The organism is Pseudomonas sp. NBRC 111143 (assembly GCF_001320965.1).
GTDB classification, from domain to species: domain Bacteria; phylum Pseudomonadota; class Gammaproteobacteria; order Pseudomonadales; family Pseudomonadaceae; genus Aquipseudomonas; species Aquipseudomonas machongensis.
Genome location: NZ_BCBT01000007.1, coordinates 1 through 114,806 on the forward strand (window position 1 = coordinate 1; position 114,806 = coordinate 114,806).

Here is a 114,806-nt window from a genome sequence, read left to right on the forward strand (position 1 = left end):
GTCCACTTGTGATGCTGATAATCTTGGCGACTATCAGTCCGTACTCACAAGCACCCACACGAATTGCTTGATTCGATTTGTTAAAGAGCGGTTGGTTAAGAGCTTTTCGTCTCAACCGAGGCGCGCATTCTACGCTTTCCTCATTTGCTGTCAAGCGTTTATTTTGAAGTTTTTTCAAACCGCTTTCTTTCAAAAGCCTTCAACGTCAACGACTTACCGACTGCCTCGCTGCGTTCATCGCTGCGAGGAGGCGAATAATACGTGGTTTGAAATCAGAGTCAACACTTTGATCCAAAAAAACTTTTATCCGCCTCCATGAGCTCACCGGCAACTAATCCGAGCGCAATCGATCTGTAGAGAAACATCCCAGGAGCGCGACACGATGAGCAAAGCGCAGAACGAGAAAACCCCGGGCCTGTCGGCAGATGAAGAGCAGGAAGTCAGCCATAACCAGCCACCCCGCGCAGCAGTACTGCACGAGATCATCCGCGCCCAGGGCGATCAGGAACTGGAACGCACGCTGGCAGCCCTGTGGTGGTCGGCACTGGCCGCCGGCCTGACCATGGGCCTGTCGCTGATGGCAATGGGACTGTTCTATGCACGCCTGCCAGACAACGACAGCAGCCAGGTGATTGCCAGCCTCGGCTACGCTGCCGGTTTTCTTGCCGTGATCCTCGCTCGCCAACAGTTGTTCACCGAAAACACCCTGACTGCCGTGCTGCCGGTAATGACCGCCCCTACCCTCGCCAACCTCGGCCGCCTGATACGCCTGTGGACAGTGGTGCTGATGGGCAATCTCGCCGGCACCTTGCTGGTGGCCTGGGTGATGCTCGAGCTGCCGATCTTCGACAGCAAGACCGATGTGGCCTTTCTCGAAATCGGGCGAAAGGTGATGCACAACGATCCGAGCCAGATGTTCGCCAAGGGCATCGTCTCGGGCTGGATGATCGCGACCATGGTCTGGATGATCCCATCCATGGAGAACGCCAAGATCTGGATCATCCTGATGATCACCTACTTGATGGCCCTGGGCGACTTCACCCATATCGTCGTCGGCTCGGTAGAAGTGTCTTATCTGGTCTGGGCCGGAGAGCAGACCTGGCGCAGCTTCTGGCTGGAGTTCGCCTTGCCGACCCTGGCCGGCAACATCATCGGTGGCAGCTTCATCTTCGCCCTCATCAGCCACGCCCAGGTACGCAGCGACAGCGGCAAGCCGCCGTCGAAGCTGCTGGATGATGAACAAGAGTCGCCAATAAAGAAGGGCCGTGAAAGCTGATACTCAGCGCACCGCCACTGCACGCTCGGTGCTGTCGCCTCGCTGACGCAAAGGCCTGGGCTGCCACCAGTTCTGCCCTGCATGGGGCGAATCCAGACTGACGCGCTCGCCCATCTGTGGCGTGCTCAACGGTACCTGGGCCTGCGCCGCGAGCGCGACGATGCGCTCGAAAGGCTCCTGCCAGCTGTGCAGGGAGAGATCGAACGTTCCGTTGTGGATCGGCAGCATCCAGCGTCCGCGCAGATCGAGGTGCGCTTGCAGGCTCTGCTCAGGCTGCATATGCACATTGGGCCAGGCCAGGTTGTAGGCACCGGTCTCCATCAATGTCAGATCGAAGGGTCCGAAGCGCTCGCCGATTTCGCGAAAGCCTTCGAAATATCCGGTATCACCACTGAAGAACAGGCGCAGCCCTTCATCGATCACCACCCACGACGCCCACAAGGTGCTGTTACTGTCGAACAGGCCGCGCCCAGAAAAGTGCTGCGCCGGTGTGGCGACGAAACGCACGCCTGCGAATTCGGTTTCCTGCCACCAGTCCAGTTGACGCACCTTGTCGCTCGGCACGCCCCACTCGACCAAACGATCGCCCACGCCCAGCGGTGCAAGAAACTGGCCGGTGCTTGGCGCCAGCTGGCGTATGGCCGACTCATCGAGATGATCGAAATGGTCGTGGGACAGAATCACTGCCGCCAGCGGCGGAAGCTGGTCGATTGCCAGCGGCGAAGCGTGGAAGCGCAGCGGGCCGGCCCATTGCACGGGCGAGGCGCGTTCGGCAAATACCGGGTCTGTAATGAAGAAGTGCCCACGCAGTTTCAGCAGTACCGTGGAATGGCCCAGACGCCAGAGGCTGTGGTCCGGGGCATCGAGTACCTGCTGGCGGGTCATCGGCTGCAGGCTCGGGGGAGTGGCAGGACGTGTTTCGGGAGGTTTGCGCAGCAGCAGATACTTGAGGCCGATGCGCAATTTCTTGAGCACGCCATCCTTGGGCAGCTCGGCCTGGTTGTAAAAACGCCCATCCCTGTAAGGTGCCGGCTCGCCGGCGGGGGAAGCCATGGGGGCCATGAGCAGGAGCACTCCGAGGAGGAACAAAGGCTTCATGCTACCTCACAATGATCGGATCAACCGTGAATTGGCTTGTAAGGTCATTTTTCCGCCGTGAATCATTGTTCAACAATATTCATGCAACTTATGCGATAAACGGCTTCTGCAGAAAAAGAACGATAGACATGATCGACAACAGAAGCGGCAAGGGGCTCTCCTTCGTCAGGCGCATCTATCTGCCGCGGACCATCGGCATGGGCATCGGCCTGTTCAGCGTCATGGCGGCGCTTGCCCCGCTGCAACCACCCACCTGGGTGTGGCTGCTGATGCTATTCAACGGCCTGGCCTGGCCGCACCTGGCTTATCAATGGGCGATCCGCTCCCCTGCCCCCTACCGCGCCGAACAGCGCAACCTGTTGCTCGATTCGCTGAGCGGCGGTTTCTGGGCTGCAGCCATTCATTTCAATCCGCTGCCGACCGTGACCATCCTGTCGATGATGACCATGAACAACGTCGCTGCAGGCGGCAAGCGCATGGTACTGCGCGGGTTGGTCGCGCAACTGACAGGCATGCTGCTGGCCATGGCGCTGTTCGGCCCCGGGATGCAACTGCAAGCCACGGCATTGCAGGTCTATGCCTGCCTGCCAATGTTGACGCTCTACCCGCTGGCGCTCGGTTGGGTCTGCTATCAATTGGCGATCAAACTGGCCGACCACAAGCGTCGACTGAGCGCCCTGAGCCGCACCGACAGCCTCACCGGGCTGCTCAACCATGGCTCATGGAAAGACTTGCTGCTGCTGAGGTTCCAGATCTGCCACCAGCAGCAGGCCCCGGCAGTCATCGCCCTGATCGACATCGATCATTTCAAGACCATCAACGACACCTTCGGCCACGTGGTCGGCGATTGCGTGCTGCGCCAGCTGAGCCACGAGCTCAAACGCGTCCTGCGCGACGATGACCTGGCCGGGCGCTACGGCGGTGACGAGTTCTGTCTGATCCTGCCTGCCACCGATCAAGACCAGGCCGGCGTTGCGATGGAGCGCCTGCGTGAGCAGGTCAGCGCCTATCGCAACCCGCAACTGCCGGAATTGCGCATCAGCCTGAGCATAGGCCTCTCGGCCTATCACCCCGGACTGAAAACGCCCGAGCAGTGGCTTGAAGACGCCGACAAGGCCCTCTACACCGCCAAGCATCAAGGCCGCAACCAGGTCAACGTCGCCCGCAGCGAGGCTGGTCCTCTCAAGCTGGCCTACCCCGACTGAACCTGCTGGCTCAGCGCAGGCTACGCTCGGCGACGATCTCCGGCAGGTCGGTGCGGCGCAGATAGATCCGCAGCGGCTCGCCAATGTTCAGGCGATCGTCCACATGCTGTCGCAGCAACAGTGCCAGACGCTCACGGCAGAGCGCCATGCGCCGCCCCGACTCGGGACGCCAGACGAACTCGCTGCAGGGCGTGATGCTCGCGTCCGCGACATCCATACCGAATGCGTCCTCGGAAAAGCGCACGATATGCGTGCCACGCTTGCCATGAAAACCGACGAAGCCGTTGAGCTGCTCGGCAGCTGTGCAGATATCCTGGGATGTGATGGCCATGACGTTACCTCGCAAAGAAATCGGAAGGAACGCACGCCAGGCGGGAACGGTTGCCTCTGTCGGGCAACGCGCAGATCGTTTGTTGCGCAGCCTAACGCAACCTGCGCCGCCTTCGCCAAGGTTTTTCAGCGAGCGCCGGATACCGCCGGATCGAGCTGATCGACCAACAGCGCCTCCATCCATCCCATGAACGCCTGTACCCGGCGCGGAACATGCCGCTGGCGCAGGTACAGCATCGTCACCGGCATGGCCCGGGCCTGCCAAGGTTCGAGCACCCGTACCAGATCACCGCGCCGCACGTCCTCGGCAACACCCGCCGCTGGAACCTGGATCAGCCCCAGGCCGGCCAGGCCCGCGGCCGAATACGCCACGGCATTGTTCACCGTGAGCACACCCCCCATGGGCAGAAAACGCGATTGCCCGTCGACTTCGTACTCGAACCCCGGACTCTGCGCACCGAGCCTGGAGACGTAGTGCACGAGCTGATGCGTCGCCAGATCGTCCAGCGTGTGCGGCACGCCATGCCGGGCAAGGTATTCGGGGCTGGCGCAGTTGCACATGGTCATGCGCCCCAGCGGTCGGGCGGCCACATCCGGGTCACCCAGTTCGCCCACCCGCAGTACGCAGTCAAAGCCACCTTGCAGCAGGTCGACACGCTGGTCAGTGCAACTGAGCTCCACTTCCAGGCGCGGATAACGCAACAGAAAGCCTGAAAGGGCCGGCATCACCACCTTGCGCGCCATCATGGTCGGCATGTCGATACGCAGACGCCCGGCCAGCTCGGCCTCGTCGCTGCGAAACAGGCTCTCGATCTCGTCCATGCCTGACAGCAAATCCTTGCTGCGCTCGTAGAGCAGCAGGCCGTCCTGCGTCGCCTGCACGCGGCGCGTGGTGCGGTTGAGCAGGCGCGTGCCAAGCAAGCGCTCCAGTGCCCGGATCTGCTCCGAGACAGTCGAACGTGGCAAGCCAAGACTCTCACCCGCCAGGGTGAAACTGGACAGTTCACTGACCCTGACAAAGGTACGCAACAATTCCAGCTTGTTCATCGAGCCGCCTTGATAGTTCGAATATGGCGAACAGTATTTCCAAAACAGCCGGATTTAACAGCCTTTTGTCGACCAATAACCTGTGAGCACAGACCCCATCGACGAGGTAATCCACATGAACCGTAAAATCGCTCTGCTCACTGGCGCCAGCCGCGGCCTTGGCCGCAACACCGCCGAACATCTCGCGGCCCGCGGCATCGATGTCATCGGCACCTATCACAGCCGGGCCGACGAAGCCCAGGCCCTGGTCGAGCGCCTGGAACAGGCTGGGGTGCGTGCCGCCATGCTGCAACTGGATGTCGGCGACAGCCAAAGCTTCGCCGACTTCGCCGAACGCCTGGCGCACACCCTTGATCAACGCTTTGCCCGCCGACAGTTCGACTTTTTGGTGAACAACGCCGGTGTCGGCATACATGCACTGTTCAGCGAAACCACCGAGGCGCAGTTCGAGCAATTGCTGAACATCCACCTCAAGGGCCCGTTCTTCCTCACCCAACGCCTGCTTCCGCTACTGGCCGACGGGGGGCGCATCGTCAACATTTCAAGTGGCCTGGCACGCTTCTCGCTGCCCGGTTACTCCGCCTACGCGGCAATGAAGGGCGCCATGGAGGTGCTTACCCGCTACCAGGCCAAGGAGTTGGGTGAGCGCGGCATCCGGGTGAACATCCTGGCGCCGGGCGCCATCGAGACCGATTTCGGGGGTGGCACCGTGCGTGACAATCAGCAGGTCAACGCCTTCGTGGCCAGCAATACTGCCCTGGGCCGCGCCGGCCTGCCCGACGATATCGGCGCAGCCATCGCTCTGCTGCTTGAGGACGGTAATGGCTGGATTACCGGACAGCGTCTGGAAGTCTCCGGCGGCATGTTCCTCTAACCCAGGCTGCTGCCGCTCAGTGCCTGCTGCAAGCTCGCCAAGGCAGGAATGTCCAGCGCCTGGGCGGCGTAGCACAACCCGACCCGACGCCTCAGCGCCGGGCCGGGCCCTGGTTGCCAGTAGACCCCTGGGTGGCGCTCGGCCAGCGACTGCGGCAACCAGGCCGCGCCCAGTCCGGCGGCGACCAGCGCCAACGCCAGTTGCAATGATCCGGCCTGCGCCACCTGCTCACCCTCGCCATACAGCCCCATCAGGCGCTGGTGCGAAGGATGCTGCGGGCAGGTGATCCAGCGACCGTCGGCCTGGCTGCCGGTGGCCATGACCAGGACAAACGACTCTTCCCACAGCGCCAGGAAGAGCTCATCCTCACAGCGCTCGGTTTCATCGGCCAACCGCGCATCGCCCTCGCAACCGTCCAGCAACGTCAATTGCAGCCCAGGCACAGCCTGAGCCGCAAGACGCACGCATGCTTCGACCTGGGCTGGGGCGATATCGGCCTCGATACCCAACGCGAGCGGGACACGCTCCTGCTCCTGGCGAAAGCGCAGGCGCAGCGCCTCGGCTTCGGCAACCATGCGGCACGCCTGCGGATACAGCGCCCGCGCCTGCTCGCTGACGTCCACACCGCGGGCCTGGCGCAGGAACAGGCTGACGCCGAGGTCCTCCTCGAGTTGCCGGATGGTCACTGACAATGTCGGCTGAGCCACGCACAGGCGCTGCGCGGCCAAAGTGATGTTGCGCTCTTCGAACACGGCGATGAACGCCTTGAGATGACGAATATCCATAGATAAAACCGATGTCAGCCAGAGGAATAAGCCGTTTTTCATGGTCTGGATCGATGCTTACAATCCTGGCCATCGAAAACGATTATGCCTTGGAGGCGCTCATGAACAAACCTCTGATCATCATCACCGGCGCCAGCTCCGGTATCGGGGCCGCCACGGCCCAGCAATTCTCGGCCGCAGGTCACCCGCTGCTGCTGATCGCTCGTCGCCTGGAACGTCTCGAAGCATTGGCCCTGCCCAACTGCCTGTGTCGCGCCGTGGACATTCGCGACCGTGCCGCGCTGGTGGCGGCGGTGAACGAAGCCGAAGCCGTGTACGGCCCGGCCGATGCACTGGTGAACAATGCCGGCGTGATGCTGCTGGGCCAAGTGCACGAGCAGGATCCTGAGCAGTGGGACCGGATGATCGACATCAACGTCAAAGGCCTGCTCAACGGTGTGCATGCCCTGGCGAGCGGCATGGTCGCACGCCGCGCCGGCACCCTGATCAACGTCAGCTCCGTCGCCGGGCGCAAGACCTTCCCCAACCATGTCGCCTACGTCGGCACCAAGTTCGCCGTGCATGGCCTGTCGGAAAACCTGCGCGAAGAGCTGGCGCCACACAACGTGCGTGTCGTCACCATCGCACCGGGCGCGGTCGAGACCGAGCTGCTCGGCCACACCACCGACGAGGGCATCAAGCGCGACTACGAGTCGTGGAAAGCCAATGACATGGGCGGCGTAGTACTCAAGGCCGAGGATGTGGCCGGGGCGATCGTCTGGGCGTACCAGCAGCCGCAACATGTGTGCATCCGCGAGATCGTCCTGGCAGCCACTGCCCAGCAACCCTGATCGGCAAGCGCCCCCACAGGCACGCTAGGTGCCTGTGGGGGCGCTTGCTCAGCGCTGTACTTCATCCTCCCGAACCTGCACGCTGGCGGTCATCCCTGCGCTGAGATTCACCCCTGCGGGGATCTCGTCCAGCCTGATCCTCACCGGTATCCGCTGCGCCAACCTGACCCAGTTGAAGGTCGGCTCCACCTCCGGTAACAACTGTCCGTCCGGGGTCGAGTTGCGGTCAGTGATGCCCCGGCTGATGCTCTCCACATGCCCATGCATGGCCTCCCCCGCCCCCATCAGCCAGACCTTCACCGGATCCCCGACACGAATGCGCGGCAGCTTGGTTTCCTCGAAATAGGCCTGAATATAGAAGGTCGAGTCGTCCACCAGCGCCATCATCGATTGCCCGGTATTGACGTAGTTGCCTTGGGCCAGTCGCAGGTTGGTGATGTGACCGTCGCGCGGTGCGCGCACTTCGCTACGGGCCAGGTTGATCTTGGCCACCTGCAGTTGCGCTTGCGCCTCGTGCAGTTCACCACGGGCGATGGCAGCGTTGATCTGGGCGTTCTCGCGCAGCTCGGCGCTGATCGCCTCCGGCCCAAGGGCCGTGCGCCGAGCCGCTTCGCGCTCACGCAGGCGCAACTGCTGGGTGCGGGTTTCAGCCACGGCACTGGCCTGGTCGAAAGCCGCCTGGAAGCGCTCGTGATCGATGATCATCAAGACATCGCCGGCCTTCACCGGCTGGTTGTCGTGTACCCGCAGTTCGCGCACCCAGCCGGACACGTCCGGGGCGATCACCACCACATCGGCCCGCACCCGCGCATCGCGCGTCCAGGGAGTAAGCATGTAGTACTGCCAGAGGTGATATCCGGCAAACACGGCAATGGCCACCACACACAGGGTGACCAGGGTACGTACAGCTGTACGCATGGACTGACTCCTTACAAAGGTCCCAACAGATGTACCACCAACGACAGCACACAGACGAACAACGCCGCATCGAACAGCGCTTCATGCCAGATCCAGCGACCTAGTGGCGTCGCCTGCACCACCCAGCGCAACAGCCCAGTAAGCACCAACGCCATCAACACGTAGATCAGAAACGGGCTGAGCAATACGCCGCCCAGCGCCCACTCACGCAACCCCATGGACTTCCTCCTGCCAACGGCACCACTTGCGCCAGCTCTTCTGCAATTGCAGGACCGCGCCGATAGCCAGGCGCAGCGGGTCGCTCGACGGCTGGCGGCGCAGGGCCTCGATGAACTGCTCGCTGGCGGCATCCAGGCGCTGGCCGCGCCCAGGCGCAGGGCCACTGGCCAGAACCGCCTCCAGTTGCTGCAGGTACTGGCGCTCGGCACCGGCCAACGGTACCTGGGCCACCGCCAGGCACATGCGCAGGTGCACCAGTTCGTCACCGATGTCCAAGCCATGCAGGCCATCGTCCCAACGCTTGCGCTCGGCCTCGGGCAATTCGCTGGCATGACGGGCCAACTGCATCAGGCGATCGGCCATGCGTCCACCGAACCAACTGTCGGCGCCCCGCAGGTCGCGATGGGTCAGGCGAACCAGGTCGCTCTGGGTGGCAGCCCTCAGACGCCGACCCAGCCACTTCGGATGACGCAGCACGACCAACCGAAACGCCAGTACCGCCGCCCCCACACCGATGAGCATGGCCTGGGCGCTGTTGAGCATGCTGGCCACGTCGAAGTGCATGGCGTTCAGAGGCGCCACCAGCACGATGAAATGCAGGCAGTACGAGGTCGCCGTCGGCCCCGTGCGCGGATGGGCCATGCCCAGCGCACCGAAGAACAGCGGTACGCCCATGCCAAGACACAGCAAGGCGAAACTGCTCCATTGTGGCAACAGGATCTGCCCGACGAAAAACGCCACCGGAATCGCCAGCAAGATGCCACGCAGAAAGCTCAAGCCGATCTGCGCGCCGTTCTCGCGGCTGGCGAACAGGCTGCAGACCACGCAGGTCAGTACCAGGCCTCCGGGGGCCGAGGGCCAGGCCGTGGCCAGCCAGAAACTGCTCATGACCAGAAACGCCAACGCACTGCGCGAACCGAACAGCAGCGCCAGCGGCAGGTCGCGATGCGCCGCCAGGCCCAGCGATACGTCCTTGGGCGTTCGCCCCTCCTCTACATCCAGCAGCGCCTGGGTGGCGGCCATGGCGAAGTCCAGCAGCAGGGCCAGGCGCGCCAGGCAGAAATGCTCGGCGGGGCTGATCTGTTCGTCGTGGGCGGCGTCCCAGATACGTTGGCGCAATAACAGAAGGCTGGGCTGATCGGGGTTGGCCAACTGGGTCCGAACCTCCTCCAGCCAGGGCGCCAGGTGCGCCGCTTGCTGTTCGTCGAGCTGACGCCACTGACGACGCACCGAACGCGAAATGCGCAGCAGCACCATCAGCTTCTGGCTCAGGCCACGGATTGCGCGGGCCCGCTGGCGGCCACGACTGCCTTCGAACCAGGCATGTTCACGCTGAACGTCGATGGCGACGATGCGCCCAAGGATGTCAAGCAGCCCCTGGCGCGCCTCGTCTTCTCCGCCGAGCATGGCACTGGCGGTCTGCATGCCGTTCTGCCAGGCCTGCCGCGCCTGGCCGCCGAGTTGCTGCTCGACGCGCATCGGCCAGATCAGCGCGCTGGTGGCTGTGGCGCAGACGATGCCCAGGCAGATTTCGGTGCAGCGCGCCACCGCCTGGTCGAACACCTGCAAAGGGTGGTCGATCGCCGGCAACGCGATGATCGCTGCGGTATAGCCCGCCAGCACGAAGGCGTACGCCCAGGCACTGCGTAGCTGGGTTGATGCGGCGGTACAGAGCGCCAGCCACAAGGCAAGGGTCAGCAGGAACAACCACGGGGTCTGGGCGAACAGGCCGATGAACACCACCGACATGAACGTACCGACCAGGGTGCCGGCCAGTCGCGCCAGCCCCTTCTGCACCACCATGCCCGACAGCGGCTGGGCCACGATGAACGCCGTCATCAAGGCCCAGGCGGGTTGTTCCAACCCCCAGCGCAGCGCCAGCCACAGCGCCAGTCCACCGCCCAGCAGGGTCTTGATGGCGAACTTCAGAGCAGGGCTGGTGGGTGCGAACAGGGCCTGGAGGGTGATGGGCACGAAGCGGACCTTGCGGGGGGATATTGAATAGAACGATAGACAACGAACGGAAGAATAAAATGCAATCAACTAATTAGCTAGCTAATCATCTTTTAAAACGGCAAAAAAATAGGCGACCGAAGTCGCCCTAAATGCCTTGCGTGCTCGTATACCCGGAAGGATCAGCGCGATTTGCGCTTGTTCGCATCCTTCCAGATGAAAAGTCCCAGACCGGCAAAGAACGTCAACATCAACCCGACTGTCACCACACCGGCGATCACCACGTTGTCGAAGAACATGTCGGCCTCCCGATTCGTTGCCGTTGTCCGATGTGTGCAAGGTAACGAATGTGCGGGGAGGAGAAATTGACCAGGGTCAATAGGGCCCGGGACCGGGCACAAGAGGGGGCGCAGGTTTGACCTGCATCAGTTTTCAGCGCTTCTTGGGCTTGCCTTTGCCGTTCTTCTTCTTGCTTTTGCTCAACGGCATGGCCTGTTCGAAGGCCTGGCGCATTTCATCCAGGCGCTTGTCCTTGATGTCGTGGATGCGTTTGGCGCGCTCGGCGCCGAAGTCGATCAGGTTGTCTTGGCTCATGGGCGGGCTCGACTGACAGCGGATGCGCCCATGATGAAGCCTGATGGCGACGCTGAACAGCCCCGTCTCAGACTTCGATATCCACCAGCAACCCCTGACGCGGGCGCTCACCGAGCGGCGCCACCGGCACGGTATTGTCGGCATTGAGTTCATCGCCGGGCATGGCGCTGTAGAGCTCTTCCTGCTCGTCCTGGCGGCGTTGCTGACGGCGCTGCTGCTGGCGGCGTTGTTCCTCGCGCAGCCGATAGGCTTCATCCTGCGGGTCGCGCTGCTGCTTGAGGTCGATGGTGCCATCGCTGGAGGCAGGCTGGGCCGGAACCACCGGAGGAATATTGGGGCTCTGCTTGACGGGGTCTTGTTGCGAGGTCACGGGGACGGCACTGAGCGGAATAATCGGCGGCAGCATGAGTCGGTTCTCCTGTAGCCACTGTGTCGGCCAGCCAAGGTGCGCCTTGAGCACATGGACAAGGGTTTGTGCGGCCGGTCACAATACCGTCTGCAAAGTATAGACCGCGATCATTCGCCTTCGTCGTCGGGATCGTCGTCAGCGGGCTGGCTGGTTTCGCTCCAGGGCCGCTTGTAGACCTGTTGCCAGACCGCGTCCATGTGTTCGCGCAACACCTGCGGCGCGCTCTTCAACGACGCACTGTCCTCGCGCTCGCCGCCGATGGGCTCCTCGCCCGCCGGGCTGATCTGCGACTGACCACTGATGCTGTAGATCGCCTCGCCTTCGCGCATTTCGATGCTGATGTCATGCGGGTCGATGCCGCCGCCACAGAAGGCGTGGCTGGCCACGGTGACTTCGGCGACACCATCCTTGTTCAGGTCGGTGACGTCGCTGACATCGGTATAGAAGTCGACATCCAGGTCCAGCCCCGGGCACGTTGTCTCCTGATCGATCTGCCAGCGTGGCTTGAACGCCTCGCTTTCGCTCGCACGCCCATAGAGCGTGGCCTTGAGCACGACCTTGTCGACTTCCTGTTCGCTGTCGGCATCGGTCGCCTGGCCGTCGACACGGCTGAGCACCAGCAGACCTTCGCCTTCGCGGTCGTGGAAATGCACGCTCTTGAGCGGCGTCTGAACGCCCAGGACTTCCAGTTGCTCGACCGGAATCGGCGCGAGGATCTCGAACTTCTTCTGGTCACAGGCTGCGAGCAGCGCCAGGCTGCCCACGGCCAGGGAGAGGTTCAACCAGCGGTGCGTGACAGGCATGTTGGCGCAAGGCCCTCGTTGACTAAAGGGTATTCGTCGATGAAGTGGCTGAACGCTTTGGTCCGCCGGGCCTATCCGTTAAGATAGTGCGCTTTTTCATCGCGGGAGTTCAGGCAGTATGGCGCAGCAGTATCAACCGGGGCAACGCTGGATCAGCGACAGCGAAGCCGAGCTCGGCCTGGGAACCATCCTGGCGCAGGATGGCCGCCTGCTGACCGTGCTCTATCCGGCCACTGGCGATACCCGCCAGTACTCGCTACGCAACGCGCCGCTGACCCGCGTGCGCTTCTCGCCGGGTGACCTGATCACTCACTTCGATGGCTGGAAGCTGACCGTGCGCGAGGTCGAGGATGTCGATGGCCTGCTGGTCTACCATGGCCTGGACGGGCAGAACCAGGCGCGTACCCTGCCTGAGACGCAACTGTCGAACTTCATCCAGTTCCGCCTGGCGAGCGACCGTCTGTTCGCCGGACAGATCGACCCGCTGTCGTGGTTCTCGCTGCGCTACAACACCCTGCAGCACAGCAGCAAGCAGATGCTCTCCTCGCTCTGGGGCCTGGGCGGCTGCCGCGCCCAGCCGATCGCCCACCAGTTGCACATTGCCCGTGAAGTCGCGGACCGTATCGCCCCGCGGGTATTGCTGGCCGACGAAGTAGGCTTGGGCAAGACCATCGAGGCGGGCCTGGTCATCCACCGCCAATTGCTGACGGGCCGTGCCAGTCGCGTGCTGATCCTGGTTCCGGAAAACCTTCAGCACCAGTGGCTGGTGGAAATGCGCCGGCGCTTCAACCTGCAGGTGGCATTGTTCGACGCCGAGCGTTTCATCGAGAGCGATGCCAGCAACCCGTTCGAAGATGCCCAACTGGCGCTGGTGGCGCTGGAGTGGCTGGTCGACGATGAAAAGGCCCAGGACGCCCTGTTCGCCGCCGGCTGGGACCTGATGGTGGTCGACGAAGCCCACCACCTGGTATGGCACGAGGAGCAGGCCAGTGCCGAATACGCGCTGGTCGAGCAGTTGGCCCAGGTCATTGCTGGCGTGCTGCTGCTCACTGCAACCCCCGAACAGCTTGGCCAGGACAGTCATTTCGCCCGCCTGCGCCTGCTGGACCCCAACCGTTTCCACGACCTGGCCGCCTTCCGCGCCGAGAGCGAGCACTATCGCCCAGTAGCCGAAGCCGTCCAGGAGTTGCTCGACGAAGGCCGCCTGTCGCCCAAGGCCCACGCCACCATTCACAGTTTTCTTGGCGCCGAAGGCGAGGCCCTGCTGGCCGCAGTCAGCGATGGCGACAGCCAGGCCAGCGCACGCCTGATTCGCGAATTGCTCGACCGCCATGGCACCGGCCGCGTGCTGTTCCGCAACACCCGCGCCGCGATCCAGGGCTTCCCCGAGCGTCAACTGCACCCCTACCCGCTCGCCAACCCCGAACCTTACAGCGCGCTGCCCGCCGGTGAGCGTGCCGAGCTGTACCCGGAAGTGGCCTTCCAGGCCCAGGGCGAAGGCAGCGACGACGAACGCTGGTGGCGCTTCGACCCACGGGTCGATTGGCTGATCGACACCCTGAAGATGCTCAAGCGCACCAAGGTTCTGGTGATCTGCGCCCATGCCGAGACCGCCATGGACCTGGAAGACGCCCTGCGTGTGCGCTCCGGCATCCCCGCGACGGTATTCCATGAAGGCATGAGCATCCTCGAGCGTGACCGCGCCGCCGCGTACTTTGCCGACGAAGAATTTGGCGCGCAGGTGCTGATCTGCTCGGAAATCGGCAGTGAAGGCCGCAACTTCCAGTTCGCCCACCACCTGGTGATGTTCGACCTGCCGGCGCACCCGGACCTGCTCGAGCAACGCATCGGTCGCCTCGATCGGATCGGTCAGAAACACACCATCCAGCTGCACATCCCGTACCTGCAGGACAGCCCGCAAGAGCGCCTGTTCCAGTGGTACCACGAAGGCCTGAATGCCTTCCTCAACACCTGCCCGACCGGCAGCGCCCTGCAGCACCAGTTCGGCACGCGCCTGCTGGCGCAACTGGTCGGCGGCGACAATGCCGCCTGGAGCGCCTTGGTCGCTGAAGCCCGCGGCGAGCGCGAGCGCCTGGAGGCCGAGCTGCACAGCGGCCGCGACCGCCTGCTGGAGCTCAACTCCGGCGGCGCTGGCGAAGGCGAGGCACTGGTCGAGGCGATTCTCGAGCAAGATGATCAGTTCGCCCTGCCTATCTATATGGAAACCCTGTTCGACGCTTTTGGCATCGACAGCGAAGACCATTCGGAAAACGCGCTGGTGCTCAAACCCAGCGAGAAGATGCTCGACGCGAGCTTTCCGCTGGGCGACGACGAAGGCGTGACCATCACCTACGACCGTGGCCAGGCCCTGTCGCGCGAGGACATGCAGTTCCTGACCTGGGAACACCCGATGGTGCAGGGCGGCATGGACCTGGTGCTGTCCGGCTCGATGGGCAACACCGCCGTGGCGCTGATCAAGAACAAGGCGCTCAAGCCTGGCACCGTGCTGCTCGAACTGCTCTATGTCAGCGAGGTGGTGGCACCGCGTAGCCTGCAACTGGGTCGCTACCTGCCCTCGGCCGCCTTGCGCTGCCTGCTCGATACCAATGGCAACGACCTGGCGCCGCGGGTTGCCTTCGAAACCCTCAACGACCAGCTCGAAAGCGTACCCAAGGCCAGCGCCAACAAGTTCATCCAGGCCCAGCGCGATGTCTTGGCCAAGCGCATCGCCGCTGGCGAGGCGAAGGTACTGCCGGTGCATGACGAGCGTGTCGCCGAGGCGCAGCGTCGCCTGGCCGCTGAAGCCGACGAGGAGCTGGCTCGCCTGACGGCGCTCAAGGCAGTCAACCCGAGCGTGCGTGACAGCGAGATCGATGCCCTGCGCAAGCAGCGCGAACAGGGCCTGGCGATGCTCGAAAAGGCCGCGCTGCGCCTGGAAGCGATTCGCGTGCTGGTGGCCGGCTGACAAAACGGCGAGCCCGCTCCCGCAGCGTTGTACATGCAGGAGCGGGCTTGCCCGCGAAGCACGCGCCCCCTCATCTTTTTTTATAACCTTCCGCTATTGACGTCATGTCCAAATGGTAGAGATCAAACTGCCATTAATCAGGAAGGCCTAGCGCCCCTTTCCTATACTCCGGTTTCAACGGTCTCCACCACGCTGTTTGGGGACGAGTGCAAACTCGACGAAGAGACAGGCAATGGAGTGGCTGGGACTTCAATTGTTCGCCGAGCTTCCGGCGAGCGGACAAATCATCCTCGACTGCCGTCATAACCCTTTCCTGGTCATGCTCGCCTACCTGGTGGCCTGCGCTGCATGCTTCGCCACCCTGGACATGGCCGAGCGGCAAAGTCACAGCGAGGCGCTCAACGCCCGCCGCCAATGGCGGATTCTGGGTGCCTGCTGCCTGGCCAGCGGTATCTGGGCCATGCACTTCATCAGCCTGCTGGCGTTCCAGGCGCCACTTGACGTGCATTACGACATGCCGCTGACCGCCCTCTCGCTGATCATCGCCCTGCTCGCCGCGTGGCTGGCGATGAACAGCCTCGATCGCACTGTGATGCAGTGGCGTCATTACCTGCAGGCTGCGCTGGCGATCGGCCTCGGCATCATCGTGATGCATTACGTCGGCATGGCCGCGCTGCAGACCAGCGCCCTGCAGTACTACCAGACCCCACTGCTGGTCGCCTCGCTGGGCATCGCCGTAGTCACCAGCCTGGTGGCGCTGCTGATGGCCCGGCACTTTCGCAGTGGCAGCGGCACCCTGCATCTGGTGATGAAGTACGGCGCCAGCCTGATGATGGCGGCGGGCATCGTCCTCACCCACTTCACGGGCATGGCGGCACTGTCGCTGGTCATTCCAGACAACCTGCCACTGCAACTGCCCTCGGCCAACAACAGCCTGCAGTTGGGGCTGACCATCGCGTTCATCACCCTGCTGATCAGTGGCAGCAGCATCAGCGCTGCACTGGCCGACAAGAAACTGCAAAGCAAGGAACATGACCTGCGGCGGGTCAATGTGCTGCTCAGCCAGCTCGACCAGGCCCGTGCCTCGCTGCAACAGGCCGCCCACTACGATGCCTTGACCAACCTGATCAATCGCCGCGGCTTCAACCAGGTCTTTGCCGAACGCCTGGCCGAGCAGACCGCAAGCGAAGGCATGCTGGCCGTGATGTTCCTCGACATCGACCATTTCAAGCGCATCAACGACAGCCTCGGGCATGCTGCTGGCGACGAACTGCTCAAGGTGATCGCCGGACACATCAAGGCGGCGACCCGCTCCCAGGACGTGGTGGCACGCTTTGGCGGCGATGAGTTCTGCATCGTCACCAGCCTGCACAACCGCGACGAAGCCCGTCACCTGGCGCAACGCATCATGCAGCGCATGAAGGAGCCCATCAATCTCGGTGGGCGACGCATGGTCATGACCACCAGTATCGGTATCAGCATCTTTCCCGACGATGGACGCAGCGCCGAGGAACTGCTGAAGAATGCCGACCTGGCGCTGTACCAGTCCAAGGGTGGCGGGCGCAACAACCTGAATTTCTTCAACAGCAGCCTGAAGACCCGCGCCACGCTCGAGTTGCAACTGGAAGAGGAACTGCGCGTGGCATTGCTCGAAGAGCGCGGATTGTGCGTGCATTACCAGCCGATCTTCGACCTGCACAGCGCACGGGTCGCCAAGCTGGAAGCCCTGGTACGCTGGCAACACCCGCAGCATGGCCTGCTCGGCCCCGACCGCTTCATCGGTATTGCCGAAGCTAATGGCCTGATCGCCGAACTCGATCTCTGGGTACTGCGCCGCGCCTGCGAAGACGTGGCTGAGCTCAACCGCCTGGGCTACGGACACCTCAAGGTCACGGTCAATTGCTCCGCCGTGACACTGGGGCGCGAGGAACTGGCCAGCGAAGTGGAGATGGCCTTGTTCCAGGCCGGTGTGGCTGCTCGCCAACTGGAACTGGAAGTCACCGAAAACGCCCTGATGGGCGATATCCACCGCACCATCAACCTGCTCAAACGCATCCGCGCCCAGGGCGTGGCCCTGTCGATCGACGACTTCGGCACCGGCTATTCATCACTGGCCTACCTCAAGCGCCTTCCCCTGGACGTGCTGAAGATCGACCGCTCGTTCATCCAGGATGTGCCAGGCAGCCAGCAAGACCGAGAGATCGTCCAGGCCATCATCATCATGGCCCACACCCTGCACCTGCAGGTCGTCACCGAGGGCGTGGAAACCGACGAGCAACGCGCATTTCTCGCCGCCCAGGGCTGCGATTTCCTTCAAGGCTACCTGCTCAGCCGTCCGGTACCGTTGACCGACCTGCCGCCGGTGCTGGAGCGGCTCGACAATCTGGACAGCGACTTCAGTCCCGAGCGCGGAACAGCTCTACCAGGGTCGCCGGATCGTTTTGCAGATGCCCCTGGCTGCCGTGCAGGCGCATCAGTTGCGCGGCGAGGCCACTGATGGGTGTTGCCGAACCTTGCTCGCGGGAAAACTTCACTGCAGTGTCGAGGTCCTTGAGCAAGGTGCGCACATGCCATTTGACCGGGGTGTAGCGACTTTGCGCCATCTGTGGCGCGAGGATCTGCAGCGGCCGGGAGTCGGCGAATCCACCGCAAAGCGCTTCGGCGATCAGGCTGGCATCCACCCCTGAGCGTTCGGCCAGGGCCACCACCTCCGCAATCACCAGGGCATTGCAGGCAACGATCATCTGGTTGCAGGCCTTGGTCACCTGGCCGGCACCAACCGCCCCCATGTGCGTCACGCGCTGGCCGAGGGTCAGCAACACCGGGCGCACGCGCGCCAGGTCCGCAGCGTCGCCACCCACCATGATCGCCAGGGTACCCGCCTCGGCGCCTGGCGTACCGCCGGACACTGGCGCATCCAGCCAGGCCATGCCGCACAGGGCCGCAAGCTCCGCGGCCATGTCGCGGGTGGCGGTTGGCTCGAGGCTGGAGAAATCCACCAGCAACTGGCCGCTACGCCCGCCCTCGGCGATGCCTTGCTCGCCGAACACCACCTCGCGGACCACGCCCGTGTCGGCCAGGCACAGCAGCACGATGTCAGTGTCACGGCACAACGCCGCCGGGCTCTCGGCCAGGCGTGCGCCAGCGGCGACCAGCTCGGCGCACTTCTGCGGGCTGCGGTTCCACACGGTCAGCGGGTAGCCGGCAGCCAACAGACGACGGCACATCGGCAGGCCCATCAGGCCGATCCCGGCGAATCCCAGGGAAGGCAATGCAGTACTCATGAACGACTCCAGGCAAGGATTAAAGAAGCGCGACCTTCGGACGATGCAGTGCAGATGCCAGCGCAAACCCCTAACGACCATAGGGTAAACCCCTATCGCATAGGCAAAAGGCGCACTGCTACAGTCGCCGGATTTACGTAATGGCCAGATGACATATCTTCCGACCGTCCACCACTCCAGGCAAATGGCGCACTATGACCTCCAATAATACTTCTGCCAATGCAGTGCCCGAGCCCTCCACCAACAGCACCTCGTTGACCCTCGGTGGCGGCCAGGCCACCCGCAACGTCCCCGCGCAATACCTGTACTTCACCGAGAGCGATATCCAGCGCATCCTCGACAACCTCGACGGCCTGCGTGACCTGGTATTCCCGCAGGGCCTGCACGCGGAAGACGAAAGCCAATTGCGTCTGGACCAGCAGTTCCCCTCGGTATGCCTGATCGGCCTTGGGCGCTGTGGTTCGAACATTGCCCTGGACGTGGCGGAACTGGTGTACAACGCGCGCACCTTCTTCCTCAACGAGTTCAACAACGAAGACCGCAACAGGAACGAAGGCGGCTACAGCCCTGCACGCTGGATCCGACAGAACCTGCGCCTGGTACAGAACAAGGGCGCCAAACCGGTATTTCTGGTCGAGCCACTGGTGATGCTCGGCGATCTGGACAAGGACATCGCCGGGCGCATCCGCTTCTCGCGCAAGGGTGAGCGCGGCGGGTTCCTGCGCGACTACAGCAAGATGAAGATCATGGACCTGTCCGAGGTGCACGCCGGCGGCGCCGGCAATGCGCCGATCCTCGGCCAGTACCTGGCCAAGATCATCCTGAACAAGGATACCCAGCGCTTCTCGAGCGCCGACTGGAAACTGATCCACTCCTACCTGATCGATTCCTGCGGCATCAAGGCCAACCAATCGCGCCTGTACTTCTACATCTTCAGCGCTGGCGGCGGCACCGGCTCAGGGATGGCCTCGGAGTTCGGCCTGGCCCAGCAATACTCGTACATGAACAAGACCTTCGACACCAAGCCGGCCGACGAGAACGACGGCAAGGGCGGGCATTCGTTCGTTTTCGAGCCGATCTTCACCAGCGGCATCTGCGTGCTGCCCAATGCCTCCGACCACCGCAGTGAAATGTCCGAGGCCTTGCACATCAATGCCGGGCGCCTGTTGTGCAAGTACTTGTCCGAAGAATGGGATTTCTCGTACAACTTCGATAACGAAGACAGCAGCGAAGCCAGCGTCATGGGGCGCATCCGCCCGTGGAACGCCATGATGCTGATCTCCAACGACATCATGCGCTACGCCGAAGAGAGCGATGACGGAACGATCCAGAACATCGACGTCAATGCCATGGAGAAGCACGCCAACCAGTACATCTCCCAGCAGATCTTCAACATCCTCACCGCTCAGGCCGTGACCACCGACTACGACCAGAACTACTTCCGCCGCGCCGGCATCGACATTGGCGAAACCATCCGCCTGGACGCCAACGACCTGTTCATGAGCCTCGCGGGCCCGGTAGCCATCGCCTATGCCGAATCGGTAGTGCCGGAGGCGCCCGCGCAGGGCTCGGACAAGTTCAAGGTGTTCGAACGCGAATCGCCGCGCCTGGACATCGACGACCTGTTCTTGCGCTCCATCGACCTTCCCCATTTCAACAAACAGACCCAGGCCATCGAGGGCATCAGCCTGCTGCCCATCGAGTCGCGCCGCTATCGCGCGGCACTGGAGCAGTACAAGGCCTCGGGCTTCGACGCGGCGGCACTGCACGACCTGCATTTCTTCAAGAACTGCTCGTCGGTGGTATCGATCGTGTCGCTGCCCAAGGACTACAAGCTGTCGTACATGGACCTGAACCGGCTCAAGACCCACCTCAACAGCCTGTTCCCCAACACCACGCTCAAGCGCTACGCGTTGGTGATCGGCGCCTCGGCCAACCTGTCGCTGACCACCCTGATCGCCAAGAGCCCATGCCTGTCGGACGACTTCCTGACGCTGATCGTGGCCTTCATCAAGCGCTGCTTCGCGCGCACGCCCTACCGTTTCGACGACACGCTGGACAACGCGATCCTGGAATTCATCACCAGCGAGCATTTCGACGAAGACCGTATCGATGACCTGCTCAACGAGTTCGAGAACCCGGCGAAAATCCTCGATACCAACTGGTATGCGATCAAACCGATGTACGAGAAGAAGTACCGCGAGCTGATCAACGACAAGAGCCGCTTCGTCTCGATCAACGACATCCGCCTGTCGCGCGAATGCGTGAAGAAAGCGGTGAAGTACCTGCGCGAGATCTTCAGGCATCGGATCGGCAAGACCCGGGTGATTTCGCTCAACAGCCATACCGGGCGGGTGGATTACTGAGGGCCGGCATCTGACTCCTGTAGGAGTGGCGGTTCGCCGCTCCTACAAGGGAATTACGCATCCCGTAAACTGTTACCGCACTGGCGAACGCCCCGGCGACCTGTTACTTACTTCCACCTTACGTCAGCGTCAACACGCACCAACAAGGTGCGATCAACTGCTTTTTCGCACTAAAAACGCCCGCTATTATTCCGCTTTCTTCACCTGGATCACGATGAACGGCGAAACCACCACCGCCCAGATCTCAGGATCACGGGTTTGCAGGTCTAGCGCCTGCTCTGCAGTGAGCGGTCCGACAACGCCATCATTACGCCACTTGGCGAAGATTTCGCTGCGATTCTCGGCCATCGCCTCGGCAACGGCGATCAGGTCCAGGCTGGAGTCGACCCAAATCAGGTCACCCTTGGCCCAGAAACGCTCCAAGGCTTTCCACTCGATAATCGCGGTCTCGCCGAGCAATTTGGCATAGAGGGTGCTTGTGTGATCAGTCATGGGGGTTCCTGCCGACAGAATGGCCGTTTGAAAAGGCCGGCATTTTTGCAGAAAAACCCGGTTTCAAATACGTAATTTGATCGACGGGCCCCGGTTGTATGGGGTTGGGCCCGGGATAGAGGCAAAGTGATGGCGCTTTTCTGTATCTTTATGTCGATCATGCGACACCCCGGGAAACAGGCGCTTTTTGCCCGCTTTTCAAGCGCTCGGACAGCGCTCTACACTGTACCGGTACAGTTCCGGGACATGTTCCGGGGAAGGTGGGCTTGCGACATGGCACGAGCGTGCCGCAAATCCCGCCCGGTCTGTAGCCCTGGCCGCCAGGACTATAAGAATTACAACAGAATGAGTGGAGCACTATGATCAAGATTTCCAAGCTGTTCGCCGCAATGGTCCTGGCCGGGGTAGCCAGCCATTCGTTTGCCGCCGATACCATCAAGATCGGCATCGCCGGTCCCAAGACCGGTCCGGTAACCCAGTACGGCGACATGCAGTTCATCGGCGCCAAACAGGCCATCAAAGACATCAACGCCAAGGGTGGCGTCGACGGCAAGATGCTCGAGGCCAAGGAATATGACGACGCGTGCGACCCGAAACAGGCCGTTGCAGTCGCCAACAAAGTGGTCAACGACGGCGTCAAGTTCGTCATCGGCCACCTGTGCTCCAGCTCCACCCAGCCTGCGTCCGACATCTACGAAGACGAAGGCGTGATCATGATCACCCCCGCCGCCACCTCCCCGGAAATCACCGCCCGTGGCTACAAGCTGATCTTCCGCACCATCGGTCTGGACAGCGCCCAGGGCCCGGCAGCCGGCAACTACATTGCCGACCACGTCAAGCCCAAGGTCGTTGCCGTCCTGCACGACAAGCAGCAGTACGGTGAAGGCATCGCCACCGCGGTCAAGCAGACCCTCGAGAAGAAAGGCACCAAGGTCGCCGTCTTCGAAGGCCTGAACGCCGGTGACAAGGACTTCTCCTCGATCATCCAGAAGCTCAAGCAGAACAACGTCGACTTCGTCTACTACGGTGGCTACCACCCAGAGCTGGGCCTGATCCTGCGCCAGGCGCAAGAGAAGGGCCTGAAAGCCAAGTTCATGGGTCCGGAAGGTGTCGGCAACGACTCCATCTCGCAGATCGCCCAGGGCGCTTCGGAAGGTCTGCTGGTCACCCTGCCGAAGTCGTTCGACGCTGACCCTGAGAACAAGGCCATCGTCGATGCCATCAAGGCTGACGGCAAGGATCCTAGCGGTCCGTTTGTGTTCCCGGCCTACTCCGCTGTCGAGCTGATCGCCAAGGGTATCGAAGCCGCCAAGTCCGAAGACACCGACAAGGTGGCAGCCGCCATCCACGCCGGCAAGTTCAAGACCCCGACCGGCGAGCTGTCCTACGACGAGAAAGGCGACCTGAAAGACTTCAAGTTCGTGGTCTACGAATGGCACTTCGGCAAGCCGAAGACCGAAGTCTCCCCTCAGTAACTGCGTGACTAATAGCTGACCGAGAAGCCCACTGTGCGAGCAGTGGGCTTTGTTTTACGAGGTTCATGGACTTGATTCCCGCGATCCGGGAGCCGGTTCACCTGAAAATCTTAAAACCGTCACCCGCGGTTTCCTGGCTGTGCCCACTGACTTGGCGAAGACCACGAAACGGGCCGGGCCCATCGCCCGCCAGCGAAATGCAAATCAGGTTTTTAGGAGCGCTGTAATGCCTGAGATCTACCATTTCTTCCAACAACTGGTTAATGGATTGACCATCGGCAGCACCTATGCCTTGATCGCCATCGGTTACACGATGGTGTACGGCATCATCGGGATGATCAACTTCGCCCATGGCGAGGTGTACATGATCGGATCCTACGTGGCCTTCATCGCCCTCGCGGGCCTGGCCATGATGGGTATCCACTCGCTGCCGATCCTCATGACCGTGGCCTTCGTCGCCACCATCTGCGTGACCAGTGCCTACGGCTACAGCATCGAACGGGTCGCCTACCGGCCGCTGCGTAACAGCAACCGCCTGATCCCGCTGATTTCCGCCATCGGCATGTCGATCTTCCTGCAGAACACCGTGCTCCTGTCGCAGGATTCCAAGGACAAATCCATCCCCAACCTGATTCCGGGCGCCTTCTCGTTCGGCCCGGGCGGTGCGGAGGAAGTGCTGGTGTCCTACATGCAGGTCCTGGTATTCGTCGTCACGCTGGTGGCCATGACCTGCCTGACCCTGTTCATCTCCCGTTCCCGTCTGGGCCGCGCCTGCCGCGCCTGCGCCGAGGACATCAAGATGGCCAACCTGCTGGGCATCAACACCAACAACATCATTGCCCTGACCTTCGTCATCGGCGCCGCCCTGGCAGCCGTGGCGGCCGTGCTGCTGAGCATGCAGTACGGGGTGATCAACCCCAACGCCGGCTTCCTGGTAGGCCTTAAAGCCTTCACCGCAGCGGTTCTGGGCGGCATCGGCAGCATCCCGGGCGCCATGCTCGGCGGGCTGGTGCTGGGTGTGGCCGAAGCCTTCGGCGCCGACATCTTCGGCGACCAGTACAAGGATGTGGTGGCGTTTGGCTTGTTGGTTCTCGTCTTGCTGTTCCGGCCGACCGGCATCCTGGGCCGTCCGGAGGTTGAAAAAGTATGAACAGAAATCTCAAACAGGCGTTCTTCAGCGCCTTGCTGGTCTGGGCCGTCGCCTTCCCGGTGCTGGGCCTGAAGCTGAGCATCGATGGCATCAGCCTGATCGTGCACAGCCAGGGCAGCTTCACCATCAGCATCATTGCCGTGTGTTCGATACTGATGTTCCTGCGTGTGCTGTTCGACAAGCAGTGGAGCTCAGTGATGGGTGGGCGTTCCGATCGCAAACTGATCCCGCCTTCGGTGAGCAACTTCCTGACCCTGCCCAAGACCCAGCGCTGGATCATCCTCGGCCTGATCGTGGCCGCCCTGATCTGGCCGTTCTTCGGCTCGCGCGGCGCGGTCGACATCGCCACCCTGATCCTGATCTACGTGTTGCTGGGCCTGGGCCTGAACATCGTGGTCGGCCTGGCCGGCCTGCTCGACCTGGGTTACGTCGGTTTCTACGCCGTCGGTGCCTACAGCTACGCCATGCTCTCGCACTACCTGGGCTGGAGCTTTTGGGTCTGCCTGCCGATCGCGGGCCTCATGGCCGCAACCTTCGGTTTCCTGCTCGGCTTCCCGGTACTGCGCCTGCGCGGCGACTACCTGGCGATCGTCACGCTCGGCTTCGGCGAAATCATTCGCCTGTTCCTGCGTAACCTCACCGACTGGACCGGCGGCCCCAACGGCATCAGCAACATCCCCAAACCCGAGTTCTTCGGGCTCACCTTCGAACGCCGTGCGGCAGAGGGCATGCAGACCTTCCATGAGTTCTTCGGGCTGGAATACAACTCGATCAACAAGGTCATCTTCCTCTACCTGGTCGCCCTGCTGCTGGCATTGCTCGCGCTGTTCGTGATCAACCGCCTGCTGCGCATGCCGATCGGGCGTGCCTGGGAAGCGCTGCGCGAAGACGAGATCGCCTGCCGCGCGCTGGGCCTGAACCCTACCGTGATCAAGCTCTCGGCCTTCACCCTGGGCGCCTGCTTCGCAGGTTTCGCCGGCAGCTTCTTCGCCGCGCGCCAGGGGCTGGTGACACCGGAGTCGTTCACCTTCATCGAGTCGGCGATCATCCTCGCCATCGTCGTGCTTGGCGGCATGGGCTCTCAGTTGGGCGTGATTCTCGCGGCCATCGTGATGATCCTGCTGCCTGAGCTGATGCGTGAGTTCAGCGAATACCGGATGCTGATGTTCGGTGCGCTGATGGTGTTGATGATGATCTGGCGTCCGCAAGGCCTGCTGCCTATGCAACGTCCACACATGGAGCTGCGTCGATGAGCCGCGAAATTCTGCAAGTCAGCGGCCTGAGCATGCGCTTCGGCGGCTTGTTGGCGGTCAACGGCGTGGGCCTGACCGTCAAGGAAAAACAGGTGGTGGCCCTGATCGGTCCGAACGGCGCCGGCAAGACCACCGTGTTCAACTGCCTGACCGGCTTCTACAAGCCAAGTGGCGGCACCATCCTGCTCGACGGCCAGCCGATCCAGGGCCTGGCCGGCCACCAGATCGCCCGCAAGGGCGTGGTGCGGACCTTCCAGAACGTACGTCTGTTCAAGGAAATGACCGCGCTGGAAAACCTGCTGATTGCCCAACACCGCCACCTGAACACCAACTTCTTCGCAGGCCTGTTCAAGACCCCGGCGTTCCGCCGCAGCGAGAAGGAAGCCATGGAGCGGGCCCAGTACTGGCTGGAGAAGGTCAACCTGACCGAGTTCGCCAACCGTACCGCCGGCACCCTCGCCTACGGCCAGCAGCGCCGGCTGGAAATCGCCCGGTGCATGATGACCCAGCCACGGATCATCATGCTCGACGAACCGGCAGCAGGCCTGAACCCCAAGGAAACCGAAGACCTCAAGGCCCTCATCGGCTACCTGCGCGAATCCCACAACGTGACCGTGCTGCTGATCGAGCACGACATGAAACTGGTGATGAGCATTTCCGACCACATCGTGGTGATCAACCAGGGCACGCCCCTGGCCGATGGCACGCCGGAGGAAATCCGCGGCAACCCTGATGTGATCAAGGCCTACCTGGGGGAAGCGTAAATGCTGAAGTTCGAGAACGTTTCCACTTTCTACGGCAAGATCCAGGCGCTGCACAGCGTCAACGTGGAAATCAACCAGGGCGAGATCGTCACGCTGATCGGCGCCAACGGCGCCGGCAAGTCGACCCTGCTGATGACCCTGTGCGGCTCGCCGCAGGCACACAGCGGCAGCATCAAGTACCTGGGCGAAGAGCTGGTCGGCCAGCCCTCCTCGCACATCATGCGCAAGAGCATCGCGGTGGTGCCGGAAGGCCGCCGCGTGTTCGCCCGCCTGACCGTCGAGGAAAACCTGGCCATGGGCGGTTTCTTCACCGACAAGGGCGATTACCAGGAGCAGATGGACAAGGTCCTGCAACTGTTCCCGCGCCTGAAGGAGCGCTTCACCCAGCGCGGCGGCACCATGTCCGGCGGCGAGCAGCAGATGCTGGCCATCGGCCGGGCGCTGATGAGCAAACCCAAGCTGCTGCTGCTCGACGAGCCGTCGCTGGGCCTGGCGCCGATCATCATCCAGCAGATCTTCGACATCATCGAACAGCTGCGCCGTGATGGCGTGACGGTGTTCCTGGTAGAGCAGAACGCCAACCAGGCGCTGAAGATCGCCGACCGCGCCTATGTGCTGGAGAACGGCAAGGTGGTGATGCAAGGGACTGGTGAGGCATTGCTGACCGATCCGAAGGTGCGTGACGCGTACCTGGGTGGTTGAATGATCAAAGGGCCTGCGGGCCCTTTTTTCATGATCCCGCGAAATACGACACTGGGTGATGACCCTTGTGAAGCCAACGCTCGCTGGGTAACGTGACTCCCCTCGATACCCGCGACCCCGGAGTCTGCACGATGCGTCTCACCCCTCCCCTGCTGCTCGCCGCCCTGCTGCCCCTGTTCGCCGGCTGCCAGATGCTCGCCGAGCAACCAAGCGACCCGAACGTCGGCACTACCCGCATGCAAGGCGAACTCAGTGCAGCCAATGGCCAGTTGCTGTTCAAGCCCTGCAGCGAGGCTCGTCGCTTCGTGGTCAAGGATGCCGCTGGAACCGGCATCCTGCAGGAAGCCGCCAACCTCGCCAGTGGCCCCAAGACCACGCTGTTCGCCGATATCCGCGGGCGCCTGGCCGGCAGTCGCGAGGCCAACAGTGACGGCCAGCTGGACGTTACCCGGCTGTACCGAGTCGAAGCCTCCGCCAGTGCCTGCGAAGACCCCAACTTCAAGCAACTGACCCTGCGTGCCGGCGGGCACGCACCCGACTGGGACATCAAGGCCAGCGGCAAGGGCATGGTGATCAACCGTGAAGGCAAGGATCCGCTGCCGCTGCCCTTCCTCGAAGAGCAGATGCCCGGCGGCGGCCTGAGCCTGTCCAGCGAAGCCAACGGCCAGCGCGTCGAGTTGTGGGTCGCGCCGCAGCGCTGCGTGGAGCCTGGCACTGGCGCCGTGCGTCACCTGCGCGCCGAACTGCGCATCGATGGCCAGGCCCTGCAAGGCTGTGCTTACTACGGCGGTGCGCGCGACAACTGATCATCGGGTACTTTTATCCTGCCAGTCGGGGCGGCGAACAGCTTATACTTGGCGGTTTGAGTAAAGCCGCCGGCCGCCCATGGCCGGGATACTGGACCCTGCCATGCTACGAATCACCGAACTGAAGCTGCCCCTGGACCATCCCGACGAAGCCTTGCGCGAGGCTATCGTCCAGCGCCTGGGGATCCGCGACGAGCAACTGCTCGGCTTCAACCTGTTCAAGCGCAGCTACGACGCACGCAAGAAGAACAGCGAACTGCTGTTCATCTACACCATCGACCTTGAAACCAGCAACGAAGCCGAGCTTCTGCACAAGTTCGCCGATGATCGCAATATCAGCGTGGCGCCGGACGTCAGCTACAAGTTCGTCGGGCATGCCCCGGCCGATCTTCAGCAACGTCCGATCGTGGTCGGCTTCGGCCCGTGCGGTATCTTTGCAGGCCTGCTGCTGGCGCAGATGGGCTTCAAGCCGATCGTGCTTGAGCGCGGCAAGGAAGTACGCCAGCGCACCAAGGATACCTGGGGCCTGTGGCGCAAGAGCGTGCTCAACCCCGAATCCAACGTGCAGTTCGGCGAAGGCGGCGCCGGCACCTTCTCCGACGGCAAGCTGTACAGCCAGATCAAGGACCCGCAGCACCATGGCCGCAAGGTGCTCGAAGAATTCGTCAAGGCAGGCGCACCGGAGGAAATCCTCTACATCAACAAGCCGCACATCGGCACCTTCCGCCTGACCAGCATGGTCGAGAAGATGCGTGAGGAGATCATTGCCCTGGGCGGTGAAATCCGCTTCCAGGAGAAGGTCACCGACCTGCTGGTCGATGGCGAACAGCTCACCGGTGTCGTTCTGGAAAGCGGCGAACAGCTGCACTCGCGCCATGTGGTGCTGGCCCTGGGGCACAGTGCCCGCGACACCTTCCGTATGCTCCACGCCAGGGGTGTGTTCATGGAGGCCAAGCCCTTCTCGGTGGGCTTCCGTATCGAGCACCCGCAATCGCTAATCGACAAGGCGCGCCTGGGCAAGTACGCCGGGCATCCCAAACTCGGCGCCGCCGACTACAAACTGGTCTACCACGCCAAGAACGGCCGCTCGGTCTACAGCTTCTGCATGTGCCCGGGCGGTACCGTGGTCGCCGCCACCAGCGAGCCGGGGCGGGTAGTCACCAACGGCATGAGCCAGTATTCGCGCAATGAGCGCAATGCCAACTCGGGCATCGTCGTGGGCATCGACCCTGAGCGTGACTACCCGGGCGGCCCGTTGGCCGGCATCGAGTTGCAGGAACGCCTGGAAGCCCACGCCTATGTCATGGGCGGCAGCAACTACCAGGCGCCGGCGCAACTGGTCGGCGATTTCGTCGCAGGTCGTGCGTCCACGGCGCTGGGCAGCGTCGAACCTTCCTACAAACCAGGCGTCACTCTCGGTGACCTGGCTCCCAGCCTGCCCGACTTCGCCATCGAGGCGATTCGCGAAGCGCTACCGGCCTTCGATCGCCAGATCAAGGGCTACAACCTGCACGATGCAGTGCTGACCGGCATCGAGACACGTACCTCGTCGCCACTGCGCATTACCCGTGGCGAGGACTACCAGAGCCTGAACCTCAAGGGGCTGTTCCCGGCCGGTGAAGGGGCAGGCTATGCCGGCGGCATCCTGTCGGCGGGCGTCGATGGCATTCGGATCGCCGAAGCGGTCGCGCGCGACATGCTGGGAATCGAGGCCTGACGCCCCGAGCCAGGCCAGTTGCACGGGCTATTGCCGAGTACTGCGGTTCTTGCGGTACTCGGCCACATAGCCCAGCTTGCGGCTCGCAGTCTTGTCCAGTTCCTTGCGGTCAACGCTGCGATAACCACCCAGTTGGCGCGCAGTGAAGCCGCTGTCGCCAACAACCTCGTCCGGGGCCAGCGTCACCATCAACCTGGCGGCTGCGGCAACCGCCTGCCGATAACCGCTGCGCTCATCAAGATCGAAAGCTGCCAGCGGCAACGTTCCCCGCAGCCAGTTGCCCCAGTAAAACTCGAGAAACTCAGGCGTCACGTCACCTGAGCGCGGTTTGTCGTAGCCAACCTTGCGGGCGAAGTACACCAGGGACCGATACGGGTCATCGGCCATATCACTCAAGCCAACATGGGCGGGTAGCTGGGTAGGTTTGATCGGCTTGCCGTCAGCATCGCGCAGCCAGGTCTTGCGGGCCTGCTGCATGCGCTGCCAGAACTGCGCAAGGTCGGTGCTGTCGCTGAAATCGTCGGTGACTCTCACCCAGACCTTCAAGCCACGACCTGCCCACTCGGCGAGGCTGGTGAAACCATGGTGACCATCGGTGAGATAAAGGCGCCCGTCCGGGCCGACGACGACCGTCTTCATGTCAGTCTTGCGAGTACCTATGGGGGCCTCACAGGCAAAGCTGTCAGGATTGCTCAACTCGGCGCCTTTGCCCACCGCACGAGCCTCGCCCTGCCCGTTGACTTCACAATAGTCATCGAAGGCCCTTTTCGGCTCGGCGGCATAACGACCCAGCTTGTAATAGATCTGGTCGAATCCGATGACAGCCTGGGTTGGGTGTAATTGCTCGATGTTGACCTCCAGCAGCTGTCCGATGCGGGCAGGCTCGCCATCGGCTCGGGCCTGGGTACAGAGCAGAAACAGCGCCAAAACGGTAGTGCAGAAGCGGATCATGGTATTCCTCGCGGTCAGGCAAGCCCCGGAGCACCGGGGCTGCTACATGTCTGGTGCAGGGCTCAGAAAACATACTGCAGGCGCATCGCCACGGCGTCGCCAGAGTCATCACCGGCCTGGTTGCTGATGCCATCGACGTTTGTTTTCACATAATTGGCCGAAACCTTGACCTGATCATTTACATACCAGTTGACGCCCAAGGTGTGCAGCTTCGTCCGGTTATCCAGGTAACCGCGCTCTTCGACTCGCGCGGCATCGAAGCGGTAGAAGACCTCCCATGCCCCCAGTTGCTTGTCGGACGGCTTGACCTTGTCGAACTTGCCACCGTTGAGTTTGTAACCCCGAGGCTCGCCAGTGAGGGTGTAGGCCAACTGGCCGTAGTACCCCTCAGCTTTTCGATCATTGCGCCTGGTATCCGATACTGCATCAAGATCCCGGCGCAGGTACTCGGCCTGCACCGACAAAGCCCCCCGCGCCCAGGCGGCTTCCAGCCCCCAGACCGCATCACCTTCGTAGGCTCCGGCAACGCCAGGAGCGAGGTCCACGCGATTGCCGTTGACAGCGTCCTCGGAGGTTGCGCGCGCCCCCAGGCGTGAACGGATACGACCGTTGCTGGCAAGCTTGTCAATATCACTCATGGCGTAATCGACACCAAAATGCAGCACATTGCCAGGCTCGGCCCAAGGAGCGACGACGGCGCGGAGGTTATAGGTGTTGGTGTTCTTGCCCTTCTTGTCTTCCTGCCCCTTGGGGCGATTGACGCTGGCGACGCCATAGAACAGATCGGTGCTGGCGCTCACTTGCACGCCCATGCCGTCTGCATGGTCGGCTACCCATGGGGCCAGATCGCCGAGCAGGCTACGCTCCATGGTGGTTGTCCATTTGGAACTGGTAGCTTGCTCCAGCCCGAAGTCGGGATCAAAACGCCCCACCTTGATCGTCACCGGCTCCAGCGCCAGGTAGCTGACAGAGGCTTCCTTCCAGGACGTCGCACCGTCGTCGGCGAAATCGATGGAGAACTCATAAGACCAATCACCATAGGCCTTGCCATTCAGCTCCAACCTGGCACGACGCAGGAAAGCCTCGTTCGCGCGCTTGCCGTTCTTGCTATAGATCCCATCGAACTCGCTGTAGTCAGCCTGCAACAGGCCACCTATCTGAAAAGCGAATTGCTTGTCGGTCGTGGCAACCTCAAGCCCCCCCTTGGTCTTGATGACGATATCAGCCCCATCGGTTGTGACGGTACCGGCTGCTGCCTGGGTGCTGATCATCAATCCCAGAGCGCCCGCAGCAAATCCGAAACGACAGCGTGCCAGGCGGTGAATAGCGTTCATGCAACTTCTCCCAAAGTAATGGTTTTCTACCGCCGGACCACAGCCGATCGGTGGCAGCAGAGCCTGTTGGGAGCGCATTACAATTAGGTTTCCTTGAAATAATTAGCCAATAAAATCAAACAATTAGTGGGATTTTTTGAAATTTCACCAGCCATGTTCTTAGAAGGCAGACACCCAATTCTGTTGAGAGCGGGTGAACGATCCGAGCAGGATGTAGGCCAATGCGCGGTCTCCATCTCCCCCTCCGTGACGCTTGTTTGGAAGAAAAGCGTTGCAGCGCCGATTTCAACGGTAAAACGGCTCTGCAGTCGCCTGAATATTCTGGGAGTCCAGAGGGATACCTCCGCCCAGGTGTCAGATAGCCAAAGCGCAATCATTTATAACAAAAAAGAATATAGTTTTTGTTTTAAAGAATATCGCTGCACGTTAGGGTGTACGCCCGTTCCGTTCAAATACGTACTGGAGACGCTCGCCTGTGCGCAGCCTTATCAATCGTTTCCTGCAGCTGGAGTCTGCCAGCGGCCTGCTGCTCATCATCGCGGCGGTCATTGCCCTGATCGTCAACAACTCACCCCTGTCGCACCTGTACATGGGCTTTCTCGACGTTCCTGTCGCGGTGCAGATCGGTGCCCTGCAGATCGCCAAGCCGCTGCTGTTGTGGATCAACGATGGCCTGATGGCGCTGTTCTTCCTGCTGATCGGCCTGGAGGTCAAGCGCGAGGTACTCGAAGGCCAGTTGTCCAAGCCCTCGCAGATCATTCTTCCTGCCACTGCAGCGGTCGGCGGCATGCTGGTACCGGCGCTGATCTACTGGTTCATCAACCGTGATAACCCCGCCACACTGGCTGGCTGGGCCATCCCTACCGCCACCGACATCGCGTTCGCCCTTGGTGTGCTCGCGCTGCTCGGCAAGCGTGTGCCGGTATCGCTCAAACTGTTCCTGATGACCCTGGCGATCATCGACGACCTCGGTGCGATCATCATCATCGCGCTGTTCTATTCCGGCGAGCTTTCGAACATGGCATTGATGCTTGCCGGAGTTTGTCTGCTGGCGCTGCTGGGCATGAACCGCCTCGGGGTGAAGAAACTTGCGCCCTACCTGATCGTCGGGCTGGTGCTTTGGGTCTGCGTGCTGAAGAGCGGCGTCCATGCCACCCTTGCCGGCGTGGCGCTGGCAATGTTCATCCCCCTGGGCACTGGCGACAAGAAAAATACCTCTCCACTACTCACCCTGGAGCACGCGCTACACCCCTGGGTGGCCTACGCGATCCTGCCGCTGTTCGCGTTCGCCAATGCTGGAGTATCGCTGACCAATGCCAGCGCGGAGAGCTTCACGCATTCGGTGCCCATGGGCATCGCCATCGGATTGCTGCTGGGTAAGACGGTCGGCGTGTTCGGCCTGACCTGGATGGCCATCAAGCTGCGCCTGGCCGCCCTGCCCGCGGGCGCCAACTGGGGCCAGGTGTTTGGCGTCGCGATTCTGTGCGGTATCGGTTTCACCATGAGCCTGTTCGTTGGCTCCCTGGCCTTCCCATCCGGTGTCAGCGAGTATGCCGGGGAGGACCGCATGGGCATCCTCACCGGCTCGCTCTTCGCGGCGTTGATCGGCTATGCCGTGACTGCGGCGGCCAGCCGCAAGCGACAAGTATCGGTTGCAACCAGCTGATAGCATCAGGCACAAAAAAACCCCGACCGGCCTCGCCGGATCGGGGTTTTCTTTGCACTGCGAAATCAGTGAGTGACGCGGCTGGTGCCATCGACGGTCATGATGCGCACACGCTCACCAACGCGGAAGATCTCGTTCTGCTGCACTTGCTGCACATAGGCGCGCATGCTGCCGTCGTCTTCACGCACGGTAATTTCAACGCCTTGGGTGCGGGTCAGGCCTTCTTCAGCGGCCGAGCCTGCCAGGCCGCCTGCCACGGCACCGATCACCGCAGCAACGATACTGCCGCGACCACCCCCTACGGCGCTGCCCGCGACGCCACCCACAATGGCACCGGCGCCACCGCCGATCGGAGTCTTGGTACCCTCGATCTTGACCGGGCGCAGGGATTCGATCGTGCCCATGCGCACAGTCTGCACGCGACGGGCTTCATCTCGAGAGTAACTGTCACCGGTCAGGCTGGACTGGCAGCCACCGAGCAACAGCGCCATGGTGGTGAAGCTTGCCACCATCAAAACGGATTTACGCATGGGGAATCTCCATAAGTCAGGTGTCCATTAGACTCCCCGTGTTGATGGGTGTCACGACACAAACGTTATTAAATTGTTTTCATTCAGCTCGAGTACAGGCGCCAAGCAGCTTGCCGCCCACTTCACCAATGAGACCAAGAATAGTCGTGGATTACTTCATCGTCGCAATGACAGGGATCGCTGGACTGTGTTTTCGCCGCTGAAGGCGGGATGAAGATCAAGCCGTACCGGGTAATGGCGAGGGCCGCAAGCGGCCCCCTGGCAATCACGGAGCCAACCGCTCTCGCTGCCACCGACCATCGACCAGCCGGTAATTGAGGCGATCGTGCAAGCGGCTGGAGCGCCCCTGCCAGAACTCGATCCGCTCAGGTAGCAAGCGGTAACCACCCCAATGGTCCGGGCAATGCGGCTGAGTGTCGGAGAACCGCGCCTCGGTAGCCTTGACCAAACCTTCGAGCGCTGCGCGATCGGCGATCACTCGGCTCTGTGGCGAGGCCCAGGCCCCCAGCCGACTGCCCAGAGGACGTACCTGGTAGTAGTCGTCCGACTCTTTTGCGCTGACTTTTTCCACTCGCCCTTCGATGCGCACCTGGCGCTCGAGCGCCGGCCAGAAGAACGTCATCGCAGCGAACGGATTGACCAGCAATTGCTGGCCTTTGGCGCTTTCATAGTTGGTGAAGAACGTGAATCCGCGCTCATCGAGTCCCTTGAGCAGCAGCACCCGACAATGCGGACGCCCTTCGCCGTCAACCGTGGCAAGGGTCATGGCATTGGCCTCGACGGGCGGCTGTTCGGTCTTCACCGCGTCGCCGAACCAATGGTGAAACAGCGCGAACGGCTCACCCGGTGCCTGGGCCTCGGCCAGGCCATCACGGGTGTAGTCGCGCCGCATGTCGGCCAGGGATTGAGTCATGGCTGCGTTTCCTTAGACGATCAATTGGTCTTCGCAGGGCTGTTGGCGGCGACTTTCTTGTCGGCAGCAGGCGCCGCTTTCTTGGCTGCGGGCTTGGTTGCCGGCTTTTTCGCGGCCGGCTTGGCTGCAGCCTTGGCGACAGGCTTTTTCACGGCGGGCTTGGCTGCGGCCTTGGCGACAGTCTTCTTCGCGGCGGGCTTGGCATCAGCGGCCTTGGCGGGTGCCTTGGCATCCTGGGTGGCAACCATCGCCGCAGGTACCGGCGCCGGGGCTGCTTGCTGGTACTTGGCCAGCAAGGCGACCATGGTGTTCTGCGGGGTCAGCAGCATTTCCACACGGCGGTTCAGGGCTCGACCCTCGACGCTGTCATTGGCCGCGCGTGGCATCACGCCACCCATGCCCTTGAGGGTCAGGCGGTCACGCTGCAAGCCGCTCAAGCGGAAGATCGCCGAGACCGACGCGGCACGCTCGAGGCTGAGCTTCTGGTTGGCGACGGCGACACCGCTGGTATCGGCATGGCCAAGTACGAGCACGGCAGTCTTCGGGTCGCCTTCGACGATCTTGGCCACACGGGTGATCGGGCCCAGAGAAGACGGCAGCAGCATGTTCGGGCGGTCCGGGTTGTAGGAGCCGTCGACCGGCAGGGTCACCGCAAGCACGTTGTCACGACGTTCGATTTCAAGCTTGCTGTCTTTGGCGGCCTCGCGCAGCTTCGGTTCGTACTCGTCCAGCCAGGCCTGGGTGGCCTTCTGGTCGATCTTGGGCACTGCCGGCGCCTCGGCCTGCTTGTCGCTCGAGCCGAACGGCCACCACCAGCGGCTGCTGCTTTCAGACTTGGCATCGGCCTGGACGACCTTCTCGGTCACCGCGTCCTTCACGTCCTGTTCGGCAACCTTGTCCGAACCGAAGGGCCACCAGCTGAGGCCGCCGTCCTTCGAAGCGTCCTGGGAGTGGCTGGCGCAGCCGGTCATGGCCAGGCACAGGGCAAGTGCTAAGGTTTTTTGTGAAGACATCAGCGATACACCATGAATTAGAAAGAAATTTTGCCCACACACACGAGGCGTTGGCATTGAGGATAGTCAAAGGAATCGGGCATTACCCGCATTACCCGATCAAAGGCAACTACCCAGTACCCGCACCAGTTTCTGCGCACGGGGGTCCATCAATACGTAGGGGCCCAGGGTATTGGTGACGAAACCGAAGGCCACGTCGTGCTCGGGGTCGGCGAAACCGACCGATCCACCCGCCCCCGGATGACCGAAAGCCCGAGCACCCAGGCCGAAGGTGGCGTTGGCGACATCCGGCTGGTCGAGCATGCAGCCCAGGCCAAAACGGGTCTGGGTCAACAGGGTGCGATCCTGCCCAAGGCTATGCTCGCGGGTCAGTTCATCGAGCAGTTCGGATTCCAGCAGGCTGCCATCGAGCAGGCCGGCATAGAAGCCCGCCAGGCTGCGGGCATTGCCGTGGCCATTGGCAGCCGGTTGCTGCATGCGTCGCCACTCGGGTTTGTTGGTGCTGGTGAGGATCGCTGGCGGATTGGTGAAGGCGCGGGTCGACAACGCCTCGGGCTCGCGCATGGTCACCTGCAGCAAACGCTGGGCTGCGGCATCACCAGGATTACCCTTGCCACGGGCGATATGCGCCACGCGGTGGAACTCTTCATCGGCCAGCCCCACATGGAAGTCCAGGCCCAACGGGCGCGCAGTGCGGGCGACGATCGAGTCACCCGGGCCACGGCCATCGGCGCGGCGGATCAGTTCGCCGATCAGCCAGCCATAGGTGATGGCGGCATAGCCATGCTCGCTGCCAGGGGTCCACCACGGCGTTTCGGCCGCCAGGGCGTCGACCATGACCTGCCAGTCGTAGAGGGCCTCGGCCGGCAACAACTCACGGATTGCCGGCAGGCCGGCGCGGTGGCTCAACAACTGGCGCAGGGTAATGCCGTCCTTGCCCGCCTGGCCAAACTCCGGCCAATAACGGGTCACCGGCACGTCCAGGGCCAGCTTGCCCTCGCCCACCAATTGCAGCGCAGTCACAGCAGTGAAGGTCTTGGTGCAGGAAAACAGGTTGGCGATGGTATCGCTGTGCCAGGCCTGCTGGCCGTCCTTGTCGGCGCTGCCCGCCCAAAGATCGATGACGGTTTCGCCACCAACCTGGATGCACAGCGCCGCGCCACGCTCCTGGGGATCATCGAACAATGCAGCAAACGCGTCGCGCACCGCTTCGAACTTCAGCTCATAGTGACCCTGGATCTGCACCCGCCTACTCTCCGTACGACCTGTCTCACAAAGTCGTGCATTGTTTCAGTAGTTGGCGGGTTTGCCTACTGAATGTGGCTGGAAGGTTGTAAGGAATACCCCAGAGGTTGGGTGGCGAATACTAGCCGGAACCCACTACTGCGCTCAGGGCGCCTTGACCTCGAGCCCCCTGCGCAATTGCTCCAACGCCTGCTGGTTGCTCCGCCTTACCGCCTCGACAAAACCCGGATACGCCACGTCGGTGATACCGACCAGGCCCAGATGCCCATTCTCCCCGTCGAGCAGACGCCCGCTGGCTGGCTGGTCGAGGTATTGGAACCAGTGAGCACCCACGATCATCGGTTGAGCCAGCGCTGCCTTGAGGAAATTGCCGTAGGCAGGCCCACGGTCCTCTTCACGCGCGACCTCGAGCGGCCCTGGCCAGAACGGGCCACGGTCACGGGAGCCGAACTGGAACTCCGAGACCAGCACTGGCTTGTCCAGCTCGGCCAACCGGGCGAAGTCGTAGCCGTCTTCGGGCTTGAGGGTATAGAAGTTGAAGCTGAGCACATCGCAGAACTCGGCACAGGCCTTCACTGCCTCAGGTGTACTGGTGGCGTAGCGTCCACCCAGCAACAAATGGTTGGGCGCATGCCATTTCAGCGCATCGGAGATGGTCTTGAAGTAGGTCTGTGCGAACACCTGCTGGAAGTACTGGTAGTCACGCTCGATTTCCGGGTGCTCAGGGTTGGGCAGTGGCGCCTCGAAACCGGGGTCCTCCATGAGCTCCCAGGCTTTCAGTTCGATACCCCACGCCTTCGACAGCCCCTCCTGGTTTCGGTACTTGTCACGTAACTGCTTGAGGAAGGCGCGCTTGGCTGGCACATCGGTGGTCAGGCGCAAGGTGCCGTAAGCCAGGCCATACCGCGCCTTGGGTTCATCACCCGGCGCCGCCCAGGCCAGTTCGTTGTCAGCGAAATAACCGATCAGCCACGGGTCGTCGCGATGATCCCGCGCGGCAATGGCCACAGCACGTTCTGTAGCCATGGCAAATCGCGGGTCGAACGGGTCGGGCATGCGCCCCCACCAGTCCATGCCGGTGCTGATACTGGCATAGTCACCGACGATCGACAGCGGCAGGGTATACGGCATGCGCCTGGCCTGGCTCAGGGCCGGATCGCTCCAGTTACCCAGGGTGTTGAACCCCCAGGCCTGCAAACGATCGAGGCTGTGCACCTGCCAGCGCTCGGCATCGACACCGGCGGCCGGGCAGTCCACCGGAGGCTGCCCCTCGGGCGCCGGGGCGCAGGGCTTGGCATAGGTGCGCTGCAGGTTGGCAGCATAGAAGTCATACCAACGCCCTTGCTTGAAGCCACGGCCTTGGGAAGATGCATTACCGTCGTCATTGTTGCCTTGGCCGTAGAACGCCGCGAGCGGATCGCCCTCCCCAGGCAACCCTTTGAACATCGATTCTCGGCCCGCGACGTAGGTGCGCCCGCCATCGGCGGCCACCGCGTTGACGCCCAGCGAGTAGAACGGGTGCCCCTGCGGGGTCACCAGGAACCAGCGGCCGTCGCGCTTTTCAGTGCGGAAGAAGCCGGTGGCTTCGAAGGTCGGTCCGGCCACCAGGCCGCCGTACGTGTCCAGTTTCTGCTTGTCGCGCTCGGCCAGCCAGGCCTTGAGCTGCTGGCGCTCACGGGCATCGGCGGCCTTGAGTTGATCATCGTTGACGATTTTTTCCGGCCAGCGGCCTCGGGTGGACTGGCCATAGGCATCGATCAAATCGCCGTAGGCCGCCCGGTATGCCTGGTCATCATCCTGTATCCCGACCTTTTCGATCAGCAGGTTCTGCGCGACCTTGGGTCGGGGAATGCTCAGGCTGATCGAAACCACCTGTTTGAGATCTATCTCGCCCGCGCTGCTGGTCAACAGCACGCGTTGCCCTTCGTACGTCCAAGGCATCGGCGGACCGGCACGCATGCCCTGACTCAACGGAGAACTGGCCTTGAGCGGCACCATCACCGTCTGCGCCGGGCCCGCTGGCAGGTCGATGCGGCTGGTGAGCGTACGCCCATCGCTGCCCAGCAGCGTGACATCCACGGTCAAGGCCCAGTCCATCGCACTTTGCAGGCGTAGCGTCAGAAACTGCCCTGTCGACCAGTCCCAGGTCCCTGCCTGCGGGCTGAGGCGCAAGGTCGGGCGCTCCACCGGGTTGAATACCACGCGCCGCAGCACTTCGCCTTCGGCTGTTTGCTCCGCGTTGTACTGCGGCATCCCCGTGTCTTCGGTGGTCACGGTGACGACCGAACTCGGGCGTACGAAGCTGAACAACGTCTGCTGGGCTGCCAGCAACGGGGTACTGAACAACAAGGTGAAAACGACGGGCAAGGTACGGCGGATCATGTGGACGTGGCTCTCCTTCAAGGCCCTCATGGACCTGGTCGAGTCATGGACAACGGGCCGGGCATCGTGCTCCGGCCGTTACTGGATCTCCCGCCGGAAGGGCGGCAGCGCATTGAGAATAGCCTTGCCGTAGCGCTGGGTGACCAGCCGTCGATCGAGCAAGGTGATGACACCACGGTCCTGCTCGGTACGCAGCAGACGACCGCAGGCCTGGATCAGGCGCAGGGAGGCGTCGGGCACGGCGATTTCCATGAACGGGTTACCGCCACGCGCCTCGATCCACTCCGCCAGGGCCGCCTCGACAGGGTCGTCCGGCACGGCGAACGGAATCTTGGCGATGACCACGTGCTCGCAATAAGCACCTGGCAGGTCGACACCTTCGGCGAAACTGGCCAGGCCAAACAACACGCTGTGCTGACCGTCATCGACCCGGGCCTTGTGCTTGTTCAGCGTCTCCTGCTTGGACAGGTTGCCCTGGATCAGTACCAGCTTGCGCCAGTCGCGGTCCAGGCCATCGAACACGTCCTGCATCTGCTTGCGCGAAGAGAACAGCACCAACGCGCCACGGGCTTCTTCGACGATGTTCGGCAATTCGCGGATGATCGCCGCAGTATGGCCCGCCGCATCGCGCGGGTCGGCACCCAGGTCGGGCACCCGCAGCAAGCCGGCATCGCCATGCACGAATGGGCTGGGCACGACGCAGGTCACCGCATCACGCGGCAGCCCGGAGCGCATGCGGAAGCGGTCGAACTTGCCCAGCGCAGTCAGGGTCGCCGAAGTGACCAGTGCACCATGGGCAACGCTCCACAGGCTGCGGCGCAGCATTTCGGCGGCGAGAATCGGGCTGGCGTTGACCTCGATGTCGAACAGCGCCCCACTTTCGGCCAGTGTCAGCCAACGCGCCATGGGCGGGCTGTCTTCAGGGTCTTCGGCGGTGAAGGCGGTCCACAGCTCCCAGTTGCCCTGGGCACGGGTGACCAGGCTGCCAAACAGCGGGTACCACTCTTCAGCCTGGTGGCTGGCGATGCCGATGTTGACCTCACCGTCCATGCCTTCCTTTAACAGGTCGGCAAGCCGGGTGAACAGATCGTTGAGGCGGGCGAAGCCCTTTTTCAGCTCGATGCCGACCTCGCGGATCTGCTCCGGCACGACGCCCCCCTCGAAGCGGTAGCGCGGGCGATCACGCCCTTCCATGTCTTCACCGGGCCGGAAATCGGCGACCTGTTCGCACAGGGTGAACATGAACTGCTGCTGGGTGCGGATTTCCCGCGCCAGCTCCGGCACCTGCTCGATCAGCTTGCCCAGGTCGCCTGGCAACGGGTGCTGGGCCAACAGCTTGGTGAGGTTCTTGGCCGTCTGCTCCAGCCAGTCGGCCGTGGAGCGCAGCCGCGAATAATGGGCGAAATGGCCGATGGCCTTGTCTGGCAGGTGATGGCCTTCGTCGAACACGTACATCGTGTCGCGCGGGTCGGGCAGTACCGCGCCACCGCCCAGGGCCAGGTCGGCCAGGACCATGTCGTGGTTGGTGACGATCACATCGACCTTGCCCATGCCTTCGCGCGCCTTGTAGAACACGCACTGCTGGAAGTTCGGACAATGTCGGCCGGTGCACTGGCTGTGGTCGGTGGTCAGGCGCGCCCAGTCCTGGTCCTCGAGGGTTTCAGACCAACTGTCGCGGTCGCCGTCCCAGCGGTTGCCGGCAAGTTTCTCGATCATGCTGTTGAACAGCTTCTGGCTGCGCTCGTCGACTTCGATGTGGAAGCCTTCTTCTTCGAACAGCTGGGCGGTCGCCGACTGGGCGTGGCCCTCCTGCAGCAGCACGTCGAGCTTGGACAGGCACAAGTAGCGCCCACGCCCCTTGGCCAGAGCGAAGCTGAAGTTCAGGCCGCTGTTGCGCATCAGGTCGGGCAGGTCCTTGAAGACGATCTGCTCCTGCAGGGCGACGGTGGCGGTGGCGATCACCAGGCGCTTGCCGGCGGCCTTGGCGGCGGGAATCGCGGCGAGGCTGTAGGCGACCGTCTTGCCGGTACCGGTGCCGGCCTCGACCGCGACCACGGCAGGTTCGCCTGCCCGGCGACCTTCATCATCGCAGGCGATGTCGCCGAGTACCTTGGCCACTTCGGCGATCATCAGGCGCTGGCCGTAACGCGGCTTGAGGCTCTTGGCTTCGAGAAAACGCGAATAGGCGCCCTGGATGGTGGCTTTGAGTTCGTTGCTGATCATGGTCTGCGGGCGCCCGAAGGGCTGGATATATTTTCAGTGTTTCGCATGGGGCGGCTATCATACCCCGCTATTGCCCTTTGTGCCGCATGGAGATCCGGATGCTTGCCTTTGCCCTGCCCTACACACTGCATGTCCTGGCCGCCCTTGTCTGGGTTGGCGGGATGTTCTTCGCCTGGCTGGTACTGCGCCCGGCAACGGTCGCAGCGCTGGAAGGGCCCGCGCGGCTGCGGCTGTGGGTGGAAGTATTCCGACGCTTCTTCGGATGGGTCTGGCTGGCGATAGCGGTGCTGGCGATAAGTGGTATCGGCATGTTGCACATGCGATTTTCCGGCTTCGAGACCGCGCCCCGCTATGTACAACTGATGATGGGCGGCGGGATCGTGATGTTTGCCTTGTTCCTGCGCGTGCAGGCGCTGCTGCTGCCAGAACTGCGCGCTGCGGTGCAGGCCGAGGACTGGCCGGCGGGTGCCGGGGTGCTGGGCAGGATCCGACGGATGGTGGGGATCAACCTGCTGCTGGGCATTGCCGTGGTGGCAGTGGCCAGCGCTCGCGTCATGTTCTGAAGTCATTGACTCGGGGCCGCAACGCGGCCCTTGGGAACGCAAACGCTTGAGAGCGCAACACGCTCCCCGTCAAAGCCGCTGCAGAATCAACTCCCCCGCGGTACCGGCAAGCCCCGGTTGCCCTGGCAGGCCCGGACGACCGTTGGCACCGGCCTCGGTGCGATACACCAGGCACCCCTTGCTCGCACCACCCTGCCCGGCCTTGCCGGCAGCGCCCGGCTTGCCCGGTGCACCACCATCGAGGCGTACCTGGATACGCTCCTGCGGGAAGTCTGCCGGCAGGGCCAGGCGAATCCGGCCTCCGGCCGCGCCGTCATGCCCATTGCCCCCGTTGTCACCGTTCGCGCCACGGCTGGCGGTGCCCCAGGTACACCCTCCGGCCGTGCCATTGCCGCCATCGAGGCCGGCATAGCCCGGTGCCCCGGCGCCGCCACGGGCGTCGATCGACAGTTGCTCGGCCTCCAGCGTTTGCAGGCGCAAGTCGAGGTCACGACCGGGACGCGCCGCACGCTCGTAGCTGCCCGGCGCTCCCGGCGCGCTGATTTCACTGCCGACACCCAGCACGGCACTGCTCGCTTCGATGCTCAAGGCGCTTTGCGCCGGAGCGATGGCGATGCGCGCGTCACGGCCCAGTTCGAGGTGGTCGATCTTCAATGTGGTGAGCGTGGCGGGCAACAGCAAGGTCGCCGAATCAGCCACCTGCACGCGCTCCAGGTGCACGCTGGACGCCTTGTTCGGCAGGCGCAGCATCGAATGGGCAGCGACTTCGAGACTCTCGGCCTGGGCCAGCGGGGTGGCCAGCGCGGCCAGCAACATCAACTTACGCATGGCGCGAAGCCTCCTGCGGACGGGGAATGGACATGACATGGAAGATGCCGGTCAGCAGGATCTGCAAGCGATCGAACCAGCGATGGCTGCGCCCGCGCAGGCTGGCGTTGAAGAAAAACACCTCCAGCACGTGCAAGCCCAGCAGCGTGATGCCTGCCGCATTGATCAGCAGATTGAACGGCAGGGGTTGCGGCATCAACAGATTGACCAGCACCACCCACCAGAAAACCACCGTCAGGGCCTTGCCCAGGCCCAGGATGAACTTCATACCCCGCCCCCCGACTGTCTTTGTACTGTCTTTGTTATGTGCGCGCGGCCCGTTCGAGCGGGCCGTGCGCACAACAGTACCGCCGCGCCAGGGCGCGCGCCAGAGGCGATTCAGTTCAGGTGCAGTTCCACCCGTCGGTTCTGCGCTCGCCCTTCGTCGGTGTCGTTGTCGGCCACCGGCTCGCTTTCACCGCGACCTTGACTGGTCACCTTGGCCGGCGACAGCCCCTGGCCGATCAGGTACTGCGCAACACTGGCCGCGCGGCGTTCGGACAGGCCTTGGTTGTAGTGGTCGGCGCCTACGCTATCGGTATGTCCGATCACCCTGATGGCCGTCACGCTGGGGTCGCCAAGTTTCGGCAACAGCGCTTGCAGGCGCTGTTGGGCTGGGGCCGACAGCTGTGCGGAGTCGAACGCAAACAGCACCTGGCCCTGATCGTCGAGGGTGATCACCTCAGGCGCAGGTGCTGGGGCCTCGGGTTTGGGCGTCGAAGGCGGATACTGCGGGAGCGGGCAGCCCATGTGGTCGACTGCCGTACCTTTGGGGGTGTCCGGGCAGCGATCACGACGGTCGAACACACCATCGCCATCTTCGTCACCGTCCTGGGCGTAACAGATCAGGCCACCGGCGATGGCTCCGGCAACACCGGCACCGGTCGCCCAGCTGGAGCTTTCGATCGCGCCCAGACCGCCACCGACCAGCCCGCCGAGCAGGCTGCAGACCGGCCAGGTCCGTTGATTGAGGGGGGCGCTGCCATCACTGTGGGTGGCGCACCCGTTCAGCAGGCTGGAGGCCAGCAGCAGCGACACAGCCGTCTTCGACAAGGTATTCATGGGTCATGTCCCCGGTGAATGCGCCCACGCCACGGCTAAAGACGTGGGCGCGGGCGGTCAGCGCTGGATCTTGATCTCGGTGCGGCGGTTCATGGCGCGGCCATCCGCCGTGGCGTTGTCGGCCACAGGCTGGGTCTCGCCCGCTCCCACTACCGAAACGAAGCTGCTGCGCGGTACGCCGCTGGTCACCAGATAGTCGGTCACCGAATGGGCACGACGCTCGGAGAGCTTCTGGTTGTAGCTGTCGGAGCCGACGCTGTCGGTATGGCCGGTCACGCTCAGGCGAGCGCTGGGTGCCTCCTGCTTAAGGCGCGTGGCGATGGTGTTCAGGCGTTCCTTGTCGGTTGCGGTCAGGCGCGCGGAATCGAACTCGAAGTGCACGTCACGGATGACGATGACTTCTTCCTTCTCGACCACGACGACTTCCTCGACCACGGCGACCGGCTCGGGTGGGCACCCGTTGGCATCGACCTGCACGCCACGCGGGGTGCCTGGACACTTGTCGCGGCTGTCGGGCACGCCATCGCCATCTTCGTCGCCATCGCCATGGGCCCAGCAGTAGCCCGCCGCCAGGCCACCGCCGAGCAACGCGCCCCAGCCGGCCCAGCTGGAGCTTTCGATGGCGCCCAGGGCTGCGCCACCCACGCCCCCGACGGCAGCACACTTCGGCCAGTCGGTTTTTTGCAAACCTGCACAACCAGTCAACACACTGGTGAGCAGAACCAGGGGTATCGCTGTGCGTACTATGCTCATTTTCGTTGCTTCTCCTAGGGGGATCGGTGCAGAACCGATGCTCTGGGAGTAAAGACCGCCTATTCCCTCTCTGCCAGCAATTAGCCACGACGCGATGCTGCGCCTCTTTGCCGTCAGGGCTGGGACCGCTAGTCTTGAGCGACCTGAACGAGGATTGGCAATGACCGACGGTTTTTCCCAGCGTACCCCCCAACAGGCCCTGGCGGCCCTTCTCGAGCGCTTCGCACCCGCGCGCCTGCTGTTGGTCGGCACACGTTTCCCGGCCCTGGAGGCCTTCGCCGCAGCCCACCCGACAGCGCAACTGTCGGTGGCTGCGCCCGGTCCGTTGCCTGCCGACCTGGCGGCGCAACGCTTCGACCTCGCGGTGCTGGTCGATTGCCTCGAGCACTTGCCCAAGCGCAGCGGGCTGGAACTGCTCGGCGGCATTCGCAATCTGAATGCCAGCAAGGTCGCGGTTCTGGCCGACCTGGCCGCCTGTGGCTGGCAGGACACCGACTTCTTCGCCCTGGCGCTGTCGGCCAGCGAGAAATTCCGTCGCGACGAGCAGGTACTGAGCCTGTTCACCTATGATCTACATGACTACAAGCAGGTCCCGGACTGGCTCAATGCCAAGTTCTGGGCGAATCCGCAAAACTTTGGCAAGTACTGGTGGTGATTTCATGAGTGTCTCGGTCTGCCCCTGCGGCAGCGGCAATCTTCTCGACGCATGTTGCGGGCACTACCATGCCGGTACTCCGGCACCGGACGCCCAGACGCTGATGCGCTCGCGCTACAGCGCCTATGTGCTGGGGCTGGTGGATTACCTGGTAGCCACCACGCTTCCCGCCCAGCAGACCGGGCTGGACCGCGCCGGCATTGCCGCCTGGAGTGCACAGAGCACCTGGTTGGGGTTGGAGGTGGAAAGTGCGCAGGTCCTGGGTGGGCAACCGGAACATGCGTTCGTCACCTTCACGGCACGCTGGCACGACCAGCAGGGCGACCACCAGCACCGCGAGCGCTCGGCTTTCGTGCAGAACGCCGGGCGCTGGTACTTCATCGATCCGACCGTCGAGCTCAAGGCGGGGCGCAACGACCCCTGCCCCTGCGCCAGCGGGCAGAAGTTCAAGAAATGCTGCGCCAGCTACCTCGGTAACCGATGATGAGCGCCCTGGCCCGACTGCTCCTGCTTGGCCTCACCCTGGCCTTGCTGGGTGGCTGTGCGGGATGGGGCGGCAACCACTGGCGCGAGCCTGAGGTGCACCTGGTCAGGGTGGAAACCGTCAAGGCGCGCCTGCACCAGCAGGAGTTCATCCTGCACCTGCGCATCGACAACCCCAACGACAGCCGCCTGTTCATCCGCAACCTGTCGTACGCAATCCGGCTCAACGACCTGCTGCTGGTGCAGGACGAGACCAGTGTCTGGCGCAGTGTCGGCGGACATGCCCGGCGTACCTTCAAGATCACCGCGCGCACCAACCTGTGGCAGCACCTCAAGCCCCTCGCCAAACTGCTGAAAAGCGGCGATCCGCTGCACTACACCCTGCAAGGCGAACTCAATACCGGCCTGATCAGTCGACGGGACCTGCACTTGTCGCGCAGTGGTGAGATAATCCCCGGCGATCTTCAACCGGAGTAACCCGCAATGACCCAGCAACCCCATGTCCATGGCCCCGACTGCAACCACGGTCACGATCATCACCATGATCATGACCACGGCCATGTGCACGGCCCGCACTGCAACCACGGCCACCAGGAACCGGTGCGCAACGCCCTGAAGGACGTCGGACGCAACGATCCATGCCCGTGCGGCAGCGAGAAGAAATTCAAGAAGTGCCACGGCGCGTAACGCCGCTCCGGGTGGCGTTGCGTTTGCCGCTTGCAGCCCGGCGCGCGCCGCCCTACCTTTAGCGCCTTTCCGACCCCGCCACGCCCCCCAGGAGCCTTCGTCATGGCCGCCCCCGTGTTTCCTCCCTTCCGCCCTCGGTTCGGCACCAGCGCAGTGCTGCTCGGCATGCTCGGGCTCGCCGGCTGCCAGATGGGCGGCTACCAGGACAGCGTGCCACCGACCACCGGCGTCCAGCCACTCAAAGGCCTGGCGCAGAACGTCTCGGTACGACGCAACGCCATGGGCGCACCGTTGATCGAGAGCAGCAGTTTCCACGATGCGCTGTTCAGCCTCGGCTACGTCCATGCGGGCGACCGCATCGAACAGATGGTCGCCATGCGCCTGCTCGCCCAGGGGCGACTGGCCGAGATCGCTGGCTCCGAAGCCCTGGACATCGACCGCCTGATGCGCGCCGCCAACCTCAAGCAGAGCGCCGGCCAGCTGTATGCCGACGCCTCGCCGCGCCTGAAGCGCTTCTTCGAGGTCTATGCCCGCGGGGTCAACGCCTATCTGTTCCGCTACCGCGACAAGCTGCCGGCCGAACTCGCCCGCAGCGGCTATCGCCCCGAATACTGGAAGCCCGAAGACTCGGCGCTGATCTTCAGCCTCTATGCCTTCAGCCAATCGGTGAACCTGCAGGAGGAACTCTCGGCCCTGACCCTGGCGCAGAAGGTCGGCAGCGACAAGCTCGCCTGGCTGCTGCCAGGTGCACCCGACGAGCCTCTGGCCGAGGCCGAGACCGACAAGCTCAAGGGCATCAACCTGGCCAGCCAGATCCCCGGCCTGAACGACGTCGCCGCCGCCAGCCAGAAGCTCGCCGACCTCGACTTGCTGGGCAGCCCCGGTTCCTCGAACCTGGCCCTGGGCCCCCTGCGCAGCCGCAGCGGCAAGAGCCTGCTGGCCAGCGACAGCCGCGCCGCCTGGGCGCTGAGCCCGGTACAGATCCACACCGGCAAGTACCAGGTCGCCGGCCTGTCGCTACCCGGCCTGCCGATCGTGCTGGCCGGCTACAACGGCAAGCTGGCCTGGAGCAGCAGCGCAGTGATGGCCGACAACCAGGACCTGTTCCTTGAGCAACTGCGCCGCCAGGGCAGTCAACTCACCTACCTGGCCGACGGCAAGTGGCAGCCGGCCCGCGCGCGTAACGAAACCTTCTTCGTGCGCGGCCAGCGCCCGGTGCGCGAAGTGCTGTACGACACCCGCCATGGCACCCTGCTCGGCCAGCCCGGCAACGGCTATGGCCTGGCCCTGCACCTGCCGCAGCTCAAGGACGACAAGAGCCTCGATGCGCTGTTCGACCTGACCCGCGCCAGCAACCTCGAACGCGCCTTCGACAGCACCCGCGAAATCGGCGCCGCTGCGCTGAACTTCGTCTTCGCCGAGCCCGAGCACATTGGCTGGCAGGTCAGTGGCCGCTACCCCAATCGCCGCGAAGGCCAGGGCCTGCTGCCCTCGCCGGGCTGGGACGGACGCTTCGACTGGGACGGTTTCGCCGATGCGATGCTCCACCCCTACGACCAGGACCCGCCCAGCGGCTGGATCGGCCATGCCAACCAGCGCAGCCTGCCCAAGGGCTACGGCATGCAGCTGTCCAGCACCTGGTACTACCCCGAACGCGCGGAGCGCCTGGGCCAGTTGGCCGGTAACGGGCGTCATGACAGCCGTAGCCTGATGGCCCTGCAGAACGACCAGGTCACCCTGCTGGCCGACAAGCTCAAGCGCATGTTCGACGCCCCGGGCATGGCCCAGCCGCTCAAGCAGGCCATCGATGCCCTGCCCGCCGAGCAGCGCGACAAGGCCCGTGAAGCCCTGACCCGGCTCAAGGCCTTCGATGGCCGCCTGAGCCCAGTCTCGGCGGATGCGGCGCTGTACGAACTGTTCCTCCAGGCCGTCACCCGCCAGACCTTCCTCGACGAGCTTGGCCCCGAATCCAGCCCGGCCTGGCAAGCGTTTGTCAGCAACGCCCGGCTGTCGTACTCGGCCCAGGCCGACCACCTGCTTGGTCGCGAAGACAGTCCGTTCTGGGATGACCGCAGCACGCCGCAGAAAGAAGACAAACCGACCATCCTCGCCCGCAGCCTGGCCGCCGCGGTGGATGCCGGTGTCGCACAGATGGGCGCCGACCGGCATGCCTGGCAATGGGGCAAGCTGCACCAGTACCGCTGGCCAGCACCGAACTACTACGGGCTCGGCGACACCGTCAGCCGCGCGCCGATGGCCACCGGCGGTGACTTCAGCACCCTGGCCCTGACCCCTTACGCCTGGGGCAACGGTTTCGAAACCAGCCTGCCAGCCTCCGCACGCATGGTCGTCGACTTCGGCCAGGCCGAACCGCTGCAGATCCTGACCAGCAGCGGCCAGTCCGGCAACCCCGCCAGCCCTCACTACAGTGACGGCCTGGACGCCTGGTTCAAGGGGCGCTTCATGAGCCTGCCCGTGCAACCGCAGAACTTTGCCCGCGCCTATGGCAGCCAACGCCTGACGCTGGTGCCGGGCAAGTAGGCGGCTACCCCGAGCGGCTCGTCCGGGCCGCTCGTCAGCACCATGTCATCCGAACTTCCGGGCCAGCGCTGCGCTCCTAACTTGTAACCTCAGCCAGCGCGAACGCCATGGACCTCGTCATCGCCCGCCCCGAAGGCCTGTACTGCCCGCCCGGGGACTTCTACATCGACCCCTGGCGCCCGGTTGACCGTGCGGTGATCACCCATGGGCACGGCGACCATGCGCGCACCGGCAACGGCCATTACCTGTGTGCCGAACCCGGCGCCGGTATCCTGCGCAGCCGTCTTGGCCAGGACATCGACCTGCAAACCCTGCCTTATGGAGAACGCCTCCAGCATCACGGCATCACCTTGAGCTTCCACCCTGCCGGCCACGTGCTCGGCTCGGCCCAGGTGCGCCTTGAACACCAGGGCCAGGTGTGGGTCGCCTCGGGCGACTACAAAGTTGAGCCAGACGGCACCTGCGCGCCGTTCGAGCCGGTGCGCTGCCACACCTTCATCACCGAATCCACCTTCGGCCTGCCGATCTATCGCTGGCCCTCGCAGGCCGAGGTGTTCGAAGGCATCAATGCCTGGTGGCGTGCCAATCGGGACCAGGGCAAGGCCAGCGTGCTGTTCTGCTACGCCTTCGGCAAAGCCCAGCGCATTCTCCACGGGCTGGACGCAGGCATAGGGCCGATCGTGGTGCACGGCGCGGTCGAGCCGCTCAACCGCGTCTACCGCGAAGCCGGGATCGCCCTGCCCGAGACCCTGTACGCTGGCGATCTGCCACGCAACGATCCACGCCTGCGCCAAGCCCTGGTGCTGGCACCACCCTCTGCAGGTGGCAGTAGCTGGATGCGTCGTTTCGGCGACTACAGCGATGCCTTCGCCAGTGGCTGGATGCTGCTGCGTGGCACCCGGCGCCGGCGTGGTGTCGATCGCGGCTTCGTACTCTCCGACCATGCCGACTGGCCTGGGCTGCTATGGGCAATCGGCGAAACCGGTGCGGAACGGGTCATGGTCACCCATGGCTCGGTCAACGTGCTGGTGCGCTACCTGTGCGAACAGGGCCTGGACGCCCGCGCCTTCGCCACCGAGTACGGCGAGGAAGACGACACGCCCGCGCCGGAGAGCGCCACATGAAGGCCTTCGCCGAACTCTACCTGCGCCTGGACGCCACCACTTCGAGCAACGCCAAGCTGCAGGCCCTGCGCGACTATTTCGCCGAGGCTCCCGCCGCCGATGCGGCCTGGGCGGTGTACTTCCTGGCCGGAGGCCGCCCGCGCCAACTGGTGCCGACCCGTCTGCTACGCGAGCTGGCCACGCAGTTGGCAGACCTGCCCGACTGGCTGTTCGAAGAGAGCTACCAGGCTGTCGGCGACCTGGCCGAGACCATTTCCCTGCTGTTGCCCCAGCACCGACACGATACCGACGAGGGTCTGGCCGTGTGGGTCGAGCAGCACCTGCTGCCCTTGCGCGGGCAACCGGCGGATGAGGTGCGCCAGCGCTTGCCGACACTCTGGGAAAGGCTGGACCGCCCCAGCCTGATGCTCTGCCTGAAGTTGATCACCGGCAGCTTCCGTGTCGGCGTTTCCAAGCTGCTGGTCACCCGTGCGCTGGCGCAGTTGTCGGGGCTGGATGCCAAGCGTGTGGCCCAGCGCCTGGTCGGCTACACCGACCTGGCTCATCGCCCCGTTGCTGAAAGCTACCTGAAGCTGATCGCCCCCGAGTCCGACGACGAGCACGCCCAGCGCGGCGGCCAGCCCTATCCGTTCTTTCTCGCCCACGCCCTGCAGGCGCCACTGGAACAGTTCGAGACACTGCTCGGCCCGGTCGATGACTGGCAGGCAGAATGGAAGTGGGATGGCATCCGCGCCCAGGTGGTCAAGCGCGAGGGCCAGCTGTGGATCTGGTCACGGGGCGAGGAACTGGTCACCGAGCGTTTTCCCGAGTTGCATAGCCTGACAGAGACATTGCCTGATGGCACCGTGCTCGATGGCGAGATTCTGGTATGGAAGCCCGGCGCCTGCGACGACAGTCTGGCAGTGCAGCCCTTTGCCCTGCTCCAGCAGCGGCTGGGCCGCAAGACCCTGGGCCGCAAACTGCTGGCCGATGCACCGGTGGTGCTGCAAGCCTACGACCTGCTGGAATGGCACGGCGAGGACTGGCGCAGTCGCCCACAACACGAGCGCCGCGGGCAACTGGAACGGGTGCTGGTCGAGTACCCCTTGGCCCCCGTGCTGCTTTCACCCCTGGTGCAGGCACCGAACTGGATAGCCCTGGCCGAGCAACGTGAGCAGTCGCGCAACCTGGGTGTGGAAGGGCTCATGCTGAAGCGGCGCGATGCCCTGTACGGCGTCGGCCGCACCAAGGACCTGGGCCTGTGGTGGAAATGGAAGGTCGACCCGTTCAGCGTGGACGCCGTGCTGATCTATGCCCAGCGCGGCCATGGCCGATGCGCCAGCCTCTATAGCGACTACACCTTCGCCGTCTGGGATGCCCCTGCAGGAACAGCGCAACGCAACCTGGTGCCCTTCGCCAAAGCCTATTCAGGCTTGAGCGACGAAGAGATGCGCAAGGTCGATGCGATCATCCGCAAGACCACTGTGGAAACCTTCGGCCCGGTACGCAGCGTCACCCCGACGCTGGTCTTCGAGTTGGGTTTCGAAGGCATCGCACTGTCCAAGCGACACAAGAGCGGCATCGCCGTACGCTTCCCGCGCATGCTGCGCTGGAGGCTCGACAAGCCGGTCGCGGAGGCCGACGACCTGGCGACCCTGCAGAGCTTGCTGGGCCCTGTATAGCTGCTTCTACGCACACCAGCATGCACAAAGCCCTGGTTTGTGCTTCTATTTCCAGTCGCCCATGTTCAACGCCCAGCGCAGACCAGGACCACCATGCACCACTCGACCCACGAACTGCTGTCCCCAGTCCCCGGCATCGCCCGCCAGTTGCACAGCTTCCATTTCGGCCCGCGTGGCGATGGCAAGGTGTACATCCAGGCCTCGCTGCACGCCGATGAATTGCCAGGCATGCTGGTGGCCTGGCACCTCAAGCGACGCTTGAACGAACTGCACCAGCAAGGCCTGCTGCGCCGCGAGGTGGTGCTGGTGCCGGTGGCCAACCCGGTGGGTCTGGAACAGGTGCTGCTGGACGCACCGCTGGGGCGCTTCGAACTGCAGAGCGGGGAAAACTTCAATCGCAACTTCGTCGACCTGTCCGACAGCATCGGCGACCAGATCGAAAGCCACCTCACGCAAGACCCGGCACACAACCTCTCGCTGATCCGGGAATACCTACGCCGCGGGCTCGACAGCCACCCCGCCGTCACCCCCCTGCAATCCCAGCGCCTGGCCCTGCAACGCCTGGCCTGCGACGCCGACATGGTGCTGGACCTGCACTGCGACTTCGAAGCCGTCGAACACCTCTACACCACGCCCGAAGCCTGGCCGCAGGTCGAGCCGCTGGCGCGCTATCTCGGCGCCCAGGCCAGCCTGCTGGCCACCGACTCCGGCGGGCAGTCGTTCGACGAGTGCTTCAGCCTGGTGTGGTGGCAACTGCAGCAGCGTTTTGCCAAGCGTTTCCCGATTCCCATGGGCAGCTTCTCGGTGACCGTCGAGCTGCGCGGCCAGGCCGACGTCAACCACGAGCTGGCAAGCCAGGACTGCCAGGCAATCCTCGATTTCCTCACCCACAGCGGGGTGATCGAAGGTCAGCCCGCGGCATTGCCGCCGCTGCGCCACCCCGCCACCCCGCTGGCTGCCGTGGAGCCATTGATCGCACCGCTGGGCGGCCTGCTGGTGTTCCACGCAAAACCGGGGCAGTACCTGGAGCCTGGGCAACTGATCGCCGAGGTCATCGATCCGCTCAGCGACCGGGTGACGCCGATCCGCAACGTCCAGGGCGGGCTGCTCTACGCCCGCAGCGTCCGGCGCATGGCCACCACCGGCATGGTGATCGCCCATGTCGCAGGGGAAAAGGTCTGCCGCAGCGGCTATCTGCTGGCCAACTGATCCCGATCAAACCAAAGCACCTTGCGGCCGGTCTGTAGAAGCACAGCCTTCGACGAGACCGGCCGCCGATGCCATCCCCTTCCGACCTCGCCAGCACCTGGTTCGCCTCCCGCAACTGGAAGCCTTTCGCCTTCCAGCGCAGCGTCTGGGCTGCGATCCAGCGCGGCGAGTCGGGCCTGCTGCACGCCAGCACCGGCAGCGGCAAGACCTACGCCGTCTGGCTCGGCGCCCTGCGCGCTTTCGCACAGTTGCACGACGCACGCCGACCGGCGCCACTCCAAGTGCTGTGGATCACACCGATGCGCGCCCTGGCCAGCGATACCGCGCGCGCGCTGCAAGCACCGCTGGACGAATTGGGGCTGAACTGGACCATCGGCGTACGCAGCGGTGACACCACCAGTGCCGAACGTGCACGCCAGGCCCGGCGCCTGCCCAGCACGCTGGTCACCACTCCCGAAAGCCTCACCCTGCTGCTGACCCGCGAACAGGCTGCCGCCGACTTCGCCAGCCTGCGCCTGGTGGTGGTCGATGAATGGCACGAACTGCTCGGCAACAAGCGCGGCGTGCAGTTGCAACTGGCCCTGGCCCGGCTGCGGCGCTGGCAGCCGCAACTGGTGGTGTGGGGGCTTTCGGCCACCCTGGGCAACCTGCCGCACGCCCTTGAGGTCTTGCTGCCTGCCGGCGGGCGACTGGTTCAGGGCCGTCAGGACAAGCGCATCCTGGTCGACACCTTGGTGCCGAGCGCGATCGAACGCTTCCCCTGGGCCGGGCATATGGGGCTGAAGATGCTCCCTCAGGTCAGTGCCGAGCTCGCGGCCAGCGCCAGCAGTCTGGTGTTCACCAACACCCGCGCTCAGGCCGAGCTCTGGTACCAAGCCCTGCTCGAGGCGCATCCCGAGTGGGCGGGACTGATCGCCCTGCACCACGCATCGCTTGCCCGGCACGCCCGTGACTGGGTCGAGCGCAGCCTCAAGCAGGGCACGCTGAAGGCGGTGATCTGCACCTCAAGCCTCGACCTGGGTGTGGATTTCCTGCCCGTCGAACGCGTCCTGCAGATCGGCTCGGCCAAAGGCATCGCCCGCCTGCTGCAACGTGCAGGCCGCTCTGGGCACGCACCTGGGCGTACCTCACGGGTGACCCTGGTACCGACCCACAGCCTTGAACTGGTGGAAGCGGCGGCGGCACGCCAGGCGCTGGCTGCCGGGCATATCGAGACACGCTATTCGCCGCGCCTGAGCACGGACGTGCTGGTCCAGCATCTGGTCAGCATGGCGCTGGGCAGTGGTTTCCGACCGGCCGAACTGTTCGAGGAGGTTCGCAGCACCTGGGCCTTTCGCGATCTCGAAGAAAGCCAGTGGCAATGGGCACTGTCATTTGTGCGCAATGGCGGCAGCTCGCTCACCGCCTACCCGGACTACCAGCGCGTCGCAGCGTACCCCGACGGCATCTGGCGCGTGGCCAGCGAGCGCCTCGCCCGGCGTCATCGTCTGGGTATCGGCACCATCGTCAGCGACGCCAGCCTGCAGTTGAAGTACTGGAGCAAAGGGGGCGGCGGCAAGTCGCTGGGCAGCGTGGAGGAATCTTTCATTGCCCGTCTCAAGCCCGGTGACGCGCTGTTGTTCGGCGGACGGATCCTGGAGCTGGTAAGGGTCGAGAACATGACCGCCTACGTGCGCCGCAGCACCGCGCGCAAGGCGGCGGTAGCACGCTGGAATGGCGGACGTATGCCGCTGTCGAGCGAGCTGGCGCAGGCGCTGGTCGAGCGTCTGGATGCAGCAGCCCACGGCTGCTACGAAGGCGCGGAAATGCATGCCGTTCGCCCCCTGCTGACACTTCAGGCGAGCTGGTCGGCCCTGCCCACACAGCGCACATTGCTGGCCGAAACCCTGCACTCGCGCCAGGGCTGGCACCTGTTTCTCTATCCCTTTGCCGGGCGCATGGCCAATCTGGGCCTTGCCAACCTGATCGCCTGGCGGGTCAGCCGCGCGCAGCCGCTGTCCGTGTCGATCGCGGTCAATGACTACGGCTTCGAACTGCTCGCAGCAAGCCCTGTGGACTGGGCCGCGCACTTGCCCGCTGCACTGGCTGCGGACAATTTGCTGGAAGATGTCCTGGCCAGCCTGAATGCTGGCGAGATGGCGCTGCGGCGCTTTCGTGAAATTGCCCAGATCGCCGGGCTGGTATTCGGCGGCTATCCCGCCGCGCAGAAAAGCACGCGCCAGCTCCAGGCCTCCAGTGGTCTGTTCTACGAGGTGTTTCGCAAGCATGACGCTGGCAATCTGCTGCTGGGCCAGGCGCGTGACGAGGTGCTGCGTGAGGAGCTGGAGATCGAGCGTCTGCATCAGCAGTTGCAGAAAATGTCAGGATTGCGCCTCGATCTGCACGCATTGCGCCGGCCCGGGCCGCTGGCCTTCGCCCTATTGGTCGAGGGCATGCGCGAAACCCTGAGCACGGAAAAACTGGCAGACCGCATCGCCCGGATGGTGGCGGATCTCGAAAAGGCGGCGAGCCGAACCATGAGCGACCTTGCGGGAACTGAACGGAGGAAATCCTGAACGTGCACCACCTGGCGATCGAACATTGCGGCGAAACGCTGTGGCTGTTACCTGAAAAAGCGCTCTACTGGCCAGCCCGGCGCGCCCTTCTGGTTGCCGACCTGCACATTGGCAAGGCCGCCAGCTACCGCGCCCTGCACCAACCGGTGCCACGCGGTACTACCCAGGCGACCCTGGATCGCCTGGACACGCTCTTGCAGCATTACGATTGCCAGCAGTTGATCGTACTCGGCGACTTTCTCCACGCACGTACTGCACGAGCACCTGCCACCCTGGCCCGTGTAGCTGCATGGCGCGAACGGCACCCATGGTTACGGGTGGTCCTGGTGCGAGGCAATCACGACCGTCATGCTGGCGATCCGCCGCAGGAGCTGGCCATCGAAGTTGTCGACGAGCCTTTGCTACTGCCGCCATTCGCGCTACAGCACGAGACCGGCGCTCACCCCGAGCATCCGGTGATCGCAGGCCATGTCCATCCGGCGTGCGTCCTGCGCGGTCGTGGCCGCCAACGCCTGCGCCTGGCGTGCTTCATGTTCCACGCAAAGGTGAGCCTGCTGCCGGCGTTCGGCGAGTTCACCGGCGGTTGGACGGTGCAACCAGAACCCGACACCCGCCTGTTCGTCGTGGGCGATCAACGGGTCTGGGCAGTGCCGGCCTGATCAGGCGACTGGCGCTGGAGGCGGCTCGTCGGGCAAGGTCGGCTCGCCCGGCTCCATCGGCGGGTGCTCGCCAGGCTCGGGGGGTTGCGGGGTATCGGGATCAGGCTGGTGCGGGACGCCACCGGCGTGCAGATCCGTCGGCGGATGCGGGTGCGCGAGCAGAGTCCAGGCCATCATGCCGATCTGGTTCGGCTGCAGGACGGCCAGCTTCGCGCTGATTGCAGGATCGAGTTTCATGGGCTGCTCCTGACGAGGGCCGGCGTACGTCATGCACGCCGGGGACTTACCTCGTTGGAGTGGCAAAAGGGGAACTAATTCCCCCAGCTCGTCGGCTCAGGTACGTGGCAGCGTGACGCCGCGCTGGCCCTGGTATTTGCCGCCGCGATCCTTGTACGACACCTCGCACTCTTCATCGGATTGCAGGAACAACATCTGGGCCACGCCTTCGTTGGCGTAGATCTTGGCCGGCAGTGTCGTGGTGTTGGAGAACTCGAGGGTGACGTGCCCCTCCCACTCCGGCTCCAGGGGGGTGACGTTGACGATGATGCCGCAGCGGGCATAGGTGCTCTTGCCCAGGCAGATGGTCAGGACATCGCGCGGAATGCGGAAGTACTCGACAGTACGGGCCAGGGCGAAGGAGTTCGGCGGGATGATGCAGACGTCGCTCTTGATGTCGACGAAGCTGCCGGCATCGAAGTTCTTCGGATCGACGGTGGCCGAATTGATGTTGGTGAACACCTTGAATTCATCGGCGCAACGTACGTCGTAGCCGTAGCTGGAGACACCGAAGGAGATCACCCGGCTGTCCTGTTCGCCACGCACCTGGCGCTCGACGAACGGCTCGATCATGCCGTGTTCCTGCGCCATGCGGCGAATCCACTTGTCCGATTTGATGCTCATGGCGGGATGTCCTGAAAGTACGAGGTGAAAAAACGAGATGCGCATCTTACCGGTCCTGGCGCGCGCGTTAAAGTTCCCTGCCCCTATCCCGCGCCGGACGGGGGCTGGCCACCCGCCGATCCGAATTTCATCAAAGCCGCTGTTGGCCATTGGCAGCTTGCGGAAAGTGGGGTAAGGTGGCGCCACTGTGCTGCACGTGACACCGAGAATCTGTTTGATGCACGATCCTGATCGGCCCATCGCTGAATTTTCCGCTCTCTTTGCACTCAGTCCCGGCCAGGGCAATTCCTGAGCCGAAATCTACTTTGTCCAAGGAGACAGACACATGTCCAATCGCCAATCCGGTGTTGTTAAGTGGTTCAACGATGAGAAGGGCTACGGCTTCATCACTCCTCAGTCGGGTGACGACCTGTTCGTACACTTCAAAGCCATCCAGGCTGACGGCTTCAAAACCCTGAAAGAAGGCCAGGCTGTTACTTTCGTCGCTACCCGCGGCCAGAAAGGCATGCAGGCTGAAGAAGTTCAAATCGCCTAAGTCGATTTAGCTTCCTCGCTTTCAAAAAAAACCCGCCTTCCGGCGGGTTTTTTTGTGCCTGCACAAAACGACGCAAGCCCAGCAGGAACGGCTTGTGCCGCTCCTGCTGGGCTTGCGTAAGCCGGCGGATCAATCTTCGCTGATGGTAATGCTCGGCATTGCCGGCGCCGACGCTTCCTGTAGCACGATCCGAGCCCCCACCTGACGGGCCAGCTCCTGGTAGACCATGGCAATCTGGCTTTCCGGCTCGGCGATCGCTGTCGGCTTGCCGCTGTCTGCCTGCTCGCGAATCAGCATCGAGAGCGGCAACGACGCCAGCAACTCGACGCCATACTGCGCCGCCAGCTTCTCACCGCCACCTTCACCGAACAGGTGCTCGGCATGACCGCAGTTCGAGCAGATGTGCACCGCCATGTTCTCCACCACACCGAGGACCGGGATGTTGACCTTGCGGAACATCTCGACACCCTTCTTCGCATCCAGCAGTGCCAGGTCCTGCGGGGTGGTGACGATCACGGAACCGGCTACCGGCACTTTCTGCGCCAGGGTCAGTTGAATGTCGCCAGTGCCCGGCGGCATGTCGATCACCAGGTAGTCGAGGTCGTCCCAGGCGGTCTGGGTCACCAGTTGCAGCAAGGCGCCGGAAACCATCGGGCCACGCCAGACCATCGGTGTGTTGTCGTCGGTCAGGAACGCCATCGACATCACCTCGACGCCATGGGCCTTGATCGGCACGAACCACTTCTGCTCGCGAATCTGCGGGCGGGTGCCTTCGGGGATCCCGAACATCACACCCTGGCTTGGGCCGTAGATGTCCGCATCGAGAATACCGACCCTCGCGCCCTCGCGAGCCAGGGCCAAGGCCAGGTTGGCGGCAGTGGTCGACTTGCCGACGCCGCCCTTGCCCGAAGCCACGGCAATGACATTCTTCACATTGGCCAACGCAGGCACCTGGGCCTGGGCCTTGTGTGTGGCGATCAGCGTATCGATGCTCACCTGCGCCGCCGTCACGCCTTCGAGGTTCTCGATCGCCGTCTGCAACACCTGGGCCCAGCCGTTGCGAAACAGTGCAGCGGCATAGCCTAGCTGCAACTGCACACTGACCTGCCCACCTTGAATGTCGATCGCCCGCACGCAACCGGCGCTGACCGGGTCCTGGTTCAGGTAGGGGTCGGTGTACTGGCGAAGCACGCCTTCAATGGCGGCACGTGTGACGGCACTCATGGAGACTCCCGTGGCATTCCGAAAAAAGTGAATCAGGCGCCTATGCTAACCCGTCAACCGTCAGCAGATGCGTGTGCGGGGTGAAATATATTTCCCAGCCCTTTATAGTGGCCGATCATCCTCAATTTTTACCCGTCGCCAGATAAGTAGCCGAGCCACCATGTCCGAGCCACGCCAGATTCTCGTCACCAGCGCCCTGCCCTATGCCAATGGATCCATCCATCTTGGCCATATGCTTGAGTACATCCAGACGGACATGTGGGTACGCTTCCAGAAACTGCGTGGCAACCAGTGCATCTATGTCTGCGCCGACGACGCCCACGGTTCGGCGATCATGCTGCGCGCAGAGAAAGAAGGCATCACGCCCGAGCAGTTGATTGCCAACGTCCAGGCCGAGCACAGCAGTGACTTCGCCGACTTCCTGGTCGAGTTCGATAACTTCCACTCCACCCACAGCGAAGAGAACCGCGAACTGTCGAGCCTGATCTACACGCGCCTGCGTGAAGCCGGGCACATCGCCAATCGCTCCGTGACCCAGTACTACGACCCCGAGAAGGGCATGTTCCTGGCCGACCGCTTCATCAAGGGCACCTGCCCCAAGTGCGGGACCGAGGACCAGTATGGCGACAACTGCGAGAAGTGCGGTGCCACCTACGCTCCCACCGAGCTGAAGAACCCCAAGTCGGCGATTTCCGGTGCCACGCCAGTACTGCGCGACTCCCAGCACTTTTTCTTCAAGCTGCCCGACTTCCAGGCCATGCTGCAGCAGTGGACACGCAGTGGCACCCTGCAGGACGCGGTCGCCAACAAACTCGCCGAGTGGCTGGATTCCGGTCTGCAGGAGTGGGACATTTCCCGTGACGCACCGTACTTCGGCTTCGAGATTCCGGGCGAGCCGGGCAAGTACTTCTATGTCTGGCTGGATGCGCCGATCGGCTACATGGCGAGCTTCAAGAACCTCTGTGACCGCCGCCCGGAGCTGGACTTCGACGCGTTCTGGAACGCAGACTCCAAAGCCGAGCTGTATCACTTCATCGGCAAGGACATCGTCAACTTCCACGCCCTCTTCTGGCCCGCCATGCTCGAAGGTGCAGGTTTCCGCAAGCCGACTGCCGTCAACGTGCACGGCTACCTGACGGTCAACGGCGCGAAGATGTCCAAGTCTCGCGGCACCTTCATCAAGGCACGCACCTACCTCGACCACCTGCAGCCCGAGTACCTGCGCTACTACTACGCAGCCAAGCTGGGCCGTGGGGTCGACGATCTCGACTTGAACCTCGAGGACTTCGTGCAGAAGGTCAACTCCGACCTGGTCGGCAAGGTGGTCAACATTGCCAGCCGCTGCGCAGGCTTCATCCACAAGGGCAATGAAGGCGTAATGGTTGCTGGCGACGCCGCACCAGAGCTGACCGAAGCCTTCCTGGCCGCCGCACCCTCGATCGCCGAAGCCTACGAGGCCCGTGACTTTGGTCGTGCCATGCGCGAAATCATGGCCCTGGCCGACCGCGCCAACGCCTGGATCGCCGACAAGGCACCGTGGTCGCTGGCCAAGCAGGAAGGCAAGCAGGATGAAGTCCAGGCCATCTGCGCCCAGGGCATCAACCTGTTCCGCCAACTGGTGATCTTCCTCAAGCCGGTACTTCCAGTGCTGGCCGCCGACGCCGAGGCCTTCCTCAACGTCGCACCGCTTGAGTGGAACGACCTGCAGTCGCGCCTGGAAAACCACAAGCTGAACCCGTTCAAGGCCCTGATGAGCCGCATCGAGCCGGCCAAAGTCGAAGCCATGGTCGCCGCCAGCAAGGAAGACCTGCTGGCCGCTGAAGGCAAGGCGCCGGCCGGCAACGGCGAGCTGGACAAGGACCCGCTGTCGGCCGAGATCGAGTTCGACACCTTCGCCGCCGTCGACCTGCGCGTGGCGCTGATCGTCAAGGCCGAGGCCGTAGCCGGTGCTGACAAGCTGCTGCAACTCACCCTCGACATCGGCGACGAGCGTCGCAACGTGTTCTCCGGCATCAAGTCGGCGTACCCGGACCCATCGAAGCTCGAAGGCCGACTGACCATGATGGTAGCCAACCTCAAACCTCGGAAAATGCGCTTTGGTGTTTCCGAAGGCATGGTCATGGCCGCCGGCCCTGGCGGTGAAGAGATCTACCTGCTGAGCCCGGACAGCGGCGCCAAGCCAGGTCAGCGTATCAAGTAAGACCCTCTTGCCCAGGGGATCGTCCTGCGATCCCCTGGCTTGCCTCCTCTTTGGGCATTTCCAATGCCTGCTCCCTGCCGGATAATCGTTCCATCCCCGGCCCTCGGCACCTCCATGAGCGATTTCGTCCTGGTTCTGGTCAGCGCCGCGCTGGTCAATCACCTGATCCTGCACAGCGGCACGCCCGCCCGTGCACGCCTGCACCTGCTCGGCCTGTGCAGCGCACTGTCGATGCTGTTGATGGTGCCCGCAGCCCTGTTGCTGCGCCAGCCGCAGCTGGCAGGGCTGCAACTGTTGCTGACGTTGCCATTGCTGGCGCTGCTGGCGTGGGGCATCCCGACGGCACTGGCGCGCCTGCGCCCTCATTGGCCGGTACAGAACCTGGCGCCGCTGCTGCTGGGCAATGTCGCGGTGCTAGGCTTGCTGTTGCACTTGGCCACAGCGCAATCCAGCCCAGCCGCTACTGGCGCCTGGGCCCTGGCCCTGGGAATGGGGTTCTGGCTGGCACTGGCATTGTTCGACGACCTGCGCCAACGTATCGATCATCCTGATATGCCCCGCGCTTTTCGCGGCCTGCCGATCGAGCTGATAGGTGCCGGAGTCATGGCCATGGCCTTTTCCGGCCTCAACGGACTGTTCACACAATGAACCTGATTCACCGCATCGACGCCCTGCTACCGCAGACCCAGTGTGGCAAATGCGATCACGCAGGCTGTCGACCTTACGCAGAAGGCCTGGCGGCGGGCGAAGCGATCAACAAATGCCCGCCTGGCGGCAGCGAAACCATCGCCGCCCTGGCCCAGTTGCTGCAGGTGCCAGTGATCGCCCCGGACCCCGAACGCCGCGCGGCGCCAGCGCAGGTCGCCTTCATCCGCGAAGCCGAGTGCATCGGCTGCACCAAGTGCATACAGGCCTGCCCGGTAGATGCCATCGTTGGTGCCAGCAAGTTGATGCACACCGTGATCGCCAGCGAGTGCACCGGCTGCGACCTGTGCCTGGCGCCCTGCCCGGTCGACTGCATCGAGCTGCTGCCACTGCCGGACAACCTGGTGCCGATCGTCGGTGGACTGGCGCAGACCGCCGAGCATCTGGTCGCTCGCAGCCATCGTCGCAATCAGCCGCGACTGCGCCACGAACAACGAACTGTACGCCTGCAGCGCGAAGAAACGCGCCGCCAGGCCGAGCGCCAAGCCCGAGTTCAGCGCATCACCGGCACGCAAGGGGCTGATCAGGAGAGCGCGCTGAAACGGGCCAAGATCGCTGCGGCCATGAGCCGTGCTCAGTTGAACGCCGCGCGTGGCGCCCTGGGCGCGACAGCGGACCAGGCACAGCATGCACAGGTCCAGCGACTGGAGGCGGCAGCGCAGAAGGCGCAGCAACAGCTCGATGCGCTACTGGTCGGACCGGGCCATGCAGGCGCCTGACAGCCGCCAGCGCAATGCCATGGGCCAGGTGCTGCTGGCCTGTGTCCCTGGCCTGCTATGCCTGCTCTGGTTGCAGGGCTGGGGCGTGCTGCTCAACCTGCTGTTGTGCAGCGCAACGGCACTGACCTGCGAGGCGGTATCGCTGTATCTGCGTGGCCAGCCAATACGCCCTTTCCTCAGCGACGGCAGCGCTCTGGTCAGCGCCGTGCTGCTGGCGATCGCCCTGCCCACCCTGGCTCCCTGGTGGCTGCCGATGACCGCGGTGCTGGTGGCGATCGCCCTGGGCAAGCACGCATTTGGCGGCGTCGGCCGCAATCCGTTCAACCCGGCCATGCTGGGATACGCCTTCGTGCTGCTGAGCTTCCCGCTGCAAATGACCCACTGGCCGACGGGCAACCTCCAACTGGCAGACAGCCTGGGCCTGGTATTCGGCGACGGCACGCAGATCGATGCCTGGGCCGGCCCCACGGTACTCGACGTGCTGCGCCACAACCGCAGCCTGACTGTCGACGAGCTGTTCGCCAGCAACCCCGGCTTCGGTAACCTCGGTGGGCGCACCAGCGAATGGCTGAACCTGGCATTCCTGCTGGGCGGCATCTTTCTCCTGCACCGCCGCGTGTTCAGCTGGCATGCCCCAGCGGGGCTACTGGGTGCGCTACTGGTCGTCAGCCTGCTGTGCTGGAACGGCTCGGGGTCGGACTCTCACGGCTCACCGTTGCTGCACCTGTTCAGCGGATCGACCATGCTGGCGGCCTTCTTCATCGCCACAGAACCGGTGTCCGGCCCTCGCCTGCCGCTAGCCCGCCTATTGTTCGGCATCGGCTGCGGGCTGCTGATCTACTTGATACGCACCTGGGGCAGCTACCCCGACGGCACGGCCTTCGCGGTACTGCTGATGAACCTGGGAGCGCCGGCGCTCGATCGCCTTGCCGCCCGGCGCCAGGCCCTCACATCATGAACGCGAGGCTGCGCGACCTGCTCTACCTTGCCGTGGTCGCCGTCCTGGCCGTCGCCGCCACCCTGGTCTGGCGGCAGTGGACATCTGCGCCGATTGCCGATGCCGCACGAGAGCTGCAAGAACAACAATGGCTGGCGGTGCTGCCCCCACAGCGGTACGACAACGATCCACTGCAAGCGCCTCTACCTATTGCCAACACCGAACTGCAGCACAGTCGGCTACTGGGCGGCTACCGCGCAACCCTGGTCGGCACTACCAGTGCCATCGTGCTACGCAGCCAGACCCAGGGATATGCTGGCCCCATCATGCTGTCGATCGCCATCGATCCCCATGGCCGCCTGATCGCGACACGGGTGCTGGCACAGGAAGAAAGCCCGGGGCTCGGCGGGCAACTAGGCGACCGTGCGAGCCACTGGATTGAGCAATTCGACCGGCAAGGCGCAGAGGCCAACTGGGCGGTGAAACGCGATCAAGGCGACTTCGACCAGTTGGCCGGCGCCACCGTCACCTCACGCGCAGTGATGGCGGCCTTGCAGGATGCCCTGCGCTACTTCGATGCACACCGCAGCAGTCTGCTGGAGCACACCACCGATGAATAGGTTCTGGCTGCTGGGCAGTGCCCTGGCCCCTTTGCTCGGCGCCACCCAGACCCTGGCGAACGCGCTGGCAATCGGATTGTCGACCCTGTTGCTGGTACTCGGCCACCAAGCGCTGATGCGACCTCTGCGCCGCATGATCGGTGCCCCGCGGATCATCGCCAGCCTGATACTCGCCGCCGCCCTGGCGAGCTGCCTGCAATTGGGCCTGAACGCCTGGGCGCTCCCCCTGGCGCTGAGTCTGGGCCATTACCCTGCCCTGCTGAGCCTGCACTGCGTCGCTGTGGATGCCCTGGCACCGCGCACTGGGCGCTGGCCGGCGCTCATCCGGCACCTGCTGGGCCTGATGGGCCTGTACCTGATACTGGGTGCCTGCCGCCAATGGCTGGGACAGAGTGCCGGCATCCACCTGGCGGTCCTGACACCCGGCGCATTGATACTGCTCGGCCTGCTCCTGGCCTTGTACAATCGCCTGCGTCCGGCCCCTGCCACCTCAAGCCGTCAAGGAACGCTTTGACCTCATGAATGCCGCCAAACGCCTGGAGATCTTCCGCAGGCTGCACGAAGACAATCCTGAACCAAAAACCGAACTGGCCTATACCACGCCCTTCGAACTGCTGATTGCCGTCATCCTTTCCGCACAGGCGACGGATGTCGGCGTCAACAAGGCGACCGCGCGGCTCTACCCTATCGCCAATACGCCCGAGGCTATTTATGCCCTGGGGGTCGAGGGTTTGAGCGAATACATCAAGACCATCGGCCTTTACAACAGCAAGGCGAAGAACGTCATCGAGACCTGCCGCTTGCTGATAGAGCAACACGGCAGCGAAGTCCCGCAAACGCGCGAAGCACTAGAGGCATTGCCCGGCGTCGGTCGCAAGACTGCGAACGTGGTGCTCAATACCGCCTTTGGCCAACTGGCCATGGCGGTCGATACGCACATCTTCCGCGTCAGCAATCGCACCGGCATCGCGCCGGGCAAGACGGTACTGGACGTCGAGAAGAAGCTGATGAAATTCGTACCAAGGGATTACCTGCTCGACGCCCACCACTGGCTCATTCTCCACGGGCGCTACGTCTGCCAGGCACGCAAGCCACGCTGTGGCAGCTGCAGGATCGAAGACTTGTGCGAGTACAGGGACAAGACCTCTGACGATTGAGGCAATAGCGAAAAACCAACCAATTCGATTGAAAAAATCTTTTTTACCGACTCCGTGATTCTCGCTATAAGGACGGCCAATGGCCCTTTGGCTTGGAGTGACACATGAGCACCGATAAAGACGAGCTGATCGAAGATGATTTCCCTGCGCAGGACGAAGACGAACCCCAGGTAGAAACCGCGAAGACCAACCTCAGCAAACGCCGCACCATCGACAATCTGTTGGAAGAACGGCGCCTGCAAAGGCAGCTGGCTGATTTCGATTACGATCTGTAGCGCTGCGAAAAAGCCTCCCGCAAAGGAGGCTTTTCTGTTTCAGGCCAAACCATGACGCTGGGCCAGCTCGATCAGATCGACCAATGACCGGGCATTGAGCTTGAGTAGCAGTCGGGTCTTGTAGGTGCTGACAGTTTTGTTGCTGAGAAACATGCTGTCAGCGATTTCCTTGTTCGTGCGCCCCCTTGCCAACTGTTGCAATACGATCATTTCACGCCCCGAGAGGCGTTCGACCATCTCCGTCTCACTGCCGCCAGTGACACCGCTGCGGGTCTTGTGCAAAGCCTGGTTGGGAAAGTAGCTGTAACCCGACAGCACGGCCTTGATTGCACTGAGCAGCTCGGTCAATTCCTGCTGTTTGCACACATAACCTGCAGCCCCGGCCTGCATGCAACGCATGGAGAAATGCCCCGGTGCCTGCGATGTCAGTACCAATACCTTGCTGCCCGGACTTGCAGCGGTCATCCGTGCGATCACTTCCAGACCGTCGAGTTTGGGTATACCGATATCGAGCACGACGATATCCGGCAGACACTCTCGGGTCAGTTGCAGCGCATCCACCCCATTGTCCGTTTCCGCCACCACTTCATATCCATGCCGCTCCATCAACATACGTACGGCCAAGCGAATGACCGGATGATCATCCACGATAAGTACTTTATTCATGGGATATCCATTGATCCATTATTCTAGTTTTGACACGCCAAGATAACCGAGCCAATAGCGTAATGGCGCAGCCATTCCCTGATAGAGAGCACTCAAAGATGAAACTTACATCGTTAATAGAAACTTCCTACACCCATTGCGCCGCACTAATCGATGTCTATCCATTCGGCAACATGCTCGTGAAAACTAGCATGAACAGGAAAAGCGACAGGTGGGGATAACGCCTCAAAGCGGTGGGACATTTCGATCTTCTGATAAAGAAACATTTATTGCCCTGCCAGCAAACCGGTGTTCTTTCCTGATGAGGAAAGAACAGACGTTTTCACAGGGTGCCAGAAGCGATACAGATGCGCTGACACCAGGAGATCGAATGCCATGAATAATCCCGCAAAGATCACCCCCTTGGGAATTATCGCCATCTTCGCCAGCGTCATCGAAGCATCGGCGATCGCCTCGCTACCGTTTCTGAACCCAGAGAGCCAGATAATGTACACCTGGTTTCTAATAGGGTTTCCGTTCTTTCTGACAGTGCTGTTCTTCCTGACCCTCAACTTCAACTACGAATCGCTCTACACGCCGGAACACAGAGCCGTACACCGGTCAGCCGACGATCATGGAGAGGGTGAAGCAGCCACGGCCACGCTGTTCGGGGCGGATGTGCGCCAGACCATCGAAACCGAGATCCTGCCCGAGCTGATTAAACCCCCACAGCACGAACGGCGCTGGACGCTCTATAACCTGAGCGCCCACTCCTGCATCCAACTGTCGGTGCGTGCCATCAAGAAAGGAGAAAAGGTTGCGCTGTAGGTACAGAAGGGCAAAAAAAAACCCGGCCAACAAGGGCCGGGTTTTTCACAACCTGCCAAAACTCAGAGCAACGAACGGCCCTTGTTGGCGGCAATGCGCATGCGCAGTGCGTTGAGCTTGATGAAGCCGGCGGCATCGGCCTGGTTGTAGGCGCCCCCATCTTCCTCGAAGGTCGCGATGTTGGCGTCGAACAGCGAGTCATCCGACTTGCGACCCACCACGGTGACATTGCCCTTGTACAGCTTCAGGCGCACGACACCGTTCACATTGGTCTGCGAAGCATCGATCATCTGCTGCAGCATCAGACGCTCGGGGCTCCACCAGTAGCCGGTGTAGATCAGGCTGGCGTACTTGGGCATCAGCTCATCTTTGAGGTGAGCGACTTCGCGGTCCAGGGTGATCGACTCGATGGCACGGTGAGCACGCAGCATGATGGTGCCGCCAGGCGTCTCGTAGCAGCCGCGCGACTTCATGCCGACGTAGCGGTTCTCGACGATGTCCAGACGACCGATGCCGTTGGCGCCGCCGATGCGGTTGAGGTCTGCGAGCACGGTGGCCGGGGTCTTCTCGACGCCGTCGATGGCGACGATGTCGCCATTGCGGTAGGTCAGCTCGATGTAGGTGGCCTGGTCAGGGGCGTTCTCCGGAGAGACGCTCCAACGCCACATGTCTTCCTCGTGCTCGGTCCAGGTATCTTCCAGGACACCGCCTTCGTAGGAGATGTGCAGCAGGTTGGCGTCCATCGAGTACGGCGACTTCTTCTTGCCGTGACGCTCGATCGGAATGCCGTGCTTCTCGGCATAGTCCATGAGTTTTTCGCGGGACAGCAGGTCCCACTCACGCCATGGTGCGATGACCTTGACACCTGGCTTGAGCGCGTAGGCACCCAGCTCGAAACGCACTTGGTCGTTACCCTTGCCGGTGGCGCCGTGGGAAATGGCGTCAGCGCCGGTTTCGTTGGCGATTTCGATCAGGCGCTTGGCGATCAGCGGACGGGCGATGGAGGTACCCAGCAGGTACTCGCCTTCATACACGGTGTTGGCGCGGAACATCGGGAAGACGAAATCTCGCACGAACTCTTCGCGCAGGTCGTCGATGTAGATTTCCTTGACGCCCATTGCCTGTGCCTTGGCACGGGCCGGCTCGACCTCTTCACCCTGGCCAAGATCTGCGGTGAAGGTCACCACTTCACAGTTGTAGGTGTCTTGCAGCCACTTGAGAATCACCGAAGTATCAAGGCCGCCGGAATACGCCAGTACGACCTTTTTTACGTCCGCCATGCCATCACTCCACGGGGTTGTACGGAAAGCCGTCGATTCTACCGATCTCGCGGGGGAATTTACAGTGGCGCGACAGCTTGTGATGACAAAGCGACAGGAAATGTCGTGAGCGCGACCCGTGGTCGCAGTCAGACTTTCTTCGCACCCGCCGGCAATGCCGCAGGCACGCTGGCCGGCGTAGCGGCCGCCGGCTGCGCCGGGGCGACAGGTGTTGCATCGCGAGGCTTTTCAGTAGGTTTCTCGGTCGGCGTGACACGGTCGAGCTGGATGTTGACCCGGCGATTGCGGGCGCGGTTGGCGGCTGTATTGTTCTTGGCCAGCGGGTAGCGCTCGCCATGGAAACGTACGGTGATCTGCTCTTCCGGCACACCGTGGGCCTTGAGGTATTCAGCCACCGCCAGCGCGCGACGGCGCGAAGCGTCGCGATTGGTCAGGCGGTTACCGCTGTTGTCGGAGTGCCCATCAAGCTCGATGTGATTGACCGACGGGTCGGCCTTCAGATAATCGAGTATCACGTCCAGGCGCGCGCGCGCCGCACTGTCCAGATCGAAACCGGTTCCGGGGAACGGCACCTGGGTCTGACGAATCTGGTCATAGTTCATCGGCAGGAGTTTGGCGGCACACAATTGGTAGTCGCTATAGGCCTTGGCGAAACTCACCGGCAGCACATGCACCTCCATCGGCCGGCCGCCCTCGCCGGCGTAGTTGCGCACCACGGTGCTGCGACCGTCCAGCAGACCATTGATCAAGCGGCTGGCCTGGCCCTGCGAAGTGCTGAACAGCACGCCATTGCGGCCCATGCGCACCGCCCCCAAGTTGATGTCGCCACGCCCGGGCTGCCAAGGGGCAGCGGCGGCCAGCAGCGTTGCCGACCCTGCGCCCAGTGCATTGCTGTCCGACCGCAGCTGGAAGACCGGCTGCTCACCTGCACGACGCACGAACTCACCGCTGCCGAAACCGTCGATCGGCTGGATCAGCCGGCACTCGAACTGGTCGCCCTCGACCTTCCAGGCAATGTTCTCCATGCGGGTCTGGAAGGTAAGTGCTCCGGCCGGCAGGCTGGCACACAGGCTGAACAGGAGTAGGTAACGCTGGCGCACGGGCGGCTCCACAGATTCTGACGGCTTACCTGCAGGCTATCGGACGCTCGTCGGAAAACTTGATAGCCGTGCTGCCCACTGGGTTTTCCGGTAGCATTGGCGCCTGAGTTCGAACCGCCTGGAAACCCCAATGTCCGATCGCCTGACCCTCCTGCGTCCCGACGACTGGCACATCCATCTGCGCGATGGTGCTGTGCTGCAACATACCGTCGGCGACGTGGCGCGCACCTTTGCCCGCGCCATCATCATGCCCAACCTGGTTCCGCCGGTACGCAATGCCACCGAAGCCGACGCCTACCGCCAGCGCATCCTCGCCGCCCGTCCGATGGGCAGCCGCTTCGAGCCGCTGATGGTGCTGTACCTGACCGACCGTACCAGCCCCGAGGACATTCGTGCAGCCAAGGCCAGCGGCATCGTCTACGCCGCCAAGCTCTACCCGGCCGGTGCCACGACCAACTCCGACTCGGGCGTGACCAGCATCGACAATATTTTCCCGGCGATCGAAGCACTGGCCGAGGTCGGCCTGCCGCTGCTGGTCCACGGTGAAGTGACGCGCTCGGAGATCGACGTGTTCGATCGCGAAAAGCGCTTCATCGACGAGCACATGCGTCGCCTGGTCGAACGTTTCCCGACGCTCAAGGTAGTGTTCGAGCACATCACCACCAGCGATGCCGCGCAGTTCGTCACCGAGGCGCCCGCCAACGTCGGCGCCACCATCACTGCCCAGCATTTGCTGTACAACCGCAACCACATGCTGGTCGGCGGTATCCGCCCACACTTCTATTGCCTGCCGATCCTCAAGCGCAACACCCACCAGGTGGCATTGCTTGACGCGGCCACCAGCGGCAACCCGAAATTTTTCCTCGGCACCGATTCGGCGCCACACGCCAAGCACGCCAAGGAAGCTGCCTGCGGCTGCGCCGGCTGCTACACCGCCTACGCGGCCATCGAGCTGTACGCCGAAGCCTTCGAGCAGCGTAATGCCCTGGACAAACTGGAAGGTTTCGCCAGCCTGCACGGCCCGGCGTTCTATGGCCTGCCGGCAAACACCGACACCATCACGCTGGTACGCGAGGACTGGACCGCCCCGGCGAGCCTGCCGTTCGGCGACACCACCGTGGTTCCGCTGCGCGCTGGCGAAACGCTGCGCTGGCGCCTGCTGGAGGACAACGCGTGAGCGAAGACCTTTACGATGACGACCAGGACGGTCAGGTAAGCAGCAGCTCGCGCCACCCGATGGCCGAGCGTTTCCGCGGCTACCTGCCCGTGGTAGTGGACGTCGAGACCGGTGGTTTCAACAGTGCCACCGACGCGCTGCTGGAAATTGCCGCCGTCACCATCGGTATGGACGAGAAGGGCTTCCTGTTCCCGGAACACACCTACTTCTACCGTGTCGAGCCTTTCGAAGGCGCGAATATCGAAGCGGCGGCGCTGGAGTTCACCGGCATCAAGCTGGACCACCCTCTACGCATGGCCGTGAGCGAAGAAAGCGCGCTCACCGATATCTTCCGCGGCGTGCGCAAAGCGTTGAAGGCCAATGGTTGCAAGCGGGCGATCCTGGTTGGCCACAACAGCAGCTTCGACCTGGGCTTCCTCAACGCGGCGGTGGCGCGCAACGATCTCAAGCGCAATCCCTTCCACCCGTTCTCCAGCTTCGACACCGCGACGCTGGCCGGCCTGGCCTATGGCCAGACCGTACTGGCTCGGGCCTGCCAGAGTGCCGACATCGACTTCGATGGGCGCGAGGCGCATTCGGCACGTTACGACACCGAGAAGACCGCCGAGCTGTTCTGCGGGATCGTCAACCGCTGGAAAGAGATGGGCGGCTGGCGCGACTTCAACGACTGAGTCGAAATCCGGGAGTGCACAGCGCTCCTTGGATACCAGACACAAAAAAACCGGCCACATGGGCCGGTTTTTTTACGCGTGGCGATTACAGCTTGCCAGCGTTCTCGCTCAGGTACGCCGCAACACCTTCTGGCGAAGCGTTCATGCCCTTGTCGCCTTTCTTCCAGTTGGCCGGGCAGACTTCGCCGTGCTCTTCGTGGAATTGCAGGGCGTCGACCAGACGCAGCAGCTCGTCCATGTTGCGGCCCAGTGGCAGGTCGTTGACGATCTGCGAACGGACAACACCGTTCTTGTCGATCAGGAAGGCGCCACGGAAAGCTACGCCGCCTTCGGACTCGACATCGTAGGCCTTGCAGATTTCGTGGGTGATGTCGGCAGCCAGGGTGTACTTGACCTGACCGATACCACCGTTGTTGACCGGGGTGTTACGCCAGGCGTTGTGGGTGAAGTGCGAGTCGATCGAAACGCCGATCACTTCCACGCCACGGGCTTCGAAGTCAGGAATGCGGTTGTCCAGGGCGATCAGCTCGGACGGGCAGACGAAGGTGAAGTCCAGCGGGTAGAAGAACACCAGGCCGTACTTGCCCTTGATGGCCGAAGCCAGGTTGAAGCTGTCGACGATCTCGCCGTTGCCCAGCACGGCTGGAACGGTGAAGTCCGGGGCTTGTTTACCAACGAGCACGCTCATTCGTTATCTCCTGATGATGGTGAAAAACCGTTGCCCGGGCGAGGCTCGCACGCCCGGCATCCAACAAAGGCCGACCATCATACACGGCTTATCGTGACAGGCCGAATCGAACCATCGGTCGCGGGAAGATGAAGCTTTCTTCAAGTGCTTTGACAAGCATTCTCATTACCATTAAGCTCCACTCCATCGACTCAACCAGCGATGGTCTGACCTTATGTATGTATGTCTCTGCGTCGGCGTGACCGATGGACAGATCCGTGATGCGATCTACGAAGGATGCTGCAGCTACAAGGAAGTCCGTGCCGCCACCAACGTCGCCAGCCAGTGCGGCAAGTGTGCGTGTCTCGCCAAGCAGGTGGTCCGCGAAACATTGACCGATCTCCAGCTCAGCCAACAGGCCGTCCTGCCTTACCCGGTAGAATTTAACGCCGCCTGAAACACCCTATTTCGAAGAACCGGACCTCGCGTCCGGTTTTTTTATGCCTGTAATTCAATAAGTTAGCCTTCGAACGCGGTTCACAAACATTCTTATTCCTATTAATTTTCACTTATTATTCAAGAACTTAGGTTTGACACACGAAGTTGTCGGGCTCAAACTTCCTGCATTGGCACACTTCTACAGGGCAGGAACCCGATCATGAAAGGCGACGTAAGCGTCATCCAGCATCTCAACAAGATCCTCGGAAACGAGCTGGTCGCGATCAACCAGTACTTCCTGCACGCACGCATGTACGAAGATTGGGGCCTGAACAAGCTCGGCAAGCACGAGTACAAGGAGTCCATCGACGAGATGAAGCACGCTGACAAGCTGATCAAGCGTATTCTCTTCCTCGAAGGCATCCCCAACGTCCAGGACCTGGGCAAGCTGCTGATCGGCGAGCACACCAAGGAAATGCTCGAGTGCGACCTGAAGATCGAGCAGAAAGGCCTGGTTGACCTGAAAGCCGCCATCGCGCACTGCGAAACGGTCGGCGACTTCGGCTCGCGCGAATTGCTCGAAGACATCCTGGAGTCCGAGGAAGAGCACATCGACTGGCTGGAAACCCAGTTGGGCCTGATCGACAAGATCGGCATCGAGAACTACCTGCAGTCGCAGATGGGCGAAGAATAAGCCTCCCTGGATAGCACCCATGAAAAAGCCCCGCCTAGGCGGGGCTTTTTCATGCCGGCGAAAAACCTGGATCAGGCCTCGGAAGCCTTGGCCTTGGCGGCTGCGTCCTTGATCAGGGTCTGCAGCTCACCCTTCTCGAACATCTCCAGCACGATGTCGCTGCCACCAACCAGCTCACCACCCACCCACAGCTGAGGGAAGGTTGGCCAGTTGGCATACTTGGGCAGGTTGGCACGAATTTCCGGGTTCTGCAGGATGTCGACGTAGGCGAATTTCTCGCCACAACCCATCACAGCCTGCGAAGCACGGGCCGAGAAGCCGCACTGCGGGGCATTCGGCGAGCCTTTCATGTAAAGCAGAATGGTGTTGTTGGCAATCTGCTCTTTGATTGTTTCGATGATATCCATGGAGCACCTCGGCTGAACTTTCCGACACGGTCGTCGGCACGGTGAGGCATTGTATCGGAAAGCCGAGTGTCGTGCTTGGTAATGGACCTGGGGCGTTGAGCAGGTCCATTTCGCAATCAAGCCGCCTCCACCTGCACCGGCACACCATTGAGCGCGGCATTGCCCGACAACGCATCGCGCAGCAATTCATCGGTCAGGTCATTGGCGCTCACTCCCGGTTGGGCGTGGGCGATCTGCAAACGTACCCCCTGGCGACCGTGCCCGTAGCCATGTGGCAGGCTGACCACTCCCGGCATTACCTCCTCACTGGCAAGCACCTGCACCTCCAGACTACCGGTACGCGAGCGAACCCTCACCCACTGCCCGTCCTCCAGCTGGCGCTGCTGCAAGTCCTGCGGATGCATCAGCAACTGGTGGCGGGGCTTGCCTTTGACCAGGCGATGGTAGTTGTGCATCCAAGAATTGTTGCTGCGCACATGCCGGCGCCCGATCAGCAGCAACTGGTCGGGCTCCATCGGCACCTGCCGGGCCAGGCGCTGCAGATCGTCGAGCAGCACCTGCGGTGCGGCCTCCACCGCCTGGGCCGGAGTGCGCAAGCGGGTTGCGAGGTTTGGCTGCAACGGCCCCAGATCAAGACCATGGGGATGCTGGTCCAACACCTGCAGTGACAGCCCCCAGGACGACGCCTCACCACGTGGCCCCTTGCGCAGCGCCAGATCGATCATCTGCGCTGGAGGCAGGGTCGGCTTGAGCTCGAGCGCTGCACGCTCGGCGAACGCCCGGGCCAGCCCGACAAAGATCTCCCAATCATGCAGCGCCCCCTCAGGCTTGGCCAGGATAGCCCGATTGAAGCGGGTGACGTTACGCACTGCCAGCAGGTTGAAGGTGCTGTCGTAGTGATCGTTTTCCAGTGCCGACGTGGAGGGCAGGATAAGGTCGGCGTGGCGAGTGGTTTCATTGATGTACAGGTCGATGCTGAGCATGAACTCAAGACCCGCAAGAGCCCCATCGAGCTGGCGACCATTGGGAGTGGACAGCACCGGGTTGCCGGCGACGGTCACCAGCGCCCTCACCTGCCCTTCGCCGGGTGTCAGCACTTCCTCGGCCAACGCTGCAACCGGCAGCTCCCCGCCGTACTCCGGGAGGCCCGAAACCCGACTCTGCCACTGGTTGAAATGACCGCCCGAGGTGCTGGCGACCAGGTCAACCGCAGGCTCGGTGCACAGTGCACCACCTTGGCGGTCGAGGTTGCCGGTGACCAGGTTGATCAGTTGCACCAACCAATGGCAAAGCGTGCCGAAGGTCTGGGTGGAGACGCCCATGCGCCCGTAGCACACGGCACTGCCGGCCGCGGCGAAATCTCGCGCCAACTGGCGAATCTGCCCAGCTTCGATGCCGCAAAGCGGACTCATGGCCTGCGCCGTGAAGGGCGCGATCGCCTCGCGCACCTGCTCAAGGCCATTGACCGGCAGGTGCGAGCCACGCGCCAGGTTTTCGCTGAACAAGGTATTGAGCAGACCACACAGCAGCGCGGCATCACCGCCAGGACGGATGAACAGGTGCTGGTCGGCCATCGCCGCCGTTTCACTGCGTCGGGGGTCGATCACCACGAGTCGTCCGCCGCGCGCACGCAGCGCCTTCAAGCGCTTTTCCACGTCCGGCACGGTCATGATGCTGCCATTGGACGCCAATGGATTGCCGCCAAGGATGAGCATGAAATCGGTGTGGTCGATATCCGGGATCGGCAGTAGCAGGCCATGGCCATACATCAGGTGGCTGGTCAGGTGCTGGGGCAACTGGTCGACGGAGGTGGCGGAAAACCGGTTGCGCGTCTTGAGCAGCCCCAAAAAGTAGTTGCTGTGAGTCATCAGGCCGTAATTGTGCACGCTGGGATTGCCCTGGTAGACCGCCACGGCATTGCGCCCATGCGCCTGCTGGATACTCCACAAGCGTTCCGCAGCCAGCGCGAAGGCCTCTTCCCAGGTGATCGGCTCCCAGCGCTCCCCCACGCGCCGATGAGGCTGGCGCAAGCGGTCAGGGTCTTCCTGGATGTCCTGCAGCGCCACCGCCTTCAGACAGATATGCCCACGGCTGAACGGGTCCTGCGGATCGCCCTTGATCGCGCTGATCGACGCCCGCCCGTCGGGCGCATGGCTGACTTCGATGTTGAGGCCGCAGATTGCCTCGCACAGGTGACAAGCACGGTGATGCAGGGTCTTGGTCATGGCCGCCTCTGCCTTGTTGTTCTGGAAGCGCTGACTATGCCCCCGACCGCCCACCGATGCCACGCCGCTTAGTCACGTGAATCGGGCGTCATCAGGCACACGATTCGCGACACGGCGTTTGCCAAAGCCCCGCCAAGCCGTGTACAAACCCCTGTAGAAAATAAAAAACAGACCCTCCACAAGGGTTTACGACACCCTTTGAAACAGCCCCGCTGTTTCCCCTCTTGGTTTCAGGCGACATTTAATTATAGTATTGCGCCTTTCCCTATTCCGTCCGCCCCGTGCGGCTTACGCCGCAGGTCACTCCCGTTGTCAAAAAAAACCATACGGTCGACCTGCAAAACGTTGCAGATAAGGTAGTCAATCATGAGCACCAGGCACTTTCTCTCCCTGCTGGATTTCACCGCTGACGAATTGCTCGGCGTGATCCGTCGAGGCATCGAGCTGAAGGACCTGCGCAAGCGAGGCGTGCTCTTCGAACCCCTGAAGAACCGCGTGCTGGGGATGATCTTCGAGAAGTCCTCGACCCGCACCCGCGTATCGTTCGAAGCGGGCATGATCCAGCTCGGCGGCCAGGCGATCTTCCTGTCCCCGCGCGACACCCAGCTGGGTCGCGGCGAGCCGATCAGCGACAGCGCCATCGTGCTCTCGAGCATGGTCGACGCGGTGATGATCCGCACCCATGCCCACAGCACGCTGACCGAATTCGCTGCGCACTCGAAGGTGCCGTTGATCAACGGCCTGTCAGACGAATCGCACCCCTGCCAACTGCTGGCGGACATGCAGACCTTCGTCGAACACCGTGGCTCGATCCAGGGCAAGACCGTGGCCTGGATCGGTGATGGCTTCAATATGTGCAACTCCTACATCGAGGCTGCCCGCCAGTTCGATTTCCAGCTGCACATCGCTTGCCCGGAGGGCTACGAGCCCGATCCACGCTTCCTCGAGCTCGGTGGCGAGCACGTACGGATCATCCGTGATCCGAAGGAAGCGGTACGCGGCGCGCACCTGGTGACCACGGATGTCTGGACTTCCATGGGCCAGGAAGAGGAAACTGCACGGCGCCTGGCGCATTTCGCGCCTTACCAGGTCACCCGCGAGCTGCTCGACCTGGCGGCACCCGACGCCCTGTTCATGCACTGCCTGCCCGCTCACCGCGGTGAGGAGATCAGCCAGGACCTGCTAGACGACCCACGTTCGGTCGCCTGGGACCAGGCCGAGAACCGCCTGCATGCACAGAAGGCTCTTCTTGAATTCCTTGTAGAACCGGCTTACCACCACGCATGAGTCAACCCCTGCTGCTCAACCTGCGCAACCTCGCCTGCGGCTATGGCGAGCAGCGCATCGTCCAGAACCTCAATCTGCACCTGAACGCAGGCGACATCGGTTGCCTGCTGGGTTCATCGGGTTGCGGCAAAACCACCACCCTGCGCGCCATCGCCGGCTTCGAGCCGGTGCATGACGGCGAGATCCAGCTGGCCGGAGACGTCATCTCACGTGCAGGCTTCACCCTCGCTCCGGAAAAACGCCGGATCGGCATGGTGTTCCAGGACTACGCGCTGTTCCCACACCTGACCGTGGCACAGAACATCGCTTTCGGCATCGGCAAGCATCCACGCCAAGGCGAAGTGGTCAATGAAATGCTCGAGCTGGTCAAGCTCGGCGGCCTGGGCGCACGCTACCCCCATGAACTTTCCGGCGGCCAGCAGCAGCGTGTCGCCCTGGCCCGCGCGCTGGCGCCAGAGCCGCAGTTGCTGCTGCTCGACGAGCCGTTCTCCAACCTCGACGTGGAGCTGCGCCGACGCCTGAGCCACGAGGTCCGCGACATTCTCAAGAGCCGTGGCACCAGCGCAATCCTGGTCACCCACGACCAGGAAGAAGCCTTCGCCGTCAGCGATCATGTCGGCGTATTCAAGGAAGGTCGCCTGGAACAATGGGATACGCCCTACAACCTCTATCACGAGCCCCAGACGCCGTTCGTGGCCAGTTTCATCGGCCAGGGCTACTTCATCCGCGGCCAGATGAGCAGCCCGGAAGCAGTGAACACCGAGCTCGGGGAACTGCGCGGCAATCGCGCCTACTTGATGCCAGTAGGCAGTTCAGTGGACGTCCTCCTGCGCCCGGACGACATCGTGCACGCACCGGACAGCACGCTGCGCGCGCGTATCAATGGCAAGAGTTTCCTGGGCGCCTCGACGCTCTATCGTCTGGAACTGCCCACCGGTAGCCAACTGGAGGCGATTTTCCCCAGTCATGTCGATCACCAGATCGGCCAGGACGTAGGCATCGCCGTCGCGGCTGACCATCTGGTGCTGTTCGCCGTACCGGGCAGTGTCGCGGCGCAATTGCAGGCCCAGGAGAACGGCGTACGCCGCTACAGTTCGGCGACCTGAAGGCGCTCTGCTGCGCGCCCTCAGCCTCTGCCGATCCCGGCAAACCTGCCCTGGGTATGCTCGGCCAGCACTGCTGCTGCCAGCTCCACTTCCAGCCCGCGCCGTCCGGCGCTGACATGAATGCTGTCGAACTGCTGCGCCGACTCATCGATGAAGGTGCGCAGGCGTTTCTTCTGCCCCAGAGGGCTGATACCACCGACCAGATATCCCGTGGCCCGCTGGGCTGCGGCAGGGTCGGCCATCTCGCACTTCTTGACCCCGGCAGCCTGGGCGAGCGCCTTGAGGTCCAGCGTGCCGATCACCGGCACCACCGCCACCAGCAACTCACCTTTTTCGCTGCTGGCCAGCAATGTCTTGAATACCCGCTGCGGATCGAGCCCGAGCTTCTCGGCGGCTTCCAGGCCATAGGAGGCGGATTTGGGATCGTGTTCGTAGGTGAGCACGCGATGTTCGGCGCGCGCCTTCTTCAGCAGGTCGAGTGCGGGGGTCATGTACAGCTCCAGTCGATGACGGCGTGCCGGCTACTTTAGGGTAAATCCCGGAGGCCAGCCAGCGCACGTCGGGGCGTGCACCGGACCTGTGCAGGCAGGATCATGTTCGCGGGTCAGAATGTGGCCGATGGTTCACTTTCGACCTTTGACATCAGCGTTTCTTGTCTATATTTTTTCGTTTCTGAAGAAAACACGCACATAAACAGTGCACATTCGTACACTCGCCGGTCGTTCATGGGGATGGACAACCGGCGTCGACAGCCGGGCGTCCTGCGCCTCAGAACAACAAGAACCGAAGGTCCTACATGACGACAGCTCTACGACAACCAACGCTTTCCGGCCAGTGCATGGCCGAGTTCCTGGGTACTGCGTTGCTCATCTTCTTCGGTACCGGTTGCGTGGCCGCTCTCAAGGTCGCGGGTGCCAGCTTCGGACTCTGGGAAATCAGCATCATCTGGGGCGTCGGCGTCAGCATGGCGATCTACCTCAGCGCCGGCGTTTCCGGCGCGCACCTGAACCCGGCAGTCAGCATTGCGCTCACCCTGTTCGCCGGTTTCGACAGGCGCAAGCTGCCTTTCTATATGCTCGCCCAGATCTGTGGCGCCTTCTGCGGTGCGGCACTGGTCTACACCCTGTACAGCACGCTTTTCTTCGATTTCGAACAGGCGCACGGCATGGTCAGGGGCAGCCAGGCCAGCCTCGAGCTGGCGTCGGTGTTCTCCACCTATGCGCATCCATCGCTATCCATCGGCCAGGCATTTCTGGTCGAAGTGGTGATCACAGCAATCCTCATGGCCGTGATCATGGCCCTCACCGATGACAATAACGGCCTGCCGCGTGGCGCCACCGCACCGCTGCTGATCGGCCTGCTGATTGCGGTGATCGGTAGCGCCATGGGGCCGCTCACCGGCTTTGCGATGAACCCGGCCCGGGATTTCGGGCCCAAACTCATGACATTCCTGGCGGGTTGGGGCGAAATTGCCTTCACTGGTGGACGGGACATTCCCTACTTCCTGGTTCCGGTGTTCGCACCGATCCTTGGCGCGTGCCTGGGGGCCGCGGGCTATCGAGTCCTGATCGCCCGCAACCTGCCGACGGCCGACGCCGCAAACCCAAAGACAGATGCTGCTACCCAGGGCGATACTCAAACTTCCTGAGACTGGCGGTGCGGGATCTCGCCCGCGCGCTCTGACTCACTCCCTTTTCGTGCAAGGCAACGACCATGACAGACACCCAGGATAAGAACTACATCATCGCCCTGGACCAGGGCACCACGAGTTCGCGGGCGATCATCTTCGACCGCGACGCCAATGTGGTCGGCACCTCCCAGCGCGAGTTCGCCCAACACTATCCGCAGGCCGGCTGGGTCGAACACGATCCGATGGAGATCTTCGCCACGCAGAGCGCGACCATGGTCGAGGCCCTGGCGCAGGCAGGTCTGAGCCACGCCCAGGTGGCGGCGATCGGTATCACCAACCAGCGTGAAACCACCGTGGTGTGGGACAAGGAAACCGGTCGCCCGGTATACAACGCCATCGTCTGGCAGTGCCGTCGCAGCACCGAGATCTGCGCCCAGCTCAAGCGTGACGGCCACGAACAGTACATCCGCGAAACCACCGGCCTGGTCACCGACCCGTACTTCTCCGGCACCAAGCTCAAGTGGATCCTCGACAACGTCGAAGGTGCCCGCGAGCGCGCCGAACGTGGCGAACTGTTGTTCGGCACCGTCGACAGCTGGCTGATCTGGAAATTCTCTGGCGGCAAGGTGCACGTCACCGACTACACCAACGCCTCGCGCACGCTGATGTTCAACATTCACACCCTGCAATGGGATGACAAGCTGCTGGACATTCTCGGCCTCCCGCGGCAGATGCTGCCCCAGGTGCGCCCGTCCTCGGAGGTCTACGGCCACACCAAGAGCGGTATCGCCATCGCCGGTATCGCCGGCGACCAGCAGTCGGCGCTGTTCGGCCAGATGTGCGTGGAGCCGGGCCAGGCCAAGAACACCTATGGCACCGGCTGCTTCCTGCTGATGAACACCGGCGACAAGGCCGTCACCTCGTCTCACGGCCTGCTCACCACCATCGCCTGCGGCCCTCGCGGCGAAGTGGCCTATGCCCTGGAAGGCGCAGTTTTCAACGGTGGTTCAACGGTCCAGTGGCTGCGCGACGAGCTGAAGATCGTCAACGACGCGCTCGACACCGAGTACTTCGCCAGCAAGGTGAAGGACAGCAATGGCGTCTACCTGGTACCGGCCTTCACCGGCCTCGGCGCACCCTACTGGGATCCGTACGCACGCGGCGCCCTGTTCGGCCTCACCCGAGGCGTCAAGGTCGACCACATCATCCGTGCCGCCCTGGAATCGATCGCCTACCAGACCCGCGATGTGCTCGACGCCATGCAGCACGACTGCGGCCAGCGACTCTCGGAGCTGCGGGTTGATGGCGGTGCGGTGGCCAACAACTTCCTCATGCAGTTCCAGGCCGACATTCTCGGCACCTGCGTGGAGCGTCCGAAAATGCGCGAAACCACCGCCCTCGGCGCCGCCTACCTGGCTGGCCTGGCCTGTGGCTTCTGGAGCAGCCTCGACGAGTTGCGTGACAAGGCGATCATCGAACGCGAATTCAGCCCGCAACTGGATGATACGCAGAAAGAAAAGCTGTACGCGGGCTGGAAGAAAGCCATCGAGCGCACCCGCGATTGGGAAGATCACGAAGGCTGACTTCATCAGCCCAACCCAATCCCGTTCAGCAACGGCCTTGCGCGCCCGATCACGGCGCAAGGCCGCTTCCACAGAAGCACCGGCCTCGGGCTAGCGACGACAGTCTACTGGTCGTCATCCCCTTCCTACGGCATCATTGCAGCATTTGTCCGGCAGCCCCAAAGGACCGCCCATGAATCTGCCCCCTCGCCAACAACAAATCCTCGAACTGGTGCGCGAACGCGGCTACGTCAGTATCGAGGAAATGGCGCAGTTGTTCGTCGTCACGCCCCAGACCATCCGTCGTGACATCAACCAGCTCGCCGAGGTCAACCTGTTGCGCCGCTATCATGGTGGTGCCGCCTATGACTCGAGCGTCGAGAACACCGCCTACGCCATGCGCGCCGACCAGATGCGCGACGAGAAACAGCGCATCGCCGAGGCCGTCGCACGGCAGATCCCCGATCACGCCTCGCTGTTCATCAATATCGGTACCACCACCGAATCCATCGCCCGGGCCCTGCTCAACCACAGCCACCTGAAGGTCATCACCAACAACCTGCACGTGGCGTCGATCCTCGGTGCCAAGGATGACTTCGAAGTCCTGGTGGCAGGCGGTACGGTTCGCCGTGACGGCGGTGTCGTGGGGCAGGCCAGCGTCGACTTCATCAGCCAGTTCAAGGTCGATTTCGCCCTGGTCGGCATCAGTGGCATCGATGAAGACGGCAGCCTGTTGGACTTCGACTACCAGGAAGTACGGGTATCCCAGGCCATCATCGCCAATGCCCGACAGGTCATCCTCGCCGCAGACTCCAGCAAGTTCGGGCGCAACGCCATGGTGCGCCTGGGCTCGATCAACCTGATCGACTGTCTGGTGACCGATCAGCATCCCACCCCCACGCTCACGCAGTTGCTGAACCAGTACAAGATCCGCCTGGACGTGGTCTGAGCGCGCAGCGCTGAACATCACCGGTGGCGAGCCGCCGGTGAGACAGCGCCATAAAATGTTCAATAATGTTCACTTTATTGCCATCTGATCAGTATTTTCTATGATCAGCGACTGGCGATGGTCTTTTTGTTGCGCTACTATTTTCGGAAACGAACATAGATGTTCACATTCGCTGTGAACCGCCCTCAGGAGGCCTTGCCCGTGTCCCAGCCCGTCCAGCCCCAGCCGCCCCTCGCCGACTGCTATGACCTCGCCGTGATCGGCGGTGGCATCAATGGCGTCGGTATCGCCGCCGATGCTGCCGGGCGTGGCCTGAAGGTCTTCCTGTGCGAGAAGGACGACCTTGCCCAGCACACCTCCTCGGCGAGCAGCAAGCTGATCCATGGTGGCCTGCGCTACCTGGAACACTACGAATTCCGCCTGGTACGTGAAGCCCTGGCCGAGCGCGAAGTGCTGCTGGCCAAGGCGCCGCACATCGTCAAGCCCATGCGCTTCGTGTTGCCACATCGTCCCCACCTGCGTCCGGCCTGGATGATTCGCGCTGGCCTGTTCCTCTACGATCATCTGGGCAAGCGCAAGCGCCTGGGCGGTTCGCGCAGCTTGCGTTTCGGTGCGGGCTATCCGCTCAAGCCGACGATCACCCGCGGCTTCGAATACGCCGATTGCGCAGTCGATGACGCTCGCCTGGTGGTGCTCAACGCCATGGCCGCACGTGAAAAAGGCGCCCACCTGCACACCCGTACGCGCTGCCTGCGCGCCGAGCGCGTCGATGGCCTGTGGCAGGTCGAACTGCAGCATGCCGACGGCAGCCTGCAGACCATTCGCGCCCGCGCCCTGGTCAATGCCGCCGGTCCTTGGGTGGCAAGCTTCATCAAGGACGACCTCAAGCTCGATGCGCCCTACGGCATTCGCCTGATCCAAGGCAGCCATCTCATCGTGCCGCGGCTGTACGAAGGCGAACACGCCTACATCCTGCAGAACGAAGATCAGCGCATCGTCTTCTGCATCCCTTATCTGGACCGCTTCACCCTGATCGGCACCACCGACCGTGAATACAGCGGCGACCCGGCCAAGGTGGCGATCACCGACGCGGAAACCGACTACCTGCTCAAGGTGGTCAATGAACATTTCAATCATCAATTGTCACGCGCCGACATCCAGCACACCTACTCCGGCGTACGCCCGCTGTGCAACGACGAGTCGGACAACCCTTCTGCCGTCACCCGCGACTACACCCTGGCGTTGTCCGCCAGCGAGGGGCAGGCGCCCCTGCTTTCGGTGTTCGGCGGCAAGCTGACCACCTACCGCAAGCTGGCAGAATCAGCGATGGCCGAACTCAAGCCTTTCTTCTCCCAGATGCGCGGCAGCTGGACTGCCAGCGCGCCATTGCCAGGGGGCGAAGGCATGACCAGCGTGCAGGCCCTGGTCGATGCCGTTCTGGCGCGCCACGGCTGGCTGCCGGTGGACATCGCCAAGCGCTGGGTGCTGACTTACGGCAGTCGTGTCTGGCGCCTGCTTGAGGGTGTACAAGGGCCGGATGACCTTGGTCAGTCGATCGGTGGTGGTTTGTTCAGCCGCGAGGTGGATTACCTGTGCGCTGCAGAATGGGCCGTCAGCGTGGACGATATTCTCTGGCGCCGCACCAAACTGGGCCTGTTCACCAATGCTGCCGAGCAACAGGCCCTGGCCGACTACCTGCAGCAGGCCGCCTCGAACCGGGCGCGAGTCCGCGCGGCCTGAGTCATTCACGGGCTGGCGCAACACCAGCCCGTCCCTTGCCTTGCAGGCGCGCAAACCCTTCAGGGCCCTGCTGCGCAGGTCGAGCGTCCACTCGTCGATCACCTCGCATTCTTCTTCAATATCCAGGTCGGCCAAGCGCGTATGAACGCGCGCTCTTATTTCGCTGAACCTGCAGTGACGTGCCCTTTTCACCCTGACCACTAGGGTCATGACACCCGGCACCCACCCATTCGGATTTCCGAACGCCGCCAGACCAGTCATTCGGAAACCCGCACGCCCACCCTTGGAAATAATTCGTCAGAAAAGATTAATTCCCAGGAAATTCGCGGCGTTATGATGAATGTCGGAGCTTGGCACGAGTCATGCTCTACACTTGGTAGCCGAACGCACACCGCTTCTTGTTGTGTTCGTTGAACGAAGAGTCCGCCAACGGCTCCATAAAAAAAACAAACGTCGAGGAAAATTTGATGCGTATCGTTCGTCAATTGCTGGGCGCTGCAATCGCCGCCGCCGTCATCGCTTCGCCGGTCATGGCCGAAGAGCTGACCGGCACCCTGAAGAAGATCAAGGATTCCGGCACCATCACCCTGGGCCACCGTGACTCCTCCATTCCGTTTTCCTACCTGGCAGGCAGCACTACACCCGTGGGCTACTCCCACGACGTCCAGCTGGCTGTGGTCGAAGCCCTGAAGAAGCAACTGGGCACCGACATCAAGGTCAAGTACAACCTCGTCACCTCCCAGACCCGCATCCCGCTGGTGCAGAACGGCACCGTCGACCTGGAGTGCGGCTCCACCACCAACAACGTCGAGCGCCAGCAGCAAGTCGGCTTCTCGGTCGGCATCTTCGAAGTCGGCACCCGTCTGCTGACCAAGGTCAAGGACGGTCAGCCCTCCTACAAAGACTTCCCGGACCTGGCCGGCAAGAACGTCGTGACCACCGCCGGCACCACCTCCGAGCGCCTGCTCAAGGCGATGAACGCCGACAAGCAGATGAAGATGAACGTGATTTCCGCCAAGGACCACGGTGAAGCCTTCAACATGCTCGAAAGCGGCCGCGCCGTAGCCTTCATGATGGACGACGCCCTGCTGGCCGGTGAAATGGCCAAGGCCAAGAAACCGACCGACTGGGTCATCACCGGCACCCCGCAATCGTACGAAATCTACGGCTGCATGGTGCGCAAGGACGATGCGCAGTTCAAGAAAGCGGTCGATGACGCCATCGTCGCCTACTACAAGTCGGGCGCAGTGCAGAAGAGCTACGACAAGTGGTTCCAGCAACCAATCCCACCGAAAGGCCTGAACCTGCAGTTCCCGATGAGCGAAGAGCTGAAGAAGCTGATCGCAGAGCCTACCGACAAGGCTGCGGACGAAACCAAGTCCTGATCCCCTGCTGAAATGGCCCGTGTGCTCCACCAAGCACGAATCCAACCGACGGGCCACGCATAAGTGTCTAACCTTTACTTCCGAGGGCGCCCAGCGCTCTTGGAAGTTCAAAGGTGCCCGTGAAACAACCGTCTGAGGGGAAATCCCGATGAATTACAACTGGGACTGGGGCGTGTTCTTCAAGTCCACTGGCGTGGGCAGCGAAATCTATCTGGACTGGTACGTCACCGGTCTGGGCTGGACCATCGCCATCGCCATCTGCGCCTGGATCATCGCCTTGCTGCTGGGATCGCTGCTTGGCGTGATGCGCACCGTGCCGAACCGTCTGGTATCAGGCATCGCCACCGCCTACGTGGAACTGTTCCGCAACGTACCGCTGCTGGTGCAGCTGTTCATCTGGTACTTCCTGGTACCGGACCTGCTTCCGGAGGGCCTGCAGGAGTGGTTCAAGCAGGACCTCAACCCGACCACCTCGGCACTGATCAGCGTGATCATCTGCCTTGGCCTGTTCACCGCCGCGCGTGTCTGCGAACAAGTGCGCACCGGTATCCAGGCCCTGCCCCGCGGACAGGAGTCTGCCGGGCGCGCGATGGGCTTCAGCCTGCCGCAGATCTACATGAACGTGCTGCTGCCACAGGCCTACCGGATCATCATTCCGCCGCTCACCTCCGAATTCCTGAACGTGTTCAAGAACTCCTCGGTGGCGTCGCTGATCGGCTTGATGGAGCTGCTGGCCCAGACCAAGCAGACCGCCGAGTTCTCCGCCAACCTGTTCGAGGCCTTCACCCTGGCCACGCTGATCTACTTCACCCTGAACATGGGCCTGATGCTGCTGATGCGCATGGTCGAGAAGAAAGTTGCCGTACCTGGCCTGATTTCCGTGGGAGGTAAGTAATGGACATGGATTTCAGCGAAATCATCCCTGCCCTGCCCGCCCTGTGGGACGGCATGGTCATGACCTTGCAACTGATGGTCATGGGTGTGGTCGGTGGTATCGCGCTGGGGACCGTCCTGGCGCTGATGCGGTTGTCGTCGAGCAAGCTGCTGGCCAATATCGCCGGCGCCTACGTCAACTACTTCCGCTCCATCCCGCTGCTGCTGGTGATCACCTGGTTCTACCTGGCCGTGCCCTTCGTGCTGCGCTGGATTACCGGCGAAGACACCCCGATCGGCGCGTTCACCTCCTGCGTCGTGGCCTTCATGATGTTCGAGGCGGCCTACTTCTGCGAAATCGTGCGTGCCGGCGTGCAGTCGATCTCCAAGGGCCAGATGGGCGCCGCGCAGGCACTGGGCATGACCTACGGCCAGTGCATGCGCCTGATCATCCTGCCCCAGGCGTTCCGCAAGATGACCCCGCTGCTGCTGCAGCAGAGCATCATCCTGTTCCAGGACACCTCGCTGGTCTACACCGTGGGCCTGGTGGACTTCCTCAACTCGGCACGCTCCAACGGCGACATCATCGGGCGCTCCCACGAGTTCCTGATCTTTGCCGGCGTCGTGTACTTCCTCATCAGTTTCTCCGCTTCCTGGTTGGTCAAGCGTCTGCAAAAAAGGATCGCCGTATGATTTCCATCAAGAACGTCAACAAGTGGTACGGGGACTTCCAGGTGCTGACCGATTGCACCACCGAGGTCAAGAAAGGTGAAGTGGTGGTGGTCTGCGGCCCATCCGGCTCGGGCAAGTCCACCCTGATCAAGTGCGTCAACGCGCTGGAGCCGTTCCAGAAGGGCGACATCGTGGTCGACGGCACTTCGATCGCCGATCCGAAGACCAACCTGCCCAAACTGCGTTCACGGGTGGGCATGGTATTCCAGCACTTCGAGCTGTTCCCGCACCTGTCGATCACCGAAAACCTGACCATCGCCCAGCGCAAGGTGCTCGGCCGCAGCGAGGCGGAAGCCACCAAGAAAGGCCTGGCCTTGCTCGACCGCGTAGGCCTCGGCGCCCATGCCAAGAAGCACCCCGGCCAGCTCTCCGGCGGCCAGCAGCAGCGCGTGGCGATCGCCCGCGCCCTGTCGATGGACCCGATCGTCATGCTGTTCGACGAACCGACCTCGGCACTGGACCCGGAAATGGTCAACGAAGTACTGGACGTGATGGTAGAGCTCGCCCATGAGGGCATGACCATGATGTGCGTGACCCACGAAATGGGCTTCGCCCGCAAGGTCGCCAACCGGGTGATCTTCATGGACAAGGGCAACATCATCGAGGACTGCCAGAAGGAAGACTTCTTCGGCAAACCCGAAGGTCGCCACGAACGCACCCAGCACTTCCTCAGCAAGATCCTGCAGCACTGATGATCCCGGTGTCCGCTGCCTGCCAGGGCAGCGGACGCTGGTCGTGACAAGGCCACTGTGATGAAATGCGATCCTTCGCTACTTCGCCCTGCCAAGCCTGCCGTGAAATCCCGCCTGATCCGCCAACTGTTCCTCCCACCACTGATCGTCCTGCTGATGGTCGGTCTGGGCCTGGTCGGCTACATGATCAGCGAAAACAACGGCATCCGCGCCCTGAGCGAGAACGGCGAGCGCCAGCTCGAGCTGCACGCGCGCACGGTCGAAAGCGAAATCAGCAAGTACACCTACCTGCCGAGTCTGCTGGAGCTCGAAGACAGCGTCTCGCAACTGCTCGCCGAACCTGACGGCGGCTCGCGGCAGGTCGTCAACGAATACCTCGAAGGCCTGAACCGCCGCAGCCGCAGCCGGGCGATCTACGTCCTGGACACCAGCGGCCGGGTGCAGGCCACCAGCAACTGGCGCGACGCCGACTCCTTCCTGGGGGAAGACCTGGCCTTCCGCGCCTATTTCCAGGACGCCGTGCGCGGACAGCCTGGGCGCTTCTATGGCATCGGCAGCACCACCGGGGAAGCCGGCTACTATCTGGCCCATGGCCTGGAAGAGCATGGCAAGATCATCGGCGTCGCGGTGATCAAGGTCCGCCTGGACACCCTGGAAGAGCGCTGGCAACGCGCCCGCCTCGAAGCATTCGTCAGCGACGAGAACGGCATCATCATCCTGTCCAGCGACCCCGCCCGGCGGTTGAAGTCGGTGCGCCCGCTGACCCCGCAGATCAAGGAAGAGCTGGCGCGCAGCCTGCAATACTACTGGTGGCCACTCAACGAACTGCAACCGCTGGCCCGCGAGACGCTGGGCGATGGTGTAGAAAAACTGACCTTCCCGGCCAACAGCGAAACCGCCCAGAGCAAAGTGCGTGAAGTCGCCTACCTGGCCCAGACCCGGCGCCTGGCTGACACCCCCTGGCACTTCACCCTGCTCACCCCGCTGCAGGATCTGCATCGCGAGTCGATGGTCCAGGGCATCCTGGTCGGCGTTGCCTTCGCCCTGCTGGCAATCCTCGGCATCGCCTGGAACGAGCGGCGCAAGGTGATCGCCACGCGCCTGGCTGCCCGCGAAGCCCTGGAAGAAGCCAATAGCATGCTGGAGCGGCGGATCACCGAACGTACCGCCGACCTGCGTGCCAGCAACGAACGACTCAAGGGGCAGATCCGCGAACGACGTCACGCCGAGCAGACCCTGCGCCATGCCCAGGACGAGTTGGTCCAGGCCGGCAAGCTGGCGGCCATCGGGCAGATGTCGACCAGCATCGCCCATGAGCTGAACCAGCCGCTGGCGGCACTGCGTACCCTGTCGGGCAATACCGTGCGCTTCCTCGAACGCGGAGCCTTCGAGACCGCCAGCACCAACCTGCGCACCATGAACGACCTGATCGACCGCATGGGGCGCATCACCGCCAGCCTGCGCTCCTTCGCCCGGCGTGGCGAGGACAGCGGCCGTGCCTCGCTGGGCAAGGCGGTGGAGGCCTCCCTGCAGGTGCTCGGCAACCGCATCGGCGCGTGCAACCTGCAATTGCATCGCCAATTCGATGACCAGCCGCTGGCGATCGACCAGACGCGCCTGGAACAGATCCTGGTCAACCTGCTTGGCAACGCCCTCGACGCCATGACCGCCCAACCCCAACCACAGCTGTGGCTGGAGGGCGAACTGGCAGGCGACAGATACCGCCTGCGGGTTCGCGACAACGGCCACGGCATTGACATCGAGGCCCGCAAGCACCTGTTCGAACCGTTCTTCACCACCAAACCAGGCGAGCATGGGCTGGGCCTGGGCCTGACCTTGTCGGCCAGCCTCGCCACAGCCGCCAAGGGCACCTTGAGCGTCGAGCACCCCGCTGGCGGCGGTACAGCCTTCATACTCACCCTGCCCCTGGTCACCTCCCCCACAGACTCGGCCGATGCCCCATGAACGAAGGGTCCCCATGAACCAAGCACCCTTGACTGTCCTGATCGTCGAAGACGACCCCCACGTGCTGCTCGGTTGCCAGCAGGCGCTGGCGCTCGAGGATATCGCTTGCGAAGGCGTCGGCAGCGCCGAACAGGCCCTGGAGCGGATCGGTGACGATTTCGCCGGGATCGTCGTCAGCGACATTCGCCTGCCGGGCATCGACGGCCTGGAGCTGCTCAATCGCCTCAAGGCCCGCGACCGCAGCCTGCCGGTGGTGCTGATCACCGGCCACGGCGACATCGACATGGCCGTCGGCGCCATGCGCAACGGCGCCTACGACTTCATGGAGAAGCCGTTCTCGCCAGAGCGACTGGTGGATGTGGTACGCCGGGCGCTGGAGCAACGCGGCCTGTCGCGCGAAGTGGTCGCCCTGCGCAGGCAACTGGCCGGTCACAGCTCGCTGGAAGGACGGATCATCGGCCGCTCGCCTGCCATGCAGAACCTGCGCGAACTGATCGCCAACGTCGCCGACACCTCGGCCAACGTACTGATCGAAGGCGAGACCGGCACGGGCAAGGAACTGGTCGCCCGTTGCCTGCACGATTTCAGCCGGCGCCAGACAGCCCCCTTCGTGGCCTTGAACTGCGGCGGCCTGCCGGAAAATCTGTTCGAGAGCGAAATCTTCGGCCATGAAGCCAACGCGTTCACCGGCGCGGGCAAACGGCGGATCGGCAAGATCGAGCATGCCAATGGCGGGACACTGTTCCTCGATGAAGTCGAGAGCATGCCGATCAACCTGCAGATCAAGCTGCTGCGCGTCTTGCAGGAGCGCACTCTCGAGCGCCTGGGCTCGAACCAGAGCATCCCGGTGGACTGCCGGGTGATCGCTGCCACCAAGTCGGACCTGGACGCCATGGGCCAGGCCGGACAGTTCCGCAGCGACCTGTACTATCGCCTCAACGTGGTTACGCTCGAGTTGCCGCCGTTGCGCGAACGCCGCGAGGACGTACTGCAGTTGTTCGAGCATTTCCTGCAGCAATCGGCGCTGCGCTTCGACCGCGAAGTTCCCGAGCTGGACAGCCAGACATTGTCGCGGCTCATGGCTCATGACTGGCCGGGCAATGTGCGCGAGCTGCGCAACGTCGCCGAGCGCTATGCGCTGGGCTTGCCGGCGTTCAAGAAGGCCGGTGGCAGTGCAAGCCAGGGGCTGGGCTTTGCCGAGGCGGTGGAAGCGTTCGAACGCAACCTGCTCAGTGATGCCTTGCAGCGCACTGGCGGCAACCTCAGCCAGGCCAGCCAGGAGCTGGGTATGGCCAAGACGACGTTGTTCGACAAGGTGAAGAAGTACGGGTTGGGCTGACAGGGCTCAGCGCCACCCGACTCAAAGCCCTGCCAGGTGCGTCGCATCCTGACGATGCGCCTTCAGGTAGGGCAGCACCGCCGCCAGCAACGGCGCCTTGAACGGCTCCTGGAAGCGGTGCGCCAACCCTGGAATCAAGCGCAACTGGCTGCCCTGGATGTGCGCCGCCAGGTGCACCCCATGCATCACCGGGAGCAGCGGGTCGGCCGTGCCATGCACGACCAGCGTAGGCACACGCAACTGGTTGAGCAGCGCCACCCGGCTCGGCTCCGCCAGGATCGCCATGATCTGGCGCTTGACCCCCTCCGGGTTGAACGCCCGGTCATAGGCCAACGCCGCCTGCTGCAACAGCACCGCGCGATCATCGTGCACCGTCGGGCTGCCCAAAGCCGCCAGCAGGTCGGCCTGCTGCTCCAGCGCCACTTCACGGCTCGGAGCACTGCGCCGCGCCAGCAACTGCACCAACGCAGGATTCGGCGCCGGCAAGCCTTCGGCACCGGAGCTGGACATGACCAGTGTCAGGCTGCGCACACGCTGCGGCGCCATGGCTGCCAGGTGCTGGGCTATCATCCCGCCCATGCTGACCCCCAATACATGGAACTGCTCGATCCCGAGCTCATCCATCAGGTGCAGACCGTCACCAGCCATGTCAGTCAGGCTGTAGGGCGCCGCCACTGGCAGGCCAAGCTTGTAGCGCAGCAACTCGACGGTGAGGTTGGCCGAAGCCGGCGCCTGGTTCCAGCGCGACAGGCCGACATCGCGGTTGTCATACCGGATGACCCGAAAACCTTGGCGACACAAGGCCTCGACCACATCATCCGGCCAGTGGATCAATTGGCCGCCCAGGCCCATGACCAGCAGCAGTGCCGGATCCCCCGGCGCACCGACGCTCTGGTAGACCAGGCTCAACTCACCCAGCTCGGCTCGCTGCACCGGCACATGGGCATCGCACCGGCCGGCGGCGAAACCTGTCGGCGCCCCGCACAACAAAAGAAAGAAGATCAGAAAAACCCGCATGGAAGGAAACACCAGAATGCAAATCCCCAGTAGAGCGCGAGTCTGATGAAATCCCTTCGGTGGCGCTGCCACAGTTGCGTGACAGTTTGATTAATGTCGCCGAACGGTCATCTGCAGGGTGCTGTCGACAGACACACCAACATGAGAGAAACTCAACCCAATCGATCTTTTACCAAGTGTTTCTCCCGGAGTTGCAAGTGCTGGAAATCCGTCACCTGAAAACCCTTCATGCCCTGCGCGAAGCCGACAGCCTGGTGGAGGCCGCCGAGCGCCTGCACCTGACCCAGTCGGCGCTGTCGCACCAGTTCAAGGAGCTGGAAGAGCGCCTGGGGATGCAACTGTTCGTGCGCAAGACCAAGCCGATCCGCTTCACCAGTGCCGGCCTGCGCCTGCTGCAACTGGCCGACGCCACCCTGCCGCTGCTGCGTGGCGCCGAACGCGACATCGCCCGTCTCGCCGGCGGCACCGCGGGCCGCCTGCACATGGCCATCGAGTGCCACAGCTGCTTCCAGTGGCTGATGCCAACCATCGACCAGTTCCGCGATGCCTGGCCGGAAGTCGAGCTGGACCTGGCCTCGGGCTTTGCCTTCGCCCCCTTGCCTGCACTGGCCCGGGGCGATCTCGACCTGGTGGTGACCTCCGACCCGCTGGACCTGGCTGGCATCACCTACGTGCCGCTGTTCACCTACGAAGCCATGCTTGCGGTGGCCAACCAGCACGCGCTGGCGAGCAAGCCCTACATCGTTCCGGACGACCTGGCCGATCAGACCCTCATCACCTACCCGGTGGAGCGTGATCGCCTGGATATCTTCACCCGCTTCCTCGAGCCGGCCGATATCGAACCGGCTGCGGTGCGCACCTCGGAGCTGACAGTGATGATGATGCAGCTGGTCGCCAGCGGTCGCGGGGTGTGCGGCATGCCGCACTGGGCATTGCACGAGTACAGCTCGCGTGGCTACGTGAAGGGCAAGCGCCTGGGCGAAAAAGGCCTGTTCGCCACGCTCTATGCCGCAGTGCGCACCGACATGCTCGATGCGCCGTATATGCGTGATTTCCTGCTGACCGCCAAGGATACCTCGTTCGCCACCCTCGACGGTGTCAGCGCGGTGCGCTGATGCCTTCACGCCACAGCGGCAGGATCAGGTCGCGGGTCAAGGGTGCCAGTGCCAGGGTTGGCGCCTGATCGGCCGCCAGCCAGTGCACTTCCTCGATTTCCGCGGCGGGGATCACCGCCTCGGCGCACTCGACGCGAAACAGCTCGGCCTGTACTTCAAAACCCGGCTCGTTGGCCGCCGGCGCGCTGAAACGGCCAAGGTGCACGGCCTGCTCGGGGTCGATGCGCACGCCCAGCTCTTCGTGCAGCTCGCGCACCAGCGCCTGGACCGGCGTTTCACCGGCATCGATCTTGCCACCCGGTTGCATGAAGGCCTGGGTCCCGCGCTTGCGTACCAGCAGGGTACGGCCCGCCGGGTCGATGAGCAGGGCGGCGGCGATGTGGATAGTCTTGGTCATGGGGGCATTCCTGGACAGAGGCTGGCGAGGATACCCGATGCAGCGCGCTCTGAGCGGGTTTACCGGGGCAAACGCCAACTCCGCCTGAAGCCGGACGAACGGCCCCTTGCCAACCCCCTCGCCAAGCGCCATAAACACTGCATGAACCTGCCCGCACAGCAGCACCCGGTGCTCGACCTGTTCCACCCCGCCGTCGGCACCTGGTTCCGGCAACGCTTCGCCACCGTCACCGACGCCCAGGCCCGCGCCTGGCCGCTGATCCACGCCGGCCAGTCGATGCTGCTGGCCGCTCCGACCGGCTCGGGCAAGACCCTCAGCGCCTTTCTCGCAGTGCTCGACGAACTGTTTCGCCAAGGTCTGGAGCACGACGGCGAGCTGCCCGCGCAAACCCAGGTGATCTACGTTTCACCGCTCAAGGCGTTGTCCAACGACATTCGCCTCAATCTCCAGGCGCCTCTCGAAGGCATCGCCCAGGCACTTGCCGAGCAGGGCCTGAAAGCACCACACATCACCACCGCCGTGCGCACCGGCGATACACCGCAAAAAGACCGCGCAGCCATGCGCAAACGCGCACCGCACATTCTGGTGACAACCCCTGAATCGCTGTACGTACTGCTCGGTTCGGCCTCGGGTCGTGCCGGGCTGAACCAGGTGCACACGGTGATCGTCGACGAGATCCACGCCCTGGCCGGCAACAAGCGCGGCTGCCACCTGGCACTGACTCTGGAGCGCCTGCAAGCCCTGTGCGGCCGACCGTTGCGCCGCATCGGCCTGTCGGCCACGCAGCGCCCGGTCGAGCGCGTGGCGCAGTTCCTGGTCGGGCATCAGCGGCCCTGCGCCATCGTCGATGTCGGCCACAGCCGCGAGCGCGACCTGGCCATCGAGGTGCCGCCCGTGCCGCTGGGCGCGGTGATGGCCACGGATGTCTGGGAACTGCTCTACGACCGACTCGCTGCCCTGGCCCGCGAACACCGCACCACGCTGGTGTTCGTCAACACCCGGCGCCTGGCCGAACGCCTGACCCGGCACCTGAGCGAGCGCCTGGGCCAGGACGCTGTCGCCGCCCACCATGGCAGCCTGGCCAAGGAGCATCGCCTGTCAGCCGAACAGCGCCTGAAGGCTGGTGGTCTGCGGATGCTGGTAGCTACTGCGTCGTTGGAGCTGGGCATCGATATCGGCGACGTCGACCTGGTGTGCCAGATAGCCTCGCCCGGCTCCATTGCCGCCTTCCTGCAACGCGTCGGCCGCTCGGGGCACCAGGTCGATGGCATTCCCAAGGGCCGACTTTTCCCTACCTCGCGTGACGACCTGATCGAATGCGTGGCCTTGCTCGACTGCGTGCGCCGGGGCGAGCTGGACCTGCTGCACATCCCCAACGCGCCACTGGATGTACTGGCCCAGCAGATCATCGCCGAAGTCAGCAACCAGCCTTGGCCAGAGCAGGCGTTGTTCGACTGCCTGCGCGCCGCGATGCCCTATGCAGGGCTTGATCAGGCGCATTACCAGGCCCTGCTGCAGATGCTCGCCGAGGGTTACAACGGCCGCCAGGGTGTACGCAGCGCCTACCTGCATCGCGACGCAGTGAATGCCACCCTGCGTGGACGTCGCGGCAGCCAGCTCACTGCCCTGACCAGCGGCGGTACCATCCCCGAGACTGCCGACTACAGCGTGCTGCTCGAACCCCAGGCACTGAACATCGGCAGCGTCAATGAAGACTTCGCGGTGGAAAGCATCGCCGGCGATATCTTCCAGCTGGGCAACGCCTCCTATCGCATCCTGCGCGTGGAGCCCGGGCGGGTACGGGTCGAGGATGCCCATGGCCTGCCGCCGACCATCCCCTTCTGGCTCGGTGAAGCGCCGGGGCGCAGTGACGAATTGTCCACCGCAGTCGCGCGCCTGCAGGCACGTCTCGATGAGCAATTGCAGCAGCATGCAGGCGACCAGTCCCGCGTGCTGCAGTGGCTGAAAGCCGACTATGTGCTGGACGACGACAGCGCCAGCCAGTTGCTCGACTACCTGGGTCGTACCCAGCAAGTGCTGGGCGCCCTGCCGTCGCAGCAGACACTGGTGATGGAGCGCTTTTTCGACGAGTCCGGCGGCACCCAACTGATCATCCACTCCCCCTACGGCAGCCGCATCAACCGCGCCTGGGGCCTGGCCCTGCGCAAACGCTTCTGCCGCACCTTCAATTTCGAATTGCAGGCGGCGGCCAGCGAAGATGCGATCGTGCTGTCGCTGTCCACCAGCCACAGCTTCGACCTCGATGAAGTGTGGCGCTACCTGTCGAGCCGCACTGCCGAGCAGGTGCTGGTCCAGGCACTGCTCGACGCGCCTCTGTTTGGTGTGCGTTGGCGCTGGAACGCGGCCGTGGCGATGGCCCTGCCGCGCTTCATCGGAGGGCGCAAGGTAGCGCCGCAGATCCAGCGGATGAAGAGCGAAGACCTGGTCGCCACAGTGTTCCCCGACCAGATCGCCTGCCTTGAAAACATCGTCGGCGAGCGCCAGATTCCCGACCATCCGCTGGTGAAACAGACCCTCGACGATTGTCTGCACGACGCCATGGACAGCGAGGGCTGGCTGGCACTGCTGCGGCGCATGGAAAGCGGCGAGGTGCGCCTGCTCAGCCGCGACCTGCCCGCCCCCTCACCGCTGGCCGCGGCCATCCTCAATGCTCGTCCCTATGCATTTCTCGACGATGCACCGCTGGAGGAACGCCGTACCCAAGCGGTGCTCAACCGACGCTGGAACGAAGTGCGCAGCGGCGACGACCTCGGTGCGCTGGATGCCGATGCGATCAGTGCGGTCGCGGATGAAGCCTGGCCAAGACCGCTCAACCTCGACGAAATGCACGAGGCGCTGATGAGCCTGGGCGCGATCACGCAAGCCGAGGTGCAAGCCAACGATGGCTGGGCAGCCCTGCTCGGGCAGTTGGCAGACGCTGGCCGTGCCTGCCGTCTGGACACCTGCGGCCAGCCGCTGTGGCTGGCTCGCGAGCGCCTGAGGTCGATGACCACGCTGTACCCCGACGCTTCGCTCGCCCCTGCCCTGCAGCCCTTGCCCGGCTTCGACCAGGTCGTCGATGCGGATAGCGCCCTGAGCGATCTGCTGCGTGGCCGCCTGAGCGCCTTCGGCCCACTCACCCTGGCGCAGATCGCCACGCCATTGAGCCGCAGCGAGAGCGACGTCGAACACGCGTTGGCGCGGCTGGAGCGCGAAGGCTATGTCTTGCGCGGACACTTCAGCCCAGGCCAGCCGCCGCTGCAATGGTGCGAGCGTCACCTGCTGGCACGCATTCACCGCTATACCGTCAAACGCCTGCGCCGGGAGATCGAACCGGTCAGCCTACAGGATTTCATGCGTTTTCAGTTCGACTGGCAGCACCTGAGCCAGGAGGAACGCCTGCGCGGGCCGCAGGCGGTAGCGCAGGTGCTCGGACAGCTCGAGGGCTTCCCCTGCGCCGCCGGGGCCTGGGAAGCGGAACTGTTGCCTGCGCGGATCAAGGACTACAGCCCGCACTGGCTTGACGACGCCTGTCGCAGTGGTCAGTGGGCCTGGACGCGGCTGGCCGCCACTGTGTCGAGCAGTACCCTGTCGAGCACGCCGCTGGTGCTTCTGCCGCGCGAACACCTCGCCCTATGGCGCAGCCTGGCCAGCATCCCGTCGCCCGAGGCGCTCGGCGCACGGGCACAGCGCGTGCACCAGGCTTTGCAGGCCCATGGCGCGCTGTTCTTCGACGAACTGGCCGAGCAAGCCCGCCTGCTGCCCAGCGAGCTGGAAAACGCCCTGCAGGAACTGGTCGGCTCGGGGCTGGCGGCCGCCGACAGCTTCAGCGGTCTGCGCAGCCTGATAACGCCAGCGGCCAAACGTTCGTCACGCAATAGCCGTCGCGGTCATCCACCGCTGTCCAGCAGCATGGTGCAGGCCGGACGCTGGGCGCTGCTGCGGCGCAGTGCTGGCGAACAGGACAGCGACCAGCGCCTGGAACATATAGCCCGCAGCCTGTTGCGTCGTTATGGGGTGATCTGCTGGCGCCTGCTGGAGCGCGAAAGCGCAGCACTACCGCCATGGCGCGAACTCCTGCGCTGCTATCACCGGCTGGAGGCACGCGGGGAAATCCGTGGCGGGCGGTTCATTGCCGGGCTGGCCGGCGAACAGTTCGCCCTGCCCGAAGCCGTGGGGTTATTGCGCCAGGTGCGGCGGCGGGAAGTGGACGGGGCGCTGGTAGTGGTCAGCGCCAGCGATCCATTGAACCTGGTCGGCACCCTGCTGCCAGGTAGCAAGCTACCGGCTGTGGGGGGCAACCGCCTGCTGTATCGCGACGGCGTGCCGGTGGCCGTGCGGATCGCGGGCAGCTACCGGTTTCTGATCGAGGGACCGGCCGAGGAACAGCAAACCTGGCGCCAGCGCCTGTTGCGGGACAACTGAGCGCACCTAGACCTTCGCGGCAAACCCTGCAAAACGCTTGTTGAACCCGGCCACTCGCCCTTCGACAGTCGTTTTGCGCTGCTGCCCGGTGTAGACCGGGTGCGATGCACTGGACACATCCAGCGCCACGTAGGGGTAGGTCTGGCCGTCGCTGTGAACCTGGGTGCGATCCGTTTCCACGGTCGATCCGATCAGAAAGAACACATCCGCCGCCGTGTCGTGGAACAGCACGGGACGATATTCGGGATGGATACCTGCTTTCATGAAAATCACCTCGGTCATAAATTGATACTTTATAACATACTACATTGAGAATGATTTTCGATACCCGAAATTTCATTTTCCCTCGCCTTTCGTCCGCTGGCCATTTGTCACCCGACCGGGCTATGGTCGGGGTTTGCCCAGGCCCCTGAGCCTGATTGACCGAAGCATTCGCAAGGATTTTCGCATGAGTCTGTCACTCCTCAGCCGTTACGCCGTGTTCGCCGCCTGCGTGCTGTTCACCTTGGCCAGCCTTCCCTTCCTGCACCACGAATGGCTGTGGCCCCTCACCCTGACCACCGCCGTGCTCAGCCTGATCGGCCTGTTCGACCTGCTGCAGAAACGCCATGCGGTACGCCGCAACTACCCGATTCTGGGCAATATTCGCTACCTGGTCGAAGGCATTCGCCCGGAGATCCGCCAGTACCTGCTCGAATCCGACAGCGATGCCCTGCCCTTCTCCCGCGCCCAGCGCTCGCTGGTGTACGCCCGCGCCAAGAACGAGGCCTCCGACAAACCCTTCGGCACCCTGATCGATGTGTATGAGTCGGGTTTCGAGTTCATCGGCCACTCCATGCGCCCCGCACCACTGGCCGACCCGACAGGTTTCCGCATCACCGTCGGTGGCCCGCAGTGCAGCCAGCCTTACTCGGCATCGATCTTCAACATCTCGGCCATGAGCTTCGGTTCGCTCAGTGCCAACGCCATCCGCGCCCTCAACGAAGGTGCCCGGCTCGGCAACTTCGCCCATGACACCGGCGAAGGCAGCATCAGCCCCTACCACCGCGAGCACGGTGGTGACCTGGTCTGGGAACTGGGCAGCGGCTATTTCGGCTGCCGTACCGCGGACGGACGCTTCGACCCCGCGCGCTTCGCCGAGCAGGCCGCCAACCCGCAGGTGCGGATGATCGAAATCAAGATGAGCCAGGGCGCCAAGCCCGGCCACGGCGGCATCCTGCCCAAGCACAAGGTGACCCAGGAAATCGCCGACACCCGCGGCATCGTCATGGGCGAGGACTGCATCTCGCCGTCTCGCCACAGCGCGTTCTCCACGCCCATCGAAATGATGCAGTTCATCGCCCAGTTGCGTGAGCTGTCCGGCGGCAAGCCGGTGGGCTTCAAGTTCTGCCTGGGTCATCCGTGGGAATTCATGGGCATCGCCAAGGCCATGCTGGAAACCGGCATCCTGCCCGACTTCATCGTCGTCGACGGCAAGGAGGGCGGTACCGGCGCCGCGCCCGTGGAGTTCACCGACCACATTGGCGTACCCCTGCGCGAGGGCTTGCTGTTCGTGCACAACACCCTGGTTGGCCTGAACCTGCGCGACAAGATCAAGCTCGGCGCCAGTGGCAAGATCGTCAGTGCCTTCGACATCGCCAGCGTGCTGGCTATCGGCGCCGACTGGGCCAACTCTGCACGCGGCTTCATGTTCGCCATCGGTTGCATCCAGTCGCAGAGCTGCCACACCAACAAGTGCCCGACCGGCGTTGCCACCCAGGACGCCCTGCGCCAGCGCGCACTGGTGGTGCCCGACAAGGCCCAGCGGGTGCTCAACTTCCACCACAACACCCTGCGCGCCCTGGCCGAAATGCTGGCCGCTGCAGGCCTCGAGCACCCCGCGCAACTGGAGGCCAAGCACCTGGTGCGGCGTATTTCCGCCACCGAGATCAAGCTGTTCTCGCAGATGCACGTGTTCCTCAAGCCCGGCGAACTACTGACCGGCGAGGTGGACGGGCAGTTCTACTCGCGGATGTGGCAGCTGGCCCGCGCCGACAGTTTCGAGCCGCACAGCGAAGCCGCAGCCTGATTCGAATACACCGATCATCGCCCTCACAATTTTTTCACCAAGTCCGGCCAGCGTCTAAGCTTCAGACAAGCAAGACGAAAATACTTGGCCGGACTGAACTCTATGGGCGCACTGTGGCAATCGGAACAGACCAGAACGGAAGCACCCGAAGCACCTCTGGCCGAGCCACCACAGCCGAAGCCACCTCGTCAGCGTCGGTTGTGGTGGCGACTGATCATCCTGATCGTGCTGGTGGCCATGGTGGCGGTGGGCTTTGCCGTCTATGAGGAGGTGCAGAGCTCGGACCTGCAATCGCGTGAATTCAGCCGCCTGGCCAGCACCCTCACCTACTCGCTGGAGCGCGGACCGAGCGACGCGATCGTCTACCCAGGCGACGGCCCCTTCGACAAGCGCCTGGGCTACAGCGCCCTGGGCCAGTTCCTGCCGCGTCTGCTCAAGCGCGACTACCTGATCAGCGAGCAGGTGCGTTTCTCCCCGGCACTGATGCGCTATGTCGACCACGGCCTGTTCGTGCCCTACGTCGAGAAGATCCAGGCCGGCCTGTCGATCACCGACTGCCGCGGCGACACCCTCTACCAGTATCACTACCCCCAGCACCTGTACGACGACTTCGCCTCGATCCCACCGGTGATCGTCAACAGCCTGCTGTTCATCGAGAACCGCGACCTGCTCGACAGCAAGGACCCGCAGAACAACCCGGCGGTAGACTGGCCACGCTTCGCCAAGGCCGCCTACAGCCAGGTCGCCAAGTACCTCGCCCTGCCCGGCCAGTCGGCAGGCGGCAGCACCTTGGCCACGCAACTGGAAAAATACCGACACTCGCCAGACGGCCTGACGGTCAATGGCGCCGAGAAGATCCGCCAGATGATTTCTGCCAGCGTGCGCGCCTACCAGGGCGGGCCGGACACCACCGAGGCGCGCCAGCGCATCGTGCGCGACTACCTGAACAGCGTGCCGCTCTCGGCGGTACCCGGGCACGGTGAAGTGCACGGCATGGCCGAGGGGCTGCGGGTCTGGTACGGCGCCGACTTCGCCGAGGTGAACAAGGCGCTCACCTCGACGGAAACCGACGCCCAGAGCATGGCCGCTCGTGGCCTGGCCCTGCGTGAAGTGCTGTCATTGATGATTGCCCAGCGCCGACCTTCGCACTACCTGTCCAAAGGCCGCGTCGAGCTGGCCGAGCTGACCGACTCGCATATCCGCGTGCTCGCCGCCAACGGCATCATCGATCGTCCGCTGGCCGACGCCGCGCTGGCCAGCAAGGCGGTGTACCGCGACTGGGTGGCCCAGCCGACCATCGTGCCGATCATCACCAACAAGGGCATCAGCCTGGCCCGTAACCGCCTGGCAGCCATGCTCAACCGCCCGCTGTACGACCTCGATCGCCTCGACCTCTCCGCCACAAGCACCCTGCAAGCAGACTTGCAGACCCAGGTCAGCCAGTACCTGAAGAATCTCGCCGACCCCGAGTTCGCCGCGCAGATGGGCCTGATCGGCGAGCGCCTGCTGACCAGCAAGACCACCGACCAGGTCAGCTACAGCTTCACCCTGTTCGAGCGCACCGCCGACGGCTCGCGGGTTCGGGTGCAGACCGACAGCACCAACCAACCGTTCGACATCAACGAGGGCAGCAAGCTGGAACTGGGTTCGACCGCCAAGCTGCGAGTGCTGACCACGTACCTTGAAATCGTCGCCGAGCTGCACGACAAGTACGCCGGCAAGCCGGTAGCCGAGCTCAAGAAAGTGGGGGTAGCCGACCTGGACCGCATCACCCAGTGGTCACTGGAATGGCTGATGCTGAACAGCAAGAACCAGAACCTCGACGCCATGCTCGACGCCGCGCTGGAGCGCAAGTACTCGGCCAATACCGGCGAGGCATTTTTCACCGGTGGTGGCATGCACGTGTTCAACAACTTCCGCAAGGAGGACAACGGCCGCAACCCGACCCTCAAGGACGCATTGCGCGAGTCGATCAACCTGCCGTTCATCCGCCTGATGCGCGACCTGGTGCGCTACGTCACCTACCAGCAACCCTACAACCGCGAACCACTGCTCAAGGATGACGCCGACCCGCGCCGCCAGGAGTACCTGGCGCGCTTCGCCGACCGCGAGGGCACCAATTACCTGATGCGCTTCTGGCGCAAGTACCAACGCAAGACCTCCCAGCAACGCCTGGACACCTTCCTCGACAGCATGCGCGTCACCCCCCAGCGCCTGGCGGCGGTGCACCGCTACCTGTTCCCCGAGGCCGGCCAGGAAACCTTCAACGCCTTCGTCCGCGCGCACAGCGCCAAGGACAAGGCCGCCATCGCCAAGCTCAACGACGGCCGCCTTTCTGAAATGTACGCCGCCTACGGTCCAGGCAAGTACGACTTGCCCGATCAGGGTTTCATCGCCAAGGTCCACCCTCTGGACCTGTGGCTGCTCGGCTACCTGCTGAAAAACCCTGGCGCCACCCCCACCGAGATGGTCAACGCCAGTCGCTTCGAGCGTCAGGAGGTGTACAGCTGGTTGTTCAAGAGCCGTCACCAGGGCGCCCGTGACAGCCGCATCCGCACCATGGTCGAAATCGAGGCGTTTCTCGACATCCACCAGCGCTGGAAGCGCGTCGGCTACCCCTTCGATCACCTGGTACCGTCACTGGCCACGGCCATTGGCAGCTCGGGCGACCGCCCTGCGGCGCTGTCCGAACTGGTAGGCATCATCCAGAACGATGGCGTTCGCCTGCCGACCCTGCGCATCGACACCTTGCACTTTGCGGCCGGCACCCCCTATGAAACCAAACTGATCAGCGACCCCGACCGCGGCCAACGAATCCTCAAGGTGGAAGTGGCGCGGGCCCTGAAAGGCGCGATGTCGCAGGTGGTCGATGCCGGTACCGCGCGACGTATTTCCGGCAGTTTCAAGCTGCACGACGGTACCTCGCTGGTGATGGGTGGCAAGACCGGGACGGGTGACAACCGCCTGCAGAGCTACGGCGCCGGCGGACGGCTGATCGGCTCACGCTCGCTGAACCGCACTGCCACCTTCGTGTTCTTCCTCGGCGACAACCACTTCGGCACGCTCACCGCCTTCGTGCCGGGACGCACGGCGGAGTCGTTCAAGTTCACCTCGGCACTGCCCGTGCAGGTACTCAAGGGTATGGCGCCGATTCTCATGCCATACCTGGAGCCGGGAAACCCCAATGAATGCAAGGCGCCGCAACTGGCGATGCACTGACAGGCAAGGCACCCATCAAAAAACCAGATGATAATCATCTGCATTTGAAGCCTTGTGTTTAGATATATCTTGAGTAATATCTTGCGATATATCGAAACACAAGGAGCCTGCACCCCATGCGTGACCACGCCCCCCATGATCCTTTCGAGCGCCGCCCCGGTCGCGGTGAGCGCGGCCCGCGGGTGTTCGCCCCTGGCGATCTGAAACTGCTGATGCTGTCGATGCTCGCCGAGCAACCCGGCCACGGCTACGACCTGATTCGTCAGATCGAAGGGCTATTCGATGGCAGCTACAGCCCCAGCCCCGGGGTGATCTACCCGACCCTCAACTTTCTCGAGGAAGCCGAGCTGATCAGTGGCCAGATTCAGGGCAGCAAGCGCCTCTATGTCATCACCGAGGTCGGTCGCCAATCACTCGCCGAACAAGCCGTCGCCCTCGACGGCGTACGCATGCGCATCGAGTTGAGCAAGCGCGCCTTGCGCGGACATGAGCGTCCACCAGAGATCAACGAGGCGGTCGGCAATCTGCGCCATGCCCTGCACATGCACAGCGGCCGCTGGACACCCGAGGAAATCGAGCGGGTGCGCGGCCTGCTCAACGACACGGCCAGGGCCATCGCAGGCGGGCCGACCGATTCCGTTCAGGAGAAAACCCCATGAGCGACACCATTCATCGCGTCAACCACGAGATCCGCCAACGCCGTCTGCAGGTGCTCCGGGTCACCGACCTGACCCCGCGCATGCGCCGTATCACCCTGGGCGGTGCGGAACTGGCAGGCTTCACCAGCCTGGGCACGGACGACCACGTCAAGGTGCTGTTCGGCTGCACGCCCGAGGAGCAACAAGCGATCGACGCCCGCAACCTGGGCCGCGACGGCGGCGTACGGCCGACCATGCGCGAGTACACGCCGCGGCGCATCGACCTGAACGCCCTGGAGCTGGACATCGACTTCGTCCTGCATGGCGACGGCCCTGCCTCGACCTGGGCTGCCCAGGCCGCGCCGGGCCAGCACCTCGATATCGCCGGCCCACGCGCGTCGATGGTGGTGCCGGACATCTTCGACAGCTACCTGCTGATCGGCGACGAAACCGCCATCCCCGCGATTGCCCGACGGCTCGAGGAGCTGCCGGCCGGACGCCAGGTGCTGGCGGTCATCCAGATCGAGGATGAACAGGAGCGCCAGCCGCTGCCGAGCAAGGCGCAGGTGGAGGTCATCTGGGTACGTCGGCAGGCAGAGGACCTGCTCGGCCTGGTGAAAAACCTGACGTTGCCGCAGGGCCGGCTGTATGGCTGGGTAGCGCTGGAGAAGGGCCTGACCCGGCAAGCCAAGGCATTGCTGCTGGAAAAGGGCGTTGCCGAGGATGCGCTCAAGGCAGCGGCTTACTGGCGCGCAGAGGGCAGTGCGGATGATGAGTAGCCAGTAAGACCGATGCGGCCCTGTCGCGGGACGAGTCGCAGCGACTCGTCCCGACTCATCCCTTCACCCGCCCCCACCACCGATCCACCCCGATCACCAGCAACCCGATCCCCCAGAACCCCGCCAACACCGCCAGTGCATTGATCAGCACCCGCCCATACCCCAGGCTCGCCACATCGACGAAGGGATAGGGGTAGACCCCGATCTCATGCCCCCGCCACAAGGTAAACAGGAAATACACCAGCGGGTACAGGCTCCAGGCGCCCAGGTGCGATAGCCGCAAGCGCCCCTTGGGCACCGCCAGGCACCAGTACAGCACGAACACCAGCGGCATCACGTCGTGCAACAGTTCGTCGGCCAGCCACTGCCAACCCTCGGGTTGCCACAGGTGCCGAAGCAGCAGGCTGTAGGCCACTGCCACCAGCACGATACTGACCAGCACACCGGAACTCACCGCCGGCGTCAGGAACCAGCGCCGCGCCGCCGTCTCACGGCCGAACGCCGCATGGCTCAACACCGTGGCCACCAGGGTGTTGCTCAGCACGGTGAAATAGCCGAACAGATTGACCATGCCACCGATCAAGCTGGCCTGCTCCTGCCAGCGCGCCAGCAGCACCAGATACAACTGCACCGCCAACCCCGTCCAGCCGAGCAGCGCGGCCAGGGTCAGCCAGGGACGCGGCACCCTCAAGCCTTGCGTGACAGCTTGATGTACAGCTGCTCGACCTTTTCCCGCGCCCAGGGCGTCTTGCGCAGGAAGGTCAGGCTCGACTTGATGCTCGGGTCGCTCTTGAAGCAGCGGATGTCGATGCGCTCGGCCAGCCCCTGCCATTGGTAGTAGGCCACCAGCTCGGTGAGGATCTGCTCCAGCGTCTTGCCGTGCAGTGCGTTGTGTTGGGCCGTGCTCATGCAGTGCTCCCGCGTTGAAAGATGCGCACCTTACACGAGTGTAGTGGGCCGGTGTGCAAGGATGCGGACCGCCTGCGCTCCCAGCCCGGGCCAGAGCCTTCCACAGCACAAACCCCTGGCCAGACAGGAAACCTCTGTGATGAAATAGCAATGTTATATTGTATCCATTCGTATCTTCACTATAAATATCTGCCAAGGAACGTCACACGCTCATGTTGTCCAAGTCCCTGCGCCTCTCTCCCCTCGCTGTCGCCTTGTGGTTGGCGTCATCGCCCAGCCAGGCGGTGGAGCTCGAACCCCAGGTGATCACCGCCAACCCGCTCGGCAACCGCCAGCTCGCCGCCCCAAGCACCGTGCTCGAAGGCGATGACCTGCTGCAACAGCAGCACGGCAGCCTCGGTGAAACCCTCAACAAACAGCCCGGTGTCGCCTCCACCTGGTTCGGTCCAGGCGCCAGTCGCCCGGTGATCCGCGGCCTGGATGGCGACCGCATCCGCATCCTGCGCAATGGCGTCGGTGCCCTGGATGCCTCGTCATTGTCCTATGACCACGCCGTGCCACTGGACCCGGTCACCGTCGAACGCGTCGAGATCGTCCGTGGCCCGGCTGCGCTGCTTTACGGCGGCAACGCCATCGGTGGTGTAGTCAACACCTTCGACAACCGCATTCCCGACTCGCCTATCGAAGGCATCCATGGCGCAGGCGAGCTGCGCTATGGCGGCGCCGACACCACGCGCAGCAGCGCCGGCAAGCTCGAAGCCGGTGACGGCAATTTCGCCCTGCACCTGGACGCCAACAGCCGTCAGTTCAACGACCTGCGCATCCCCGGCTATGCACGCAGCGCGAAGGTGCGCGACGCCGACGAAACCGGCAGCAAGCATCGCCTGGAAAACAGCGACGGCCGCCAGGACGGCGGCGCCATCGGTGGTTCCTACCACTGGGACCATGGCTATGCAGGCCTGTCCTATAGCCGCTACGACAGTAACTACGGCTCGGTGGCCGAGCCCGGCGTGCGCCTGGACATGCAACAGGACCACTACGCCTTCGCCTCGGAACTGCGCGACCTCGAAGGACCGTTCAGTTCGGTCAAGGTCGACGCCGGCTACACCGACTACCAACACCGCGAGATCGAAGAGGGCGAGGTCCACACCACCTTCAAGAACAAAGGCTATGAGGCGCGCATCGAAGCCCGCCACCAGCCCATCGGCCCCGTCGAAGGGGTGATCGGCGCCCAGGTCAGTCGCAACGAGTTCTCGGCGCTGGGTGAAGAAGCCTTCGTGCCGCACACCGACACCGACAGCCTGGCGCTGTTCATGCTCGAGCAATGGCAGGCCACCGAACGCCTGAACCTGAGCCTCGGCGCCCGCCTGGAGCACACCCGCATCGACCCGGATGCCAAGGGCAACGAGAACTTCGTCGGTGCCGACAAATCGACCAGCTTCAATGCCGCAAGCCTGTCATCGGGCGCGGTGTACCAGCTCGATCCGGTCTGGGCACTGGCGGCTAGCCTGGCCTACACCGAGCGCGCACCGACCTTCTACGAGCTGTATGCCAACGGCGCACACGTCGCTACCGGCGCCTATGAAGTCGGCGATCCGAACCTGAACAAGGAGAAGGCGATTTCCGGCGACCTGGCACTGCGCTTCGACAACGGCACGCACAAGGGCAGTGTCGGCGTGTTCTACAGCCACTTTCGCAACTACATCGGCCTGATCGGCAGCGGTAATCTGCGTGAAGGGCATGACCATGGTGACGACGACCATGACCATGATCATGACCACGACGACGGCGGGATTCCTGAGTACCTGTATCAGGGCGTGCGTGCGCGCTTCTATGGTATCGAGGCACAGGATCGCTGGAAGCTGGTGGAGAACCGCTACGGCAGCTTCGCCCTGGAGCTGTCCGGCGACTATACCCGCGCCAAGAACCTCGACACCGGCGAGCCACTGCCACGCATCGCCCCGCTGCGGGTGGGCACCGGCCTGCTGTGGGAGCTGGATCGCTGGCAGGCGCGCGTGGACGTGCAACACGCCGCCTCACAGCACCGCAAGCCGGACAACGAACACGGGACCGACGGCTACACCACCCTCGGCGCCAGCGTCGGCTATCGCTTCGACATTGGCCAGAGCCAGTGGCTGGCGTTCGTACGTGGCGAGAACCTGACCGACCAGACCGTGCGCTACGCCAGTTCCATCCTGCGCGATATCGCGCCGGCACCGGGACGTAGCGTCGAAGTCGGGCTGCGCACCAGCTTCTGACCTGCATATAGGGGCGGCGTTTCGGCGCCCCGACTTGCCCGCGAAAAAGACAACGCGCTGCCTGGCACGGGCTACGCCCGTGTTCGCGGGCAAGCCCGCTCCTACAGGAACTGCGCCAACTGTTACGTCTGCGACAACAATCCCCTGCGACATTTTGTCTTTTTTTCTTACAACTTCCCCTATATCCTCCGCACCGCAAGCTGAAACGCTTCACTCATAAATCCCTCAGCCGTTTCCATCGAAGCGTTCGCTCCTCGATGCGCTTGCGTTTTTTTCAATAATCAAAAGACAGCGCTATCTCATGCTTCAACTGCCGAAGAATCCATACCCGGGCCTTGCCCTCACCGCCCTGCTCAGCGGCTTTTCGCCCAGCGCCAGCGCAGACGCGCCCTTCGCCAACGACTCACCTTGGATGTTCGGAGACTGGGGCGGTACCCGCACCGCACTCCAGGCGCAGGGCTACGACTTCACCTTCGGCTACACCGGCGAAATGGGCAGTAACCTGCACGGCGGCTTCGATCACGATCGCACCGCACGCTACAGCGACCAGTTCACCCTGGGAACCCATCTGGACCTGCAAAAGATCCTCGGCTGGCACGACAGCGAATTCCAGCTGACGGTCACCGAACGCCACGGCCAGAACATCAGCAACGACCGGATCAACGACCCGCGCGTGGGAGGTTTCACCTCCGCCCAGGAAGTCTGGGGCCGCGGCGAAACCTGGCGCCTGACACAAATGTGGATCAAGCAGAAATACTTCGATGGCGCACTGGACGTGAAGGTCGGCCGCTTCGGTGAAGGCGAGGACTTCAACAGCTTCCCCTGCGACTTCCAGAACCTGGCGTTCTGCGGTTCCCAGGTGGGCAACTGGGTAGGTGGCATCTGGTACAACTGGCCGGTCAGCCAATGGGCGCTGCGGGTGAAGTACAACCTCGCTGACGACCTATACGCGCAGGTCGGCGTCTTCGAACAGAATCCCTCCAACCTTGAATCCGGCAATGGTTTCAAGCTCAGTGGCAGCGGTACGCAAGGTGCGCTGATGCCGATCGAACTGGTGTGGACCCCAAGGGTCAATGGTCTGAAAGGGGAATATCGCGCCGGCTACTACTACAGTAATGCCAAGGCACAGGATGTTTACAAGGACGGCAACGGCCAACCGGCGGCCTTGAGCGGCCAGGCTTACCGCAGCAGCGCCAGCAAGCATGGTTTCTGGCTCGGCGCCCAGCAGCAGGTGACCTCTCGCGCCTCGGACGCCTCGCGCGGGCTGAGCCTGTTCGCCAATGCAACGATGCATGACAAGAAGACCAATGCCATCGACAACTACGTTCAGGCAGGTGTGGTGTACAAGGGGCCCTTCGATGCCCGCGCCAAGGACGACATCGGTTTCGCCCTCGCCCGCGTGCACGTCAACCCCGCCTACCGCAAGAACGCGCGCCTGGCCAACCAGGCCAACGCCGTCGTCGACTACGACAATCCCGGCTTCCTGCCCGTCCAGGACACCGAATACAGCGCCGAACTCTACTACGGCATTCACCTGGCGGACTGGCTGACCGTGCGTCCTAACCTGCAATACATCCGCCATCCGGGCGGGGTGTCGCAGGTCGATGACGCGCTGATCGGCGGCCTGAAGATCCAGAGCAGTTTCTGAACCCAACCTTGAACGAACGGAGAACATGCGATGAGCACTGACGGTGCCAAGAATGGAACCCGCTGGCTACCGCGCCTCGTAGGCGTGCTGCTGTTGCTGATGGGCCTGGCCCTGATCGCAGGCGGTATCAAGCTGAGCCAGCTGGGCGGATCCCTTTACTACCTGATCGGCGGGATCGGCTTTGCCCTTTCGGGCATCCTGCTGATTGCCCTGCGCCGCATCGGCCTTGGCCTGTACGGCGTGGTACTGCTGGCCAGCACCGCCTGGGCGCTGTGGGAAGTGGGCCTGGACTGGTGGCAACTGGTGCCACGCCTGGCCATCTGGTTCGCCCTTGGCGTGGTCCTGCTGCTGCCCTGGGCGCGCCGCCCGCTGCTTGGGCCTGCCTCGAAGGTCAACGGCGCCCTGCTGGCTGCCGCCGTGGTCGCTTCCGGCGCAACCGCAGTCGGTAGCCAGTTCACCCATCCCGGGGAGATCTTCGGCGAATTGGGGCGTGACAGCAGCGAAATGGCCAGTGCAGCGCCGTCCATGCCGGATGGCGAGTGGCAGGCCTACGGGCGTACCGAACACGGCGACCGCTACTCGCCCCTGCGCCAGATCACCCCGCAGAACGCTTATCGCCTGGAAGAAGCCTGGCGCATTCGCACCGGCGACCTGCCGACCGAAAACGACCCGGTCGAACTGACCAACGAGAACACCCCACTCAAGGCCAACGGCATGCTCTATGCCTGCACCGCGCACAGCAAGGTGCTGGCCCTGGACCCGGACACCGGTGCCGAAATCTGGCGCTTCGACCCGCAGGTCAAGAGCCCGGTCAAGACCTTCAAGGGCTTCGCCCACATGACCTGCCGCGGCGTTTCGTACTATGACGAGAACCGCTACGTCAGCCGTGACGGCAGCCCTGCGCCGAAGATCTCCGATGCCGGCCAGGTCGTTGCCCAGACTTGCCCACGACGCCTCTACCTGCCCACTGCCGATGCCCGCCTGATCGCGATCAACGCCGACAACGGCAAGGTCTGCGAAGGCTTCGCCAACCAGGGTGCGATCGACCTGACCACCGGCATCGGCCCATTCACCGCCGGCGGCTACTACTCCACCTCGCCAGCGGCGATCACCCGTGACCTGGTGATCATCGGAGGGCATGTCACCGACAACGAGTCGACCAACGAACCGTCCGGCGTGATCCGCGCCTACGACGTGCACGACGGCCGCCTGGTGTGGAACTGGGACAGCAATAACCCCGACGACACCAAGCCGCTGGCGCCGGGCAAGACCTACAGCCGCAACTCGGCGAACATGTGGTCGCTGGCCAGCGTCGATGAAGACCTGGGCATGATCTACCTGCCGTTGGGCAACCAGACCCCTGACCAATGGGGCGCCGACCGCACCCCAGGCGCCGAGAAGTACAGCGCTGGCGTGGTCGCCCTGGACCTGGCCACCGGCAAGGCACGCTGGAACTACCAGTTCACCCACCACGATCTGTGGGACATGGACGTGGGCAGCCAGCCCACCCTGGTGCACCTGAAGACCGACGATGGCGTGAAGCCTGCGGTCATCGTGCCGACCAAGCAGGGCAGCCTGTACGTGCTCGACCGTCGTGACGGCACCCCGATCGTGCCGATCCGCGAGATCCCGGTTCCGCAAGGCGCGGTCAAGGGCGATCACACGGCGCCGACCCAAGCCCGCTCCGACCTCAACCTGCTCGGCCCCGAGCTGACCGAACAGGCCATGTGGGGCGCCACGCCATTCGACCAGATGCTGTGCCGCATCCAGTTCCGCGAGCTGCGCTACGAAGGCCAGTACACCCCGCCGTCCGAGCAGGGCTCACTGGTGTATCCCGGCAACGTCGGCGTGTTCAACTGGGGCAGCGTGTCGGTCGACCCGGTGCGTCAGTTGCTGTTCACCTCGCCGAACTACATGGCGTTCGTGTCGAAGATGATCCCGCGCGAGCAGGTAGCCGAAGGCAGCAAGCGCGAAAGCGAGACCAGCGGCGTGCAGCCGAACACCGGCGCCCCGTATGCCGTGACCATGCACCCGTTCATGTCGCCATTGGGCGTGCCGTGCCAGGCACCGGCCTGGGGTTATGTGGCCGCTATCGACCTGTTCACCAACAAGGTGGTGTGGAAACGCAAGAACGGCACCACCCGTGACAGCACCCCTGTACCGATCGGCTTGCCGGTGGGTGTACCAAGCATGGGTGGCTCGATCGTCACCGCCGGTGGCGTGGGCTTCCTCAGCGGCACCCTGGACCAGTACCTGCGCGCCTATGACGTGCACAACGGCAAGGAACTGTGGAGCGCTCGCCTGCCAGCCGGTGGCCAGGCCACGCCAATGACCTACACGGGCAAGGACGGCAAGCAGTATGTGCTGATCGTGGCCGGAGGACATGGCTCGCTAGGCACCAAGATGGGCGACTACATCATCGCTTACAAACTGGCTGAGTAAGCCTCGACTGCGGCGGTGGCCACACCGCCGCCTTCGCGGGCAGGCCCGCGAGCGGCACGGCACCGGCCGGCAAAGATGAAAGCCTCCCCCTCCTGCCTTCGTCTACCATTGAAACCCATCCCTCCCCGCCCCATCTAAGCACCATAGTCATTCACGCAGGTGCCCCATGAGCGACCAGCAGGATTTCCCCGAACACCCCGACGCACACAGCGAAATCGAACACCTCGAGGCCAAGGCCGAGACCAGCCGCGCCCTTGCCCTGCCCGGCCAGCAACTGCCGGACAAGGTCTACGTGATCCCGATCCACAACCGCCCGTTCTTCCCCGCGCAAGTGCTGCCGGTGATTGTCAACGAGGAACCCTGGGCCGAAACCCTCGACCTGGTCGCCAAGACCGATCATCATTCCCTGGCCCTGTTCTTCATGGACACGCCGCCCGAAGACCACCGCCACTTCGACACCAAGGCGTTGCCGGAGTACGGCACCCTGGTCAAGGTGCACCATGCCAGCCGCGAGAACGGCAAGCTGCAGTTCGTCGCCCAGGGCCTGACCCGCGTACGCATCCGCACCTGGCTCAAGCACCATCGACCACCCTACCTGGTCGAAGTCGAGTACCCGCACCAGCCCGCGCAGCCCACCGACGAGGTCAAGGCCTACGGCATGGCCCTGATCAATGCGATCAAGGAACTGTTGCCGCTCAATCCGCTGTACAGCGAAGAGCTGAAGAACTATCTCAACCGCTTCAGCCCCAACGACCCCTCGCCCCTCACCGACTTCGCCGCTGCCCTGACCTCTGCCACCGGCAACCAGTTGCAGGAAGTGCTCGACTGCGTCCCCATGCTCAAGCGCATGGAGAAGGTCTTGCCGATGCTGCGCAAGGAAGTCGAGGTCGCGCGGTTGCAGAACGAGATTTCCGCCGAAGTGAACCGGCAGATCGGCGAGCACCAGCGTGAGTTCTTCCTCAAGGAACAGCTCAAGGTCATCCAGCAGGAGCTGGGCCTGACCAAGGACGACCGCAGCGCCGACCTCGAACAGTTCGAACAGCGCCTGCAAGGCAAGACCCTGCCCGAGCAGGCTAAAAAGCGCATCGACGAGGAAATGGGCAAGCTGGCGATCCTCGAAACCGGCTCGCCGGAATACGCTGTGACCCGCAACTACCTCGAATGGGCCACCGCGCTGCCCTGGGGGGTATACGGCCAGGACAAGCTCGACCTCAAGCACGCACGCAAGGTGCTCGACCAGCATCACGCCGGGCTTGACGACATCAAGGAGCGCATCCTCGAGTTCCTCGCCGTCGGTGCCTGGAAAGGCGAGATCAGCGGCTCGATCGTGCTGCTGGTCGGCCCGCCGGGTGTTGGCAAGACCAGCATCGGCAAATCCATCGCCGAATCCCTGGGGCGCCCCTTCTACCGCTTCAGTGTCGGCGGCATGCGCGACGAAGCCGAGATCAAGGGTCACCGCCGTACCTACATCGGCGCCCAACCCGGCAAACTGGTACAGGCGCTGAAGGATGTCGAGGTGATGAACCCGGTGATCATGCTCGACGAGATCGACAAGATGGGCCAGAGCTACCAGGGCGACCCCGCCTCGGCACTGCTCGAAACCCTGGATCCGGAGCAGAACGTCGACTTCCTCGACCACTACCTGGACCTGCGTCTGGACCTGTCGAAGGTGCTGTTCGTCTGCACTGCCAACACCTTGGATTCGATCCCCGGCCCGCTGCTCGACCGCATGGAAGTGATTCGCCTGTCGGGCTATATCACCGAAGAGAAGCTGGCCATTGCCAAACGCCACCTGTGGCCCAAGCAGCTGGACAAGGCTGGCGTTGCCAAGACCAGCCTGAGCATCAGCGACAGCGCCCTGCGCCTGGTGATCGAAGGCTACGCCCGCGAGGCTGGCGTGCGTCAACTGGAGAAACAGCTCGGCAAGCTGGTGCGCAAGGCAGTGGTCAAGCTACTGGAGAACCCGGATGCCAAGCTCAAGATCGGCACCAAGGACCTCGAGGCAGCACTGGGCATGCCGGTGTTCCGCAGCGAGCAAGTACTGGCGGGCAAGGGCGTGATCACAGGCCTTGCCTGGACCAGCATGGGGGGCGCCACCCTACCGATCGAGGCAACACGCATTCATACGCTCAACCGCGGCTTCAAGCTCACCGGCAAGCTGGGGGACGTGATGAAGGAGTCCGCAGAGATCGCCTACAGCTACGTCAGCGCAAACCTCAAGCAGTACGGCGGAGCTCCAGGCTTCTTCAACGAAGCGTTCATCCACCTGCACGTACCCGAAGGCGCCACGCCCAAGGACGGCCCCAGCGCTGGCGTGACCATGGCCAGCGCCCTGCTGTCACTGGCGCGCGACCAGGCACCGAAAAAAGGCGTGGCGATGACGGGTGAACTGACGCTGACCGGGCAGGTGCTACCGATTGGCGGGGTACGCGAGAAGGTGATCGCCGCCAAGCGGCAGAAGATCTTCGAGCTGATCCTGCCGGAGGCGAACCGTGGGGACTTCGAGGAACTGCCCGACTACCTGCGCGAAGGGCTGACGGTGCATTTCGCCAAGCGCTTTGCCGACGTGGCGAAAGTGTTGTTCTGATAAACACAGGGCTCTGAGGGGCCATCGCAGGGCAAGCCCGCGATGGCCCCTCAGAGCCCACATACACAAGCGCATCGGTTATCCTCAGGCCATCGTCCGCCTCAGGAGCCACCATGACCCTCTCCCGCCTGCTGCTCCCCTTGAGTCTCAGCTTGCTCGCTGCCTGCGCGCAGCAACCGCGGCAAACCGTCGAGCTGGATGCCGACAGCGAATGTCCGAAGCGCCTGCAAGTCGGTCAGACCCTATCGC

At 63.3% G+C, this 114,806-nt stretch carries 103 protein-coding genes (1 of these 103 running past the window's edge); 63 read left to right on the top strand and 40 right to left on the bottom strand.

The window, feature by feature from the left end:
- The first annotated feature begins 382 nt into the window (after positions 1–382).
- Positions 383–1,276, top strand: coding sequence for a formate/nitrite transporter family protein (locus tag APH44_RS05690; RefSeq protein WP_054891732.1), 894 nt, complete (start codon positions 383–385; stop codon positions 1,274–1,276).
- A 3-nt stretch (positions 1,277–1,279) separates the two neighbouring features.
- On the opposite strand, the gene APH44_RS05695 is transcribed toward APH44_RS05690, so the two are convergent.
- The gene (locus tag APH44_RS05695; RefSeq protein WP_054891733.1) at positions 1,280–2,374 is read right to left on the bottom strand and encodes an MBL fold metallo-hydrolase; all 1,095 of its coding nucleotides are present in this window, start codon (positions 2,372–2,374) and stop codon (positions 1,280–1,282) included.
- A gap of 128 nt (positions 2,375–2,502) precedes the next feature.
- Between APH44_RS05695 and APH44_RS05700 the strand changes: the two genes are divergently transcribed.
- Positions 2,503–3,579, top strand: coding sequence for a diguanylate cyclase (locus tag APH44_RS05700; protein WP_177339429.1), 1,077 nt, complete (start codon positions 2,503–2,505; stop codon positions 3,577–3,579).
- Positions 3,580–3,589: 10 nt separating this feature from the next.
- Here APH44_RS05700 and APH44_RS05705 read toward each other — a convergent pair whose 3' ends face one another.
- Positions 3,590–3,910: a DUF2025 family protein gene (locus APH44_RS05705; RefSeq protein WP_054891734.1), complete on the bottom strand. Its 321-nt coding sequence runs from the start codon at positions 3,908–3,910 to the stop codon at positions 3,590–3,592.
- Between the two features lie 125 nt (positions 3,911–4,035).
- Entirely contained in the window at positions 4,036–4,956 is a 921-nt protein-coding gene (locus APH44_RS05710; protein ID WP_054891735.1) for a LysR family transcriptional regulator, read from the bottom strand.
- Positions 4,957–5,071: 115 nt separating this feature from the next.
- On the opposite strand from APH44_RS05710, the gene APH44_RS05715 reads away from it, so the two are divergent.
- Positions 5,072–5,830, top strand: a complete 759-nt coding sequence (locus tag APH44_RS05715; RefSeq protein ID WP_054891736.1) for an SDR family NAD(P)-dependent oxidoreductase — start codon at positions 5,072–5,074, stop codon at positions 5,828–5,830.
- Here the strand turns inward: APH44_RS05715 and APH44_RS05720 are convergent.
- Positions 5,827–6,615: a LysR family transcriptional regulator gene (locus APH44_RS05720; RefSeq protein ID WP_054891737.1), complete on the bottom strand. Its 789-nt coding sequence runs from the start codon at positions 6,613–6,615 to the stop codon at positions 5,827–5,829. The two genes, APH44_RS05715 and APH44_RS05720, sit on opposite strands and share 4 nt — an antisense overlap.
- A 101-nt stretch (positions 6,616–6,716) precedes the next feature.
- Between APH44_RS05720 and APH44_RS05725 the strand changes: the two genes are divergently transcribed.
- A complete protein-coding gene (locus APH44_RS05725; RefSeq protein WP_054891860.1) occupies positions 6,717–7,445 on the top strand; it encodes an SDR family oxidoreductase in 729 nt (242 codons plus the stop codon).
- A 48-nt stretch (positions 7,446–7,493) separates the two neighbouring features.
- On the opposite strand, the gene APH44_RS05730 is transcribed toward APH44_RS05725, so the two are convergent.
- The 7 genes from APH44_RS05730 to APH44_RS05755 all read right to left on the bottom strand — a co-directional run bounded on the left by APH44_RS05730 (position 7,494) and on the right by APH44_RS05755 (position 12,341).
- The gene (locus APH44_RS05730) at positions 7,494–8,363 is read right to left on the bottom strand and encodes an HlyD family secretion protein (protein WP_054891738.1); all 870 of its coding nucleotides are present in this window, start codon (positions 8,361–8,363) and stop codon (positions 7,494–7,496) included.
- An 11-nt stretch (positions 8,364–8,374) separates the two neighbouring features.
- A complete protein-coding gene (locus APH44_RS05735; protein WP_054891739.1) occupies positions 8,375–8,581 on the bottom strand; it encodes a DUF1656 domain-containing protein in 207 nt (68 codons plus the stop codon).
- Positions 8,568–10,556 (bottom strand): FUSC family protein, encoded by a 1,989-nt coding sequence (locus APH44_RS05740; RefSeq protein ID WP_054891740.1) that lies wholly within the window; start codon positions 10,554–10,556, stop codon positions 8,568–8,570. The genes APH44_RS05735 and APH44_RS05740 overlap by 14 nt, the downstream gene beginning before the upstream one ends.
- A 161-nt stretch (positions 10,557–10,717) precedes the next feature.
- A complete protein-coding gene (ccoM, locus tag APH44_RS30570; RefSeq protein ID WP_054891741.1) occupies positions 10,718–10,834 on the bottom strand; it encodes a cytochrome c oxidase subunit CcoM in 117 nt (38 codons plus the stop codon).
- 133 nt (positions 10,835–10,967) lie between these two features.
- A complete protein-coding gene (locus APH44_RS30025) occupies positions 10,968–11,129 on the bottom strand; it encodes a hypothetical protein (RefSeq protein WP_177339383.1) in 162 nt (53 codons plus the stop codon).
- A 67-nt stretch (positions 11,130–11,196) separates the two neighbouring features.
- The gene (locus APH44_RS05750) at positions 11,197–11,535 is read right to left on the bottom strand and encodes a hypothetical protein (RefSeq protein WP_054891742.1); all 339 of its coding nucleotides are present in this window, start codon (positions 11,533–11,535) and stop codon (positions 11,197–11,199) included.
- A 110-nt stretch (positions 11,536–11,645) separates the two neighbouring features.
- Positions 11,646–12,341 (bottom strand): M949_RS01915 family surface polysaccharide biosynthesis protein, encoded by a 696-nt coding sequence (locus APH44_RS05755; RefSeq protein ID WP_054891743.1) that lies wholly within the window; start codon positions 12,339–12,341, stop codon positions 11,646–11,648.
- A 118-nt stretch (positions 12,342–12,459) separates the two neighbouring features.
- Between APH44_RS05755 and rapA the strand changes: the two genes are divergently transcribed.
- Positions 12,460–15,306, top strand: coding sequence for an RNA polymerase-associated protein RapA (gene rapA / locus APH44_RS05760; protein ID WP_054891744.1), 2,847 nt, complete (start codon positions 12,460–12,462; stop codon positions 15,304–15,306).
- Between the two features lie 232 nt (positions 15,307–15,538).
- Positions 15,539–17,803 carry a bifunctional diguanylate cyclase/phosphodiesterase gene (locus tag APH44_RS05765; RefSeq protein WP_054891745.1) on the top strand — a complete coding sequence of 755 codons (2,265 nt, stop codon included), beginning with the start codon at positions 15,539–15,541 and terminating at the stop codon, positions 17,801–17,803.
- Here the strand turns inward: APH44_RS05765 and APH44_RS05770 are convergent.
- Positions 17,703–18,590 (bottom strand): NAD(P)-dependent oxidoreductase, encoded by an 888-nt coding sequence (locus tag APH44_RS05770; protein WP_054891746.1) that lies wholly within the window; start codon positions 18,588–18,590, stop codon positions 17,703–17,705. The two genes, APH44_RS05765 and APH44_RS05770, sit on opposite strands and share 101 nt — an antisense overlap.
- A 194-nt stretch (positions 18,591–18,784) precedes the next feature.
- Between APH44_RS05770 and APH44_RS05775 the strand changes: the two genes are divergently transcribed.
- Positions 18,785–20,956 (top strand): hypothetical protein, encoded by a 2,172-nt coding sequence (locus APH44_RS05775; protein WP_054891747.1) that lies wholly within the window; start codon positions 18,785–18,787, stop codon positions 20,954–20,956.
- A gap of 186 nt (positions 20,957–21,142) precedes the next feature.
- Here the strand turns inward: APH44_RS05775 and APH44_RS05780 are convergent, their stop codons facing one another.
- A complete protein-coding gene (locus tag APH44_RS05780; RefSeq protein ID WP_054891748.1) occupies positions 21,143–21,448 on the bottom strand; it encodes a DUF2288 domain-containing protein in 306 nt (101 codons plus the stop codon).
- A 359-nt stretch (positions 21,449–21,807) separates the two neighbouring features.
- Here APH44_RS05780 and APH44_RS05785 point away from each other — a divergent pair, with 359 nt between their 5' ends.
- From APH44_RS05785 to APH44_RS05815, 7 genes are all read left to right on the top strand, one after another.
- Entirely contained in the window at positions 21,808–22,923 is a 1,116-nt protein-coding gene (locus tag APH44_RS05785) for a branched-chain amino acid ABC transporter substrate-binding protein (RefSeq protein WP_054891749.1), read from the top strand.
- Positions 22,924–23,149: 226 nt separating this feature from the next.
- Positions 23,150–24,073: a high-affinity branched-chain amino acid ABC transporter permease LivH gene (livH, locus tag APH44_RS05790; protein WP_054891750.1), complete on the top strand. Its 924-nt coding sequence runs from the start codon at positions 23,150–23,152 to the stop codon at positions 24,071–24,073.
- On the top strand, positions 24,070–25,326 hold the full coding sequence (locus APH44_RS05795) for a high-affinity branched-chain amino acid ABC transporter permease LivM (RefSeq protein ID WP_054891751.1): 1,257 nt from the start codon (positions 24,070–24,072) through the stop codon (positions 25,324–25,326). Before livH ends, APH44_RS05795 begins: the two co-directional genes overlap by 4 nt.
- Complete coding sequence (livG, locus tag APH44_RS05800) at positions 25,323–26,090, top strand: high-affinity branched-chain amino acid ABC transporter ATP-binding protein LivG (RefSeq protein ID WP_054891752.1); 768 nt, start codon at positions 25,323–25,325, stop codon at positions 26,088–26,090. Before APH44_RS05795 ends, livG begins: the two co-directional genes overlap by 4 nt.
- Positions 26,091–26,792 carry an ABC transporter ATP-binding protein gene (locus tag APH44_RS05805; protein ID WP_054891753.1) on the top strand — a complete coding sequence of 234 codons (702 nt, stop codon included), beginning with the start codon at positions 26,091–26,093 and terminating at the stop codon, positions 26,790–26,792.
- 131 nt (positions 26,793–26,923) lie between these two features.
- A complete protein-coding gene (locus APH44_RS05810) occupies positions 26,924–27,598 on the top strand; it encodes a COG3650 family protein (RefSeq protein WP_054891754.1) in 675 nt (224 codons plus the stop codon).
- Between the two features lie 103 nt (positions 27,599–27,701).
- Positions 27,702–29,315 carry an NAD(P)/FAD-dependent oxidoreductase gene (locus APH44_RS05815; RefSeq protein WP_054891755.1) on the top strand — a complete coding sequence of 538 codons (1,614 nt, stop codon included), beginning with the start codon at positions 27,702–27,704 and terminating at the stop codon, positions 29,313–29,315.
- 27 nt (positions 29,316–29,342) lie between these two features.
- Here the strand turns inward: APH44_RS05815 and APH44_RS05820 are convergent, their stop codons facing one another.
- Positions 29,343–30,266 carry a ParB/Srx family N-terminal domain-containing protein gene (locus APH44_RS05820; RefSeq protein ID WP_054891756.1) on the bottom strand — a complete coding sequence of 308 codons (924 nt, stop codon included), beginning with the start codon at positions 30,264–30,266 and terminating at the stop codon, positions 29,343–29,345.
- A gap of 62 nt (positions 30,267–30,328) precedes the next feature.
- Entirely contained in the window at positions 30,329–31,582 is a 1,254-nt protein-coding gene (locus tag APH44_RS05825) for a porin (protein ID WP_054891861.1), read from the bottom strand.
- A gap of 493 nt (positions 31,583–32,075) precedes the next feature.
- Between APH44_RS05825 and nhaA the strand changes: the two genes are divergently transcribed.
- On the top strand, positions 32,076–33,266 hold the full coding sequence (nhaA, locus tag APH44_RS05830; RefSeq protein ID WP_054891757.1) for a Na+/H+ antiporter NhaA: 1,191 nt from the start codon (positions 32,076–32,078) through the stop codon (positions 33,264–33,266).
- Positions 33,267–33,331: 65 nt separating this feature from the next.
- Here nhaA and APH44_RS05835 read toward each other — a convergent pair whose 3' ends face one another.
- The 6 genes from APH44_RS05835 to dinG form a co-directional block, all read right to left on the bottom strand.
- Entirely contained in the window at positions 33,332–33,796 is a 465-nt protein-coding gene (locus APH44_RS05835; protein ID WP_054891758.1) for a glycine zipper 2TM domain-containing protein, read from the bottom strand.
- Positions 33,797–34,061: 265 nt separating this feature from the next.
- A complete protein-coding gene (pdxH, locus tag APH44_RS05840; protein ID WP_054891759.1) occupies positions 34,062–34,709 on the bottom strand; it encodes a pyridoxamine 5'-phosphate oxidase in 648 nt (215 codons plus the stop codon).
- Positions 34,710–34,729: 20 nt separating this feature from the next.
- Positions 34,730–35,722, bottom strand: coding sequence for an OmpA family protein (locus APH44_RS05845; RefSeq protein WP_054891760.1), 993 nt, complete (start codon positions 35,720–35,722; stop codon positions 34,730–34,732).
- A gap of 99 nt (positions 35,723–35,821) precedes the next feature.
- The gene (locus APH44_RS05850; RefSeq protein WP_054891761.1) at positions 35,822–36,967 is read right to left on the bottom strand and encodes a serine hydrolase domain-containing protein; all 1,146 of its coding nucleotides are present in this window, start codon (positions 36,965–36,967) and stop codon (positions 35,822–35,824) included.
- A gap of 144 nt (positions 36,968–37,111) precedes the next feature.
- Positions 37,112–39,349: a beta-galactosidase gene (locus tag APH44_RS05855; RefSeq protein ID WP_054891762.1), complete on the bottom strand. Its 2,238-nt coding sequence runs from the start codon at positions 39,347–39,349 to the stop codon at positions 37,112–37,114.
- 78 nt (positions 39,350–39,427) lie between these two features.
- Positions 39,428–41,572 (bottom strand): ATP-dependent DNA helicase DinG, encoded by a 2,145-nt coding sequence (dinG, locus tag APH44_RS05860; RefSeq protein ID WP_054891763.1) that lies wholly within the window; start codon positions 41,570–41,572, stop codon positions 39,428–39,430.
- Between the two features lie 98 nt (positions 41,573–41,670).
- On the opposite strand from dinG, the gene APH44_RS05865 reads away from it, so the two are divergent.
- Positions 41,671–42,135 carry a CopD family protein gene (locus APH44_RS05865; protein ID WP_054891764.1) on the top strand — a complete coding sequence of 155 codons (465 nt, stop codon included), beginning with the start codon at positions 41,671–41,673 and terminating at the stop codon, positions 42,133–42,135.
- A 69-nt stretch (positions 42,136–42,204) separates the two neighbouring features.
- On the opposite strand, the gene APH44_RS05870 is transcribed toward APH44_RS05865, so the two are convergent.
- From APH44_RS05870 to APH44_RS05885, 4 genes are all read right to left on the bottom strand, one after another.
- Entirely contained in the window at positions 42,205–42,963 is a 759-nt protein-coding gene (locus APH44_RS05870; protein ID WP_054891765.1) for a hypothetical protein, read from the bottom strand.
- On the bottom strand, positions 42,956–43,231 hold the full coding sequence (locus tag APH44_RS05875) for a DUF1145 domain-containing protein (protein WP_054891766.1): 276 nt from the start codon (positions 43,229–43,231) through the stop codon (positions 42,956–42,958). Before APH44_RS05875 ends, APH44_RS05870 begins: the two co-directional genes overlap by 8 nt.
- Before the next feature lie 110 nt (positions 43,232–43,341).
- The gene (locus APH44_RS05880; RefSeq protein ID WP_054891767.1) at positions 43,342–44,064 is read right to left on the bottom strand and encodes an OmpA family protein; all 723 of its coding nucleotides are present in this window, start codon (positions 44,062–44,064) and stop codon (positions 43,342–43,344) included.
- Positions 44,065–44,121: 57 nt separating this feature from the next.
- Positions 44,122–44,817, bottom strand: a complete 696-nt coding sequence (locus APH44_RS05885) for an OmpA family protein (protein ID WP_054891768.1) — start codon at positions 44,815–44,817, stop codon at positions 44,122–44,124.
- A 160-nt stretch (positions 44,818–44,977) separates the two neighbouring features.
- Here APH44_RS05885 and APH44_RS05890 point away from each other — a divergent pair, with 160 nt between their 5' ends.
- The 10 genes from APH44_RS05890 to pdeM all read left to right on the top strand — a co-directional run bounded on the left by APH44_RS05890 (position 44,978) and on the right by pdeM (position 56,391).
- Positions 44,978–45,472 carry a DUF6231 family protein gene (locus tag APH44_RS05890; RefSeq protein WP_054891769.1) on the top strand — a complete coding sequence of 165 codons (495 nt, stop codon included), beginning with the start codon at positions 44,978–44,980 and terminating at the stop codon, positions 45,470–45,472.
- Positions 45,473–45,476: 4 nt separating this feature from the next.
- Positions 45,477–45,956: a YchJ family protein gene (locus APH44_RS05895; RefSeq protein WP_054891770.1), complete on the top strand. Its 480-nt coding sequence runs from the start codon at positions 45,477–45,479 to the stop codon at positions 45,954–45,956.
- On the top strand, positions 45,956–46,432 hold the full coding sequence (locus APH44_RS05900) for an LEA type 2 family protein (protein ID WP_054891771.1): 477 nt from the start codon (positions 45,956–45,958) through the stop codon (positions 46,430–46,432). The genes APH44_RS05895 and APH44_RS05900 overlap by 1 nt, the downstream gene beginning before the upstream one ends.
- A 6-nt stretch (positions 46,433–46,438) precedes the next feature.
- The gene (locus APH44_RS05905; RefSeq protein WP_012313055.1) at positions 46,439–46,642 is read left to right on the top strand and encodes an SEC-C metal-binding domain-containing protein; all 204 of its coding nucleotides are present in this window, start codon (positions 46,439–46,441) and stop codon (positions 46,640–46,642) included.
- A gap of 102 nt (positions 46,643–46,744) precedes the next feature.
- Positions 46,745–49,183 carry a penicillin acylase family protein gene (locus APH44_RS05910; RefSeq protein ID WP_054891772.1) on the top strand — a complete coding sequence of 813 codons (2,439 nt, stop codon included), beginning with the start codon at positions 46,745–46,747 and terminating at the stop codon, positions 49,181–49,183.
- Between the two features lie 107 nt (positions 49,184–49,290).
- The gene (locus tag APH44_RS05915) at positions 49,291–50,307 is read left to right on the top strand and encodes a ligase-associated DNA damage response exonuclease (protein WP_054891773.1); all 1,017 of its coding nucleotides are present in this window, start codon (positions 49,291–49,293) and stop codon (positions 50,305–50,307) included.
- On the top strand, positions 50,304–51,968 hold the full coding sequence (locus APH44_RS05920) for an ATP-dependent DNA ligase (protein WP_054891774.1): 1,665 nt from the start codon (positions 50,304–50,306) through the stop codon (positions 51,966–51,968). The genes APH44_RS05915 and APH44_RS05920 overlap by 4 nt, the downstream gene beginning before the upstream one ends.
- Before the next feature lie 93 nt (positions 51,969–52,061).
- Positions 52,062–53,177: a succinylglutamate desuccinylase/aspartoacylase family protein gene (locus APH44_RS05925; protein ID WP_054891775.1), complete on the top strand. Its 1,116-nt coding sequence runs from the start codon at positions 52,062–52,064 to the stop codon at positions 53,175–53,177.
- A gap of 68 nt (positions 53,178–53,245) precedes the next feature.
- Positions 53,246–55,732, top strand: coding sequence for a ligase-associated DNA damage response DEXH box helicase (locus APH44_RS05930; protein ID WP_054891776.1), 2,487 nt, complete (start codon positions 53,246–53,248; stop codon positions 55,730–55,732).
- 2 nt (positions 55,733–55,734) lie between these two features.
- Positions 55,735–56,391: a ligase-associated DNA damage response endonuclease PdeM gene (gene pdeM, locus APH44_RS05935; RefSeq protein WP_054891777.1), complete on the top strand. Its 657-nt coding sequence runs from the start codon at positions 55,735–55,737 to the stop codon at positions 56,389–56,391.
- On the opposite strand, the gene APH44_RS05940 is transcribed toward pdeM, so the two are convergent.
- Both APH44_RS05940 and dcd read right to left on the bottom strand, forming a co-directional pair.
- On the bottom strand, positions 56,392–56,628 hold the full coding sequence (locus tag APH44_RS05940) for a hypothetical protein (protein WP_054891778.1): 237 nt from the start codon (positions 56,626–56,628) through the stop codon (positions 56,392–56,394). It lies immediately after the preceding gene.
- Positions 56,629–56,724: 96 nt separating this feature from the next.
- Entirely contained in the window at positions 56,725–57,291 is a 567-nt protein-coding gene (dcd, locus tag APH44_RS05945; RefSeq protein WP_003258001.1) for a dCTP deaminase, read from the bottom strand.
- 325 nt (positions 57,292–57,616) lie between these two features.
- On the opposite strand from dcd, the gene APH44_RS05950 reads away from it, so the two are divergent.
- Positions 57,617–57,826 carry a cold-shock protein gene (locus APH44_RS05950; RefSeq protein ID WP_003254922.1) on the top strand — a complete coding sequence of 70 codons (210 nt, stop codon included), beginning with the start codon at positions 57,617–57,619 and terminating at the stop codon, positions 57,824–57,826.
- Between the two features lie 129 nt (positions 57,827–57,955).
- Here the strand turns inward: APH44_RS05950 and apbC are convergent, their stop codons facing one another.
- Complete coding sequence (gene apbC, locus APH44_RS05955) at positions 57,956–59,050, bottom strand: iron-sulfur cluster carrier protein ApbC (RefSeq protein ID WP_054891779.1); 1,095 nt, start codon at positions 59,048–59,050, stop codon at positions 57,956–57,958.
- A gap of 160 nt (positions 59,051–59,210) precedes the next feature.
- Between apbC and metG the strand changes: the two genes are divergently transcribed.
- From metG to APH44_RS30030, 8 genes are all read left to right on the top strand, one after another.
- Positions 59,211–61,250, top strand: coding sequence for a methionine--tRNA ligase (gene metG / locus APH44_RS05960; protein ID WP_054891780.1), 2,040 nt, complete (start codon positions 59,211–59,213; stop codon positions 61,248–61,250).
- Positions 61,251–61,364: 114 nt separating this feature from the next.
- Positions 61,365–61,898, top strand: a complete 534-nt coding sequence (locus APH44_RS05965) for an Rnf-Nqr domain containing protein (RefSeq protein WP_054891781.1) — start codon at positions 61,365–61,367, stop codon at positions 61,896–61,898.
- Positions 61,895–62,674 (top strand): RnfABCDGE type electron transport complex subunit B, encoded by a 780-nt coding sequence (locus tag APH44_RS05970; RefSeq protein ID WP_054891782.1) that lies wholly within the window; start codon positions 61,895–61,897, stop codon positions 62,672–62,674. Before APH44_RS05965 ends, APH44_RS05970 begins: the two co-directional genes overlap by 4 nt.
- Positions 62,661–63,632, top strand: coding sequence for an RnfABCDGE type electron transport complex subunit D (locus APH44_RS05975; RefSeq protein WP_054891862.1), 972 nt, complete (start codon positions 62,661–62,663; stop codon positions 63,630–63,632). The genes APH44_RS05970 and APH44_RS05975 overlap by 14 nt, the downstream gene beginning before the upstream one ends.
- Positions 63,629–64,231, top strand: a complete 603-nt coding sequence (locus APH44_RS05980; protein WP_054891783.1) for an RnfABCDGE type electron transport complex subunit G — start codon at positions 63,629–63,631, stop codon at positions 64,229–64,231. The genes APH44_RS05975 and APH44_RS05980 overlap by 4 nt, the downstream gene beginning before the upstream one ends.
- Entirely contained in the window at positions 64,224–64,745 is a 522-nt protein-coding gene (locus tag APH44_RS05985; protein ID WP_054891784.1) for an Rnf-Nqr domain containing protein, read from the top strand. The genes APH44_RS05980 and APH44_RS05985 overlap by 8 nt, the downstream gene beginning before the upstream one ends.
- 4 nt (positions 64,746–64,749) lie before the next feature.
- The gene (gene nth / locus APH44_RS05990; RefSeq protein ID WP_054891785.1) at positions 64,750–65,388 is read left to right on the top strand and encodes an endonuclease III; all 639 of its coding nucleotides are present in this window, start codon (positions 64,750–64,752) and stop codon (positions 65,386–65,388) included.
- A 104-nt stretch (positions 65,389–65,492) separates the two neighbouring features.
- Positions 65,493–65,663 carry a PA3496 family putative envelope integrity protein gene (locus APH44_RS30030; protein WP_054891786.1) on the top strand — a complete coding sequence of 57 codons (171 nt, stop codon included), beginning with the start codon at positions 65,493–65,495 and terminating at the stop codon, positions 65,661–65,663.
- 39 nt (positions 65,664–65,702) lie between these two features.
- Here the strand turns inward: APH44_RS30030 and APH44_RS06000 are convergent, their stop codons facing one another.
- Positions 65,703–66,329, bottom strand: a complete 627-nt coding sequence (locus tag APH44_RS06000) for a response regulator transcription factor (protein WP_054891787.1) — start codon at positions 66,327–66,329, stop codon at positions 65,703–65,705.
- A gap of 375 nt (positions 66,330–66,704) precedes the next feature.
- On the opposite strand from APH44_RS06000, the gene APH44_RS06005 reads away from it, so the two are divergent.
- A complete protein-coding gene (locus APH44_RS06005) occupies positions 66,705–67,136 on the top strand; it encodes a hypothetical protein (RefSeq protein ID WP_054891788.1) in 432 nt (143 codons plus the stop codon).
- Positions 67,137–67,198: 62 nt separating this feature from the next.
- On the opposite strand, the gene APH44_RS06010 is transcribed toward APH44_RS06005, so the two are convergent.
- Positions 67,199–68,416, bottom strand: a complete 1,218-nt coding sequence (locus APH44_RS06010) for an argininosuccinate synthase (protein ID WP_054891789.1) — start codon at positions 68,414–68,416, stop codon at positions 67,199–67,201.
- Positions 68,417–68,544: 128 nt separating this feature from the next.
- A complete protein-coding gene (locus APH44_RS06015; RefSeq protein ID WP_054891790.1) occupies positions 68,545–69,516 on the bottom strand; it encodes an OmpA family protein in 972 nt (323 codons plus the stop codon).
- 130 nt (positions 69,517–69,646) lie between these two features.
- Between APH44_RS06015 and pyrC the strand changes: the two genes are divergently transcribed.
- Together pyrC and rnt are read left to right on the top strand one after the other, a co-directional pair.
- Positions 69,647–70,693: a dihydroorotase gene (pyrC, locus tag APH44_RS06020; RefSeq protein ID WP_054891791.1), complete on the top strand. Its 1,047-nt coding sequence runs from the start codon at positions 69,647–69,649 to the stop codon at positions 70,691–70,693.
- On the top strand, positions 70,690–71,364 hold the full coding sequence (gene rnt / locus APH44_RS06025) for a ribonuclease T (protein WP_054891792.1): 675 nt from the start codon (positions 70,690–70,692) through the stop codon (positions 71,362–71,364). The genes pyrC and rnt overlap by 4 nt, the downstream gene beginning before the upstream one ends.
- Positions 71,365–71,449: 85 nt before the next feature.
- Here rnt and APH44_RS06030 read toward each other — a convergent pair whose 3' ends face one another.
- A complete protein-coding gene (locus tag APH44_RS06030) occupies positions 71,450–72,052 on the bottom strand; it encodes a peroxiredoxin (protein WP_054891793.1) in 603 nt (200 codons plus the stop codon).
- 214 nt (positions 72,053–72,266) lie between these two features.
- Between APH44_RS06030 and APH44_RS28960 the strand changes: the two genes are divergently transcribed.
- Both APH44_RS28960 and bfr read left to right on the top strand, forming a co-directional pair.
- Positions 72,267–72,488: a bacterioferritin-associated ferredoxin gene (locus APH44_RS28960; protein ID WP_082420909.1), complete on the top strand. Its 222-nt coding sequence runs from the start codon at positions 72,267–72,269 to the stop codon at positions 72,486–72,488.
- 201 nt (positions 72,489–72,689) lie between these two features.
- Positions 72,690–73,163: a bacterioferritin gene (gene bfr, locus APH44_RS06040; RefSeq protein ID WP_054891795.1), complete on the top strand. Its 474-nt coding sequence runs from the start codon at positions 72,690–72,692 to the stop codon at positions 73,161–73,163.
- A 71-nt stretch (positions 73,164–73,234) separates the two neighbouring features.
- Here bfr and grxD read toward each other — a convergent pair whose 3' ends face one another.
- Complete coding sequence (gene grxD / locus APH44_RS06045; protein ID WP_039575941.1) at positions 73,235–73,570, bottom strand: Grx4 family monothiol glutaredoxin; 336 nt, start codon at positions 73,568–73,570, stop codon at positions 73,235–73,237.
- A 116-nt stretch (positions 73,571–73,686) separates the two neighbouring features.
- Complete coding sequence (locus tag APH44_RS06050) at positions 73,687–75,795, bottom strand: molybdopterin oxidoreductase family protein (RefSeq protein ID WP_054891796.1); 2,109 nt, start codon at positions 75,793–75,795, stop codon at positions 73,687–73,689.
- Positions 75,796–76,161: 366 nt separating this feature from the next.
- Here APH44_RS06050 and argF point away from each other — a divergent pair, with 366 nt between their 5' ends.
- Both argF and APH44_RS06060 read left to right on the top strand, forming a co-directional pair.
- Positions 76,162–77,082, top strand: a complete 921-nt coding sequence (gene argF / locus APH44_RS06055; RefSeq protein WP_054891797.1) for an ornithine carbamoyltransferase — start codon at positions 76,162–76,164, stop codon at positions 77,080–77,082.
- A complete protein-coding gene (locus tag APH44_RS06060; RefSeq protein WP_054891798.1) occupies positions 77,079–78,188 on the top strand; it encodes an ABC transporter ATP-binding protein in 1,110 nt (369 codons plus the stop codon). The genes argF and APH44_RS06060 overlap by 4 nt, the downstream gene beginning before the upstream one ends.
- Before the next feature lie 20 nt (positions 78,189–78,208).
- Here APH44_RS06060 and ybaK read toward each other — a convergent pair whose 3' ends face one another.
- Positions 78,209–78,679: a Cys-tRNA(Pro) deacylase gene (gene ybaK / locus APH44_RS06065; protein WP_054891799.1), complete on the bottom strand. Its 471-nt coding sequence runs from the start codon at positions 78,677–78,679 to the stop codon at positions 78,209–78,211.
- A gap of 305 nt (positions 78,680–78,984) precedes the next feature.
- Between ybaK and APH44_RS06070 the strand changes: the two genes are divergently transcribed.
- The 10 genes from APH44_RS06070 (at position 78,985) to APH44_RS06115 (ending at position 91,055) form a co-directional block, all read left to right on the top strand.
- Entirely contained in the window at positions 78,985–79,836 is an 852-nt protein-coding gene (locus APH44_RS06070) for an MIP/aquaporin family protein (protein WP_054891800.1), read from the top strand.
- Positions 79,837–79,901: 65 nt separating this feature from the next.
- Positions 79,902–81,401 carry a glycerol kinase GlpK gene (glpK, locus tag APH44_RS06075; RefSeq protein WP_054891801.1) on the top strand — a complete coding sequence of 500 codons (1,500 nt, stop codon included), beginning with the start codon at positions 79,902–79,904 and terminating at the stop codon, positions 81,399–81,401.
- A 172-nt stretch (positions 81,402–81,573) separates the two neighbouring features.
- On the top strand, positions 81,574–82,329 hold the full coding sequence (gene glpR, locus APH44_RS06080) for a DNA-binding transcriptional repressor GlpR (RefSeq protein ID WP_054891802.1): 756 nt from the start codon (positions 81,574–81,576) through the stop codon (positions 82,327–82,329).
- Between the two features lie 201 nt (positions 82,330–82,530).
- Positions 82,531–84,069, top strand: coding sequence for a glycerol-3-phosphate dehydrogenase (gene glpD / locus APH44_RS06085; protein WP_054891863.1), 1,539 nt, complete (start codon positions 82,531–82,533; stop codon positions 84,067–84,069).
- Positions 84,070–84,536: 467 nt separating this feature from the next.
- Positions 84,537–85,454, top strand: a complete 918-nt coding sequence (locus APH44_RS06090) for a glutamate/aspartate ABC transporter substrate-binding protein (protein ID WP_054891803.1) — start codon at positions 84,537–84,539, stop codon at positions 85,452–85,454.
- Between the two features lie 148 nt (positions 85,455–85,602).
- A complete protein-coding gene (locus APH44_RS06095) occupies positions 85,603–86,349 on the top strand; it encodes an amino acid ABC transporter permease (RefSeq protein WP_054891804.1) in 747 nt (248 codons plus the stop codon).
- Positions 86,349–87,020: an amino acid ABC transporter permease gene (locus APH44_RS06100; RefSeq protein ID WP_054891805.1), complete on the top strand. Its 672-nt coding sequence runs from the start codon at positions 86,349–86,351 to the stop codon at positions 87,018–87,020. The genes APH44_RS06095 and APH44_RS06100 overlap by 1 nt, the downstream gene beginning before the upstream one ends.
- Complete coding sequence (locus APH44_RS06105; RefSeq protein WP_054891806.1) at positions 87,017–87,751, top strand: amino acid ABC transporter ATP-binding protein; 735 nt, start codon at positions 87,017–87,019, stop codon at positions 87,749–87,751. Before APH44_RS06100 ends, APH44_RS06105 begins: the two co-directional genes overlap by 4 nt.
- 60 nt (positions 87,752–87,811) lie before the next feature.
- The gene (locus tag APH44_RS06110; RefSeq protein WP_054891807.1) at positions 87,812–89,716 is read left to right on the top strand and encodes an ATP-binding protein; all 1,905 of its coding nucleotides are present in this window, start codon (positions 87,812–87,814) and stop codon (positions 89,714–89,716) included.
- 13 nt (positions 89,717–89,729) lie between these two features.
- Positions 89,730–91,055, top strand: coding sequence for a sigma-54 dependent transcriptional regulator (locus APH44_RS06115; RefSeq protein ID WP_054891808.1), 1,326 nt, complete (start codon positions 89,730–89,732; stop codon positions 91,053–91,055).
- A 21-nt stretch (positions 91,056–91,076) separates the two neighbouring features.
- Here APH44_RS06115 and APH44_RS06120 read toward each other — a convergent pair whose 3' ends face one another.
- Positions 91,077–92,072, bottom strand: coding sequence for an alpha/beta fold hydrolase (locus APH44_RS06120; protein ID WP_054891809.1), 996 nt, complete (start codon positions 92,070–92,072; stop codon positions 91,077–91,079).
- A 197-nt stretch (positions 92,073–92,269) separates the two neighbouring features.
- Here APH44_RS06120 and metR point away from each other — a divergent pair, with 197 nt between their 5' ends.
- Complete coding sequence (metR, locus tag APH44_RS06125) at positions 92,270–93,187, top strand: transcriptional regulator MetR (RefSeq protein ID WP_054891810.1); 918 nt, start codon at positions 92,270–92,272, stop codon at positions 93,185–93,187.
- Here the strand turns inward: metR and APH44_RS06130 are convergent.
- Complete coding sequence (locus APH44_RS06130; RefSeq protein ID WP_054891811.1) at positions 93,171–93,584, bottom strand: NUDIX domain-containing protein; 414 nt, start codon at positions 93,582–93,584, stop codon at positions 93,171–93,173. The genes metR and APH44_RS06130 overlap by 17 nt on opposite strands.
- Before the next feature lie 141 nt (positions 93,585–93,725).
- Here APH44_RS06130 and APH44_RS06135 point away from each other — a divergent pair, with 141 nt between their 5' ends.
- Complete coding sequence (locus APH44_RS06135) at positions 93,726–98,009, top strand: DEAD/DEAH box helicase (RefSeq protein ID WP_054891812.1); 4,284 nt, start codon at positions 93,726–93,728, stop codon at positions 98,007–98,009.
- 6 nt (positions 98,010–98,015) lie between these two features.
- Here APH44_RS06135 and APH44_RS06140 read toward each other — a convergent pair whose 3' ends face one another.
- On the bottom strand, positions 98,016–98,273 hold the full coding sequence (locus APH44_RS06140) for a type B 50S ribosomal protein L31 (protein ID WP_054891864.1): 258 nt from the start codon (positions 98,271–98,273) through the stop codon (positions 98,016–98,018).
- Positions 98,274–98,457: 184 nt separating this feature from the next.
- Here APH44_RS06140 and APH44_RS06145 point away from each other — a divergent pair, with 184 nt between their 5' ends.
- The 4 genes from APH44_RS06145 to APH44_RS06160 all read left to right on the top strand — a co-directional run bounded on the left by APH44_RS06145 (position 98,458) and on the right by APH44_RS06160 (position 104,713).
- A complete protein-coding gene (locus tag APH44_RS06145; RefSeq protein WP_054891813.1) occupies positions 98,458–100,077 on the top strand; it encodes an FMN-binding glutamate synthase family protein in 1,620 nt (539 codons plus the stop codon).
- Positions 100,078–100,179: 102 nt separating this feature from the next.
- On the top strand, positions 100,180–103,296 hold the full coding sequence (locus APH44_RS06150) for a transglycosylase domain-containing protein (RefSeq protein ID WP_054891814.1): 3,117 nt from the start codon (positions 100,180–100,182) through the stop codon (positions 103,294–103,296).
- 116 nt (positions 103,297–103,412) lie between these two features.
- Positions 103,413–103,955, top strand: a complete 543-nt coding sequence (locus tag APH44_RS06155; protein WP_054891815.1) for a PadR family transcriptional regulator — start codon at positions 103,413–103,415, stop codon at positions 103,953–103,955.
- A complete protein-coding gene (locus APH44_RS06160; protein WP_054891816.1) occupies positions 103,952–104,713 on the top strand; it encodes a siderophore-interacting protein in 762 nt (253 codons plus the stop codon). Before APH44_RS06155 ends, APH44_RS06160 begins: the two co-directional genes overlap by 4 nt.
- Positions 104,714–104,768: 55 nt before the next feature.
- On the opposite strand, the gene APH44_RS06165 is transcribed toward APH44_RS06160, so the two are convergent.
- A complete protein-coding gene (locus APH44_RS06165) occupies positions 104,769–105,398 on the bottom strand; it encodes a Pr6Pr family membrane protein (protein WP_054891817.1) in 630 nt (209 codons plus the stop codon).
- Positions 105,399–105,400: 2 nt separating this feature from the next.
- Positions 105,401–105,622: a VF530 family DNA-binding protein gene (locus tag APH44_RS06170; protein WP_054891818.1), complete on the bottom strand. Its 222-nt coding sequence runs from the start codon at positions 105,620–105,622 to the stop codon at positions 105,401–105,403.
- Positions 105,623–105,834: 212 nt separating this feature from the next.
- Between APH44_RS06170 and APH44_RS06175 the strand changes: the two genes are divergently transcribed.
- The 5 genes from APH44_RS06175 to APH44_RS06195 all read left to right on the top strand — a co-directional run.
- On the top strand, positions 105,835–107,880 hold the full coding sequence (locus APH44_RS06175; RefSeq protein ID WP_054891819.1) for a TonB-dependent receptor: 2,046 nt from the start codon (positions 105,835–105,837) through the stop codon (positions 107,878–107,880).
- A 301-nt stretch (positions 107,881–108,181) separates the two neighbouring features.
- The gene (locus APH44_RS06180) at positions 108,182–109,528 is read left to right on the top strand and encodes a carbohydrate porin (RefSeq protein ID WP_054891820.1); all 1,347 of its coding nucleotides are present in this window, start codon (positions 108,182–108,184) and stop codon (positions 109,526–109,528) included.
- A gap of 30 nt (positions 109,529–109,558) precedes the next feature.
- Positions 109,559–111,970: a glucose/quinate/shikimate family membrane-bound PQQ-dependent dehydrogenase gene (locus tag APH44_RS06185; protein WP_054891821.1), complete on the top strand. Its 2,412-nt coding sequence runs from the start codon at positions 109,559–109,561 to the stop codon at positions 111,968–111,970.
- A gap of 166 nt (positions 111,971–112,136) precedes the next feature.
- Positions 112,137–114,557: an endopeptidase La gene (gene lon, locus APH44_RS06190; RefSeq protein WP_054891822.1), complete on the top strand. Its 2,421-nt coding sequence runs from the start codon at positions 112,137–112,139 to the stop codon at positions 114,555–114,557.
- 113 nt (positions 114,558–114,670) lie between these two features.
- Positions 114,671–114,806, top strand: partial view of a protease inhibitor I42 family protein gene (locus APH44_RS06195; RefSeq protein WP_054891823.1) — the start only. 257 nt of this gene lie beyond the right edge of the window; only the first 136 of its 393 coding nucleotides appear in the window; its start codon is at positions 114,671–114,673; its stop codon lies off the right edge, out of view.

Excerpts from the sequence above, each read along its gene's own strand:
- APH44_RS05730 (WP_054891738.1), bottom strand. The coding sequence starts at position 8,363 with ATGCGTACAGCTGTACGTACCCTGGTCACCCTGTGTGTGGTGGCCATT.
- ybaK (WP_054891799.1), bottom strand. The coding sequence starts at position 78,679 with ATGACCCCCGCACTCGACCTGCTGAAGAAGGCGCGCGCCGAACATCGC.
- APH44_RS06010 (WP_054891789.1), bottom strand. The coding sequence starts at position 68,416 with ATGGCGGACGTAAAAAAGGTCGTACTGGCGTATTCCGGCGGCCTTGAT.
- APH44_RS28960 (WP_082420909.1), top strand. The coding sequence starts at position 72,267 with ATGTATGTATGTCTCTGCGTCGGCGTGACCGATGGACAGATCCGTGAT.
- APH44_RS05905 (WP_012313055.1), top strand. The coding sequence starts at position 46,439 with ATGACCCAGCAACCCCATGTCCATGGCCCCGACTGCAACCACGGTCAC.
- APH44_RS05885 (WP_054891768.1), bottom strand. The coding sequence starts at position 44,817 with ATGAGCATAGTACGCACAGCGATACCCCTGGTTCTGCTCACCAGTGTG.
- APH44_RS06180 (WP_054891820.1), top strand. The coding sequence starts at position 108,182 with ATGCTTCAACTGCCGAAGAATCCATACCCGGGCCTTGCCCTCACCGCC.
- metG (WP_054891780.1), top strand. The coding sequence starts at position 59,211 with ATGTCCGAGCCACGCCAGATTCTCGTCACCAGCGCCCTGCCCTATGCC.
- APH44_RS06150 (WP_054891814.1), top strand. The coding sequence starts at position 100,180 with ATGGGCGCACTGTGGCAATCGGAACAGACCAGAACGGAAGCACCCGAA.
- APH44_RS05720 (WP_054891737.1), bottom strand. The coding sequence starts at position 6,615 with ATGGATATTCGTCATCTCAAGGCGTTCATCGCCGTGTTCGAAGAGCGC.
- APH44_RS05715 (WP_054891736.1), top strand. The coding sequence starts at position 5,072 with ATGAACCGTAAAATCGCTCTGCTCACTGGCGCCAGCCGCGGCCTTGGC.
- APH44_RS05815 (WP_054891755.1), top strand. The coding sequence starts at position 27,702 with ATGCTACGAATCACCGAACTGAAGCTGCCCCTGGACCATCCCGACGAA.
- APH44_RS05770 (WP_054891746.1), bottom strand. The coding sequence starts at position 18,590 with ATGAGTACTGCATTGCCTTCCCTGGGATTCGCCGGGATCGGCCTGATG.
- APH44_RS06130 (WP_054891811.1), bottom strand. The coding sequence starts at position 93,584 with ATGACCAAGACTATCCACATCGCCGCCGCCCTGCTCATCGACCCGGCG.
- APH44_RS05725 (WP_054891860.1), top strand. The coding sequence starts at position 6,717 with ATGAACAAACCTCTGATCATCATCACCGGCGCCAGCTCCGGTATCGGG.
- APH44_RS06090 (WP_054891803.1), top strand. The coding sequence starts at position 84,537 with ATGCGTATCGTTCGTCAATTGCTGGGCGCTGCAATCGCCGCCGCCGTC.
- glpK (WP_054891801.1), top strand. The coding sequence starts at position 79,902 with ATGACAGACACCCAGGATAAGAACTACATCATCGCCCTGGACCAGGGC.
- APH44_RS06145 (WP_054891813.1), top strand. The coding sequence starts at position 98,458 with ATGAGTCTGTCACTCCTCAGCCGTTACGCCGTGTTCGCCGCCTGCGTG.
- APH44_RS05875 (WP_054891766.1), bottom strand. The coding sequence starts at position 43,231 with ATGAAGTTCATCCTGGGCCTGGGCAAGGCCCTGACGGTGGTTTTCTGG.
- dinG (WP_054891763.1), bottom strand. The coding sequence starts at position 41,572 with ATGATCAGCAACGAACTCAAAGCCACCATCCAGGGCGCCTATTCGCGT.
- APH44_RS06135 (WP_054891812.1), top strand. The coding sequence starts at position 93,726 with ATGAACCTGCCCGCACAGCAGCACCCGGTGCTCGACCTGTTCCACCCC.
- APH44_RS05925 (WP_054891775.1), top strand. The coding sequence starts at position 52,062 with ATGCACCACTCGACCCACGAACTGCTGTCCCCAGTCCCCGGCATCGCC.
- APH44_RS05755 (WP_054891743.1), bottom strand. The coding sequence starts at position 12,341 with ATGCCTGTCACGCACCGCTGGTTGAACCTCTCCCTGGCCGTGGGCAGC.
- nth (WP_054891785.1), top strand. The coding sequence starts at position 64,750 with ATGAATGCCGCCAAACGCCTGGAGATCTTCCGCAGGCTGCACGAAGAC.
- glpR (WP_054891802.1), top strand. The coding sequence starts at position 81,574 with ATGAATCTGCCCCCTCGCCAACAACAAATCCTCGAACTGGTGCGCGAA.
- APH44_RS05920 (WP_054891774.1), top strand. The coding sequence starts at position 50,304 with ATGAAGGCCTTCGCCGAACTCTACCTGCGCCTGGACGCCACCACTTCG.
- APH44_RS05930 (WP_054891776.1), top strand. The coding sequence starts at position 53,246 with ATGCCATCCCCTTCCGACCTCGCCAGCACCTGGTTCGCCTCCCGCAAC.
- APH44_RS06060 (WP_054891798.1), top strand. The coding sequence starts at position 77,079 with ATGAGTCAACCCCTGCTGCTCAACCTGCGCAACCTCGCCTGCGGCTAT.
- APH44_RS05735 (WP_054891739.1), bottom strand. The coding sequence starts at position 8,581 with ATGGGGTTGCGTGAGTGGGCGCTGGGCGGCGTATTGCTCAGCCCGTTT.
- APH44_RS05750 (WP_054891742.1), bottom strand. The coding sequence starts at position 11,535 with ATGCTGCCGCCGATTATTCCGCTCAGTGCCGTCCCCGTGACCTCGCAA.
- APH44_RS05775 (WP_054891747.1), top strand. The coding sequence starts at position 18,785 with ATGACCTCCAATAATACTTCTGCCAATGCAGTGCCCGAGCCCTCCACC.
- apbC (WP_054891779.1), bottom strand. The coding sequence starts at position 59,050 with ATGAGTGCCGTCACACGTGCCGCCATTGAAGGCGTGCTTCGCCAGTAC.
- pdxH (WP_054891759.1), bottom strand. The coding sequence starts at position 34,709 with ATGACTCAATCCCTGGCCGACATGCGGCGCGACTACACCCGTGATGGC.
- APH44_RS05820 (WP_054891756.1), bottom strand. The coding sequence starts at position 30,266 with ATGATCCGCTTCTGCACTACCGTTTTGGCGCTGTTTCTGCTCTGTACC.
- APH44_RS05965 (WP_054891781.1), top strand. The coding sequence starts at position 61,365 with ATGAGCGATTTCGTCCTGGTTCTGGTCAGCGCCGCGCTGGTCAATCAC.
- APH44_RS06175 (WP_054891819.1), top strand. The coding sequence starts at position 105,835 with ATGTTGTCCAAGTCCCTGCGCCTCTCTCCCCTCGCTGTCGCCTTGTGG.
- livH (WP_054891750.1), top strand. The coding sequence starts at position 23,150 with ATGCCTGAGATCTACCATTTCTTCCAACAACTGGTTAATGGATTGACC.
- APH44_RS05695 (WP_054891733.1), bottom strand. The coding sequence starts at position 2,374 with ATGAAGCCTTTGTTCCTCCTCGGAGTGCTCCTGCTCATGGCCCCCATG.
- APH44_RS06155 (WP_054891815.1), top strand. The coding sequence starts at position 103,413 with ATGCGTGACCACGCCCCCCATGATCCTTTCGAGCGCCGCCCCGGTCGC.
- pyrC (WP_054891791.1), top strand. The coding sequence starts at position 69,647 with ATGTCCGATCGCCTGACCCTCCTGCGTCCCGACGACTGGCACATCCAT.
- APH44_RS05795 (WP_054891751.1), top strand. The coding sequence starts at position 24,070 with ATGAACAGAAATCTCAAACAGGCGTTCTTCAGCGCCTTGCTGGTCTGG.
- APH44_RS05880 (WP_054891767.1), bottom strand. The coding sequence starts at position 44,064 with ATGAATACCTTGTCGAAGACGGCTGTGTCGCTGCTGCTGGCCTCCAGC.
- argF (WP_054891797.1), top strand. The coding sequence starts at position 76,162 with ATGAGCACCAGGCACTTTCTCTCCCTGCTGGATTTCACCGCTGACGAA.
- APH44_RS06105 (WP_054891806.1), top strand. The coding sequence starts at position 87,017 with ATGATTTCCATCAAGAACGTCAACAAGTGGTACGGGGACTTCCAGGTG.
- grxD (WP_039575941.1), bottom strand. The coding sequence starts at position 73,570 with ATGGATATCATCGAAACAATCAAAGAGCAGATTGCCAACAACACCATT.
- APH44_RS05705 (WP_054891734.1), bottom strand. The coding sequence starts at position 3,910 with ATGGCCATCACATCCCAGGATATCTGCACAGCTGCCGAGCAGCTCAAC.
- APH44_RS05810 (WP_054891754.1), top strand. The coding sequence starts at position 26,924 with ATGCGTCTCACCCCTCCCCTGCTGCTCGCCGCCCTGCTGCCCCTGTTC.
- APH44_RS05855 (WP_054891762.1), bottom strand. The coding sequence starts at position 39,349 with ATGATCCGCCGTACCTTGCCCGTCGTTTTCACCTTGTTGTTCAGTACC.
- ccoM (WP_054891741.1), bottom strand. The coding sequence starts at position 10,834 with ATGTTCTTCGACAACGTGGTGATCGCCGGTGTGGTGACAGTCGGGTTG.
- APH44_RS06170 (WP_054891818.1), bottom strand. The coding sequence starts at position 105,622 with ATGAGCACGGCCCAACACAACGCACTGCACGGCAAGACGCTGGAGCAG.
- APH44_RS05870 (WP_054891765.1), bottom strand. The coding sequence starts at position 42,963 with ATGCGTAAGTTGATGTTGCTGGCCGCGCTGGCCACCCCGCTGGCCCAG.
- APH44_RS05845 (WP_054891760.1), bottom strand. The coding sequence starts at position 35,722 with ATGTCTTCACAAAAAACCTTAGCACTTGCCCTGTGCCTGGCCATGACC.
- APH44_RS30030 (WP_054891786.1), top strand. The coding sequence starts at position 65,493 with ATGAGCACCGATAAAGACGAGCTGATCGAAGATGATTTCCCTGCGCAG.
- APH44_RS06030 (WP_054891793.1), bottom strand. The coding sequence starts at position 72,052 with ATGAGCGTGCTCGTTGGTAAACAAGCCCCGGACTTCACCGTTCCAGCC.
- APH44_RS05900 (WP_054891771.1), top strand. The coding sequence starts at position 45,956 with ATGAGCGCCCTGGCCCGACTGCTCCTGCTTGGCCTCACCCTGGCCTTG.
- APH44_RS05865 (WP_054891764.1), top strand. The coding sequence starts at position 41,671 with ATGCTTGCCTTTGCCCTGCCCTACACACTGCATGTCCTGGCCGCCCTT.
- APH44_RS05700 (WP_177339429.1), top strand. The coding sequence starts at position 2,503 with ATGATCGACAACAGAAGCGGCAAGGGGCTCTCCTTCGTCAGGCGCATC.
- APH44_RS05895 (WP_054891770.1), top strand. The coding sequence starts at position 45,477 with ATGAGTGTCTCGGTCTGCCCCTGCGGCAGCGGCAATCTTCTCGACGCA.
- APH44_RS05975 (WP_054891862.1), top strand. The coding sequence starts at position 62,661 with ATGCAGGCGCCTGACAGCCGCCAGCGCAATGCCATGGGCCAGGTGCTG.
- APH44_RS06115 (WP_054891808.1), top strand. The coding sequence starts at position 89,730 with ATGAACCAAGCACCCTTGACTGTCCTGATCGTCGAAGACGACCCCCAC.
- APH44_RS06050 (WP_054891796.1), bottom strand. The coding sequence starts at position 75,795 with ATGACCAAGACCCTGCATCACCGTGCTTGTCACCTGTGCGAGGCAATC.
- APH44_RS05890 (WP_054891769.1), top strand. The coding sequence starts at position 44,978 with ATGACCGACGGTTTTTCCCAGCGTACCCCCCAACAGGCCCTGGCGGCC.
- APH44_RS06120 (WP_054891809.1), bottom strand. The coding sequence starts at position 92,072 with ATGCGGGTTTTTCTGATCTTCTTTCTTTTGTTGTGCGGGGCGCCGACA.
- APH44_RS06160 (WP_054891816.1), top strand. The coding sequence starts at position 103,952 with ATGAGCGACACCATTCATCGCGTCAACCACGAGATCCGCCAACGCCGT.
- APH44_RS06140 (WP_054891864.1), bottom strand. The coding sequence starts at position 98,273 with ATGAAAGCAGGTATCCATCCCGAATATCGTCCCGTGCTGTTCCACGAC.
- APH44_RS05950 (WP_003254922.1), top strand. The coding sequence starts at position 57,617 with ATGTCCAATCGCCAATCCGGTGTTGTTAAGTGGTTCAACGATGAGAAG.
- APH44_RS06110 (WP_054891807.1), top strand. The coding sequence starts at position 87,812 with ATGAAATGCGATCCTTCGCTACTTCGCCCTGCCAAGCCTGCCGTGAAA.
- rapA (WP_054891744.1), top strand. The coding sequence starts at position 12,460 with ATGGCGCAGCAGTATCAACCGGGGCAACGCTGGATCAGCGACAGCGAA.
- APH44_RS06095 (WP_054891804.1), top strand. The coding sequence starts at position 85,603 with ATGAATTACAACTGGGACTGGGGCGTGTTCTTCAAGTCCACTGGCGTG.
- APH44_RS05910 (WP_054891772.1), top strand. The coding sequence starts at position 46,745 with ATGGCCGCCCCCGTGTTTCCTCCCTTCCGCCCTCGGTTCGGCACCAGC.
- APH44_RS06005 (WP_054891788.1), top strand. The coding sequence starts at position 66,705 with ATGAATAATCCCGCAAAGATCACCCCCTTGGGAATTATCGCCATCTTC.
- APH44_RS05940 (WP_054891778.1), bottom strand. The coding sequence starts at position 56,628 with ATGAAACTCGATCCTGCAATCAGCGCGAAGCTGGCCGTCCTGCAGCCG.
- APH44_RS05780 (WP_054891748.1), bottom strand. The coding sequence starts at position 21,448 with ATGACTGATCACACAAGCACCCTCTATGCCAAATTGCTCGGCGAGACC.
- APH44_RS06100 (WP_054891805.1), top strand. The coding sequence starts at position 86,349 with ATGGACATGGATTTCAGCGAAATCATCCCTGCCCTGCCCGCCCTGTGG.
- APH44_RS06185 (WP_054891821.1), top strand. The coding sequence starts at position 109,559 with ATGAGCACTGACGGTGCCAAGAATGGAACCCGCTGGCTACCGCGCCTC.
- APH44_RS05835 (WP_054891758.1), bottom strand. The coding sequence starts at position 33,796 with ATGCGTAAATCCGTTTTGATGGTGGCAAGCTTCACCACCATGGCGCTG.
- APH44_RS05765 (WP_054891745.1), top strand. The coding sequence starts at position 15,539 with ATGGAGTGGCTGGGACTTCAATTGTTCGCCGAGCTTCCGGCGAGCGGA.
- lon (WP_054891822.1), top strand. The coding sequence starts at position 112,137 with ATGAGCGACCAGCAGGATTTCCCCGAACACCCCGACGCACACAGCGAA.
- APH44_RS05915 (WP_054891773.1), top strand. The coding sequence starts at position 49,291 with ATGGACCTCGTCATCGCCCGCCCCGAAGGCCTGTACTGCCCGCCCGGG.
- APH44_RS05710 (WP_054891735.1), bottom strand. The coding sequence starts at position 4,956 with ATGAACAAGCTGGAATTGTTGCGTACCTTTGTCAGGGTCAGTGAACTG.
- APH44_RS05785 (WP_054891749.1), top strand. The coding sequence starts at position 21,808 with ATGATCAAGATTTCCAAGCTGTTCGCCGCAATGGTCCTGGCCGGGGTA.
- APH44_RS06070 (WP_054891800.1), top strand. The coding sequence starts at position 78,985 with ATGACGACAGCTCTACGACAACCAACGCTTTCCGGCCAGTGCATGGCC.
- APH44_RS05805 (WP_054891753.1), top strand. The coding sequence starts at position 26,091 with ATGCTGAAGTTCGAGAACGTTTCCACTTTCTACGGCAAGATCCAGGCG.
- APH44_RS30025 (WP_177339383.1), bottom strand. The coding sequence starts at position 11,129 with ATGAGCCAAGACAACCTGATCGACTTCGGCGCCGAGCGCGCCAAACGC.
- APH44_RS05690 (WP_054891732.1), top strand. The coding sequence starts at position 383 with ATGAGCAAAGCGCAGAACGAGAAAACCCCGGGCCTGTCGGCAGATGAA.
- APH44_RS05980 (WP_054891783.1), top strand. The coding sequence starts at position 63,629 with ATGAACGCGAGGCTGCGCGACCTGCTCTACCTTGCCGTGGTCGCCGTC.
- bfr (WP_054891795.1), top strand. The coding sequence starts at position 72,690 with ATGAAAGGCGACGTAAGCGTCATCCAGCATCTCAACAAGATCCTCGGA.
- APH44_RS05970 (WP_054891782.1), top strand. The coding sequence starts at position 61,895 with ATGAACCTGATTCACCGCATCGACGCCCTGCTACCGCAGACCCAGTGT.
- APH44_RS05985 (WP_054891784.1), top strand. The coding sequence starts at position 64,224 with ATGAATAGGTTCTGGCTGCTGGGCAGTGCCCTGGCCCCTTTGCTCGGC.
- livG (WP_054891752.1), top strand. The coding sequence starts at position 25,323 with ATGAGCCGCGAAATTCTGCAAGTCAGCGGCCTGAGCATGCGCTTCGGC.
- APH44_RS06000 (WP_054891787.1), bottom strand. The coding sequence starts at position 66,329 with ATGAATAAAGTACTTATCGTGGATGATCATCCGGTCATTCGCTTGGCC.
- dcd (WP_003258001.1), bottom strand. The coding sequence starts at position 57,291 with ATGAGCATCAAATCGGACAAGTGGATTCGCCGCATGGCGCAGGAACAC.